Below are 108,123 nucleotides of genomic sequence, written 5' to 3'. Positions count from 1 at the left end.
CGAGGCCTTCGGCGCCGATCGCCTGGATCGCCGTGAGCAGCTTCTTCGCGTCGCCGGCGGTCCACTGCTGGACGACCGGATACTGCGGCGCGGCGGCGGGAAGCGGCTGGACCACCGGATGCGAGGTGACCGGGACCGCGTCGTCCTCGAGCACCTTTTGCGGCAGCACCTTGTCGAACTGCGCGCCGGGATCCTTCGCGGCCTGCGCGAAGGCGGTGCTCGCCAGCGCGAGCGCGGACAGCGCCGTAAGCGAAAAGGTGCGCGAAATGCCTGTCATCGTATTTGCCCTGTTCGCCGCGGGGACCTGGCCCTCTCGCGACGCTCCTGTTTAGCTTATTTGGGGGCCGAGCATCAACCGGCGCGGCTGACTGGCGGCTGAATCGTCCACCGTCTAAAGGTTCAGGGTGCGCCCCGTCACGCCTTTCGCCACCGTGCTCGTCGGGATCGGCCTGTTCTCGCTGATGGACGCCCTGATGAAGGGCGCCTCGCTGGCGGTCGGGGCCTATTCGGCGCTTCTGATCCGCAGCGCGATCGGCCTCGCACTCGCCGCGCCGCTGTGGCTCGCCACCCGGCCCCGCCGGCCGGCCGCTTCGACCGTGCTCCTCCACTTGCTGCGCGGCACGGTCGCGGCGGGAATGGCGTTCACCTTCTTCTGGGGCATCGCCCGGCTGCCGCTGGCCGAGGCCATCGCCCTCAGCTTCGTCGCCCCGCTGGTCGCGCTCTATCTCGCGGCGCTGCTGCTCGGCGAGCGGATCGCCAGGCCGGCGGTGGCCGCCTCCCTGCTCGGCATCGCCGGCGTCGTCATCATAGCCGCGGCGCGGCTGAACAGCGGCGGGGTAAGCCAGGACACCGGCTGGGGAATTGCCGCGGTGCTTGCCTCGTCGCTGCTCTACGCCTGGAACCTCGTGCTGCAGCGCCAGCAGGCCCTGCTCGCCCGCCCGGCGGAAGTGGCCATGTTCCAGAACGCCGTCGTCGGCGGGGTCCTGGCGCTCGGCGCGCCGTGGCTGCTGGCGATGCCCACCGGCGATGCCTGGGCGTGGATCGCCGGGGCCGCCGTGCTGGCGGTCGCCGCGTCGATGGTCCTCGCCTGGGGCTATGCCCGCGCCGAGGCGCAAGTGCTGGTGCCGCTGGAATACTCGGGGTTCCTGTGGGCGTGCCTGTTCGGCTGGCTGTTCTTCCGCGAACCGGTGACCCCGCCGACTCTCGCCGGCGCCGCGCTGATCGTGCTCGGCTGCTGGATCGCCGCCCCGAAGAAGCGGCCCGAGCAGAGCGCCGCCTAGCCGCCCAGGTTGGCGGTCGTGGTTTCGACCGGCTTCCCCTCTCCGGCGAGCTTGTGCCAGATCAGCCCGAGAGCCCCGCCGGCGAACGCCGCCAGCAGCAGCGCCAGCGCCATGGCGACGACGTGGAGCGGTTCGCGCGGTCGTCCCGGCGGGCCGATGGGCATATCGAGCTTGTTCCTTCCCAAGCGAAACTAGCCGCTCGCGGCGGCGGTTCCAATCCCGCCGCCCTTGATTTTGCGCCTCGGAACGCGCAGGTGCGCGGCAAATTCCGGCCCCTCCCCCGCGATTGACGCGACTCCCCCGGCCGGACGCGAAACAGGAGGCTCACCGCGCAATGACTCAGGTCGGCAAGAATTCGCTCGATACCCGCAGCACCCTTAAAGTCGGCGGCAAGAGCTATGCCTACTACTCGCTCAAGAAGGCCGCCGAGAAGATCGGCGACGTGGCCCGCCTGCCGTTCAGCATGAAGGTCCTGCTCGAGAACCTCCTGCGCTTCGAGGACGCCGGCTTCACCGTTTCGCTCGGCGACGTCCAGGCGATCGCCGATTGGCTCAAGAGTCCGGTCACCGGCAAGGAAATCCAGTACCGCCCTGGCCGGGTGCTGTTGCAGGATTTCACCGGCGTGCCGTGCGTGGTCGACCTTGCCGCGATGCGCGACGCGATCAAGGCGCTCGGCGGCGACACCCATAAGATCAACCCGCAAGTACCCGTCCACCTCGTCATCGACCACTCGGTGATGGTCGACGAGTTCGGCACGCCCAAGGCTTTCGAGAACAACGTCGCGCTCGAATACCAGCGCAACGCCGAGCGCTACGACTTCCTCAAGTGGGGCTCGAAGAGCCTCGACAACTTCAGCGCCGTTCCTCCCGGCACCGGCATCTGCCACCAGGTCAACCTCGAGCATATCGCGCAAGGCGTGTGGTCGAGCGAGGACCAGGACGGGAACCTGGTCGCCTATCCCGACACCTGCGTCGGCACCGACAGCCACACCACGATGGTCAACGGCCTCGGCGTGCTCGGCTGGGGCGTCGGCGGCATCGAGGCCGAGGCGGCGATGCTCGGCCAGCCGATCTCGATGCTGATCCCCGAAGTCGTCGGTTTCAAGTTTACCGGGCGGCTGGCCGAGGGCGTCACCGCGACCGACCTCGTGCTGACCTGCACGCAGATGCTCCGCGCCAAGGGCGTGGTCGGACGTTTCGTCGAATACTTCGGCCCCGGCCTCGCCTCGCTCAGCCTCGCCGACCGTGCGACGCTGGCCAACATGGCCCCCGAATACGGCGCGACCTGCGGGTTCTTCGGGATCGACGACAAGACGCTCGAGTACATGGCCCTGACCGGCCGCAGCGAGGAGCAGCTCGCGCTGGTCGAGGCCTACGCCAGGGAGCAGGGCCTCTGGGCCGACCCGGCCAACGAAGACCCGGTGTTCACCGATACCCTCGAGCTCGACCTCGGCACCGTGGTTCCCTCGCTCGCCGGTCCGCGGCGCCCGCAGGACAAGGTCGCGCTGCCGCAAGTCGACGAGCTGTTCAACGAGGACCTCAAGACCCTCTACGGCAAGGCCTCCGCGCGGCGCTGCGCGGTCGACGGCGCCGAGCACGACGTCGGCGACGGCGACGTGGTCATCGCCGCGATCACCAGCTGCACCAACACCAGCAATCCCGACGTGATGATCGCCGCCGGACTCGTCGCCAGAAAGGCGCACGCCAAAGGCCTCAAACCCAAGCCGTGGGTCAAGACCAGCCTCGCGCCCGGCTCGCAGGTGGTCACCGACTACCTCATCAAGGCGGGATTGCAGGCCGACCTCAACGCGATCGGCTTCGATCTCGTCGGCTACGGCTGCACCACCTGCATCGGCAACTCGGGTCCGCTCGCCGAACCGATCAGCAACGCGATCAACAAGAACGACATCGTCGCCGCCTCGGTGCTCTCGGGCAACCGCAACTTCGAAGGCCGGGTGAGCCCCGACGTGCGCGCGAACTTCCTCGCCAGCCCGCCGCTGGTGGTCGCCTACGCGCTCAGGGGCACGGTCACCGAGGACATGATCGACACCCCGATCGGACAGGACCAGGCCGGTGCCGACGTCTTCCTCAAGGACATCTGGCCGACCAACGACGAGATCGCCAAGGTCCGCGCCGCCGCGATCGACCGCTCGATGTTCGAGGCACGCTATGCCGACGTCTACAAGGGCGACGAGCACTGGCGGAAGCTGGTCGTCGAAGGGTCCGACACTTACTCCTGGCGCGCCGGCAGCACCTACATCGCCAACCCGCCGTACTTCGAGGGGATGACGATGGACCCGGTGCCGGTCGTCGACATCGTCGATGCCAAGCCGCTGGCGATCCTCGGCGATTCGGTGACCACCGACCACATCAGCCCGGCCGGCTCGATCAAGGCCGACAGCCCGGCGGGCGAATACCTGCTGAGCCACCAGGTCGCCCGCAGCGACTTCAATTCCTACGGCAGCCGCCGCGGCAACCACGAAGTGATGATGCGCGGCACTTTCGCCAACATTCGAATCAAGAACGAGATGGTCCCCGGCGTCGAAGGCGGCATGACCAAGTACAATGGCGAGGTCATGCCGATCTACGACGCGGCGATGAAGCACAAGCAGGACGGCACCCCGCTGGTGGTGATCGCGGGCAAGGAATACGGCACCGGCTCGAGCCGCGACTGGGCCGCCAAGGGCACGATCCTCCTGGGCGTGCGGGCGGTGATCGTCGAGAGCTTCGAGCGCATCCACCGCTCGAACCTCGTCGGCATGGGCGTGCTGCCGCTGCAGTTCAAGGACGGCGACACCCGCGCGAGCCTCAAGCTCACCGGCGACGACAGCTTCACCATCCACGGCCTCGCCGAGCTGGCGCCGGGCCAGGACGTCGAGGTCGAAGTCACCCGCGCGACCGGCGAGGCCTTCACCTTCTCCGCCAAGTGCCGGATCGATACCGCCAACGAGATGGAGTACTACCTCCACGGCGGGATCCTCCAGTACGTGCTGAGGAAGCTCGCGGCCTAGGCTGGCAGGCTTATTCCTTGAACGGCAGCCAGCGCGCCTGATCGCAAGCTGGGGGCGGCGCGGCCTGGCCGTTGGCGTGCCTGGCCCTTTCGCATTTCAGCGCGGCGAGCAGGAACGGCAGCGCCGACGGCGGGCCGTCCGGAAGGGGGCAGCCGGCCGACTTGAGGCCGTCCAGCGAGAATTGCGCGAGCGCAACGAGGCTCGCGTCCTCGACAGAGCGTAGCTTGAGCGATTTGGCGGAACCGAGTGCGCCTTCAGCGGCGCTTTGCGCGAGGCGCTTTTCCAGTTTCTCGTACTCGCCCTGATACCGTACGCAGCGTTCGGCGGATGGCGTGGTGCCGGGCGCCGTCGCCGCCTGGGCCATTGCCGGCCCACTTGTGCCGACCGATCCGAGAATTGCGATGAAGGCGATCGCGTTGCGCATGAAATTCCCCCACCCGACCCGCTGCAGGGGTCTGCCACCGCGGATGGTGGGCGGTCAACAGGTCCGCTTGACATCGATGTAACCCACAGGTTACATGTAACCCAGAGGTTACACAGGGGAGTTCATATCATGCCGCTTTCCAATGTCGAAATGGCCGACCGGCTCAACCGCCGCCGCGCCCGCATGCTGCCGGTGCTCGCGGTGTTCGTGCTGATCCAGCAGGCCGCGTTCTTCAACTCGGGCGATCGCCTGCGCACCGTGGACCTGGTGCGCAACAGCGGCTGGATCATGCTGGCGACGGTGATCCTGGCCGGCCTGGTGACCGGGGGCTTCTGGTTTCGCTCGCGCGAGGTGCGCGAGCTGATGAACGACGAGGTGACGCTGGCCAACCGCGCGAGCGCGCTGACCTGGGGCTTCACGATGGCGATCGCCGCGGCGATCGCGCTGTTCGCGCTCGAATCCTTCGCCCCCGGTGGCGCGACGACGCGCGAAGTAATCCACATCATCGCCAGCGCGGGGTTGGTCACCGCCCTGCTCCGCTTCGGCTTCGTCGAACGGCGCGCTCTTGGCTGACCAGCTGAGCAACCGCGTCCGCATCGCCCGCGAGGCCAAGGGCCTCACCCAGGCCCAGCTCGCGGACTTGATCGGTATGAGCCGGAAGACCGTGAACACGGTCGAGAACGGCGTGTTCGTTCCTTCCACGGTGGTCGCGCTCAAGCTCGCCCGCGCGCTCGGCGAGCCGGTCGAGCGGCTGTTCTCGCTCGGCGACGGCGGATAGGAAGAGGGCGGTCCCCCCAGACCGCCCTCCCCTTAAGCCCGCGCCGGGAAGGGCATCACACGGCGGGGCTCGCAGCCTTTGGCTTGCGCCGGCGGCTGAACACCGCGAGCGCACCCATCGCGAAAAGCGCGACCATCGGCGGTTCGGGAACCTGGGTGCCCGAGCTGGTGCTGGTGCTCGAGCTGGTCGAGCTGGAGGTGCTGGTCGACGAGCTGGTCGAGCTCGAGGTCGACGAACTGGTCGACGTGCTCGAGGTCACGTTGCCCGAGGTCGAGGTGCTGGTCGAGACGTTGCCCGAGGTCGAGGTCGAAGAGCCGCCGGTCGAAGTCGATGTCGACGAGCCCCCGGTGCTGGTCGAGGTCGAAGTCGAGCTGCCGTTGACGTTGATGATCGTCCCGCCGCTGCTGCTCGAGCTGCCCGACGACGAGCCGCTGGTGGTGGTGGTCGAGCTGATCGACACGTGCCCGCCGCCGCTCGAGCCGCCGACGAAGCCGCCGAAGAACCCGCCGGCAAAGCCGCCTCCGCTCGATCCGCCGATCACCGCCGGAACCCCGCCGCCGCCGGCGACGAAGGCGCCCGCCGCGGGCGCCGGCAGCGGCACCATCGCGAACTGCTGCTCCTCGACGCAGGCCTTCTCGCCTTCGTGCTCGACCAGGCGCTTGGGCGCCTCGCATTCGTAAGTCACAGTGCGGTGCACGCGCTTGATCGTGCGCGGAACGGTCTTGCGGGCGACCTTGGTGTACTTCACCGGCCTGGCCGTCTTGACCTGCTTGACCGACTTGGTGCTGCGCACTTCCGCCGCCGGAGCTTCGGCGACGTGAACCGCGCCGCCGACGGCGATCGCGCCGCCCGCAGCGATCGCGGACAGTTTCGCCAGGGCCGTTCGTACCGACATGGGCTTTCCTCAGCTTCGACGGGTGTTCCCTGACCGTGCGACAAGACCGCACCGGCTTGACCCGTTGCCGCCAAGAACCGCGCAAACCGCCGGCGCGGCAACCGGATTAACCACGAATCCGGGTCCTGGGAGCGATTTTCTTGCGCTAATTCCGGGGCTTGGCCGCGCCTTGTCCCGTTATGGAACCGAAGCGGAGGCGCCGTTAACGAATGCGCCTGCTCACTTTCCACCTTCGCCGGAATCGAACAGCCCGGTCTGCGAGCCCGTCGGCGGGTTGAGCCCGAGGTGCTTCCAGCCGCCGTCGTTCAGGCAGCGCCCGCGCGCGGTGCGGGCGACGAGGCCGAGCTGGATCAGGAACGGCTCGATCACGTCCTCGACCGTGTCGCGCGGCTCGGCGAGGCCAGCGGCAAGGGTTTCCACCCCGACCGGGCCGCCCTTGTAGATGTCGGCGATCATCGTGAGGTAGCGCCGGTCCATAGCATCGAGGCCGAGGGCATCGACCTCGAGCTTCGTCAGCGCGGCATCGGCCACTTCGGCGGTAACCGTCGGCGACCCGGCGACATGGGCGAAGTCGCGCACCCGCCGCAGCAGCCGTCCCGCCACCCGCGGCGTCCCGCGCGCGCGGCGGGCGATCTCGCGCGCGCCCGCTGGATCGACGGCCACGTTGAGCATCCGCGCGCCGCGCTGCACCACCCGCTCGAGTTCCTCGACGGTGTAGAAGTTGAGCCGCACCGGGATGCCGAAGCGGTCGCGCAGCGGCGTCGTCAGCAGCCCCTGGCGGGTGGTCGCGCCGATCAGGGTGAACGGCGGCAGGTCGATCCGCACCGAACGCGCCGAAGGCCCCTCGCCGATGATCAGGTCGAGCGCGCGGTCCTCCATCGCCGGGTAGAGCACTTCCTCGACGACCGGATTGAGCCGGTGGATCTCGTCGATGAACAGCACGTCGTGCGGCTCGAGGTTGGTCAGGAGCGCGGCGAGGTCGCCGGTCTTGCCGATCACCGGGCCGCTGGTGGCGCGAAAACCAACGCCCATCTCGCGCGCGACGATCTGCGCCAGCGTGGTCTTGCCGAGCCCCGGCGGACCGAAGAACAGGACATGGTCCATCGCCTCGCCGCGGTGGCGCGCCGCCTCGATGAACACCCGCAAGTTCTCCCGCGCCGCCTCCTGCCCGACGAACTCGCCGAGCGACTTCGGCCGCAGCGCGGCGTCGGGGTCCTCAGGCTGGCGCTGGGGGGAGAGGGCGGGGTTATCGGTCATGGGTCCGCGCTTCAGGCAAGATGGATGCTGAAACGAGTTCAGCATGACGAGTTTCGAGGACGGAAGGTTTTAGAACCATTCCAAACCTTTCTTCGTCACCCTGAACTTGTTTCAGGGTCCATTTCTCGGCACGCTCCGGAGCATGCGGCAAGAGCGCGACCCTTGCGTCTATCTCCTCTCGAACGGGTACTACGGGGCGATCTATATCGGCGTCACCTCGAACCTGCTGCAGCGGCTCGTGCAGCATCGCGAGGGGCTGCTGACGGGGTTCACCAAGCGGTACAAGGTTCACCGCCTCGTGCACTTCGAGATGTTCGGCGACATGGAGCGGGCGATCCTGCGCGAGAAGCAGCTCAAGCGCTGGCACCGGCAGTGGAAGATCAACCTGATCAACGCCGCGAACCCCGAGTGGAAGGACTTGGCTGTTGGGTTGGGTTTGCCGCCGCTTGCTCCGGGTAAACGGCACAATGGATCCTGAAACAAGTTCAGGGTGACGGTCTGGAGGGCTGGATGTTGGGCTCATCCCGCCGCCCTCTTCAGCGCCACGCGGACGAGGTCGTTCAACCCCGCGTCCACTCCCAGCTCCGCCTGCGCATGCGCGACTGCGCTCGCGGCGACGGCGGGCTTGAAGCCGAGGTTCTGCAGCGCCGAGACCGCGTCGGCGCTGGCGCTGCCGACCGGCGCGGCCACGGCCGCTGCGACGCCGCCCGGCATCCCGCTGGCCTTGTCCTTGAGCTCGTTGACGATCCGCCCGGCGAGCTTCGGGCCGACGCCTTGCGCGCGGGCGACCATCGCGGCGTCCTGCGCGGCGCAGGCGGCTTGCAGCTCGGCCGGAGAAAGCGCCGAGAGGATCGCCAGGCCGACTTTGCTGCCGACGCCCTGCACGCCGGTCAGCAGGCGGAACCAGTCGCGCTCCTCCCCGGTGGCGAAGCCGAGCAGGCGCAGGTCGTTCTCGGAGACCTGCAGGTCGGTGAACAGCGTGCAGTCATCGCCAGCGATACCCAGCGCGGAGAGCGTCTTCGACGAGCAATGGACGAGATAGCCCACGCCGCCGACGTCGATCACCGCCCAGTCCGCGCCGGTTTCGTCGAGCCTGCCCGTCAGCTTGGCAATCATGTTTTGTTCCTGCCCCCGAACAAACCGTTTGGCCAGCCCATTATGGACAGCCGCCCACAGTTGCGCCAAACGCTCCGCCCATGAGCTGGAACACCTTCGGCCGGTCCTTACGCTTTACCACCTGGGGCGAGAGCCACGGGCCGGCGCTCGGCGCCGTGGTCGACGGATGCCCGCCGGGGCTCGCGCTCGACGAGGCGGCGATCCAGCCCTTCCTCGACGCGCGGCGGCCGGGGACCAGCAAGTTCACCACCCAGCGCAAGGAGCCGGACGAGGTCCGCATCCTGTCAGGCACGTTCGAGGGCAAGACGACCGGCACGCCGATTTCGCTGATGATCGAGAACGTCGACCAGCGTTCGAAGGACTATTCGGAAGTCGCCAAGGCCTATCGCCCGGGCCACGCCGACTATGCCTACGACGCCAAGTACGGCTTCCGCGACTATCGCGGCGGCGGGCGCAGCTCGGCGCGCGAGACGGCGGCGCGGGTCGCGGCGGGCGCGGTGGCGCGCCTGGTGATCCCCGAGGTAAAGATCACCGCCTACGTCTGCGAGATCGGCGGCGATGCGATCGACCGCGAGGCGTTCGACGCCGAGCAGATCGGCCAGAACCCGTTCTTCTGCCCCGACGCGTGGGCGGCCAAGCGGTGGGAGAAGCTGGTCGACGACGCGCGGCTCGACGGCTCGAGCCTCGGCGCGGTGGTCGAATGCGTGGCCGAGGGCGTCCCCGCCGGCTGGGGCGCGCCGATCTACGCCAAGCTCGACGCCGACCTCGCCAGCGGGATGATGGGCATCAACGCGGTCAAGGCGGTCGAGATCGGTACCGGCTTCGCCGCCGCCCGCCTGCGCGGCGAGCAGAACGCCGACCCGATGCGGCCGGGCGCCGAGGGCCCCGAGTTCCTCGCCAACAATGCCGGCGGCATCGCCGGGGGCATCTCGACCGGCCAGCCGGTGGTGGTGCGCGTGGCGTTCAAGCCGACCAGCTCGATCCTGATCGCGCAGGAGACCGTGACGCGAGAGGGCGAAGCAACCGAACTCGCCACCAAGGGCCGCCACGACCCCTGCGTCGGCATCCGCGGCACGCCGGTCGTCGCGGCGATGATGGCGCTGGTGCTGGCCGACCACAAGCTGCTTCACCGGGCGCAGTGTGGGTAGCTGACACGAGATGAGACTAGAGAAGCGCTATCGCGCCCGTATCATTCGCAAATTGGAGTCCCGCGATTCCGGCATCGGCAGGATAATCGTGGGTGACGCGGAAGAAGCGAATTGGATTCTTCCGCTGCTCCCTGCTGGGCTCATATGCTGGGCGTTCTCTTTGACTGGTTCATCGTCATTGCCGGTCCTAATTCCCGCGCTTGGGATATCGCTCGCAGGGATATCCTATGTACTTTGGGTCAGAATCAAATGGCTCACGGACTGGCGGAAGGTCAGCGATAGTGGACAAGGCCAAGAATAACCGCCGCGAACCGGTCAAACGGCGCCGAATGCACCACGACGTTGTGCATCACGCCCTCGACCAAAATCCACCCAGCGCCGAGCATCGAATAGCGGCTGATCCGGCCCGTGCGGCGCCATTCGTGGATCAGAATGGCCAGCGCCATCGACCATAGCGTGAGATAGAGCGGCACCACCGGAATGGGCGCCAGCCCGAGCGCCTCCGACCAGAAACGGTTCACCCCCGGCGGCAGCACCGGGAGCATGGCGAACAGGATCAGCCGCTTGTGGATCTCCGGCCGCCGGCGGTTGCGGATCGCCAGCGTGAACATGGTCGTGAAGCCGGCGAAGGCGCACAGGCCGAGGTAGAGCCCGTCGGTACCCGGCGCGAGACCCTTGAGCATCGCGCTGCGGGTGGCGATCAGCTGCAGCGAGAGGCCGAAGATCATGATCGCGGTGGCGTGGGCGATGCCCCACATGCCGAGGCTGCGGTGAAGCCTGACGTTGCCCGCGCCGACCAGCGCCGATTGCGTCACCAGCAGGATCATCCAGCTGACGAAAATCACCGCATGCAGATGGACGATGGGTGGCGCGGGCGGAAAATCGCCCCGTAGAGCCGGCAGGAAGGAGTGCATCCCGAATCCGCCGAAGACGAACACGCACATCGCCAGCGTCATCCAGAAGAAGAACGACGGCCGGAAGCGGCGGGCGGCGGCGGGCACGGTAACGATGGCAGGCGCGGTCATGGCTTGTCCCCCCGAAGCCGAAACGGTCCAGCCTCTTACAGGCAAGCGGAAGGGTCGTTCAATCGGATCGGCTTTAATCGATGATCTAAATCAATCAGCGTTGATTGATTTATTCGCTCAACCTTATCGGACTATCCCGCTTCGCCCTCGCCCCGCCGCTTGCTAGTGTCGTCACGTCATTTTCGCGCGGCATGAGTCGCGCCTGCTCAACCCAACACAGGAGAGACACCCATGGACGCCAAGACCGGATCGATCGAAGGCGGTTGCCCCGTCCCCCATGGCGGCGGCGTGCGCGCGCTGCTCGGCCGCACCAACCGCGACTGGTGGCCGGAAATGCTGGCGACCGAGATCCTCAATCCCAACGGGCCGACCAATCCGCTGGGCGAGGATTTCGACTACGCCGAGGCGTTCAACGCGGTCGACTACAACGGCCTCAAGGCCGACCTGACCGCGCTGATGACCGACAGCCAACCCTGGTGGCCGGCCGACTACGGCCACTACGGCCCGTTCTTCATCCGCATGGCCTGGCACGCGGCCGGCACCTACCGCACCGCCGACGGGCGCGGCGGGGCCAACAGCGGGCAGCAGCGCTTCGCCCCGCTCGATTCGTGGCCCGACAACGGCAACCTCGACAAGGCCCGCCGCCTGCTGTGGCCGATCAAGCAGAAGTACGGCCAGAACATCTCGTGGGCCGACCTGTTCATTCTTGCCGGCAACGTCGCCATCGAGAGCATGGGCGGCCCGGTGTTCGGCTTCGGCGGCGGCCGCGCCGACGTCTACGAGCCCGAGCGCGACATCTACTGGGGCAGCGAGGACAAATGGGTCAACGAAGGCGTGCAGACCCGCATCGACCCCGACCATGGCCTGGCAGAACTCGAAGGCCCGCTCGCGGCGATCCAGATGGGCCTGATCTACGTCAACCCCGAAGGCCCGGGCGGCAACCCCGACCCGCTGCAATCGGCGCGCGACATCAAGGTGACGTTCGAACGCATGGCGATGAACCATGAAGAGACCGTCGCTCTCACCGCCGGCGGCCACACCTTCGGCAAGGCGCACGGCAACGGCGACCCGTCGAAGCTGGGCCCGGCCCCGGCCGGCGGCGATCTTGCCGCGCAGGGCTTCGGCTGGGTCAGCACCAACGAGAGCGGCTGCGGCGAGCACACCGTGACCAGCGGCATCGAGGGATCGTGGGTCAACACCCCGACCCACTGGAGCCAGAACTACTTCCGCCTGCTGCTCGATTACGACTACGAGCTGGTGAAGAGCCCGGCGGGCGCCCAGCAGTGGCAGCCGATCAACCAGAAGCCGGAAGACATGGCCCCGGCCGCGTGGGACCCGAACATCAAGGTCCCGACGATGATGACCACCGCCGACATGGCGCTCAAGATGGATCCCGAGCTGCGCGCGATCAGCGAGAAGTTCAGGAACGACCACGAAGCGTTCAAGGACGCCTTCGCCCGCGCCTGGTTCAAGCTGACCCACCGCGACATGGGGCCGAAGGCGCGGTACCTCGGGCCGGAAGTGCCGGCCGAGGACCTGATCTGGCAGGACCCGATCCCCGCCGGGACGATGCCGTCCGACGCCGACGTGGCGGCGGCGAAGAAGCGGATCGCCGACAGCGGCCTCACCGTCAGCCAGCTGATCAAGACCGCCTGGGCCTCCGCCTCGACCTACCGCAAGTCCGACCACCGCGGCGGCGCCAACGGCGCGCGCATCCGCTTCGCGCCGCAAAAGGACTGGGAGGTCAACGAGCCCGCGATGCTCTCGATGGTCCTCGCCAAGCTCGATGAGGTGCGCGGCAACCTGTCGCTGGCCGATGCCATCGTGCTCGGCGGCGTGGTCGCGCTCGAGAAGGCGATCAGGGACGCCAGCGGCAACGTGCCGGTACCCTTCACCGGCGGCCGCGGCGACGCGACGCAGGAGCAGACCGACGGCGACAGCTTCGCGGTGATGGAGCCCGAAGCCGACGCCTTCCGCAACTACGTCGGCAAGAAGAAGCTGGCGGTGAAGGTCGAGGAGATGATGCTCGACAAGGCCAGCCTGCTCGGTCTCTCGGTGCCAGAGATGGTCGTGCTGATCGGCGGCTTGCGCGTGCTCGGCGCCAACCACGGGGAGCGCGGCCACGGCCACTTCACCAAGCGCTCCGGCCAGCTGACCAACGACTTCTTCGTCAATCTCTACGACATGACCAACGTCTGGAAGGCGGTCGAGGGATCGGACGACCAGGAGTACGTCGCCACCGACCGCAAGGAAGGCGGGGAGAAATGGCGCGCCACCCGGGCCGACCTGATCTTCGGGTCGAATTCGGAGCTCCGCGCGGTCGGCGAGGTCTATGCCCAGAAGGGCGGGCAGGAGAAGTTCGTCAAGGACTTCGTCAAGGCCTGGACCAAGGTCATGAACGCCGACCGTTACGACCTCAACTACGCCAAGTACCACAAGGCCGCGTAAGCCTCAGCGAGCCTTTCTGAGGACCAGGTACAGCGCACCGTCGCCCCCGTGGCGGCGGTGCGCTTTCCTTATGGCGGCGATGCTTGAGGCGTGCGGGCCCACCGCCAGCCAGTCGAGCACCTTGGCTCTGATCGCCCCCCGCCGCTCACCCCGGTCGGCGGCTTCTGCCGGGCGCGGCTTGCCGGTTATCACCAGCACAACCCGTGCGCCGAGCGCCTTCGCCTGCGCGAGTCCGTGATCGAGCCGGGTGTGCGCCGTGGCCAGCGTGTGGCCGTGGAGGTCGAGGGTGAAGTCGGGCGCAAGCGTGCCGCGCGTGAGTTTGCGCTCCCAGGCGGAGTCGAGGCCCGGCCCTGGCGGCGGAGGCGGGGCGACCGGTTGCGGGCGAGGCGGTGGAACGCGGCCTTTCGGGGGTTTCGGCACGGCCTCGGCGGGCTCAACCACCAGCTCAATCGCTTTGCGAACAGGAACCGCGCGCATCGGCTTCACCGTCGCTGCCAGGCGCGCCCAGGCGGCGGCCTCGTCGGCGGTCAGCCCGCGCGGCGGCTTCATCGCGTGTTGAGGCGCGCGAGCGTGCCCTTGGGAACCAGCACCAGCGCATCGCCGCGCGCGCTCATTCCGCCGGCGACTTGCCGCGCCTGCTCGCCCGCGCCCCAGAAGCTGTCGAAGCGGTTGGCGCCCTTGATCGCTCCGCCGACGTCCTGCGCCACCCACAGGCCATCGACCTCCGGCCGGTCGGCATCGATCAGCACCGGCGCGCCGAGCGGGACGAACGCCGGGTCGGCGGCGACCGACGTCTGCGGCCGCACCGGCACGCCGAGCGATCCGAGCGGCCCTTCTCCGCGCACTTCGCTGAAGAACACCCAGCTCTCGTTGAGGTCCATGATGTCCTTGGCCTCGGCCGGATGGTCGCGCAGGTAGCGGACGATCCCCTGCATCGATGTCGGGTACGGCGTGCCGTCGCCGATCAGTCCGCGCTGCTTCATCACCTGGCCGATGCCGGTATAGCCGCGCCCGTTCTGCCCGGCGTAGCCGAGCCGGATGACGCTGCCGTCGGGCGCGCGCAAACGGCCGGAGCCCTGGATCTCGACGAAGAACAGGTCGATCGGATCGGCCGCCCAGGCGATCACCGGTGCCTTGCCGGCGAGCGCTCCGGCCTCGATCTCGGCGCGGCTGAAATAGGAGACGAACTTGCCGCTTTCATCGTAGCGGCCGAGCGGCGCGCGTCCCGTCCGCTGATCGGGCGGCGTCTCGTCGGGCCAGCCGCGTACGAGGTCGGTGGGCAGGCCGTAGACCTGCACGTCGTATCCGGGCGCCTGGGTCCGCTGCCCAGCGATTTCTGGCTCGTAGTAGCCGGTGACGAAGCTCTTGCCGTCGCCGATGCGCGCGGCCTCGAACCAGCGCTCGAAGAAGCCCAGCGCGTCGCTTTTCGGCCAGGTGGCGGCCGAGGCGCAGGCAGGTTGCCAGTCCTCGGGGCGGGTCAGCCCGCTCTTGTCCTCGCGGCGGAGGAGCTGCGGGCAACTGAGCTGGAACGAAGCGAGCGCGGCGGCGGCCTTGGCCTGGGCGATGCCGTAGGAAGCGAGCGACGGCCCGGCGGCGACGCCGGCGAGGATGGCGCTTGAGGGGGTAGGGGTGGGCGTCGGACGGGGCTGCGTGCCGGGCGGGATCAGCGGTCCGCAGCTGCCGAGCAGGAGGATGGCGGCGAAGGCTGCGGTGTAATTGCCGAAACGACCGCGACCCCTCCCCCGCATCTCAGGCCATCAGCCCTCGTCGGTTTCGTCGAGCAACCAGTCGGGCCCGGCGGCGGTGACGTCGCGCATGAAGGTCCAGATATCGCGGCTCTCGATCGCATCGTCGAGCGAGCCGGCGACGACGTTGCCGTCCTTGTCGCGAGTGACGGTGGCGATGTCGGCGACGAAGCGCACCGCGATGCGGGCGATCTTGCCGTCGAGCGTGGCCGAATGGATGGTCGTTTCCTCGATCCGGATCAGCCGGTTGTCGAGCTTTTCGCCGGCCGCCTCGCGCGCGTCGATCGCGGCGGCGAAGCTCTCGTAAACGTCGCGGTCGCAGAGCTGGTTCAGCTCGGCCTTGTCACCGCGCCAGAACGCCTCGAGGATCATCGCGTAGGCGGCCTTGGCGCCGTCGATAAACGGCAGCAGGTCGAAACGGCGGTCGGCGGCGGCGATCTCGCGAATGCCGCGCTCGGTCGCCGCGGGGACGCCGGCGAGTTCGCGCTGCGGACGCAGGGTCTGCTGGCCCGGAGGCAGCACCGGCTTGGGCGCATTGGCGCTTTCGCCCGCGTCGAAACGCTGCGCGACCGGCTCCTCCTCATGCTCCGCCCGGCGCCCAAGCACCGAATAGAGCCGCAAGCCCAGGAAGGCCGCGATCATGGCGAGGATGACGATCTCGTAAATCACTTCGTTTCAGTCCCGTTTCACTCGGACAAGCACCCGGTGGGCCGCTTGGTTCCGATTGTGCCCGAGATAGGGCCTAATTACAAATGAACAACTGCGGAACGGGCCGGTCCGGCGCATTTCGCGGGCGCGCCAGCCGTTTCCGTTGCGGGCGTGTCACACGGCTGCTACGCGCCCGCCATCCGTAGTCTCCGCATTGCAGCAGAAAGCATTTCCATGGCCGAAGAAGGCGACGTCCTCACCGATCTCAACCCGCAGTCCAACGGCAACGGCGCCGACACGTCGCCGGTCGCCGGGATTATCACGCAATACGTCAAGGACCTCTCGGTCGAGAACCCCAAGGCGCCCGACTCGTTCGGCTGGACCGATGCGCCCGAGCTGGACGTGCAGTTCAACATCGCCGCGCGGGTTATGAACGACGAGGTGCAGGAAGTTACCCTGAAGATCTCGGTCAACGCCAAGATGCAGCAGGGCACCGCCTATATCGTCGAGCTCGCCTATTGCGGACTCGTCGGCATGCGCAACATGCCCGACGACCAGAAGCACGCCTTCGTCTACGCCGAGGCGCCGCGCTTCCTGTTCCCGTTCGCCCGCCGGGTGATCGCCGACGCCACCCGCGATGCGGGTTTTGCCCCGCTGGTGCTCGATCCGATCGATTTCGGCGCGATCTACGTCCAGCAGCTGCAGGCGCAGCAGGAGCAGGCCGGCGAAGCGCCGGTCGAGGGCGAAGCCTGAGCCGAGCCCGGAGGGGGCCCGCATGAGCAGCCTCGTCCGCAACGTCGGCACGATCGGCGGGCTGACCGCGGTTAGCCGGGTGTTCGGCTTCATCCGCGACATGATGCTCTCGCGCGTGCTCGGCGCGGGAATGGCGTCGGATGCCTGGCAGCTCGCCTTCACCCTGCCCAACACCTTCCGCCGGCTGTTCGCCGAAGGCGCGTTCTCGGTCGCCTTCGTGCCGATGTACACCCGCGCCCTGCATTCCGAAGGCGGCGAAGATGCGGCGGCCAGGTTCGCCAGCGACGTGCTCGCGGTGTTCGTCTGGGTCCTGCTCGGCTTTTCGGCGCTGTGCATGCTCGCGATGCCCGGCATCGTCTGGCTGCTGGCGCGCGATTATCAAGAGGTCCCCGGCAAGTTCGAGCTGGCGGTGAGCCTGTCGCGCATGACCTTCCCCTATCTTGCGCTGGTCAGCCTGGTGGCGATGCTTTCGGGCCTGCTCAACGCGCGCTCGAGGTTCGCCCCCGGTGCGGTCGTTCCGGTGCTGCTCAACCTGGTGATGATCGGCGGCATCCTGACCGGTTACGTCTTGCGTGAGCGCGGCGGCGACGACGTCACCGTCGCCTGGTCGCTGGCGGTTTCGCTCGCGATCGCCGGCATGGCGCAGCTTGCCTACATGGCCTGGGCGACGCGCAAGGCGGGCGTCACGCTGGTCGTGCGGATGCCCAAGCTGACGCGCGAGGTCCGCCGTCTGGGAATGCTGATCCTCCCGGCGACTTTCGGCGCGGGGATCTACCAGATCAGCCAGCTGGTCGACACGTTCTTCGCCACCAGCCTGCCGCAAGGTTCGCTGACCCTGCTCAAGCTGGCCGACCGGCTCAACCAGATGCCTCTGGGCATTTTCGGCATCGCGCTGGGCACGGCGATCCTGCCGATGCTCGCGCGGCACATCCAGACCGGCGACAGCCGCGAGGCGCAGCGGCTGCAGGCGAACGCGGTCGAGGTCGGCACGCTGCTGACCCTGCCCGCCGCCGCCGCCCTGGCGATCTGCGCCCCGGCGTTCGTCACCGCGTTCTTCGTCGGCGGGAAGATGACCCCGGACAAGGGTGCGATCATGGCGCACATCGTCGTCGCGCTGGTCTGCGGGCTGCCCGCCTACGTGCTGGTCAAGGTATTCCAGCCCGCGTTCTTCAGCCGCGAGGACACCCGGACCCCCGTGGCCGTCGCGGCCGGCGCGCTGGTGATCAACATCGGCCTGAACTTCGCGGTCGTGCCGCGCTTCGGCATCGTCGGCCTTGCCGCCGCAACGGCGACGACGGCGACGCTCAACGTGGTGACGCTCTACACCCTGCTGCAGATCCGCGGCTGGTTCCACTTCACCGGCAAGCTCGCGAGCCGGATCGGGCGGCAAATTGTCGCCACGGCGGCGATGTCTGCGGCGCTCCTGCTGCTGATGCCGCTGATGGCCGACCGCTACGGCGGCAGCGTGCTCGAGCGCGTGGGGTCGCTCACCGTGCTGGTGTCGGCGGGACTGGTGGTCTTTTTCGCGGTGGCCTGGCTCGTCGGCGCTTTCGACAAGGACTTGATCGGTCAGCTCAGGCGCAGACGGCCTCCCAAGCAGCCGGTCGACCTCGCCGAGTAGGGGTTTCGCAGCCCGCCCTTTGTGATATGGGCGCGACATGGACCGGACCGCCCTCGAACGGACAGCGTTGCGCCGCCTTGCGGCTGGCAGCCGGGCGGCCTGGCGATGGCGTCGGAGCGCTTGAACTAGCGCCCTCGGCCCGGGCCAACGGGCTGCCATCCTTGATCCAATTCACGTAAAGGCCCTCACCATGCGCGTCGTTTCCGGCATCCAGCCCACCGGCAACCTCCACCTCGGCAATTATCTCGGCGCGATCCGCAACTGGGTGCGGATGCAGGACGAGATGGAGGAAGCCAATCGCGCTCAAGCGGCCGAAGGCGGTAGCGCAGCCAAGAAGCTCAACGAATGCCTGTTCTTTCTCGCCGACCTCCACGCGATCAGCCAGCCGCACGTTCCCGCCGAACTGAAGGCGGCGACGCTCGAGATGACCGCGGCGCTGGTCGCCTGCGGCATCGACCCCAGGCGCTCGGTGCTGTTCAACCAGGCGCAAGTCCCAGCGCACGCCGAGCTGCAATGGCTCCTGAGCGGCACCGCGCGGATGGGTTGGTTGGGCCGCATGACGCAGTGGAAGGACAAGGCGGGCAAGAACCGCGAAGGGCAAAGCGTCGCGCTGTTCTCCTACCCGGTGCTGCAGGCCGCCGACGTGCTGCTCTACCAGGCGACCCATGTGCCGGTCGGCGAGGACCAGAAGCAGCACCTCGAGCTGGCGCGCGATATCGCCCAGAAGTTCAACAACGACTTCGCCAGCGAAGATTCGCCGGTCTTCACCCTGCCCGAGCCGATCATCCCGCCCGGCGCGGCGCGGATCATGAGCCTGCGCGACGGCACCGCGAAGATGAGCAAGTCCGACCCTTCCGAGATGAGCCGGATCAACCTCAGCGACGACGCCGACGAGATCATGCGCAAGGTCAGGAAGGCCAAGACCGACCCCGAACCGTTGCCGAGCGAGGCCGCGGGCCTCGACGGCCGGCCCGAGGCGCTCAATCTCGTGACGATCTACGCCGCCCTCGCCGGCCAGTCGGTCGAGGCGGTGCTGGGCGAGCATGGCGGCCAGGGCTTCGGCGCCTTCAAGCCGGCGCTCGGCGAGCTGATGGTCGAGGTCCTCGCCCCGATCGCCACGCGCTTCAACGAGCTGCGGCACGACCGCGAATCGCTCGACGCGATCCTCGTCCGCGGCGCCAGCAAGGCACGCGAATGGGCCGCGCCGACGCTTTCGGCAGCCTACAACGCCCTCGGCCTAGTTCGCCCCTGAGGAGACTCGCGCGGGCGCATTGTTAGCGCTATCATTCCCCGGAATCGGGGGATGGAGATGCGCAAGGCAATCATTATGACGGCACTGGTCTCGCTGTGGGCGGGGGCGGCGCTGGCTGAGCCGGTCGGACAGTTCGCCGACCACCGCGACGTCGGCGCGGTTTCTACGCCGGGGCGGGTCACATTCGCCGGCGACGCCTACCGGGTCAGCGCCAGCGGCGCCAACATCTGGGATCGTGCGGATGCCTTCCACTACGCCTGGACCGAGCGTTCGGGCGACCTGCACATCGCCGCCGACATCGCCTTCGAGGGCGCCGGGAGCGACCCGCACCGCAAGGCGGGGCTGATGATCCGCCAGAACCTCACCCCCGGCTCGCCTTATGCCGACGTCATGCTCCACGGCGACGGCCTGGTCGCGCTCCAGTACCGGGAAGTGCAGGACGGGCCGACACGGCAGATCGTCTCGGCCGTAGCCCACCCCAGCCGCGTGCGGCTCGAGCGCGAGGGAGACTTCGTCTATTTCTCGGTCGCCGGGCCCGACGGGGTGCTTCATCACGCCGGCGGCAGCTTCCGCATTCCGTTCCAGGCGCCGTACCTGGTCGGGCTGGCCCTCTCGGCGCACAACAACGCGGTCACCGAGACGGCCCGGTTCTCGCATGTCGAGCTGACCGTTCCGAAGCTCGCCTATGTGCCCGACACCGGCTACGCCGCGCAAGTCGAGGCGAGCCTGGAGGTGATCGAAGTCGGCGGCGTTCGCTCGCGCCGGGTCGTGCGCCAGTTCGACGGCAAGATCGAGGCGCCGAACTGGAGCCGGGACGGCAAGACACTGATCTACAACGCCGGCGGCCGTATCTGGCGCATTCCGGTCGAGGGAGGTGAGCCGGTGCAGATCGACACCGGGCGCTATCTCGACAACAACAACGACCACGGCCTCTCGCCCGACGGCAGGCTGCTGGCGATCTCCGACCAGATCGAGCCCGACAACCTCAGCCGCATCCACGTCGTCACCCTCGACGGGTCCGCGCCGGTTCGCACGCTGGTCGACGATCCGCAGGCGCGCTCGTACTGGCACGGCTGGTCGCCCGACGGCGCGACGCTGGCCTATGTCCGCGTCGGCGCCGGCGACGGCAGCTACGACATCTGGACCCACGCCTTGGCCGGAGGCGCGCCCACGCCGCTCATCGTCGGCCCCGGCGTCGACGACGGCCCCGAGTACTCGCCCGACGGCCGATACCTCTACTTCAACTCGACCCGCTCGGGCGCAATGGCGCTGTGGCGCGCGCGGGCCGACGGCGGCGATCCGGTGCAGCTGACCCGCGACCCGGCGCGGCGCGACTGGTTTGCCCATCTGTCGCCCGACGGGAAGTGGATCGCCTATATCTCGTTCGGCGACGACGTGGCGCTGCCCGATCATCCGCCGAACCGTAGCGACGTGCAGATCAGGCTGATGCCGGCCGACGGCAGCGCCCCGCCCGAGATCCTCACCCGGCTGTTCGGCGGACAGGGGACGCTCAACGTGCCGAGCTGGTCGCCCGACGGGAAATCGATCGCCTTCGTCAGCTATCGGCTGAAACGCTGATCGCGCGGCGAGAGCAAATGCTCGATTCGGACCGGCATCCCAAGCTTGATAACCCTGAAAAACCACGCTTTTCTGCGCGTTTGCGTTCAAGCGCTATTCAGCCCGGCGGCTTTATGACACGTTCTATCGTTCACAGCCTCGCGCGCGCTCTTGAAGGTGCACCCGCGCGGCGCACCTGGGTTTCGGAGACAGATTCGAGATGAGCATCATGACAATCGGGCGCGGCCTCAAGCTCGCGCTGGTCACCGCGGCGCTGGCCGGCCTCGCCGCCTGCACCTCGGCATTTCGCGCCGACGTTTCGCACTTCGCCAGCCAGCTGCCGGCCCCGGCCGGGCAGACCTTCACGGTGGTGCCCGACGACCCGGCGCTCGCCGGCTCGCTCGAGTTCCAGCAGTATGCGCACTTCGTGGCCGACCACATGGCCGCGCTCGGCTACCAGCCCGTCAACGATCCGAAGCAGGCGACCCTGCTCGTGCGCTTCGACTATGGCGTCGACCGCGGGCGTGAGCGGGTCACGACAACCCCCGGCTTCGGCTACCGCGATCCGTTCTACAGCCCGTGGTACAGCTATCCGGTGGTCTACCGCGGCCGCCACGGCCACACCCGCATCGGCTACGTGCCTTACAGCCCGTGGGGCTATGGCTGGTACGATCCGTTCTTCGGCGGTCCCGACGTCGAGAGTTATACCGTCTACACCAGCGGCATCGACCTGAAGATCGATCGCGCGGCGGACAACGCCCGGCTGTTCGAAGGCAAGGCGCAGGCCGTTTCGACTTCGAACCGCCTGCAGTACCTGGTGCCCAACCTGGTCGAAGCGATGTTCACCGATTTCCCCGGTGATTCGGGCGAGACCGTGCGCATCTCGGTCGCCCCGGAGCGGCAGCCGGTGAAACGGACCAACTGACACCGCGACAAGCGTTGAGCGAGAAGGGCGGGCCCATTGCGGGCTCGCCTTTCTTGTTTCCAGCGAAGACCTTGTGCGGCCCTCCCTCATGGGTCATCTTGCCCGAGGGGAGTCGCACATGGGCAATCTGGCAAGATCGATGGCGGCCACCGCCGCGGCGGCGATCCTGGCGAGCCTGTCGCTCGCCTCCTGGGCGCAAGCGCCGGCGGACCCCTGGAAACTCGGGCAGGCCTCCGAAAATTGCTTCCTCTCGCGCAGCTTCGGAAGCGGCGCACAGAAGATGGATGTGTTCATTCAGTCGTTCGGCTCCGCGACCCCTTATCACGTGATCTTGCGGGGTCCGGGCCTGCCGCTCCGCCCGCAGCGGGCCGAATTCGCCCGGATCACCCTTGGTGGAACCGATGAGCAGGACACCTTTGCACTGATCGGAAAATCGGGAGAAATTCCGATGGCGGTATTCGCTGCAGCCTTGCCGCGTCCGCTGATGATGACCGGCATGATCTACAACTACACAGGGTTCAAGGCCGGAACCGTGGTGCGGATCGATGGCTCCGCCGAAACCCTGACGTTCGACATGGAGGACATGGAGCCGCTGTCGCTTCAGCTCGGACCGATGGCCGGCGAATACGAGCGTCTCGATGCCTGCGCACAGGCGCTCGAAGACAAATGGATTCGCGCCGCGTCGCCGACCGCCACGCCGATCAAGGGCCCCGAGCTGCTCCACGCCAAGGAAACCGTTTGGCACATGAAGTACCCTGAAAACCTGCTGCTCAATCGGATCAGCGGGCTGGTCGAGCTGCGGATGACCGTCGACGCCAAGGGCCGCGCCCGCGATTGCGTGGTACAGATGGCGACCTGGGCCAGCCGCTTCGGCGAGGATTCATGTTCGGCTCTGGAACAGACAGCTCGCTTCCAGCCCGCGACCGATTCGAACGGCAATCCAGTCAGCGCCCTCTTCCGAACGGGGGCGATCTTCGTGATCCACGACTGGTAGATGATTGGCTAAAGCGCCCGATGCCCGCCGGTCGAGCCGAAGCCGCCGGCACCCCGCACGGTCTCGTCCAGTTCGGCGACTTCGGACCACTTGGCGAGCGTAACCGGCGCGAGGATCAGCTGGGCCACGCGATCGCCGCGATGGATCGCGAACGGTTCGCTGCCGTGATTGATCAGGATCACCTTGAGCTCGCCGCGATAGTCGGAATCGATCGTGCCCGGCGTGTTGGGCACGCTGATGCCGTGCTTGAGCGCGAGCCCCGAGCGCGGACGCACCTGGATCTCGTAGCCCGGCGGGATCGCCACGGCCAACCCGGTGGCCACCGCGTGACGGGCGCCGGGTGCGAGCGTGAAGTCCTCGGCCGAGAGCACGTCCATCCCGGCAGCCCCGTCGGTGGCGTAGCGCGGCAGCTCGAGCCCTTCGCCGTGCGGCAGCCGCGTAACCTGGACCGTCACACGTTCACTTGAGCTCATCGACGATCCGTTCGACCAGTTGCTTGGCGACGTCGATCTTGCTCATCGGCTCCCAGGTCTCCTCGCCGATTTCCCTCACCAGCGTGACCTGGTTGTCGGCCCCGCCCATCACGTCGCCGGAAACGTCGTTGGCGATGATCCAGTCGGCGCCCTTGTTCTTACGCTTCTTGCGCGCGTTCGCGAGCAGATCGTCGGTCTCGGCGGCGAAGCCGATCACCAGCTTGGGCCGCTTCTTGTCGCCGGCGACGTTCACCAGGATGTCGGGATTCTCGGTCAGCAGCAGCGCGGGCGGCGCGTCACCGCGCTTCTTGAGCTTGTAGGGCAGGTAGTCGCGGGTGCGCCAGTCGGCCACCGCGGCGACGAGCACCGCGACATCGGCCGGCAAGGCGCTCTTCACGGCCTTGGCCATCTGCTCGGCGCTTTCGACGTCGATCCGCTTGACCCCGCGCGGCGTCTCGAGATGCACCGGACCGGAAACCAGCGTCACTTTCGCGCCCGCGGCGGCGGCGGCGGCGGCAATCGCGAAACCCTGTTTCCCGCTGGAGCGGTTGGCGATGTAGCGCACCGGGTCGAGCGGCTCGTAAGTCGGCCCGGCGGTGACAATCACATGCTTGCCCTTGAGCGGCCCCTTCTTCGGGTCGTTCGCGGGATCGGCAATGAACACCGGTTCGGGTGCGGATTCGGTTACTTCGGGTTCGGCAACGGGAACAGGCTCGGCGGCGACCGGCTCGGGTGCGACCTGGTTGGGATTGACCTCGTGGTTGAGCGCTTCGGCATCGGTCGGCGGGGCGGCTTTCGCGCTGCCCTTCTTGGCGAGAATTGGGCTCGAGAGGTCGGGCGTGGCGAGCACTTCCTCCTCCTCGATGACCAGCGAGGCGAACGCGGCGTCGTCGAACTCCACCTCGTCCTCGGCGACGCGCCGCGGCGTGCTGCGCGGGATGATCGAGGCGAGCAAGTCGCCCAGCCCGCCGAATCGCGAATGGGTTTCTTCCTCTTCCGGCTCTTCCTCAGGCTCGAGCGCCTCGAGGTAATCGGCGATCTCCTGCGCCCCTGCCTCGCCGGGATCGAGACCGAGCGTGTCGGCAATCTCGAGCCAGACCATTTCCGGCTCCGGCAGGCGGCCGGCGCCGAACTCACCGCAGGCCATCTCGCCTTCCTCGGGCTGCATCACCCGAACGCCGGCTTTCTTGAGCAGGCCGACGTTGCGCTGGGTCGCCTCGTGCTCCCACATCCGCACGTTCATCGCCGGCACCGCGAGCACCGGCTTGTCGGTGGCGAGGATCAGGGTGGTGCCGAGATCGTCGGCGATCCCGGCGGCCATCTTGGCCATCAGGTCGGCGGTGGCGGGGCAGACGACCACAAGGTCCGCCTGCCGGCTCAGCTGGATATGGCCGATCTCGGCTTCGTCCTTGAGGTCCCACAGGCTCGAGAAGACCTGCTTGCCGGAGAGCGCGGCAAGGCTCATCGGCGTGACGAACTGCGAACCGCCTTCGGTCAGCACGCACGTCACTTCGCCGCCGCCCTTCTTGATCAGGCGGACGAGCTCGCAGGCCTTGTACGCGGCGATTCCGCCGCCCACGACCAGAAGGATGCGTGGCTGTGCCATGCTTCCCGTAGGTAACCTCCCGCAGTACCAACAGCTCAAGGCACCCTAACCGGGCGCTCCGTCCAAGGCCAGACATGCCTTGCGATGGTTAAGTTTTGCCTAGCGGCCCCGGGTGGGGCATGGTCGCGCCCGAACGAGGAGGAACCCCATGCGTTTCGTGCTCACCGCGCTCGCCATGATCGGCGGCATCGTCTTCACATTGATTGGCCTCGGTTTCTTCTTTCAGCCGGAAAGCACAGGCGCCAGCTTTGCGCTGCTTCCGGACGGCATTCCCGGCCTCGCGGTGATGCGCGCCGACATGACCGCTTTCTTCGTCGTCGGCGGCGGATGCATGATCTGGGGGGCCTGGAAGCGCAACGGCGAGCTTCTGCTGGTGCCCGCCGCGCTGTTCGGCATCGCCTTCACCGGCAGGCTGGTGACGGCCGTGGTCGATGGCGCGACGCCGCAGTTCTGGCTGCCGATGATCGTGGAGGGCGCGACGGTCGTCGTTACGCTGCTGGCGAGCCGGCACTTGCCGCATGAGGCCGTCGGCGAAGGGCACTGACGAGGTCCCACAGCGCGCGCGGCACGAACGCCAGCCCGGCGCCGTAGGCCGGCAGAACCAGCGAGAGCCAGTAGAAGTTCATCCGCCGGGCAAAGATCGAAACGATCATGAAGTAGCCGACGAACCACAGTGTCGCGAACAACCCCCGGCGGCCGCCGAGCGCCGCCCAGCCAAACAGGGGCAGCAGCGCCAGCAGCGGCCCGAGCCAGAGCGGCAGCGTGAACGGGAGGTCGAGCCAGCCCGGCAGCTTGCCCAGGCTGGCGACGGACATCAGCCCAAACAGCGCCAGGACGGGCCCCTGCAGTCCGCTCCAGCCCTGCGACGGCAAATCGCCCGGCAAGCGATAGGCAGCGACCATTTGCGCGTGCAGAGCCAGGCCCACGGCGAACATCGTCACCAGGGCCGCAAGCCCGGCGAACTCGCGCCAGCGCCGCTGCGAGGCCGCGAAGGCCGCCCACAGCAGCACGAACGGCAGCGCCAGCTCGCGTATCGCCAGCGCGCAAGCGGCGAGGAGCAACGAAGGCCACCAGCGCCACGGCCGGTACAGCACCAGCGCGGCCGAGAGGGACAGCCCGGCAATGATCTCGTGGCTGAGGCCGACCTCGGTCAGCCAGGCGCCCGCGCCGAAAACCGCGACGGCAAGCGCCGCGCCGATCCGCTCGACCCAGTGAACCCGCCCGGCGGTGAACCAGATCATCCCCAGAACGGTAATCAGCCACAGCACACCCGCCACGATGCGCCAGCCGGTCAGCCCGACGATGACGGTGGCCCAGGCAAGCGTCGGAAGCCGCACGGCGACGAACGGCTTCGTCGGATAGTGGCTCTTGCGCTGCTCGGCGAGCGCGGCGTGGTAGTAGTTCTCGCCCGCCGCGACGCGGTGATCGATGGTCTTGTAAAGATCGAAATCGCGCCGGTCGCCGCGGCTCAGCCGCTTATGGATCTCGCTCGACGCGCGATGGCCGTAGCGATGCTCGGCGGGCACGGCCCAGATGCAGGCGAGGACGGCCAGCGCAAGGGTCGCGAGCGCCGCCCAGCGCGGCAGATGCCGGAATGGCCGCCGCAGGGCGCTCCACCGGCCGACCAGGTCGGGAAGGCGCAGCGGCGAACGGCCCAAGCCGTCGGTCACCGCACTGCTCATCAGCCGAGCCACCCCGCCGCGAGCGCGGCCCAGACCAGCGCGGCGCCGGCCAGCGCGGCGACGGCATAACCGAGCAGGCGCAGCGGCCACAGCTCTCGCTGGTCCCACATCAGGCGGATCTCGGGCAGCGGCGGCTGCTCTGGCGCGCCGCCGCGCGGGGGGAACATCTCTTCGATCCGGCGCACCAGCGCAGGCAGGCGCAGCAGCGTCTGGACATCGGTGCGGATCCGGTCGGCGAGCGCCGCTTCGGGGCCCAGTTCGTCGCGAATCCAGCTGCGCACGTAAGGTGCCGAGACGTCCCACATGTTGATCTCGGGATGGAGCTGGGTAGCGATGCCTTCGACCATGACCATCGTCTTCTGCAGCAGCAGCAAGTGCGGCTGGGTCTGCATGTCGAAGTCGCGGGTGATCGCGAACAGCCCGTCGAGCATCATCCCTACGCTGAGCTCGCTTACCGGCTTGCCGCGCATCGGTTCGCCGACCGCGCGCAGGGCGGTCGCGAACTCGTCGACCGAGTGGTAGCTCGGCACGTATTGCGCCTCGAAATGGATTTCCGCCACGCGCTGGTAGTTGCCGGTGGTCAGGCCGTAGAGGATTTCCGCCAGCCATTGCCGCGCGCGGCGGTCGATCCGCCCCATGATCCCGAAGTCGATCGCCACGATCGCCCCGTCGGGGCGCACGAACAGGTTTCCCTGGTGCATGTCGGCGTGGAAGAACCCGGCGCTGATCGCCTGGGTCAGGAATGCCAGCACCAGCCGGCTGGCGAGCGCGGGCAGATCGTGCCCGGCCGCCTTGAGCGCCTCGGTGTCGCTGATCTTGATGCCGTCGATCCACTCGATGGTCATCACCTTGCCGTTGGTGCGGTCCCAGTCGATCGACGGGATGCAATAGCCTTCGAACCCGCGCATGCCCTCGGCCAGCTCGGAGGCGGAGGCGGCTTCGCGGCGCAAGTCGAGCTCGCGGTTGGTCCAGCGCTTGAAGTTTGCGATCGTCAGCCGCGGGCGCAGCCGCGCCGCCTCGCCGCCGAGCGCCTCGAGATGCGCCGCCGCCCATTCGTAGGTCGAGATGTCGCGGGCGAAGCGCTCGCGGATGCCGGGGCGCAGCACTTTGACCGCCACCTGCTTGCCGTCGCTGGTCACCGCGCGATGCACCTGCGCGATCGAGGCGGAGCCCACCGGCACCGGGTCGATCTCTGAGAACAGCGCTTCGACCGGCGCCTCGAAGCTGCGGGCGATCTCGGCGCGGATCGCCGCGAACGGCACCGGCGGCAAATCGTCCTGCAGCGTCAGCAGGTTTCGGGCCGCCTCCTCGCCGACGAGGTCGGGCCGCGTGGCGAGCGACTGGCCGAGCTTGATCGCCGCCGGGCCGATCGCCTGGAACGCCGCCGCGTAGTCCGGGTTGCGCGGCTGGACCGTTCCGAAACGGGCAATCCGGGTGAGCCGCTTAACCGGTTGCGGGGTGTTCGGGTCGTGCTCGATCCCGCGCAGCGCCCCGTGCTTCGCCAGCGTGCGGCCCCACTTGAGGAGGCGCCAGATGTGCGTCGAGGGGCGCGTCACGCTAGATCTTCCAGCCCGAATGAATGGCCACGAGCCCGCCCATGATCGGCTCGACCTTCGTCCGCGCGAAGCCGGCCTGGCGGATCATCCCCTCGAACTCGGGCATCGGCGGGAAGCGGCGGATCGATTCGATCAGGTAGCGGTAGCTGTCCTCGTCGCCGGCGATGGCCTTGCCGATCCGCGGCACCAGTTTGTGCGAATAGAGGTCGTAGGCCTGCTTGAAGCCAGGCCACTCGGTGCTGGAGAACTCGAGGCAAAAGAACCGGCCGCCGAACTTGAGGACCCGGTGCGCCTCGGCGAGCGCGTGGTCGATATGGGTCACGTTGCGGATGCCGAAGGCGATCGTGTAGGCGTCGAACATCCGGTCCGGCAGGGTCAACGCCTCGGCGTTCTGGCGCGACCAGACGAGGCCGTCGATGCCGCGGTCCATCGCTCGCTCGATGCCGACGTCGAGCATCTCCTGGTTGATGTCGGCCACCGTCACCTCGGCGCCGCGCTCGGCGAGGCGGAAGGCGATGTCGCCCGTCCCGCCGGCCATGTCGAGGATCGCCTCGCCGGGCTGCGGCTTCACCCGGCGGACGAAGCGGTCCTTCCACAGCCGGTGCATCCCCGCCGACATCGCGTCGTTCATGACGTCGTATTTCTTCGCCACGCCGGAAAAGACTTCGCCCACGCGGCGGGTCTTTTCCTCGGGGGCAACGTCTTCGTATCCGAAGGAAACCTGGTCGCTCATAGCCGGTCCTCTAGCGGCGCGCCTGCCGGGGCGCCAGCGCGCTCACCACGATACCGATCAGGATCAGGGCCATGCCGGCGAAGTGGTAGGCGTGAAGCGGCTCGCCGAGCAGCGCGGCCGAAAGCAGCGCGCCGAACAGCGGGAGCAGGGTGATCGCTTGTCCCGCCCGGGCCGGCCCGACCACGTCGGCCGCGTTGTTGTAGATGAGATAGGACACGAGCGAGGGGAGCAGCGCGACATAGAGGAAGGCCGCGCCCACGCCGGCGTGCCACTGCATCGGCGGCCCGGTGAGCGCTTCCCACAGCGCCAGCGGGGCGACCGCGGCCACACCGACAAGGAACGTCGCCAGGAGGAAGCTCAAGGGCGATACGCGGGGCCGCTTGCGCAGCAGCACCGTGTAGACCGCCCAGTCGACGCATGCGATCAGAACCAGGCCGTCGCCCAGGCCGAAACGGAAGCCGAGCACATGGCTCGGCTGTCCTTGGAACACGATCACCGCAACTCCGAGCATCGAAGCCAGAATGCCGAGCAACTGCAGCCAGCCGGCGCGCACTCCGAACAACAGCCGATCCGCAGCGAGGACCGCTGGGGGGATCGCCGCCTGCAACAGCAGCCCGTTTGTGGCCGTGGTGTAGTGCAGGCCGGTGTACATGATCGCGTTGAACGCCGCGACGCCGGTCAGCCCGAGCAGGACCACGATGGGCCAGCTCTGCCGCAGCGCCCCCCAGTCGCGCCGCAACGGACCGATCGCGAACGGCAGCAATACCAGGCTCGCCCCGGCCCAGCGAACGAACGACAAGACGAAAGGCCCGACGTCGTTCCGCACAGCCCGGCCGACAATGGAGTTCCCGGCCCACAGGAGCATGACCAGCCCAAGGAGAACATAAGCGCGAGCTTGCTGGCGGTCGGCGGGCATCGCGGGCGGCCCTAGTCACTAGGCAAACGCTTGTCTAACGAAGCCGCGATGCCCGAGCTTCCCGAAGTCGAAACCACCGTGCGCGGGCTCGCGCGATACCTCGAGGGGGAGCGGCTCGAGCACGTCGCGCTCCATCGCCCCGACATGCGCTTCCCGTTCCCCGACGGCTTTGTCCAACGCCTCACCGGTGCCCGGGTGACCGGGCTCGGGCGGCGGGCGAAATACGGCCTCGTCCACACCGACCGCGCGCTTACCATGGTGTTCCATCTCGGCATGAGCGGCCGCTGGCGGATCGATCCCGAGACGATCGGCAAGCACGATCACCTCGTCCTCGAGACTGCCGGGCACCGCTTTGCGCTGTGCGATCCCCGCCGATTCGGTTTCGTCGACCTGATCGCCAGCGACGCGCTCGACGCCTGGCCGCCGTTCATGGCCCTGGGGCCGGAACCGCTCGGGCCACAGCTCACCGCCGCGCACCTTCGGACCGCGTTCGCCGGGCGCAAGCAGGCGGTGAAGCTCCTCCTGCTTGACCAGGGCGTGGTCGCGGGCCTCGGCAACATCTACGTCTGCGAGGCGCTTTTCCGCGCGCGGATCGATCCGCGAAAGCCGGCCGGGCGCGTGTCGAAGCCGGCGCTCGAGCGACTTGTGCTCGCCGTCCGCGAGGTGCTCGGCGAAGCCATCGACGCGGGCGGATCCTCGCTTCGCGACTACGCTCGTCCTGACGGCGAGCTCGGCTATTTCTCCAAGCGCTTCGACGTCTACGGCCGAGAGGGCCAGGCGTGCCGCCGCGGCGACGGGGGCTCGATCAAACGCGTCGTCCAGGGCGGCCGAAGCACCTGGTTCTGCCCGCGGTGCCAGCAGTAGATTCATTGGTTGCGGATAGCTTCGGGCAGTCATACTAACGCTCGAAAGGTCACAGGGGACCACCGACACAAGAGGGGGAGGAACCTCGGGCATGCCCGACGGCCGAAGCAGCTCTTCGAGCAGCCGAAAGGAGCGTCGTGACAAGCGCCGGCGCAGGAATCGCAAGCGCGAGAAGCTGTTCTACAACTTGAGCTGGCTGCTCGGCGGCCTCGCCGTGGGCCTGCCGCTGCTGGGGATCATTCTCTATTTCCTGTCGCGCTGACCGGCCGACCAGCCGCACCGGTGATTGACGTCGCGCTCGCCCCCGGCTAAGGGCGCCGCTCTTCGGCGAGCCATCGCCGCTTTCGCCGATTCGACGGACTAAGGTTACGGCCGTGCATCAGCCGGCCCGATAGAGGAACGACATGGCCAATACGCCGCAAGCCAAGAAGCGCATCCGCCGCAACAACGTTCGCGCGGAGATCAACGGAGCCCGCGTGAGCCGCATCCGCAGCTTCGTCAAGAAAGTCGAGTTGGCGATCGCCGGCGGCGACAAGAAGGCCGCCGCCGAGGCGCTGCGCGAAGCCCAGCCCGAACTGGCCCGCGGAGTCGCCCGCGGCGTGATGCACAAGAACACCGTGGCGCGGAAGATGAGTCGCTTGAGCAAGCGAGTCGCAGGCATGTGATTCGTTTTCCCGGCCGGCTGGTCGGGAACGAAATCGGAACGGGGCCGGCGCGAAATCGCCGGCCTTTTTTTGCGCCTGCGAAAGGTTCGCGCCGGGCTTGGTAAAGAGTGTAGGATTTTCCGCGATTCGCATGGCGTGCGGCGCAAAAACGGCAGAAATCGGCCATTTTAACGCACGCCCGCCGGGTTCCGGCGAGTCAAGACTCTATATTTCACATTTTTTACACGAGTGCCCTTGCCCTTCGGCCGGAAGGGCCTTTTAAGAGCGGTCACGGGCTGCGGCATTCGATGCTTCAGCTCTCATGTTGAGACGACGATTGGCGGGCGCCGCCCTCTTGAAAACGAGGGTTTCGGCGAGGGGCGGAGCATTGCGTGCGCACCGTGTCGTCTCTGGGGGTTTTGGATCGCAAGAGACGGGGCTGTTCGAAATGATTCGAATTGGCGCACATGCCGGTCATCCGGCAGCCGGAGGGGAGAGCCGTAAGGTGGGGCAGATCGAAGACCAGGAAGCTGTCGACCTCGCCGCCGATTGGGCGGACATCAGCCAGGGCTTGCGCAAGGATTTGGGGCACCAACTGTTCAGCCAGTGGATTCGCCCGATCCAGCTTGGCGGCTTCTGCAAGGATACCGGCACGCTCGACCTGTATCTGCCGACGGAGTTTTCGGCCAACTGGGTCCAGGACCGCTTCCACGACCGGCTCAGCCTGGCGTGGAAGATCGCCCGCGGCGAAGTGCGCAACGTGCGCATCGGCGTGCACCCGGGCCGCCGCAAGCTCGGCGACATCGATCTGCGCGGCCAGGACGGCTTCGGCCACCGCGCCGCCAACGACGCCGTCCCCGGAATGGCGATGGCTTCGATCGGCGAGCATGGCTTCACCAGCTCGGTCGGGCTCGACCCGTCGCTGACTTTTGCTGCGTTCGTCACCGGATCGACCAACGTGCTCGCGTTCAACGCCGCCGAACGGATGGCCAAGACCGAGACTCCGCAATTCTCGCCGCTCTACCTCAAGGCTGCGACCGGCCAGGGCAAGACGCACCTGCTCCACGCGGTCGGCCATTCGTACTTGCAGGGCCACCCGCGCGCGCGGATCTTCTACTGCAGCGCCGAGCGCTTCATGATCGAGTTCGTCCAGGCCCTGCGCCAGAACGAGATGATGGAGTTCAAGGCGCGCCTGCGCGCGTTCGACCTCCTGTTGGTCGACGACATCCAGTTCATTATCGGCAAGGCCGCTGCGCAGGAAGAACTGCTTTACACGATCGATGCGCTGCTCGCCGAGGGCAAGCGGCTGGTGTTCGCCGCCGACCGCGCGCCGCAGGCGCTCGACGGTGTCGAGCCGCGCCTGCTCAGCCGGCTGTCGATGGGGCTGGTCGCCGACATCCAGTCGGCCGACATCGAGCTGCGCCGTTCGATCCTCGAATCGAAGCTCACCCGCTTCGCCCCGCTCGAAGTCCCGGCCGACGTGATCGAGTTCCTCGCGCGGACGATCAATCGCAACGTCCGCGAGCTGGTCGGCGGGCTCAACAAGCTGATCGCCTACGCCCAGCTGACCGGCCAGACCGTCTCGCTGCAACTCGCCGAAGAGCAGCTGACCGACATTCTCTCTGCCAACCGCAAGCGGATCACGATCGACGAGATCCAGCGCACGGTATGCCAGTTCTACCGCGTCGACCGCTCGGAGATGTCGAGCAAGCGGCGCGCCCGCGCGGTGGTGCGCCCGCGCCAGGTGGCGATGTACCTCGCCAAAGTGCTCACGCCGCGCAGCTACCCTGAGATCGGCCGCAAGTTCGGCGGCCGCGATCACTCGACGGTGATCCACGCGGTGCGGCTGATCGAGGACTTGCGCAAGCGCGACGCCGATATGGACGGCGACGTGCGCAGCCTGTTGAGACAGCTGGAAAGCTGACCGGCACCCCCGGCAAATTCACAAGTTTTGGACGGCCTGTCGGCAACCCTTCAACAGGGTTGTCGACATGGGCCGTGCGCCCGCTCTAGGAGTCCGCGCATGGCCCTTCCGCCCGACCGCCTCGACCGTTTCGCGCGCCACATCGTGCTTCCCGAAGTCGGCGGAGCAGGACAAGCGGCGCTGGCGAAAGCGCGCGCGGTGCTGATCGGTCTCGGCGGAATCGGCTCGCCGGCCCTGCAGTATCTCGCGGCGGCTGGCATCGGCACGCTGGTCCTGGTCGACGACGACACCGTCGATGCGACCAACCTGCAGCGGCAGACGATCTACTGCGAGAGAGACGTGGGCCATCGCAAGGCGGAGTTGGGCGAAGTGTGGGTCAACGATTTCGACCCCGACATCGAGGTGCACTGGCACGCCGAGCGGCTGACGCGGGACAACGCGTTCGAGCACATCGCCGGCGCGGACCTGGTGCTCGACGGCTGCGACAATTTCGCCACTCGCCTCGCCGTGTCCGACGCCTGCGTCGCCGCGCGCATCCCGCTGCTCAGCGCCGCCGTCGGCCGCTTCCAGGGCCAGGTCGGGGCGTTCGCCGGGCACCTGCCGGACCAGCCATGCTATCGCTGCTTCGTCGGCGACGCATTCGATGCCGACGACTGCGACACTTGCGCCGAGGACGGCATGCTCGGCGCGATGGCCGGGTGGACCGGCACGTTCGCCGCGCTGCAGGCGATCCGCGTGCTGCTCGCGCCGGTCGGAGGCCTCGGAGACGCTCAGTTCGGCAAGCTCCACGTGCTCGACGGGCTGACCCCGAGCCTGCGGACGATGACCATTGCCAAGGACGCGGCATGCCGCGCGTGCAGCAGCGCATGATTGCCTAATCCCCGTTGACCGCCTGGCGCTTCCGGCTACATTTGTCGGAGTTTATCGGTCGGGGGAATCCTATGCCTGTCACACGTTACGCGGCCCGAGCGCTGGCGATGTTGGCGCCGCTGGCGCTGGCCGCGCTCGCCGTTCCGGCGGGGGCGCAGAATGACACCATGACGCCGATGGCCATCCCGCCGCAACCCAACGCGATCAAGCTCGGCACCGGTCCGTTGGCGGGCGCGAAAGTGGCCGAGAGCTGGCACAGCCAGTACGGGAGCTCCTTCGCCCGTAACGTTACCGAAGCGACCCTGATGCCGTTCTTGCCGGATCCGGGCAAGGCGACCGGCGCGGCCGCGATCGTCGCGCCGGGCGGCGGCTTCGTGACCCTGTCGATGGAAAACGAAGGCTGGGACGTGGCCAAGGCGCTGGCCAAGGAGGGCGTCGCCGCGTTCGTGCTCAAGTACCGGCTGAACCAGTCACCCGCTTCGCTCGCCGAATACGCCGATTCGATGCGGCGCCCGCGCTCCGGGCCGCCGCCCGGCGGTTCGTCGGCGGGGGGGCAGGCATTCGCCGGGCTCAAGCCCCAGCTCGAGGACGCGCGCGCCGCATTCGCGCTGGTCCGTTCCCGCGCCGGCCAATGGGGCATCGATCCCGATCGTATCGGCATGATCGGCTTTTCGGCGGGGGCGATGCTGACGATGACCACCGAATACGCGGTGGCGGACGCGAAGCCCGCGTTTCTGGGCGATATCTACGGCCCGATGGGAACGGTCGACGTGCCGACGGACGCGCCCCCGCTATTCGTCGCGGTCGCCGCCGACGACCCGCTGTTCGGTAACGCCGGGTTCGGCATCGTCGAGAGCTGGCGCAAGGCCGGGCGGCCGGTCGAATTCCATTTCTACGAACAGGGCGGCCACGGTTTCGGAATGTATCCGAAGACGACCACCAGCACCGGCTGGTTCGCGGCGTTCAGCAGCTGGTTGCGGATGCACGGGTTCCTCGACCGCAAGCACTGAGGCGGCCAGGGGCGGCCTCGACCGTCAATCTTCCCGCTGCAGCAGTTCCTCCACCCACTCCGGCACCAGCTCGCTTGCCGGGCCGAGCCGGGTTTCATCGAACCAGCGCGAGCCCTGACTGCGTTCGAGGTTGAGCTCGAGCGTGGCCGCGCCATGACTTGTGGCTTCCTGCACGAAGCCCGCCGCCGGATAGACCGCGCCCGATGTGCCGATCGAGACGAACACGTCGGCGCGGGCGAGTGCGGCGAAGGTCTCGTCCATCCGGTAGGGCATCTCGCCGAACCAGACGATGTCGGGGCGAAGCGCGGCCGCGCCGCAGGCCGGGCACGGCGGCTCGTCGCGCAGGATGCCCGTCCATGGGTGGCGCGCGTCGCAGGCGGTGCACCAGGCGCTGAGTCCCTCGCCATGCATGTGCAGCACGCGCCGGGCGCCGGCGCGCTCGTGCAGGTCGTCGATGTTCTGGGTCACAATAAGCAGCTCGCCACGCCACTCGCGATCGAGCCGCGCCAGCGCGTCGTGTGCCGGATTCGGCTGCGCGGCGAGGATGTTCGCCCGCCGCACGTCGTAGAAGCGCTGGACGAGGTCGGGATCGCGGCGAAAGGCTTGCGGGGTGGCGACGTCCTCGACGCGGTGATCCTCCCACAATCCATCCGCGGCGCGAAACGTGCGCAGGCCGGATTCTGCGCTGATCCCCGCGCCGGTAAGGATGACGATATTGCGATGCGCGGCCATGTGCCCCATGAAGCACGGCTCAACGCGGAGGCGCAATGGCACGGATCGGCATCATCGGCAGCGAGGGGCGCATGGGCCACGCGCTCGTCCAGGCCATCGCCGCGGCCGGGCACGAGCTGGCGGGCGGAGTCGACAAAGGAGGCGACGTCGCATCGCTGGCCGACGCGAGCGAGGCGCTGCTCGATTTCTCCGCCCCCTTCGCGCTCGACGCCAACCTCCACGCGGCGATCGGCGCCGGGGTGCCGATCCTGGTCGGCACCACCGGGCTCGACGAGGCGAATCAGGTCGCGCTGGATTGCGCCGCGCGGGCGATACCGGTGCTGCAGACCGGCAATACCTCGCTCGGCGTGACCCTGCTGGCCCACCTGGTGCGCGAGGCGGCCAGCCGGCTCGGACCCGAATGGGACATCGAGGTGCTCGAAATGCACCACCGGATGAAGGTCGATGCGCCGAGCGGCACCGCGCTGTTGCTCGGACAAGCGGCAGCCGAGGGGCGCGGGGTCGAGCTTGCCGACAACTCCGAGCGAGGGCGCGACGGACAGACCGGCGCTCGCAAGGCCGGCGCGATCGGCTTCGCCAGTTTGCGCGGCGGCACCGTCGCCGGCGATCACACGGTGATCTTCGCCGGCGAGCATGAGCGTTTGGCGCTCTCGCACAGCGCGGAAGACCGGATGATCTTTGCCCACGGCGCCGTGCGCGCAGCGGCGTGGCTGATCGGCCGCGACGCCGGCCGCTACACGATGCCGCAGGTGCTGGGGCTAAGCTGACTTCGGGAAGGGAACGAAACATGGCAGGCGATAACGTCGCGGTGATCCGCGGCATCTACGAGGCGTTCGAGAGCGGCGACATTCCTGCGGCGATCGGCGCCATGAGTCCGGAGATCGTGTGGAACGAAGCCGACGATTTCCCTTATGCGGATCGCAATCCGTACGTCGGCCCGCAAGCCATCCTCGAAGGGGTGTTCGGCCGAATCGGCGCCGAGTGGGATGGTTTCGGCGCCAAAGTCGAAGAACTGCTCGACGCCGGCGACACCGTGGTCGCGCTCGGCCGCTACTGCGGTACTTGCAAGGCGACCGGAAAGTCGCAGGATACCCAGTTCGTGCACGTCTGGCGGCTTCGCGACGGCAAGGCCGTGCGTTTCCAGCAATATGCCAACACGCTGCACGTCGCGCGGGTGATCGGCCAGGCGTGACGAAAGCGGAAATCTTCGAATTCTTCCGTCTGCTCGCCGAGGACAATCCCGATCCGCAGACGGAGCTCGAGTTCGGCAACGTCTATCAACTGCTCATCGCCGTCGTGCTGAGCGCCCAGGCGACCGACGTCGGCGTCAACAAGGCGACCCGCAAGCTGTTCGCCGAAGTGAAGACGCCGCAGCAGATGGTCGAGCTTGGCGAGGACGGCCTCAAGCGGCACATCAAGACGATCGGGCTGTTCAATTCAAAAGCCAAGAACGTCATCGCCTTGTCCGAGAAGCTAATCGCCGAGCATGGCGGCGAGGTTCCGCGCGATCGCGACTCCCTTACCGCGCTGCCGGGCGTCGGGCGCAAAACCGCGAACGTCGTGCTCAACTGCGCGTTCGGGGAGGAGACCTTCGCGGTCGACACCCATGTGTTCCGTGTGAGTAACCGCACCGGCCTCGCCAAGGGCAAGACGCCCGAGCAAGTCGAGGCCAAGCTCGAGAAGCGCGTGCCGCAGCCGTTCCGCGCCGGAGCGCACCACTGGCTGATCCTGCACGGCCGCTACACCTGCAAGGCGCGCCTGCCCGAGTGCTGGCGGTGCGCGGTGAACCACTTGTGCGAATTCAGGAACAAGGTCCTCGAGCCCCCCGTTGGCAGAGGTAGGCGGGCGCCCGCTCCGCGATCTGCGTGAGCCCGTGCCCGCAGGAGGAGACGAACCATGAAACACACGCTCGCTGCCGCTTCGGCCCTCACCGCAGCGCTCGCCGCTTCGGCCTGTACGCCAACCGCGTCGGTTGGCGCGCAAAGCCGTGCGCCGGCACCAGCCGTCGTAGCCGCCGGACGGCCGGTGGATTGCGTGCGCGTCGCCGACATCTTGGAAACCAAAGTCTACGACGATCAGACGATTGACTTCATCATGCGTAACGGAACCCGTTATCGCAACACGCTCGCTTCGCGCTGCCCCGACCTCGGCCGCGAGAAGCGCTTCGGCTACAAGATCACGACCGGCAACTTGTGCAGCGTCGACACGATCACCGTGCTGATCCAGGGTAGCTCGATTCCGGGCCCGACCTGCGGCCTCAGCCAGTTCGCCCCGGTGGCGCTGGCCCGCTAGGCGCTTGGGTCGAGATCGAGTCCCTGCCGCCCATGTGTGGGCGTGTGGCTCGGCGCGTGCGGCGGCTCGACCTCGTCGGGCTTGGGCTTTTCGAGCATCCCCTCCCACTTGGTGATGACCGAAGTTGCCACGGCATTGCCCACGACGTTGGTCGCCGAGCGGCCCATGTCGAGAAACTGGTCGATCCCGAGTAGCAGCGCGATGCCCTCGATCGGCAGGTTGAACTGGGTCAGCGTCGCCGCGATCACCACCAGGCTCGCGCGCGGAACGCCGGCGATGCCCTTCGAGGTGACCATCAGCGTCAGCAGCATGACCACCTGTTGCTCGGTCGTCAGCGGGATGCCGTAAGCCTGCGAGATGAAGATCGCCGCGAAGCTCATGTAGATCATCGAGCCGTCGAGGTTGAAGCTGTAGCCGAGCGGCAGGACGAAGCCCGAGATGCGCCGCGGCACGCCGAAGCGGTCGAGCTGCTCGAACAGCTTGGGCAGCGCGGCTTCCGAGCTGGCGGTCGAGAAGGCCAGGATCAGCGGGGCGCGGATGTAGCGCACCAGCGCGAAGATACGGCGGCGCAAGAACATCGCGCCGATCGACAGCAGCAGCACCCACAGCAGGATCAGCGCGAAGTAGAACTCGCTCACCAGCACGCCGTAAGTGGCGATAATCCCGAGGCCCTTGGTGGCGACGACCGAAGCAAGCGCGCCGAAGACCGCGAACGGGGCGAAGCGCATCACGTAATCGGTCACTTGCAGCATCAGGTCGGCGAGCGCCTCGGCGGCGCGCACGAGCACCGCGCCGCGCTCGCGCAGCGCCGAAAGCCCGACGCCGACGAAGACCGAGAACACCAGGATCTGCAGGATGTTGTTCTGCGCCATCGCGTCGAAAGCGCTGGTGGGGAAAATCTCGAGCACGAAGTGGCGCAGGGTGAACTCGCTCGTCGCCAGCTCGCCGACCGGCGTCGCCGCGCTGAGCGCCAGGCCGACGCCGGGGCGGAACAGATTCACCAGGATCAGCCCGAGCGTTAGCGACATCAGGCTCGCACCGACGAACCAGCCGAGCGCGCGCCCGCCGATGCGGCCAAGCTCGCGCGCGTCGCCGAGACCGGCGATGCCGCTGACGATCGTGCCGAACACCAGCGGCGCGATGATCATCTTGATCAGCCGCAGGAACACGTCGGGCAGCAGTTTGAGATAGTCGGCCCACTGCGCCAGCGCCGGGTCGCCCGCTGCGAAGCTCTGGTTGAGCGCGAAGCCACAGGCGATGCCGAGCACGAACCCAACCAGGATGAACAGCGTCAGCCGGTGACCCATCTCACTTCCCCTCCAGCGCCGCCAGCGCGATCCGGCGGTAGATTCGCACCAGCGTTGCCAGGTCCTCGACCGCGATCGCTTCGTCGCGCTTGTGCATCGTCGCGTTGACCGGCCCGAAATCGATCACCGGGGCAAGATCCTTGAGAAACCGCGCGTCCGACGTGCCGCCGCTGGTCGAGAGCTCGGGATCGATCCCGGTCTCGGCCTTGATCGCCTCCGCCAGCAGCTTTGAGAAGGGGCCGGGAGGGGTGAGGAACGGTTCGCCCGAGATGATCGGCTCGACTGTGCCGCCGTGCTTCTGCGCGATCTCGCTGACCTTGTGCGCCAGCTCTGCGCCGGTGTGCAAATCGTTGAAGCGGATCGAGATACGCCCGACCGCTCGCGGAGGGATCACGTTGTGCGCGGGGTTGCCGACCTGCAGCTCGGTGATCTCGAGATTCGACGGCTCGAACCACTCGGTGCCCTGGTCGAGCACCCACGCGTCGAGCTCGGCCAGCATCGCCACCAGCCTGGGGATCGGATTGTCGGCCCGCTGCGGATAGGCGACGTGCCCTTCCCGCCCCTCGACCGTCAGCCAGACGTTGATCGAGCCGCGGCGGCCGATCTTCACCATGTCGCCGAGCTTCGCAACGCACGTCGGCTCGCCGACGAGGATCAGGTCGGGCACCTCGCCGCGCTCGCGGATCAACCCGATCAGCGCCCGCGTGCCGTGGATCGCCGGGCCTTCCTCGTCGCCGGTAATGATCATGCTGAGCGTGCCCGCTTCGCCCGGGATTTCCGCCGCCGCCGCGACCATCGCCGCGATCGAACTCTTCATGTCCACCGCGCCGCGCCCGAAAAGCATCTCGCCGCCCGGCGCCTGGCGCCGCTCGGGCGTGAACGGGCGGCTGTTCCAGCCCTCGCCCGCCGGAACCACGTCGAGGTGGCCGGCAAAGGCGAAATGCCGCGATCCCTCCGCCCCTCTGCGAATCGCGAAGCAGTTCTCGACCGGATCGGAGCCCTCGCCGGCTATGAAGCGATGGATCTCGAACCCGAGCGGCGCGAGCATGGCCTCGAGCGCGTCGAACACCGGCCCGTGCGCGGGGGTCACGCTCTCGCAGGCGATCAGCGCCTCGGCGAGCGCGACGGCGTCACTGGCCTTAGTCATGGCAGCGGGTTAGACGAGCCGACCGCAGCTTTCCAGCCGGAGCGAACCTGCAATGCCCAAGCTCGATCTCGAGGCCATCCCGCAAAGCAATCGTACCGGCTATCCAGCGCCGTATGACAAACCGATGCCGGGGCGCTGGTACCGCCGTCTCGCGCCCGTCGCCGGGCTTACCGAGATGGGCGCGAGCCATGTGGTGCTCAAACCGGGCGGCTGGTCGTCGCAGCGCCATTGGCACGCACTGGAGGACGAGCTGGTCGTCATCCTTTCCGGAGAAGCGGTGCTGGTCGAGGACGGCGGCGAAACGGTGCTTCGCGCGGGCGATGTCGCGGCGTGGCCCAAGGGGGTTCAAGACGGACATCACCTGCAGAATCGCAGCGTCGAGGACTGCGTGATGATCGCGATCAGTGCTGGCGACAGCGCCAACGACACCGGCGAATATCCCGACATCGATCTCAAGTTCGCCGGCGACGGCTACCTGCACAAGGACGGTACGCCCTATCCGCCAAAGGCCTGATCAGGCGGGCTCGGTCTCGAACTGCTCGATCGTCCATTCTTCGCTTTCGGCGGCGTGGACCCACTGCTGCAGCCACTCGTGCTCCCACACCGCCTGCATGTAGGCCTGGGCGAAACCGGGCACGCCGATGCCGTAGGTGACGAACCGGCTGACCACGGGCGCGTAGAAGATGTCGGCGGCGCTGAAGGTGCCGAACAGGAAGGGTCCGCCCTTGCCGAAGCGCGCCCGAGCCTCGGCCCACAGGCCGAGGATGCGCACGATATCGCTGCGGGTTTCCTCGCTGAGCTCGATCCCGCCGATGCGCTTGCGGATATTGACCGGGCATTGCCGGCGCAGCGCGAGGTAGCTCGAATGCATCTCGGCGACCATCGCCCGGGCCATGCCGCGCGCGGCGTCGTCCTTCGGCCAGAAGCGGTCGCGGCCCACTTTATCCGCCAGATATTCCATGATCGCCAGGCTGTCCCACACGACCACGTCGCCGTCCCACAGCACCGGCACCTTGCCCGCCGAGGGCTGGAATTCGCCGTCCTGGCGCTTCATCGCCTGCCAGTCGTCGCCATCGATATGGACGGTCAGTTCCTCGAAATGAAGGCCAGACTGCTTGGCCGCCAGCCAGCCGCGCAGCGACCAGCTCGAATAGTTCTTGTTGCCGATGATCAGCTTCATGAGCGCCGCCCTAAGCATTCAGCCCTTTGCTGTCGAGGCTGAACAGGTCCGCTGCTGCGAGCCCCGGAGATGGGGAAATCGAGACACGCAGTGAGGTGTATTTCCGCCACTTGGAATGGAGGTCCGAATAGCGGAAAAATGTTTCCGCTCCGCGCTATAGGATGTATCCTTTGGGCCGAGGCGCCAGACGGCGCGACGGAGAGATTCGGACCATGTCTATCAAACCAACGGCCGCGCTCGCTGCGAGCTTGGCCCTCTTACCGGCCGCGGCGCAGGCACACCATTCGTTCGCGGCATTCTTTGATCCGAGCAAGAGCGTCACAATCACCGGCACGGTGACGGAGTTTCGCTTCACCAACCCGCACGGAATGGTCGCGCTCGACGTCAAGAAGCCCGACGGCTCGATCGAAAAGTGGCGCGCCGAGACCAATGCCCCGGTGGTGCTCGTGCGCCGCGGGTGGACGCGCGACGCGATCAAGCCCCGCGACACGGTGACCATCGACGGCTGGCCATCGCGCGATGGACGCAATTACCTTCGCCTGCGCGATTTGAAGGACGCCCACGGCAAGCCGATTGGTTCGCTGCCGTTCGGCCAGAAGGACCAGAGCTGACGATGCGCTTTGCCCTCATGCTCGCGGCAAGCGCCGCGGCCCTCGCCTGCGCGCCGGTGATGGCGAAGTCCGGGGACCCCGCCCATCCCGATCTGACCGGCTACTGGGGCCCGTCGTTCACCAAGAGCGAGATGCCGGCGGACCTCAAGGCCAAGCTCCCGCCCAACACGGTGATATTGGACGACACCGGCGTCGCCGAATACCCGCAGGGCGAGTACGGCGGGCTGATTCCGACGCCCAAAGCCAAGGCAAGGGCGGATGCCTGGAAGCCCGAAGACGAGATGACCCTCGCGCGCGTCTGCATGCCGCAATCGGTCATCTATGCCGAGCAGGGCCCGTTTTCGATGGAGATCGAGCAGGCACCCGGTCTCATCGTCTTCCGCTACGAGTATTTCGATCAGGTGCGGCTGATCCACACCGACGGTCGGCCCCATCTCCCAGCCGAGGCGCCGCATAACAAAGTAGGCGACTCAATTGGGCACTGGGAAGGCGATACCCTCGTGATCGATACCGATCATCTCGAGGCGTCGACCCTCACCAACAACGGCCTCGATCACTCGAACAACGTCCATCTTGTCGAACGCTATCGCCTCAGCCCGGACGGCAAGCGCCTCGAAGCCTCGCAGTGGTTCTCCGATCCCGAAATGATCGCCAACAACGGTGCGCGCTACATCGTCTGGGACAAGCAGCCGGGCAATTACATCAACCCCTACGAATGCGATCCCACCCTGGCGACCGAGTATCAGGGGGTGAAGGCGGGGAACTAGGTCCGCACGTCCGCCAGCACGGCGGCGCGCAGCTCGGCGATTCCCATGCCTTTTTCGGCGCTGGTGACATGCACGATGGGGAACGCCGCAGCATGCTTGCGCGCCTCGGTCTCCGTGGCGGTAAGGACGGCGGCCAGCTCGCTCGCCTTGATCTTGTCGGCCTTGGTCAAGACCAGGCGATAGCCGACCGCGGCCTCGTCGAGCATCTTCATCATTTCGAGATCGACCTCCTTCGCCCCGTGGCGGGCGTCGATGAGGACAAGCGTTCGCTTTAGCACGGCACGCCCCCGCAGGTAGGTGCGTACCAGCTGCTTCCACCGGTCGACGACCTTGATCGGCGCCTTGGCGAAACCGTATCCGGGCATGTCGACCAGCCGGAACTGCGTCGGCTCGCCGACCTCGAAGAAGTTGAGCTCCTGCGTCCGCCCCGGTGTCACCGAGGTCCGCGCGATCGCCTTGCGGCCGGTGAGCGCGTTGAGCAGCGAGCTCTTGCCGACGTTCGACCGGCCGCAGAAGGCGATCTCCGGCGCGTTCGGCTCGGGCAGGAAATCGAGCTTCGGGGCCGAGAGGAGGAACTCCACGCGGCCGGAGAACAGCCGCGCCGCTTCCTTCGCCAGCGCGTCCGCGTCGCTCACTTCTTGTCGCGCGCGGCGGCGCGTGCCTGGTCGGTCTTGTCCTTGTTCGCTTGCGCCCTCAGCTGCGGGTGCTTCGAATAGAGGTACTGCTGCTGCGCCACCGACAGCAGGTTCGAGGTGATCCAGTAGAGCAGCAGGCCCGCCGCGAACGGCGCCATGACGAACATCATCACCCACGGCATCAGCGAGAAGATCTGCTGCTGCACCGGATCCATCTGCGCCGGGTTGAGGCGGAAAGTGAGCCACATGGTGATGCCGAGGATCACCGCCAGCACGCCGATGCCGAGGAAGCCCGGCGGGTTGAAGTCGAGCAGGCCGAACAAGTTGAGGATGTGCAATGGATCGGGCGCCGAAAGGTCCTTGATCCACAGCACGAACGGCTTGTGGCGCATGTCGACCGAGAGCAGCAGCGTCTTGTAGAGCGCGAAGAACACCGGGATCTGCAGGAAGATCGGCAGGCAGCCGGCGAGCGGGTTGATCTTCTCTTCCTTGTAGAGCTTGGCCATCTCCTGCTGGAGCTGCTGCTTGTCGTCCTTGTAGCGTTCCTGCAGCGCCTTCATCTTTGGCTGCACCGCGCGCATCTGCGCCATGCTGGCGAACTGCTTCTGGGCTACCGGAAACATCAGCCCGCGGATGATGAAAGTCAGCAGGATGATCGCCACGCCGAAGTTGCCGACCAGTGTATAGAGATGCTTGAGGAGCCAGAAGATCGGCACCTCGAACCAGCGGAACCAGCCCCAGTCGATCGCCAGACCGAACTTCGCGACCCCGGCGTCCTCGTACGAATCGAGAACGTCGCTTTCCTTGGCCCCGGCGAACAGCCGCGTGGTGCGGGTCAGCGCCTTGCCCGTGGGCACGCTGACCGGGTCGTAGATCAGGTCGGCACGATAATGCTCGGAATCGACCGCGCGGAAATCGGCCTTCGCGCCAGCCTTATCCTGCGGGACCAGCGCCGAGAGCCAATAGATGTCCGTGAAGCCGACCCAGTTCGGCGCGCCCGCCGGGCTGACCTCGCCGGCCTTGGCGACATCGTCGTAGTTGTTCGAAAAATCGACGGCGGCGTCAAAGGCGCCGATCGGCCCCGAATGGACCGTCCAGGTGTCCTGGCTGGCGGTGCGGCTGGTGCGGTTGATGAAGGCATAAGGCTGCGCCAGCGCAGGCGTGGGCGAGGTGTTGGCCACCGTCTGCTCGGCGGTGATCATGTAGCGCTCGTCGATCGAGAAGCGGATCGTGAACCGCTGGCCCGCGCCGTTGTCCCACCTCAGCGTGACCGGCTTGCCGGGAGCCAGCGGCCCGCCGCTCGCCTGCCATTGGGTGTTGGCGTCGGGCACCTTGACGCCCTGTCCGACCCAGCCGAACTGGGCGAACTGTTGCGCCGGCGTGCCGGCGGGGGAGAACAGCCGCACCGGGCCCGAGTTCTTGGCAACGGTTTCGCGATGGCTCTTGAGCTCGACGTCGTCGATCCGCGCGCCGACCGGGTTGATCGTGCCGAGCAGTTCGGGCGCATCGATCTTGACGCGGCCCGGCGCGGCGAGATCGGCGGCGAGGTCTTTCTGCTCGAGCGCGAGGTCCTTGGCGTCCTGCAGCCCGCCTTCGCGCGTGCGGGTGACCTTCGGCGGCGGCGCGGTGCCCTGTACCTGGTCCACGGAAGCGCCGGGAGTTGTCTGTTCGGTGACCGGCGCGGCGGGATGTTTCGATTCCGGATAGAGCCGGCTCATCGCGAACTCCCAACCGAAGAACAGCGCGATGCTCAGCAACACGGCAATGATGAGGTTGCGATTATTGTCCACCGATGGTCCCTAATTCAATCGAACGGCGCATTCAGGGCACCGGGTCATAGCCATGTCCCCCCCAGGGGTGGCAGCGCATTAGCCGCTTCGCCGTCATCCATCCACCCTTGATCGCGCCATGTTTTCCCAGTGCTTCGATGGCGTATTCGCTGCACGAAGGCTGGTAGCGGCACGAAGGCGGCAGCACGCGCGACGGGCCGAGCTGCCATCCCTTGGCGAGAAGGATCAGGAGCTCTTTCATCGCCGTCGCCGCCTCGCCGGATCGCCTTTGCCTTCGCGGGCCCGAGCCAGGGCGGCGGAAAGCTCCCCCTGCATCGTGGCGAAGTCGCGCTCGACCCCGCCCTCGCGGCCGATCAGCACATGATCGGTATCGGGCAGGCCCTCGTCCGGCAGCGCGGCACGTAGCAGCTCGCGGAAGCGGCGCTTCATCCGGTTGCGGACGACAGCGTTGCCGATCTTCTTGGTGACGGTGACGCCGAAGCGCTTGCCTGCGCCGGCATTCGGCAGGGTCAGCAGGACGAAGCCCACGCGCGCGTTGCGCAAGCCCTTGTTGGCCGCGACGAATTCGGCGCGCTTGCGCAGAACGGAGATGGGGTCGCCCATTGCGACGCCGATGTAGGCACTGATTCGATGCGCGACCAGCGGGTCGCGAGTCAGCTCTCTACCAAGCGTTTAAATCAGGCGCTGAGCTTCTTGCGGCCGCGGGCGCGACGGGCGCGCAGGACCTTGCGGCCGCCGACGGTCGCCTTGCGGGCGCGGAAGCCGTGACGGCGGGCGCGAACAAGGTTCGACGGCTGGAAAGTGCGCTTCATGGCGAAGTCCTCGAAAATCAATAAAAACGGCCGCCGGTAAAGGCGGCCTCCCGATAGAGCGCGCGGTTAGTTGAGCGTGCTCGCCAAGTCAAGACGGAGCGAGCTTCACCTCGCCCGAGCGTACCGAGCCCCCGATCGGTACGCTCGCGGCGAGGCTCGTCGCACGATTGTGGTGTTCGGGCACAACCGGCGGCGCTGCGCCAAAGCTGCGCGACGAGGGATGACGCCGAGTGAAGGAACCCGGTTGCCGCCGGATTTACCATTGCGGATCGGAAAGTTCCCGATAACGGACTTGTCCAGTCTCGACAATGGCTTGCGCGACGCTATCACCTCCTCACGTCAGGGGAATCACGTGGTCGCACTGGTATCGACGGTCGCCTATCTCGGGCTGGAGGCGCGCGCCGTCGAGGTGCAATGCCAGATCGCCCCGGGTTTGCCGAAGTTCAATCTCGTCGGTCTGCCCGACAAGGCGGTCGGCGAAAGCCGTGAGCGGGTCCACGCCGCGCTCGCCGCGATGGGCCTGGCGCTGCCGCCCAAGCGGATCACCATCAACCTCTCGCCAGCCGATCTGCCCAAGGAAGGCAGCCACTACGACTTGCCGATCGCGCTCGCCCTGCTCGCCGCCATGGGCGTGACCGACGCCGAACAGCTGACCGACTGGATCGCGGTGGGCGAGCTGGCGCTCGACGGGCGCGTGGTCCCCTCGCCCGGCGTGCTGCTCGCCGCGCTGCATGCCAGCGCCGCCGGCAAAGGGCTTATCTGTCCCGCCGCGCAAGGCGCCGAGGCGCGCTGGGCGAGCGGCATTCCCATCTGTGCTGCGCCCAACCTCGTCAGCCTTCTCAATCACCTCAAGGGCGTGCAGACCCTGCCGGAGCCCCGCCAAGGCGAAGCCGACCCGCCAGAACCCGGACCGGACCTCAAGATGGTCAAGGGCCAGGAAACCGCCAAGCGCGCGCTCGAGATCGCCGCTTCGGGCGGACACAACCTCTTGATGATCGGCCCGCCCGGCGCGGGCAAGTCGCTCATGGCGAGCTGCCTGCCCGGCATCCTGCCCTTCATGACACCCGCCGAGGCGCTCGAAGCCTCGATGGTGCAGTCGGTCGCCGGAATGCTCGAGGGCGGGCGGATCAGCCGCCGGCGGCCCTACCGCGACCCGCACCATTCGGCTTCGATCGCCGCGCTCACCGGCGGTGGGTTGCGGGTCAAGCCGGGCGAGGTCAGCCTGGCGCATCTCGGCGTGCTGTTCCTCGACGAGCTGCCCGAATTCCAGCGTGCGGTGCTCGATTCGCTTCGCCAGCCGCTCGAGACCGGCGAAGTCAGCGTCGCCCGCGCCAACGCCCACGTCACCTACCCGGCGCGCGTGCAGCTGGTCGCCGCGATGAACCCGTGCCGCTGCGGCCATCTCGGCGACGCCGCGCTCGCCTGCAGCCGCGCGCCGCGTTGTGCCGCCGACTACCAGAGCAAGGTCTCCGGCCCGCTGCTCGATCGCATCGACCTGCACGTGGAGGTTGATCCGGTCAGCGCGAGCGACCTCGCGCTGCCGCCGCCTGCCGAGGGCAGCGCCGAAGTCGCCGCTCGCGTCGCCGCCGCTCGCGCGATCCAGACCGCGCGCTCGGCCGAGGCCGGCGCGCGCACCAACGCCGAGCTCGACGGCGATGCACTCGAGAAATTCGCCACCCCCGACGAATCGGGGCGCAAGCTGCTGATGCAGGCGGCCGAAGCGATGCGCCTCTCGGCGCGCGGCTACACCCGCATGCTCCGCGTCGCCCGCACGATCGCCGACCTCGCCGGCGCCGAACAAGTCGGGCGGATTCACGTCGCCGAGGCGCTCAGCTATCGCCGACAGCCGCCGCGGGCTTAGTTTCCCATTCAGGCGAGGCCTGCTATGGCGCGGACCTCGCTAGGAGTCTCTTTGTCATGGGTTCGTTTTCGGCGTTTCACTGGATCATCGTCGCACTGGTCGTGCTGGTGCTGTTTGGCCGCGGCAAGATTGCCGAGACCATGGGCGACTTCGGCAAGGGCATGCGCGAGTTCCGCAAGGGCATGAAGGACGAAGACGAGGATCGCGAACGCAAACTGGCTTCGAAGCATCCCGAGATCGCTCCACCGAGCAAGGTGACGGTCGACGCGGAAGAGAAAGATCCCGCGAAGAAGGACTGAGCTCAGTTCGCTTGGGGCGGTGGCGGAGGCTGCTGGGGCCAGCTTTCCATCGCCGGATCGAGCCTGGCCCAGGCGGGCATTTCTTCGGTCCAGATCGCCACGCTCGGTGCGAGGCCGTGCCCTTCGTCGAGGAAGCCGAGGCGGAAGGTCGTGAACTGCGGCCGCGCGGAGCTTTGCGCAAAAACCGGCGTCGAGCACGTTGGACAATTATGCATCGTCAGCGTGTTGCCGCTCGGCGCGCGGTAGCTCCACGAACTCAACTCGCCGGAGAGCGAAACGTCCTCGGTCCTGAACATCGCATTGTGCGTCGGCCCACCGGCGGCGGCTTTCTGGCATTGGCGGCACCAGCACACCCTCACGGCGACCGGCTCGCCGGCCATCGTCGCGCTGACCGCGCCGCAGTTGCATCGCCCACTGTGACTCATTTTCCGACCTTCTCCGATTCTTCCCAGTCGAGTTCTTCGTAGCGCAGCGGGCGCCCGTCGGCGGCGTGCAGGCGGATCGGCGCGATCGGTTTGCGGTCGCGCGCGTCGACGATCGTCAGGCTCGACTGCGTGCGCGCGCTGTACTTCTCGCCCCATTGCCTGAGGGCGACCAGCGTCGGCAGCAAGTCGATGCCCTTCTCGGTCAGGCGGTACTCGACCCGGCGGCGGTCGTCCGGGACCGGCTCGCGCTTGAGGATGCCGTTCTCGACCAGCCGGTGCAGGCGATTCGAGAGGATGTTGCGGGCGATGCCGAGCTGGCCCTGGAAGTCCTCGAAATGGCGGATCCCGTTGAAGCTCGCGCGCAGGATCATGAACGACCAGCGCTCTCCCATCACCTCGAGCGCGCTCGGCAACCCGCATTGGGCGATCTCGCGCATGTCTTCGTGCAGGTGGCCCATCGGGATCCTTTCAAGGCCGGAATACCGCACATCGCAGGCATCCGGCAAACTAAACAGTTTTGAGTTGCAACCTGCAACGCATCTTACTAGGTGGCGAATCGCAACCGATTTTTCAATGCAACCGATCGGCCGCGAAAGGACCTGCGATGCTTCGTCCCCTTACTTCCGCCGTGTTTCTCGCCGCTCTCGCCGCTGCCCCGCTCGCAGCGAAGGACAGCGGCCCGTACTACCGGGCCGAGTTGTCCCAGCCCGCCGCCGACAGCAAGGTGATCGCCGGCGGCGTGCTGTGGATGTGCGAGGGCACCCGGTGCTACGCCGGCAAGGGCACTGGCCGGCCCGAAGTGATGTGCAAGCGGCTGGCCAAGCAGACCTCGGCGGTCGTCCGCTTCAGCTTCGCCGGTGAGGAACTCGCGCCGGACGACCTTGCCCGCTGCAACGGCTGATCAGCCGAGCAGGCCCACGCGAACGAGCTCGGCTTCCAGCCCGGCGGCGCCTTCGAACAGGTGCGCGTGCCAGCCGCGCGCCCGCGCCGCGGCGACGTTGGCCGGATTGTCGTCGGTGAAGAACAGTTCTCCCGGCACGCTTCCGAAACGCCGCTCGGCGATCGCGAAGATCGCCGGATCGGGCTTGGCGACCCGCTCCTCCCCAGAAACGAGCACGTCGGCGAACAAGTCGAAGATCGGCCAGCCGCTCCGCGTGCGGGCCCAGAACTCGGCGCCGAAATTGGTCAGCGCGTAGAGCGGGACACCCCTGGCGGCGAGCCGGCGGACGATCTCATGCGTCCCGGGAATCGCGTGCGGCAGGGTCTCCTCGAAGCGATCGCGATAGGCGTCGATCAGCGCCGCGTGCTGGGGGAATCGCGCCTTGAGCTCGGGTACCATCTCGGCGAGCGGGCGTCCGGCGTCGGACTGGAAGTGCCATTCCTCGGTGATTACGGTGGCGAGGAAGTGGTCGAGCTCTTGCCTGTCGTGGATCAGCTTCTCGAACAGGTAGCGCAGGTTCCAGTCGTAGAGGACCCGCCCGATGTCGAAGACGACCGCTTGCGGCGCGTCAGCCATGCAAAAGGCCTCCGAAACCTCGGAGGCCTTGCAGGTCATCGCGGCCGCGAACGAATCGCGGCGCGGCGGACATTAGCCCTGGCGCGCCTTGAAGCGGCGGTTGGTCTTGTTGATCACATAGACCCGGCCGCGGCGGCGAATCACGCGGTTATCGCGGTGGCGGCCCTTGAGCGACTTGAGGCTGTTGACGATCTTCATGGTGATTTTCCAAAAATGAAGGCACCGGAGATGGTCCCCGATGCCGCAATCTCAAGGCCGCGCCGTTACGGAGGCATGGCCGCGAAGTCAAGCGCGCGGGCGCATATCGTCGAGCTTGCGTTCCCACTGCAGCGCATGACGCACGATGGTGTCGAGCTCGGCATATTGCGGCACCCAGGGTAGCGTTGCCTTGATGCGACCATTGTCGGACACCAGCGACGGCGCATCGCCGGCGCGGCGGCCTTGGATGCGGCGCTCGACGCGCGCGCCGGTCAGCCGGTCGACCGCGTCGAGCACCTCGAGCACCGAGAACCCCCGGCCATAGCCGCAGTTCAAGGTCAGCGAACGCGCCGGCTCGGCGATAAGCGCCTCGAGCGCGAGGACGTGAGCGGCGGCGAGGTCGCTGACGTGGATGTAGTCGCGAACGCCGGTGCCGTCGGGCGTATCGTAGTCGGTGCCGAACACGCTGACATGGTCGCGCTTGCCGAGCGCCGCCTCGACCGCGACCTTGATCAGGTGCGTCGCCCCGGCGGTCGATTGCCCGCTGCGCCCTTGCGGGTCGGCCCCGGCGACGTTGAAATAGCGCAAGGCGCAGTAGTTCAATGGATGTGCCGCCGCGGTGTCGGCCAGCATCCGCTCGGTCATCAGCTTCGACCAGCCGTAAGGGTTGATCGGCAGCGCAGGCGTATCTTCGGTAACCGGCGAAACCTCGGGAATGCCGTAAATCGCCGCGGTCGAGCTGAAGATGAAGTGCGGGACCCCCGCCGTCACCGCCGCTTCGATCAGCGTGCGGCTCTTGGCGGTGTTGTTGTGATAGTACTTGAGCGGGTTCTCGACCGATTCCGGGACCACGATCGAGCCGGCGAAATGCATGATGGCCCGCGTGCCCTGCTCGGCGAAGATCCGCGCCAGCAGCGCGCCATCCGCGACGTCGCCTTCGTAGAACGGCACCCCCTCGGGCACGGCAAAGCGAAAGCCGGTGACGAGGTTGTCGATCACCGCCACCGGCCAGCCGGCATCGCGCAGCGCGAGCACGGCGTGGCTGCCGATATAACCGGCGCCGCCGGTGACGAGGACGGGGTGCTTCTGGGCCATCGCCGGCCCCGTTAGCACGATCTCGATAGGCGGCGAGTGACAATTGCCCGTTCGTAAAGAGAAGCTTAGACCGCAACCAGCCGCCCTTTCGGACGTTTACCGCCCATGACCCGTCTCATGCTCGCCTCGATCTCTGCCGCGCTGCTGCTGAGCGGCTGCGCGCAGACTTATGTCTCGCCGGTCTCCGTGACGCGCTTCCTCGGCCCCGCGCCGGCGCGGCTGGGCATGGGCCCGATCGCCGTGCGCGCCGCGCCGGGCACGGCCAATTCGCTCGAGTTCGCGCCGTATTGGCAGGCGGTCTCGGCCGAGCTGACCCGGCTCGGCTACCAGGTGGTGGCCGGCAACGACGCGGCACAAGTGGCCGAAGTGCGCGTCGAGCGGGCGGTCGACCAGCCCGGGCGAAAGCGCAATCCGGTCAGCTTCGGCCTGGGCGGCTCGACCGGCTCATATGGCTCGGGCCTCGGCATGGGGTTGGGCATCGACCTCTCGGGTCCGCCGCCGGCGATCGCCGACAATCGCATCGGGGTTATCATCCGCGACGGCGCCAGCGGCCAGCCGCTGTGGGAAGGCCGCGCCGAGTTCGCCGCGAGCGCCAACAGCAAGTACGGCAGCGCGCAGGCGGCGGCCGCGAAGATGGTCGCGGCGCTGTTTGCCGGCTTCCCCGGCCGCTCGGGCGAGACGATCGAAGTCCGCTAGGCGGGCGAATCCGTTCACCCGCCGGACAGCCGGCGCGCTATAGCCGTCGCGTTCCTTTCGGAAGGCCCCCGATGCGCCCCGTCCTCCTTGTCGTCACCCTCATCGCCCTAGCCTCGCCGGCCGCCGCGCAACGCTGGGGCTATCCCGGAGCGGACCGCTACGGCTGGGACCGCTCGCCCAGCGTGACCCGCGACCGCAGCCAGGAAGGCAAAGTCGAGGTCACCCGCTTCCTCGCCGTAGGAACCGCCGCGCAAGCGCTCGGCCACGGCACCATCGCCGTCGCCACGGAAGGCGACCGTCTCGCCGACGATGTCGAGCGAGCGACTTACGAAGCCGCGGTCATCGACCAGCTGGCCGGCGCCGGCTACGACACCGCAACGAAGGACGACGGCGGCCAGGTCGTCGAGCTGACCGTCCGCCACGCCGAGATCGCGCCGGCCGAGGGCAAGCGCAAGCCGGTCAGCGGCGAGATGGCGGTCGGTGTCTCCAGCCGAGGCGGCTCCTATCAGGCGCTGGGAATCAACATCGACCTGTCGAAGCCGCGCAAGGCGCTGCTCTCGACCCGGCTCGAGGCGCGCATCCGCGACAAGGCCAGCGGCGCCGTGCTGTGGGAAGGCCGCGCCGACATCGCCACCCGCGCCGGCGATCCCGTGTGGTCCGACCAGGCGATCGCCGCGCGTCTCGCCGAAGCGCTTTTCGCGGGCTTCCCCGGAAAGAACGGAGAGACTATCCGGGGCTGATGAACGATATCGTCATCAACGCCGCCTTCGACAGCGGCAACATCGAAGTCATCGCCGTCGACGGCGCCAGCGCCCGGCTCGAGATCCGCAAGGACCACCAGTCCGATTTCTACCAGTGGTTCCATTTCCGCGTTTCGGGCGCGGCGGGGCGCGAACTCGTGCTCAAGATCGGCAACCTCAACGCCTCGGCCTATCCCGGCGGGTGGACCGACTACAATGCCTGCGTTTCCGAGGACCGCGACTACTGGGGCCGCGCGCCGTCGAGCTACGACAAGGGCGAGGACGGCGGCACGCTGACGATCCGCTACACCCCGGCGGGCGACCTCGCCTGGTTCGCCTATTTCGCGCCCTATTCGATGGAGCGGCATCACGACCTGGTCTCCGGGGTCGCCGCCACCGAGGGGGTCAACTACCGTTGCCTCGGCCTCAGTCTCGACGGCCAGCCGATCGACTGCCTCGAAATGGGCGACGGCGAGATGCAAGTCTGGCTCTACGCCCGGCAGCATCCGGGCGAGAGCATGGCCGAATGGTGGATGGAAGGCGCGCTCGAGTGCCTGACCGACCCGGCCGACCCGGTCGCCCGCGTGCTGCGGAGCAAATGCCGCCTGCACGTGGTCCCCAACTGCAACCCCGACGGCAGCCGCCGCGGGCACCTGCGCACCAACGCCGTCGGCGCCAACCTCAATCGCGAGTGGCACGAGCCGACGGCCGCCCGCGCGCCGGAGGTGCTGGCGATCCGCGGGGCGATGGACGAGACCGGAGTCGCCTTTGCGATGGACGTCCACGGCGACGAGGCGATCGCCGCGAACTTCCTCGCCGGGTTCGAGGGAATTCCATCATGGAGCCAAGAGCTGCAGGACAAGTACGTCCGCTTCCAGCAGATCCTCGCCCGCCGCAGCCCCGACTTCCAGACCGCCAAGGGCTACGGCGTCGCCGCCGCCGGCAAGGCCAACCTGACGATGAGCACCAACCAGCTCGCCGAGCGGTTCGGCGCCTGCGCGATGACGCTGGAAATGCCGTTCAAGGACAACGCCGACCTGCCCGACCCCGCGCAAGGCTGGAGCCCCGAGCGCTGCAAGCTGCTGGCGCGGGATTGCCTGGCGAGTCTGGTTGAGTGGCTGGAAGGGTAGTCCGCGCCGCCTACTGCCGCGTCCCGGTGATCGGGATGTCGCCGAAATCGCTGTGGGTCTGGCCGGTCAGCGTGGTCCCGTCGGCGGTGACCTTGTAGCTGAGCTTGATGGTCATATCGCCCATCACCAGCTCGCGGTCGAAGGTCAGCGTGCTGCCGTCGACCGCCACGTTCGAGATCGTGCTCTTGGGCGGCGGAGCGTCGGCCGGCGCGCCGTCCATCGGGGCGTCCTTGACGTCGATGCTGTAGGCGTCGCCATTCTGGGCGACGGTCCAGGTCGATTTGAACGTGCCGAAGTCGCTCTTGGCTTCGGTCGCCCAGGTGCCGACGACGGGCGAATCGGCGGCGAAAGCCGGCGAAGCGGCAAACATGGCCCCCGCAGCCGCGATCGCGGCGAAACGAAACTGACGCATGAACTCTCTCCCCACTCGGACGGTACGTATTACCGCGGGGCCATGTGTATCGCCCTCGCGACACCGCGACAACGCCATGAATTGTCGCAGAAGGGTTGCCGGCCGCCGACCTCTCCCCAATCACGGGGAGAAAGATGAAATCGTTATTTAACAGGTACCTGCGAAACCAGGCGAAGGATCGGGGGGCAGTCAGATGCAGGACAGGCGACGCGCCGCGCGATACGGCGTCCAAATCCAGGGACTCATCCGCGGCGAAGACGGGGTGGAGCGCGCGGTGGCGATTTCCAACCTGTCGGTCGAGGGTTGCCGGCTGAACGTCCCGGGGCGGCACCTCGCCGCCGGCACCATGCTGACGATCGGCGTCGGCCCGGTCGGCCTGCTCCACGCGCACGTCGCCTGGCGGGTGGGCGCGGTCCACGGCGTCAGCTTCGACCAGCCGCTGCATCCCGCGGTGCTCGATCACATCCGGCTGTTCCTCAGCACCGAACCAGCGGTGATCGAGGAGCGGCGCTCCGCCTGATCGGATTACTCGGCCGCTTCCATCATCTCCAGCGGATCGACCTCGCGCCAGTCGGCCTCGCCCGGAAACGCGAAGCTGACCGCGCGGATCGAGCGGAAATCGACCTCGTCGCCGGCGAACGACAGCTCCCCGGTCTCCTGGTGGCGCCGGACCGCCTCGAGCAGCTGGCGCCGGGCGCGGTAGATCACCCGGTCGCAAGTGCCGAGATATTCCTTCGAGCGGTCGACGATCGCGCCCATCGATTCCTGCACCGCGAAATCCTCGTAGGCGTTGCCGCGGTCCATGATCCCCGACCAATGGCCGTCCTTCATCGCCTGGCGGTCCTGCAGCCACAGGTTGCTGCTGTCGCCCATGTCGGCGTTGAAGTGGTCGGGATTCTCGCTCCAGGTGCCGAACGCGCCCATCAGGCTGCGGCTCATCGGCTCGTCGGTATCGTAGGCGATGTACCACTGCGCGGTGGTGACGTCGTCGATCGGGATCGAGCAGCAGACGATCCGCGGGCCCTTCGGCGCCGAGGGGATGAAGCTGAAGAACGGCAGCGAGACCTCGCGCACGCGGGCGTAGCGGCGGTTGCCGGCCTCGTTGCGGATCGCGCCTTCGCGGAAGCCGTAGGGTCGCTCGTCGAACTCGAACACCGGCGCCCCGTCGGCGAGCATGTAGTCGCTCTCGTCCTTGAAGTAATTGCGGCCGATCGCGCTGTTGAGGTTGGCCGAATGGAGGAAGGTGACGTGTGCCGAATCGAGCAGCGCCTCGAGCCCTTGCAGCCAGTTGGTGCGGATGATCCCGCGATAGGGCTGGACGTGGGTCTCCGGCAGGTGGGTGAACTCGTAGTCGGGGAACCGCGGCGGCGTGGCCTTGGCGCCTAGGTAGACCCACACGAGCTCGCCCGCCTCGTGCGTGGGGTGGCTGCGCACCGGCACGCTTTCGGCGAAGCGCTGGCGCTGGCCGGCGGGCTCGGTCGGGGCGTCGACGCACTTGCCGTCGACGCTGAATTTCCAGCCGTGGAAGATGCACCTGAGGCCGTTGTCCTCATTGCGGGCGAGCGCGAGGCTGGCACAGCGGTGCGGGCAGGCTTCCTGCATGAAGCCGACGCGGCCGTCGGTCGCGCGGAAGGCGACGAAGTTCTCCCCGAACAGGCGGATCCGCTCGGGCGCGCCGTCGGCCTCGAGCTTCTTCGAGCGGCAAGCCGGGACCCAGTATTCGCGCAGCATCGCGCCCATCGCCGTGCCGGGGCCGATGCGGGTGAGCAATTCGTTGTCGGCCGGGTTCATCATCGCGTGCGGCTCCTCTTCCGATGCGCGAGGCGGTTCGCGCCGCCGCGCTTTCGGACAAAGTCTATCACGCCTCGGGCGAGGGGCGAAACCCTACTCTGCGCGCCGCGCGCGCCGGCTCTCGACCAGGTGGGCGACCGCGAGCGCGAGCATCACGGCGAGGATGTCGGCCAGCCAGTCGCTCCATTCCGCGTCGCGATGGAGCTCGGGCACCAGCTGGACCACCTCGATCGCCGCGCCGAACGCAACCATCGCCAGCATCAACTTGATCCGCGAAAGGCCGCGATAGGCCGCGCAGCCGAGCGTTGTGATGGCGAAGAACGCCGTCATGTGCTGGACCTTGTCCGAGGCCTCCAGCAGCTCGATCGGATGGGGCAGGACGGCCATCACGAAGGCGAACAGGGCGGCCGCCCAGAAGGCGATTCGGAGCATCGAGGTCACGCGCGCGCCCTGCCCGGTCTAACCTGTCCCCAGGCTGTCCGGCCCGAACGCCTGCGGCAGCAGCGCCGAGAGGCGGACCTCGCGCACCTCGCCCGCGCCGCAGCACAGCACCAGCGGATCCGTTCCGCCGAGCGCGGCGAGTTCGTTGAGCACCTGGCGGCAGCGGCCGCAGGGGGTCAGAGGCGCCTCCCCCGGCCCGGCAACGGCGAGCGCCACCAGACCGCCGCGGCGTCCCTCGGCCAGGGCTTTCGCCGCCGCCACCGTCTCGGCGCACAGCGACAGGCCGTAGCTGGCGTTCTCGACATTGCTGCCGGTGACGATGGCCCCGTCGGCGAAGCGCAAGGCGGCGCCGACCGCGAAGTCGGAATAAGGCGCATAGGCGCTCTTGGCCGCCGCGCGCGCCGCTTCGATCAGTTCGTTGTCCTGGCTCACGGTTGCAGCACCACCCAGCGTACCGGCGTTTCGCTGGCTTCGTTACGGTACGCGGCGTTGGCGGTCCACAGCGTCCACGGCCGCCCGCCATAGTCGGGCTGCATATAGTCGCGGCTGAGCCACAGGTTGCGCTCGACCGTCGCGGCGACCGGATAGCGGGCCTCGAACGCGGACGAGACCTTGAGCACCGCCGGCTGGCCGACGTGGCCCTCGATCTCGTTGAGGAAGGTGGTCAGCTCGCTTTCGACCGCCGCCTCGCTGACCCGCGTCGGGCAGTCGTCGGCGAGCGTGTCGAGCTCGATCGCCGGCGGCAGCATCGACTTGTCGCGCGGGACGATGGTGACGAAGTTGGCCGCCTGCCTATCCGCCGGCACGCAAGGGTCGTAGCGGTGGACCGCGCCGGTCTTGAGCCCGGCCTCGCGCGCCGCGGCGAGGTTGCGCGAGAACGCCGGATCGCGCGCCGCGGCACCATCGCTCGCCTGGATGTAGGCGAAGCGCGCGCCGATCGCCCTGAAGGCGCGGAAGTCCGCCCGCCCGTCGCCGGCGCCGACGAGCACGCCCTGGACCGGGAACGCCTTGGTCTCGGGCCGCCAGTGCTGCAGCCGCCACCATCCCCAGCCCCCGCCGATCAGCGCGACGAGGACCACCGCCCCGGCGATCCGCCAGCGCCACCCGAATGCTCTTTTCCGTCCCATCCTAAGCCTTGATATGAAGCACGCAGATCAGCGTGAACAGCCGCCGCGCGGTGGCAAAGTCGGTCTCGACCTTGCCCTCGAGCGCCTCGACCAGCTGGCGCGCGCCGCGATCGTGGATCGCCCGCCGCGCCATGTCGAGGGTCTCGAGCTCGCTGGCCGAGGCCTGGCGCAGCGCCTTGTAATACGAATCGCAGATGGCGAAGTATTCCCGCACCACCCGGCGGAAACGGGCGAGGCCGAGGACGATCGTCCCGGCATCGCCGCCCTCGCCGTCGGTCACGCCGATGCACAGCCGCCCGTCGGGCACCGACAGGTCGAGCGACCACGGCCCGGCTTGCCCGGCCTCGGCCGCCCGCAGCGGCTCGAACGCGCTATCCTCGGAGAGATCGCGCAGGGCCGCCTCGCGCTCGCGCTCGACGTCCGCCCCGCGGGTGAGGATGGTCGCCTCGTCGAGCGCGATCGCGGCGATGCGGTTATCCGACATGCCATGCATATTGCAGCGCAGCATGGGCGCGGCAAGGCTCCTTCGAGACGCGACTTCGAGACGCCGCTGCGCGGCTCGTCAGCCGCTCCTCAAGATGAGCGGGACACCAAAATATCCGCTCATCTTGAGGAGAGACTGAGCGAAGCGCCGCAGGCGCGAAGTCGAAAGCTCGTCTCGAAGGAGGCTTGTGCCCGCTATCCACAGGCTCCCGAAAAAAACATTCGTCGCGGCCACCTTGAAGCGCGAGTCCGACAAGCGCATCACGCAGCCCATGGCCGAAGAAGCACTCCTCCTCCGCACCGAATCACGTCCGAGCGAAGCCCCGATGGGCCGCACCCTGCCCGCCAATCTCGAGGCCGAGGCGGCGTTCCTCGGAGCGGTGCTGATCGACAATCGCGTGCTCGAGGAGCTCGCCGTGCCGCTGCGGCCCGAGCACTATTTCGACCCCCTCCACCAGCGCCTCTACGAGCGCATCCTGGTGCTGCTCGACAAGCAGATGGTGGTCACCCCGGTGACCCTGAAGCCCTATTTCGAAGCCGACGAGGCGCTCCGCGAGCTCGGCGGCACCGGCTACCTCGCCCGCCTCACCGCCGACGGCCAGGGCCTGCTCGCCCCGCGCGAGCTGGCGCAGCAGATCTACGACCTCGCGCTGCTGCGCGAGCTGATCGTGGTCGGCCGCGAGCTGGTCGAGAACGCGCTCGACACCTCGGAAGAGGTCGAGCCGATGAAGCAGATCGAGGAGGCCGAAGCCGCGCTGTTCCGCGTCGCCGAGGGGGCCGCCGGCAGCAGCGAGGCCGAATCGTTCCGCGGCGCGACCAGCAAGGCGCTGGCGATGATCGAGACGGCGATCAACTCGGGCGGCCACGTCTCGGGCAAGACCACCGGCTTCGCCTCGATCAACGAGAAAGTCGGCGGGCTGCACAACTCCGACCTGATCATCGTCGCCGGGCGCCCGGGCATGGGCAAGACCTCGCTCGCCACCAACATCGCCTTCAACTGCGCCGACCGTTACTTGCGCGACAAGCGCGACGGGATCGACAAGTCGATCGGCGCCGGCGTCGCCTTCTTCAGCCTGGAAATGTCGAGCGACCAGCTCGCCACCCGCATCCTCGCCGAGCAGGCCGGGATCAGCAGCGAAGCGCTGCGCATGGGCAAGATCAGCCGCGAGGATTTCCAGCAGCTCTCCTACGCCAGCCAGCGCCTCGCCGAGCTGCCGCTGTTCATCGACGACACCCCGGCGCTGACCATCGCCGCGCTGCGCACCCGCGCCCGCCGGCTCAAGCGCCGCCACGACATCGGCCTGATCGTGGTCGACTACCTCCAGCTTCTACAGGGCAGCGGCCGCAGCCAGGACAACCGCGTCAACGAAATCTCCGAGATCAGCCGGGGGCTCAAGACCCTCGCCAAGGAGCTTCAGGTGCCGGTGATCGCGCTCAGCCAGCTCAGCCGCGCGGTCGAGCAGCGCGACGACAAGCGCCCGATGCTCTCCGACTTGCGCGAATCCGGCTCGATCGAGCAGGACGCCGACATGGTCTGGTTCGTCTACCGCGAGGACTACTACGTCGGCAGCCGCGAACCCAAGCGCCCGGTCGAGAGCGACGACGTCAAGACCCACGAAGCCCACGCCGCCTGGGCCGCGCAGATGGAACAGGTTTACGGCCTCGCCGAGCTGATCGTCTCGAAGCAGCGCCACGGCTCGACCGGCAAGGTGCGGCTGCGGTTCGAGGCGAAGATCACCAAGTTCTCGGATCTCGCCGAGGGGGACTACGCGGCGGATTACGATTGAGCGGCGAACGGCCAGGCCGTCACTTCGCGCGCCGCTGCCTCATCATCTCCTGACGCATCTGGGTCATTTCCGTGTGCATCTGCTGCATCTCGCTGTGCATCTGCTGCATGGCCTGCATCATCTGCACCATGTGCTCGCCGCCCATGCCCTGCATCTGGCCCATCCCGCCGCCGTGCATTGCGCCGGCCGTTCCCGGCGCGCACGCGGCCGGGGCCGCCGGCGCTGCAGACGGACTCGCCGTGTCATGTCCATGCGGGTCCTGGGCGAGCACCGGCGCGGGCGAGGCGACCGCCATGCTGGCGACGGCGGCGAACAGAAGTTTGGTGGTGTGCATTGGGGAGCTCCTTCGCGGCTCGTTTCGGGCGAGCTTTGCGCAGGCGTAAAGGGGCCAACCTTCGCGATGTATTCGCAATTATCCGGAAGCGCTTGCGATCAGATCGGCGCGCTCCGCAGCCGCAGCGAATTGAGAACGACCGAGATCGACGAGGCGCTCATCGCGAAGGCGGCGAACATCGGACTGATCAGGATGCCGAAGAACGGGAACAGCACGCCGGCGGCAACCGGCACCCCGGCGCTGTTGTAGATCAGCGCGAAGAACAGGTTCTGGCGGATGTTGCGCATCGTTGCGCGAGCCAGGCGGCGGGCGCGAACGATACCGTCGAGGTTGCCTTTCACGAGGGTGATGCCGGCGCTCTCGATCGCCACGTCGGCGCCCGTGCCCATCGCCACGCCGACATCGGCCTGCGCCAGCGCCGGGGCGTCGTTGACCCCGTCGCCGGCCATGGCGACCTTGCGCCCCTGCTGTTGCAGCTCGGCAATGATGCGGGCCTTGTCTTCGGGCAGCACGTCGGCGCGAATCTCGTCGATCCCGAGCCTCGCGGCCACCGCGCGCGCGGTGCGTTCGTTGTCGCCGGTGGCCATGATGATCCGCAATCCGAGTTCGTGGAGGTCGCGCAAAGCGGCGGGCGTGGTCTCCTTGACCGGGTCGGCCACGCTGACGAGGCCGGCCACGGCCCCTTCCACGACGACGAACATCACCGTCTCGCCCTCGTCGCGGCGGGCATTCGCCACCGAGGCCAGATCGCCGGCGTCGATGCCGAGATCGCGCAGCAGCCTGAGATTGCCCAGGGCGACCCGTTTGCCATCGACCGACCCCTTCACCCCCTTGCCGGTAACGGCCTCGAACTCCTCGGCCGAGCCAAGCGCCAGGCCTCGCTCCTGCGCGCCGCCGACGATCGCTTCGGCCAGCGGATGCTCGGAGCCCTTCTCCAGGGTCGCCGCGAGCCGCAGGACCTCGTCCTCCCGATGGCCCGCTTGCGGCAGGACCGCGGCGAGCCGAGGCTTGCCCGTCGTCAGGGTGCCGGTCTTGTCGACGATCAGCGTGTCGACCTTCTCGAAGCGTTCCAGCGCCTCGGCGTTCTTGATCAGCACGCCGGCTTGCGCCCCGCGCCCGGTCGCCGTCATGATCGACATCGGCGTCGCCAGCCCCAGCGCGCACGGACAGGCAATGATCAGCACCGAGACCGCCGAGATCAGCGCATACGACAGCGCCGGCGCCGGCCCCCAGATCGCCCAGGCCGCGAACGCCACGGCCGCGGTGCCAATGACCGCGGGCACGAACCAGCCGGCTACCTTGTCGGCGTATTTCTGGATCGGCGCGCGCGAACGCTGCGCGCTGGCGACCATCTCGACGATTTGCGCCAGAGTCGTGTCGCTGCCGACGCGCCTGGCCGCCATGACCAGCGTGCCGGTGCCGTTGATGGTCGCCCCCGTCAGCGTGTCGCCGGCGACCTTCTCGACCGGAACCGGCTCGCCGCTGATCATGCTCTCGTCGACCGAGGAACGGCCATCGACGACCTCGCCGTCGACCGGAATCTTGTCGCCCGGCCGCACTCGCAAACGGTCGCCGACGCGGACCTGTTCGAGCGGGATTTCCTCCTCGCTGCCGTCGTCGCGGATGATCCGGGCGGTCTTTGCCGCTAGGTCGAGCAAGGCGCGGATGGCCTTGCCGGTGCCTTCGCGGGCCCGCAGCTCCATCAGCTGGCCGAGCAGGACGAGGACCACGATGACCGCCGCCGCCTCGAAGTAGACCCCGACATTCCCGTTCATGTCGCGAAAGCCGGCGGGAAAGAGCCCGGGAGCGAGGACGGCGACCACGCTGAACGTCCATGCGGCCATGACGCCCATGCCGATCAGCGAGAACATGTTGAGGTTGCGCGATCGGAACGAGCTCCACGCGCGCACCAGGAACGGCCAGCCGCACCACAGCACCACGGGGGTCCCCAGGGCGAATTCCGTCCACACGGCCGTGCGCTCGCCCAAGCCGGCGCGCACGCCTGCGAGGCCGAGGAAAGGCCCCATGGTCAGGACGAGCAGCGGTACCGTGAGCGAAGTCCCGATCCAGAACCGGCGCGTAAAGTCCGCCAGTTCGGGATTCGGCCCCTCCCGCGCGGCGCTCGCCGTTTCGAGTTCGAGCGTCATGCCGCAGATCGGGCATGAACCCGGCGTTGTCTGCCGCACCTGCGGGTGCATCGGGCACGTATAGACGGGGCCGTTGTAACCGTCAGGCACGCGGTCGTATTGATTGCCGGCCGCGTCATGGTTGGGCTTCGATGAATGAGAATGTCGAGCCATTCCGCCAGCTCCTCGCTCAGCCCGAGCCGCAAAGCGCGTCCGGCGCACGACCATCCAGTGGGCCTGCGATCCTTACGCCCTTGTCGTCCCAAGAGCATCATGTGAGGTGCGCATGGAGGGGCGGCCGGGCCCGGCCCTGTCAGCGACCCGTTATCCGCCTGAAGCGGCCCCCTCGAAAGTCAGATCAGCGACGCTCCGCGACCGCCATTTGCGATGCAGAAAAGGCACAAGCAGCGGCGGCGCCCAGGGCCAGGTCTGGCGGTGTGGGCTGGGGCTCGGGGTCGAGCGGAAGCCCCTCGCGGTCGGCGTCGGCCGGCACAAGAGGCTCGGTGTCGCTCAATCGACCATCGCCGCCACCAGGCGGCGCAGTTCTTCGGTCGAGAGGACGGGCGAACGGCGGCGGCGATGGTCGCGCGCAGCCGGTTGGGCTTTCGGCTCGTAGTTGAGCGAAAGCCTGGGGCGCCTTGCGGCGCCAATCGTCAGTGTAGTCATTGTATTCCTTGTCGCGGCCTTCGCGGCCGCGCTTTCAATTGAGGCGAGCGTCAGCGCCTGAAGCCGCTCCGCCTGGCGGCGGGGCCTACTCCGGGCGTTCGCTCGCGGAACACGATCCGGCCCTTGCTCAGATCGTAGGGGGTCATCTCCACGTGGACCCTGTCGCCGACCACCGAGCGGATGCGGAATTTGCGCATCTTGCCGGCGGTGTAGCAGATCAGGCGATGTTCGTTGTCGAGCATCACGCCGAAGCGGCCATCGGGCAGGATCTCGTCGATCAGCCCTTCGAGGGTGAAGAGTTCTTCTTTTGCCAATGTCAGTCTTTCATCGATATCGGGTGTGCCGCCGGCGCCGATAACGGCTCCGCGGCGGTGCCGAAAAAGCATGAAAGGGAAGGAGGGGGCCGGCAAAGGCGCGGCCAACACATTCCGTCGCAAACGACGTCAGCAAGGGCCCAGATAGGGATTTGCGCACGAATTGCAACCTCGGTGCCGTTTTGTTGGACCCGGCGGGGCGAAAACGCTTTCCTACATGTTCCTTTTATGTTCCATACTCGATATGGAAAAGTCCGCCTTTTGCCGGATTCGGCTCGCTGCGCCGGGAAACGCTGTAGGAGAAGTGTCACCCTGTCGCCTTGCCCAAAAGTCCAGGATTTCCGCGGGTTTCGTAGGCGACACCAGGGTGACAGGGTCCGTAAAGTGTCACCCGGTTGTCGCCCGGCTAGAGCCCGAGGTTGACGTTGCGGCTGATGGAATAGTCGACCACCGATGTGAGGAACCAGCTGAGCCACCAGCGCAGGCGGTTCCACGGCGTCGCCCATTCGCGGTAAAGCTCGGCGGTGACCTCGAGCGAGGCGGGCTCGTGCTCGGCGACGAAGGCGCGCAGACGCTCGGCCAGGCCGTGGTCCTCGATCCGCACGACGATCTCGAGGTTCACGTAGAGGCTGCGCATGTCGAAGTTGGCGCTGCCGAGGTAGACCGTGTCGTCGAGCACGATCAGCTTGGTGTGCAGCTTGCACGGCTGGAACTCGAAGATCCGCGCGCGATCGCGCAGCAGCTTCTTGTAGAGCGTGCGCGAGGCGCCGATCGTCGCCGGGTTGTCCGACTTGCCGGCGAGGATGAGCCGGGTGTGGCCCTTGGCGGCGATTCGCCGGATGCGCTTCCTCAGGCGATAGGCCGGGGCGAAGTAGGCCATGATCATGTCGAGCTTCTCGCCGCGGATCAGGTCGCGGCTCACGGTGCGCGACCAGGTCGACAGGCCGATGGTCGGGCCGCCGATGAGCAGCTGGACCGGGGCGACGCCGGGGTCCCACGCGCGCACCCGGCGGCGAATGTCGCGGAAATGGGCGCGCGGGTTGCCGGTCCATTGCTCGAGCTGGTCGAACCAGTCGACCACGCGCTCGACGAGCGATCCTTCGACGGTGAAGGCGAGGTCGCGCCAGCCGTTCTTCTCGGGGGGGGCGAAGTAGTCTTCCTCGATGTTGAACCCGCCGAGCATCGCCGTCCGCTCGTCGGCGACGACGATCTTCTGGTGGTTGCGGATCACGTAGCTCGGATTCCACCGCCGGCTGAAGATGCAGAAGTGCCCGCCGGCCTCCTCGAGCTCGGCGAAGAAAGCGTCGTCGACGCTGGCGCCGAAGCCGTCGACGATCAGCGAGACCCGCACCCCGCGCCGGGCGGCGGCGGTGATCGCCTCGCGCACCCTGCGCCCGCAGGCGTCGTCGGCGTAGACGTAGAAGGCCAGCTTGAGCGAGACCTGTGCCTTCTCGATCAGCTCGAGCAGCCGTTCGAGCCGGCCCGCGCCGCTCGGGAAGAAGCACAGGTCCTGCCCTTGCGCGGTGACCTGGAAGGGCTCGGGATCGCGGTAAGGCGAGACCGCTTCGGGCCGGGTCTCGGCGGGGCTCGCGACCTTGTCCATCGAGGTCCTCTTAGCATGGCGGAGCCCGAGCGAAACCTTGACTTCCCGAGGGCGGCGCACTAGGTGGCGCGCTTCCCGCACATTGCGTTCATTTGCTTCTGGAGTGCCCCATGGCGCGCGTTACCGTCGAAGATTGCGTCGACAAGATCCCCAACCGGTTCGACCTGGTCCTGCTCGCCGCCCAGCGCGCGCGCGAGATCTCCGGCGGCGCCGAGCTGACCATCGACCGCGACCGCGACAAGAACCCGGTCGTCGCGCTGCGCGAGATCGCCGACGAGACGGTCAAGCCCAAGCACTTGCACGAATCGGTCATCCAGTCGCTCCAGCGCGTGCTGCCGGAAGACGAGGAAGAGGCCGACGAGATCGGTTCGCTCAGCCAGTCGGCCGAAGCGATGCGGCTGTCCGCCGCCGCGCCGGCGCGCTCGACCTCGGTCGGCGGGGACTACGAGGGCTAGCCTCTCGCTTTCGCGCATCGAACAAGGGGGCCGCGGAAACGCGGTCTTTTTGTTGGATACTTGTCGGAAAAGCGCTGGCATTCCGTCCCAGGGTCACTCGACGGCGCGGCCCAAATCCGTGTAGATCGTCCTGAGCAACGGGGTGGCGGGATGAGCAACATCGGCGAAGCGGTTGGCACTCTGGCCGAAGGCGCGCTTTACGCCCGCGCGGTCGAGCCGAAAGCCGGCGAAGACGGGCATACCCACGAAACCAGCTGCCTCAACTGCGGCACCGCGCTGGTCGGCTCGCATTGCCACCGCTGCGGCCAGCATGCCCACGTCCACCGCACCGCCGGCGCGTTCTTCCACGACATCCTCCACGGCGTGCTCCACTTCGACGGCAAGACCTGGCGCACGCTGCCGCTGCTGGCGTGGAAACCGGGCGAGCTGACCCGCCGCTACATCGCCGGCGAGCGCGCCCGCTTCGTCAGCCCGATGGCGCTGTTCCTGTTCTCGGTGTTCCTGATGTTCGCGGTGTTCCAGCTCGCCGGAATCGGCCCGCCGACCGACATGGGCCCGCCGGTGCAGATCGGCAGCGACGAAGCGACCGACAAGGCGCGCGACGATCTCAGCGACCTCAAGCAGGCGCGCTCCAAGATGAGCAGCGGCAACCCCGCCGCGCCGATTCTCGACGCGCAGATCGCCGGCCTCGAGAAGCGGCTCGGCGCCGATGCCAAGCCCAAGCCCGGCGACAAGGTGGTTCTCGCCGAGAACAAGAAGCGCGGCAGCCGCATCACTACCCGCTACACCGGCTACGCCTTCTTCGACCACGCGATCGAGAAGTGGAAGGCGAACCCGGGCCTGATGGCCTACAAGCTGCAGTCGAACAGCTACAAGTTCTCGTGGCTGCTGATTCCGCTGTCGGTGCCGTTCGTGTGGCTGCTGTTTCTCTGGCGGCGCAAGTTCGGCATCTACGACCACGCGGTCTTCGTGACCTACTCGCTCGGCTTCATGACGCTGTTCTACGTCGTACTGGTGCTGCTCGGCGGGCTCGGTGTGGGCACCGGCGTGCTGCTGGCGGCGGGCACTTTCGTGCCGCTGATCCACATCTACAAACAGTTGAAGGGCGCTTACGGCCTGTCGCGCTTTTCCGCGCTGTGGCGCACGCTCGCGCTGAGCTTCTTCATCTTCTGGATCCTGTTCCTCTACATCGACGTGCTGCTGGTGCTCGGCGCCGTGGACTGAGCCGCGGTCGGCCTGCGCTCGGCCGTATGGGAGGGGGTAGTCATGCAAGTGCTGCAGTTGCTCGGTTCGATCCTGCTCATCCTCGCGGTGTTCGCCGTCGGCCGATCGCTATGGCGCTTCGTCGCCGGCCTGTTCGCCGCGCGTCAGCTGGTCGAGGCGCATGCCGATGCGCCCGATCCGGCGGCCGTCGTCACGCTGATCCACGGGACGTTCGCGCGCAAGGCGCCATGGACGCTGCCCGGCTCCCGGCTGTGCCAGGCGCTGGGGGCGCATTTCGCGGACCGGGTCCAGTTGCGGCGCTTCGAGTGGTCCGGCCGCAACAGCTTCCGGGCACGCCGGAAGGCGGTCGCCGATCTCATCCACGACCTCGCCGCCGCCCGCGCGCGCTGGCCCGGCGTGCCGCATTACCTCGTCGGCCACAGCCACGGCGGAACGGTCGCGATCGGCGGCGTGCTCGGCAGTCCGGAGGGCGCGGTCGACGGCGTGGTGTGCCTGGCGACGCCGGTGCTGACCACGCGCCGGCGGCGCTTCTCGCGCGCGGTCCGGACGATGATCGGTCTCGGCTTCTTCGTCACCTTGCTGCTGCCGTGGATGGACCTCGAATCGGATGCGGGTCCGACCGATTTGGAGATGGGAGCGATGGTGGTCTGCGCGATCCTCGCCTTCGTCTGGTATCGCGCCGCACGGCGGCTGGCGCACACGATCTGCGACGTGCAACCCTATAGCGAGCTCGACCCCGAGCGCACTGCGTTCATCCGCAGCCCGTTCGACGAGGCGAGTGGTATCATCGGCCTCGCGAACCTGCTCAGCTGGATCGTCAGCCGCCTGACCTCCGGCCCGTTCGACGTCTTCGCCAGCTTCGAGCGCGTCGACGGCGGAAGCAGCCGGTTGCGAATGGCGTTCGGATACGCGGTGCTGGCCGGGGCAGGCCTGGCGCTGCTGACGCTGCCCGACTGGATGCCCGCGGCCAAGCGCCTGATCGAAGGCACGCCGTCGGTCGGCGCGGTTCATACGCTGGCGACCGGCCTGATCCTGATCGTCGGGCTGAGCGGATTCGCGCTGACGGTGCTCGCGCCGCTGATCCGCCTGGCATTGCGCAACAAGGTGGTCAGTTGGCTTATCTGGCCGGTCTACCTCTACGTGATGTTCCTCGGCGCGATCTTCTTCGTCCCGGCGATCGTGCTGATGAGCCTGGCTCACGCGGCGGCGGTCGGAATCGAGCTGCTGCTGTGCTCGGTGATGGTCGAGGTGACCGCCGAACCGTGTCCCGCGGGCAACTGGACAGTGTACCAGCTGCGCCCGCCGCCCGAGGGCGGCCTCAGGCACAGCAGCGTTTACGAGAGCGACGCCGGGCTTGCCGCACTGCTGCGCGCGCTGGAGGGGATCGCGGCCGAAGGGCCGGTCCCGTTGATGAACGATCAGGCGGAGGTCCCGGCGGCGACGCTATCCAGCGCCGCCGCCTGAACGGTCGCGGTCAGGCGCCCTGCGGTGCCGGCCCGGCGAAGCGCTTGCCGGCCTTGGGGATCGACGAGCCCTGCGCCGGGCGGGCGATGGTCGGCCCGCTGGGCTGATCGGGACGATCGACCTTGCCGGTGTCGAGCAGCTGCTGGATCTCTTCGCCGGTCAGCGTCTCGTACTCGAGCAGCGCCTGGGCGAGCAGGTGGAGCTTGTCCTCCTGCGCCTTGAGGATCTCGGTCGCCCGCTTGTGAGCGTTCTCGACCAGCGCCTTTATCTCGGCGTCGATCAGCGTGTTGGTCTCGTCGGCCATGAAGGTCCGCTGGCTGCCGCCCATGCCGAGGTAGCCTTCGTACTGGTCCTCGTACTGCAAGGGCCCGAGCTTGTCCGACATGCCCCACTTGGTGACCATGTTGCGGGCGAGGTCGGTGGCGTAGTGGATGTCCGACGAGGCGCCCGAGCTGACCTTGTCGTAGCCGAAGATGATCTCCTCGGCGACGCGGCCGCCCATGCTCACCGCCAGGTTGGCGTGCATCTTGTCGCGGTGGTACGAATAGTTGTCCCGCTCGGGCAGGCGCATGACCATGCCCAGTGCGCGGCCGCGCGGGATGATCGTCGCCTTGTGGATCGGGTCGGACGCTGCCTCGTTGACCGAGACGATCGCGTGGCCGGCCTCGTGGTAGGCGGTCATCTTCTTCTCGTCGTCGGTCATCACCATGCTGCGCCGCTCGGCGCCCATCATGACCTTGTCCTTGGCGTCCTCGAATTCCTGCATCGCGACCAGGCGCTTGTTGCGGCGGGCGGCGAGCAGCGCCGCCTCGTTGACGAGGTTGGCGAGGTCCGCACCCGAGAAGCCGGGCGTGCCGCGGGCGATCGTCCGCGGGTTGACGTCGGGCGCCAGCGGCACCTTCTTCATATGCACTGCGAGGATCTTCTCGCGCCCGTCGATATCGGGGATCGGGACGACGACCTGGCGGTCGAAGCGGCCCGGGCGGAGCAGCGCCGGGTCGAGCACGTCCGGCCGGTTGGTTGCGGCGATGATGATGATGCCTTCGTTGGCCTCGAAGCCGTCCATCTCGACGAGCAATTGGTTGAGCGTCTGCTCGCGTTCGTCGTTCGAATTGCCGAGGCCGTGGCCGCGGTGGCGGCCAACCGCGTCGATCTCGTCGATGAAGACGATGCACGGGGCGTTCTTCTTGGCTTGCTCGAACATGTCGCGCACGCGGCTGGCGCCGACGCCGACGAACATCTCGACGAAGTCCGAGCCCGAGATGGTGAAGAACGGCACGTTGGCTTCACCCGCGATCGCGCGGGCGAGCAGCGTCTTGCCGGTGCCGGGCGAGCCGACCAGCAGGGCACCCTTGGGAATCTGTCCGCCGAGCTTGGAGAAACGCTGCGGGTCCTTGAGGAACTCGACGATTTCCTCGAGCTCCTCGCGCGCTTCGTCGATGCCGGCGACGTCGGCGAAGGTGACCCGGCCTTGCTTCTCGGTCAGCAGCTTGGCCTTGGACTTGCCGAAGCCCATTGCGCCCGAGCCGCCGCCTTTCTGCACCTGGCGCAGCGCGAAGAACGCAACCCCGAGGATCAGCAGGAACGGCAGCGCCTGGATGAGGATGTAGGCGAGCACGCTCATTTCCTGCTTCTGTGCGCCCGAATAGCGCACGCCGTTATCGTCGAGGAGCTTGGGCAGGCCGGTGTCGTTGGCGACCGGCACGGTCGAGAAGGTCGTGCCGTTCTTCAGCTTGCCGGTGATCTGCTCGGGCGAGATCGAGACCTCGTCGACGGTGCCCTCGGCCACCTTCGCGCGGAAGTCGGAATAGCCGAGCTGGGTACCCGCCGCATCGCGCGGGCCGCCGAACATCGATACAACCAGCAGCAGCGCGAGGAAGATCCCGCCCCAGACGAGCAGGCTCTTGATCCACGGATTGCCGTTGTTTTCGGGCTCGCGATTGTCGCTCATGAACGAAGTCTACCTTTCACGCGTCAATGTAGGCGCAGGCGGGTGAATGGCAAGTTGACGCGCGCGAAAGTGCGATCAGCTGCGACCGACGGTCCGCTCCCCGCGGCGGCTGACGTGGATGTCGCAGATCAGGCCGTCGCGCAGGGTGTATTCGACGCGGACCGGCACGTCGTACCATTCCCCGGTCTTCAGCGGCCCGACGATGAAGTCCGGGGCGTCCTCCACCGCGGTGAAGCGGCTGATCGCGTCGTAAACGATCCGCTCGTCGCTCACCTCGAGATGCTCGGGGATGACCGTCTCGCGCACGCGGGCGAACATCGGCCGGTAGAAATCGACGATGCCCTGGCGGCCGCGAATGTCGCCGACCGAGCTCGTCAGGTGCAGCACCACGTCTTCAGTATAGAAGCCCGGAAAACGCTCGAATTCGGCTCCCGAAAACGCCGCCGAATAGGCGTGGAAGGCCGCCACCTGGCTGGGATGGGCTCCCAGCCGCGGGAGCTTGGTCACACCGTACTCGGGCGGCCAGGTCATCGACTTGAGCTCGGCGATCCTGCCATCGGCGTCGAGCCGGTAAGTGACGAAGAATTTCACCGTGATCAGATCGCCGGGATGCATCTCGCCGAAAGGAAAATCGGGCCGGTGCTTGGTCGCATGAAAGTCCATGTCGACTTCGGCGAACAGCATTCCGTCGCCGCTCATCACCGTCTGCGGACGCATCACCTCGCGCACGCCGTCGTGCGCCCACTTGAGAAAGGCCAGCAGCCCGTCGGCGCCCACGCGCACCCCGTTGGCGCTGACCATCCGCGTGTCGGTAGCGAAGAAGCGCGCCACCAGCGCGTCGTCGTCACCGGTGTTGAACAGCGCCTCGTAAGCCTGATAGTCGAGTTCCATCGCGTGGGCGTTATGGCGCGCCTGATCGACCGAAGGAAGTGCCGTTGACCGACCGATCACCGCTGTTCACGCCCTTCCGCCTCGGCACCCTCGACTTGCCGAACAGGTTCGTCATGCCGGCGATGCAACGCGGGATGTGCGAAAACGGCAGCCCGAAGCCCGAACTGGCGGCGTATTACGCGCGCCGCGCCCAAGGCGGCGTACCGCTGATCATCGGCGAGAGCTCGGCGATCGACCACCCTTCGGCGACGATTCAGCCGAACTCGTCTTGGCTCACCGCGCGGACGCAGCATGCTTGGGCGCGCTGTGTCGACGCCGTACGCGAGGCGGGCGGTCAAATGCTGCTGCAGCTGTGGCACGAAGGCGCGGTGCGCAACGACGACGATGCGTTGAGCCCCTCGGGGCTCGTCCATCCGGGCAAGGCCAACGGGCGGGCGATGACCCGCGAGGAGATGACCGCCATCGGCGAGGGCTTCGTCCGCTCGGCGCGCGTTGCCCGCAATGTCGGCGCCGCGGGGGTCGAAGTGCATTGCGCGCACGGCTACTTGCTCGACCAGTTCCTGTGGCACGGTTCGAATGTGCGCGAGGACGGCTACGGCGGGGCCGACATTGCCGACCGGGTGCGCTTCCCCGCCGAGATCGTTCGCGCGATCCGCGCCGAATGCGGGCCCGATTTCCTGATCTCGCTGCGCTTCTCGCAGTGGAAGGAAGTCGCCTACGACGCAAAGGTCGCGGCCGACCCGGTGGAGCTCGAGCGAATGGTCACCACGCTGCGCGAAGCCGGCGTCGACGTGCTGCATTGCTCGACCCGCCGCTTCTGGGAAGCCGAATGGGCCGGCGACGGCAAGAACCTGGCCGGGTGGGTCAAGGCCTTGAGCGGGCTGCCGACGATCACCGTCGGCAGCGTCGGCCTCGACACCGACGTGATGACCACCTTTATCGAGGGCAAGAATCTCGCCTCTCGCATTCCTGAAGCGATGGCCGAGCTCGAGGCGCGGCTGGCGGTGGGCGAGTTCGACCTCGTCGCGGTGGGCCGTGCGCTGATCGGGGACCCCGATTTCGTCCGCAAGCTGGAGTGCGGCGATCGTGAGACCATACGCACCTTCGCTCGCGCCGATCTCGGATCGCTGGAATGGGACACCTCGATCATCGAGGAAGCTCACCGCGCTCCCGCTTGATATGAGTTAGGCGAGCGGCGGTTCTGTCGCACGCTGCGGCCACTCTGGCGAACTCGTTGAATTTCGCCGGAAACCAAACGCCCCCTAGGGATTTTCCCAATTGCGACCTCGTGGACGGGGTGCACACGACTTCCGCGCGGAACAACCAGGCCCTCTGGTTATTTGTGCAATGCAACATATCTTATGTTGCGATGCACAAGAAAGGTGTAGAGCGGGAATCGAAGGCGCCGTCCGCTCAGAGCTTTTTGGGAACGACGATGATATTGGACTCACACACCACCGACAGACCTGCTCCGCCGGGCCGCGACACGGCGGCGGTGCGTTCGATCTTCACGCTGCCGACCGCGCGAATCGCTTCGATGCGGCGCGTGGCGTTGATCGGCAACTACACGCCGCGCAAGTGCGGCATCGCCACCTTCACCGCCGATATCTTCGGCAAGCTCGGCGAATTTCATCCTGAGATAGCGGTCGACGTCTATGCGCTCGACGATCCGCATCAGCCGATGGCCTACGGCGGGATTGCCGGAACGATCGTACGCAACGATCCTCAGTCCTACGCCGAGGTCGCCCAGCGGATCAACGACAGCGGCGTCGACGCCGTGTGGCTCCAGCACGAATACGGCATCTTCGGCGGTCCTGACGGTGAAATGGTGCTCGATTTCGTCGACCGCCTCGCTGCGCCATTGATCCTCACACCGCACACTGTGCTCAGTGAGCCCTCGGTGCGCCAGCGCGACATTCTCGAACGCCTTGTCGCCCGCTCCAGCCGGATCATGGTGATGAGCCGTCATTCGCGCGACCTACTGGTCGAGCGCTATCACGCGCCGCCGGAGATTCTCGAGGTGGTACCGCACGGCGCGCCCGACCGCCCGTTCGGCCGCCAGGACCAGTTCAAGGCCAAGCTCGGCCTCACCGGCCGCACCGTACTGATGACCTTCGGCCTGCTTGGGCCGGGCAAGGGGCTCGAGTGCGTGATCGAGGCCCTCCCGGCGATCGTTTCGCGGCATCCCGAGGCGGTTTACCGGATCGTCGGCGCTACCCATCCGAATTTGCTCGCGGCCGAAGGCGAAGCGTACCGCGAGCGGCTCGCCGCGCTCGCCGACGAACTCGGCGTCGCCGATCACGTGCTGTGGGACAATCGCTTCCTCGAGACGGACGAACTGCTCGACCAACTCGAAGCGTGCGACATCTACATCACGCCCTACCCCAACATGCAACAGTCGACCTCGGGCACGCTCAGCTACGCGGTTTCGCTAGGCAAGGCGGTTGTCGCGACGCCATATCTGCACGCCCGCGAGCTTCTTGCCAACGGGGCCGGCGAGCTGGTCGAACCGCGCTCGGCCAAGGCGATCGCCGATGCCGTCAACCACCTTCTCGAAGATCCCCAGCGGCTCCTCTCGCTGCAGCGACGCGCCTATGCCCGCGGCCGGGAGACGATCTGGCCGCGGTTCGCAGCCGGCGCGGCGGCGCTTATCGAAGGGGCGATCGTCGACCCCGCGGCGCCGGCTCCCGTGACCCGGGCGCCGAGCCTCGATGCGGTGCTGGCGATGAGCGACGCGACCGGCATGCTGCAGCATTCGATCGGCATCGTGCCGGACCGCCTGCACGGCTATTGCCTCGACGACAACGTACGCGCGCTAATGCTGATGAACGTCGCCGAAGGGATCGAGCCCAGGGAACGTCAGCAGTGGTGGCAGACCTACGCCTCGTTCATCCAGCATGCCTGGAATCCGGAGGCGAAGGCGTTCCGCAATTTCATGCGTTTCAACCGCAGCTGGTGTGAAGACGTCGGATCGGAAGATTCCAACGGCCGCACGCTGTGGGCGCTCGGACAGACGGTCGAACTGGCGGAAGACCCCTCGCGGGCTTTCTGGGCCGGCCGCTGGTATGACACCGCGTTGCCGCATTGCACCGAGTTCGGCTCGCCGCGCGCGATCGCCTTCGCAATGCTTGGCGCCGCCGCGATGCTGAGGTCGACCCCCGGCCACGGCGCTTCGCGCACGTTCCTCGGCCAGGGCGCCGATTTCCTCCATCGGCTGCTCGACACCTCGCGGCGCCCCGATTGGGCGTGGTTCGAAGCCGTCCTGGGCTACGACAACCCGCGGCTGTCGCAGGCCCTGATTGAGGCTGGGCAGGTGCTTGGCGAAGCGCGCTACACGGAAGCCGGGCTGGACAGCCTGGCGTGGATCGCCGGGCAGCAGATCGCCGCCGACGGCCATTTCCGCCCGGTCGGTTCGGAGACCTTCGGGCATCGCCACGCCAACCTCCCATTCGACCAGCAGCCGCTCGAGGCGCAAGCTGCGATCGAGGCCGCCGCGGCCGCCTGGCGCGCCGGGCGCGACCCGAAGTGGCAGCGGCACGCGCTCGCCGCATGGCGCTGGTTCTTCGGTGCCAACGACCGCGGCGTGGTCCTCGCCGACCTTGCTACCGGCCATTGCCGCGACGGCATCAATCCGCGCGGGGTGAACGAAAATTGTGGGGCTGAATCGATCCTGGCCTTCCAACTCTCGCACTATTCGCTGATAGGGCTGCTGCGTGGCCAGCAAGATGATTCGAGCGGAGAGAGATTTGTCGGAGATTCGCAACGGATCGCCGAGCCCGCTGCGCATACTTGACACTCGCCTGCACGCCGACCCGTCGCGCGTCGTTCTGAGGCCGTTTCACCTCGGCTGGCAAGGCAAGAGTGCCGTCGGCGACCGGGCGCAAAAGCTGGTCGAGGATATCAACTCGCTGAGCGACCGCGAGGTTTCCAAAGCCTACGCCGCCGTGCGCGCCGACTTCGCCGCGCGGCACTGGCAGACGGAACAGATGTTCGACGAACGCTTTGCCGAAGTCGCCGAGCAGCTCAAGCTCGAGCCGGCAGACTACTCGTCGATCCGCAAGCGGCTGATCGGCGCGTACTTCTGTCACGAGTATACGTATGCCGCGGCGGCGCTGATGAACCCGTCGATCGTGCCTCACCCGGACCAGAGCGGGCTCGACGACAGGTCGTGCCGCTTCGTCATGAGCCTGCGGGCGGTCGGCGAAGGGCATATCAGCTCGGTCGCCTTCCGCGAGGGCATCGCCAAGACGGACGGCAGCTTCAGCCTGTGGCCCCAGGCGAGCTTCGCGACCTCGGTCGAGCTCGACGACGCCAGCCTGACCGACAGCGAGCGCGGGGTGATCGTCCACCGGCACGCGGAATCAAGTCTGTCGAACACGGTGATTTTCCCGATCACCGAGCAGCAGGCCGGCGGCCTCGAGGACCTGCGGCTGGTGCGCTTCGACCACGGCGGTGGCGACTACGAATGGATCGGCACCTACACCGCCTATTCGGGCCGCTCGATCCGTTCCGAGCTCCTGCGCACAGTGGATTTCAAACGCTTCCTGCTCGAACCGATCGTCGGCCGCGCCGGGCGCAACAAGGGCATGGCGCTGTTCCCGCAAAAGATCGCCGGCAAGTATGCGATGCTCGGGCGGCAGGACGGCAAGAACCTGTTCCTGCTGAAATCCGACCGGATCGACCGGTGGAATTCCGAGGGCCAGCTGCTGATGGAACCCAAGTATCCCTGGGAATTCATCCAGATCGGCAATTGCGGCAGCCCGGTGCTGACCGACGAAGGCTGGCTGGTGGTCACCCACGGCGTCGGGGCGATGCGCAAGTACGCGCTCGGCTGCGCGCTGCTGGATCCCGACGATCCCTCGAAAGTGATCGGCCGCACCAAGGAGCCGATCCTGAGCGCGATCGACGCCGATCGCTCGGGCTACGTTCCGAACGTCGTCTACACGTGCGGGGTAATGAAAGTCGGCGAGCGGCTGCTGGTGCCCTACGGCATCTCCGATAGCGCGGTCGGCTTTGCCACGGTGAAGATCCGCGACTTGCTGGACCTGATGCGCTAGGGAGTCGTTGACGTCCCATGCTCCTTGAAACCCGCACCGTCGAAAAGCCCTGGGGCCGCGACACGCTGCCCGCGCCGTTCATCGCGCCCGCCGGAAAGCGCATCGGCGAGATCTGGTTCGAACCGCCGCAAGACCTGCCGCAACTACTGGTGAAGTACATTTTCACCAGCGAGAAGCTGTCGGTGCAAGTCCATCCGACCGACGAGCAGACCGAAGCCAAGGGGCTCGGCCGGCAGGGCAAGTCCGAATGCTGGCTGGTGATCGACGCCGAGCCCGGCGCCACCCTGGGCATCGGGTTCGACAAGCCGGTCGATGCCGAGACAATGCGCCAGGCCGCGCAGGACGGCAGCATCGAGGGCATGCTCACCTGGCACGAGGTCAAGCCGGGCGACTTCTTCTACATCCCGGCGAATACAGTCCACGCCATCGGCGGCGGCTGTTCGATTATCGAAGTGCAGCAGAATTCCGACATCACCTATCGCCTCTACGACTACGGCCGCCCGCGCGAGCTCCATCTGGACGAGGGCATGGCAGTGGCGAAAGGCGAGCCTTACGACATGAGTCGCCACCAGGTGGTGCCAGCGAACGGCGACGTGTCGCTGGTCGAAGGACCGTTCTTCCGCCTCGACCGGATCGACGGCATCTGCGACGAGGCTATCGCCCGGAAATATCGCGGCTGCCTGCTGGTGATCCCGCGCGAAGGCACGGCGTGCGTCAGCGAAGAGCCCGTGACCGCCGGCCAATGCTCGCTGGCGCGATCGATCGACGACGTGGTCTTCGATCCGGCGGGCAGCTGCCTGATCGCGCAGCCGACGCCCTAGAGCGTCCTGATGATCGCCGAGAAATCGAGCCCGCCGTTGCCGGCCGCGTCGAACGCTTCGTAGAGTTCCTTCGCCCGGCGGCCCATCTGCGGGTCGATCCCCGCGGTCTGCGCCGCTTCCATCGCCAGCTTGAGGTCCTTGAGCATCAGCGCCGTGGCGAAACCGCCCTGGTAGTCGTTGTCGGCCGGGGTCTTTGGCCCGACGCCGGGGACCGGGCAGTAGCTTGTCACCGACCACGACTGGCCTGAACTGACCGAGGCGATGTCGTAGAACACCTGCGGATCGAGCCCGAGGCGTTGGGCCATGGCAAAGCCCTCGCAAGTGCCGATCATATGGATGCCGAGCACCATGTTGTTGCAGATCTTGGCGGCCTGCCCTTCGCCCGCGCCGCCGGCGTGGATCACCGCCTTGCCCATGGTCTTGAGCACGGCCTCGGCGCGGATGAAGGCGAGCTCGGAGCCGCCGACCATAAAGGTGAGCGTCCCGGCGGCAGCGGCGGTAATACCGCCGGAAACGGGTGCATCGACCATCTCATAGCCCGCTTCGGCCGCGAGCTTTTCGACCTCGCGCGCCGTGGCGACGTCGATGGTCGAGCAGTCGATGAGGATCGCGTTCTCGGGCGCGTGGCCGATCACGTGGTTGGCGTAGACGTCCTTCACGATCGCCCCGTTGGGCAGCATGGAAACCACGGCCTCGGCGCCCTCGACCGCCTCCCCGATCGAGCCGACCGTGGCACAACCGCCCTCGCGCGCATGTGCCAGCGCCGCTTCGCTCAGGTCGAACGCGCGCACCTCGTGCCCGGCCTTGACTAGGTTCGGCGCCATTCCGCCGCCCATGTTACCGAGGCCGATGAAGGCGATTTTCATGGTATCAGCGCCCCTTCCATTGGCCTTCGCGCTTCTCGATAAACGCGCGCATGCCCTCGGCCTTGTCCTCGGTCGCGGCGAGGAGCTGGAACAGGCGGCGTTCGTGGAGGATGCCCTGCTCGAGCCCGAGTTCGAACGCGGCGTTGACAAGTTCCTTGTTCACCATCGCCGCGAGCGGCGGCATGGCGGCGATCGCCGCGGCGGTCTTGAGCGCTTCGTCGAGCAGGTCGGCGGCGGGGACCATGCGCGCGACCAGCCCCGATCGTTCGGCTTCGGCGGCATCCATCATCCGTCCGGTGAGGACCATTTCCATCGCCTTGGCCTTGCCGATCGCGTGGGTCAGCCGCTGGCTGCCGCCCATCCCCGGCGCGACGCCGAGCTTGATTTCGGGCTGGCCGAACTTTGCGCTGTCGGCGGCGATGATGAAATCGGCCATCATCGCCAGCTCGCACCCGCCGCCGAGCGCGAAACCGTTCACCGCCGCGATCCACGGTTTGCGGATATTGTTGGTGAAGTCGCTCGACCACTTGGCGAAGAAGTCCTCGCGGTAGAAATCGGCCGCCGGCTTGTCGGCCATCTCCTTGATGTCCGCTCCGGCCGCGAACGCCTTCTCGCCGCTGCCGGTGACCACCGCGCAGCGCTGGCTGTCGTCGGCCTCGAACGCGGCGAAGGCGGCGATAAGGTCGCCCAGCACCTGGCTGTTGAGCGCATTCAATGCCTGCGGCCGGTTGAGCGTGACCAGCGTGACGGCGCCGCGCTGTTCGACGAGAATGTTTTCGTAACTGGCCATTGGCGCGCTCCGTCAGCCCATCGTGGGGATCACGAAGGCATTGCTACCGTCCCCGCCGCCATCCGGCCAGCGCTGCGTCACGGTCTTGACCTTGGTCCAGAAGCGCACGCCGTCCATGCCGTGCTGGTTATGGTCGCCGAACGCGCTGCGCTTCCAGCCGCCGAACGAGTGGTAGGCGACCGGGACCGGGATCGGCACGTTGATCCCGACCATACCGACTTCGACCCGCGCGGCGAATTCGCGAGCGGCGTGGCCGTTGCGGGTGAAGATGGCGACGCCGTTGCCGTACTGGTGCTTGGAGGGAAGCAAAACAGCTTCCTCGAAATCCTTCGCGCGGACGATCTGCAGCACCGGGCCAAAGATCTCGTTGTGGTAGCTTTCCATCTCGGTGGTGACGTGGTCGATCAGGGTCGGGCCGACGAAGAAGCCGTTCTCGTGGCCCTGCAGGCTGAAGCCTCGCCCGTCGACTACGATCTCCCCGCCTTCTGCCTCAGCCTTGCCGATCCATTCCTCGATCTTGGCCTTGTGCGCGGCGGTGACGACCGGGCCGTAATGGGCATCGTTGTCGGTCGAGACGCCGATCCGCAGCGCGTTAATGGCGGGAATGAGCTTGGCGCGCAGGCGCTCGGCGGTGTCCTCGCCGACCGGGACCACGACCGGGAGCGCCATGCAGCGCTCGCCCGCGCTGCCGAACGCCGCGCCGGCCAAGTCGTTGACGACCTGGTCGAGGTCCGCGTCCGGCATGACGATGCCGTGGTTCTTGGCTCCGCCCATCGCCTGCACGCGCTTGCCGGCGGCGACGCCGCGCGAATAGACGTAGTGGGCGATGTCGGACGAGCCGACGAAGCTGACCGCGGCAATGTCGGGGTGGTCGAGGATCGCGTCGACCATTTCCTTGTCGCCGTGCACGACCTGGAGAATGCCCTCGGGCCCGCCGGCCTCGCGGAACATCTCGGCGAGGCGCACCGGCACCGAGGGATCGCGTTCGGAGGGCTTGAGGATGAAGGCGTTGCCGACCGCGACCGCCACGCCGAACATCCACATCGGGATCATCGCCGGAAAGTTGAACGGGGTGATGCCCGCGCCGATGCCGAGCGCCGTGCGCATCGAATAGACGTCGATCCCCGGTCCTGCGCCTTCGGTGTATTCGCCCTTCATCGCGTGCGGGATGCCGCAGGCGAACTCGATCACGTCGAGCCCGCGTTGGACGTCGCCGCGCGCGTCGGCGAGGACCTTGCCGTGCTCGCTCGACAGCAGGCGGGCGAGCTCGTCGATATTCGCTTCGACCAGCCGCTTGAACTCGAACATCACCCGCGCGCGGCGCTGCGGATTGGTCGCCGCCCAGGCGGGCTGCGCGGCTTTGGCCGCCGCCACCGCTACGTCGAGCTCGACCTTGCCGCCGAGCGGCACGTGCGCCTGCACCGCGCCGCTGTTGGGATCGAAGACATCGCCCATGCGCCCGCCCGCGCCGCTGCCCGTGCCTCCAACGATGAAGTGCTCGATATGGCGCATGGGAAATCCTTTCACGTGAAACCAATTACGGCGAATCCCTGCAACTCTCGGGCACGCTTGGCAAGGGCCGCGCGTTGCGGCATGGCGCGGCTCGATACAGGACTGAGGCAAAGATGGCGAAGTACGGACCGCTCGAAGACAAACTGGTGGTGCTGATCGGCGGCAGCGGCTTCCTCGGCACGCACGTGGCGCAGGAGCTGCTCGAACGCGGCGCGCGGCTGCGCGTGGCCGATCGTCATCCCGAGAAGGCATGGAACCTGCGCCCGCTGGCGCAGCTCGGCCAGCTTCAGTTCGCCCGCTGCAACGTCAGCGACAAGCGCAGCGTCGAGACGGCGATGCAGGGTGCGGACGCGGCGGTGTACCTCGTCGGCAGTTTCTCGGGCGACCTCAACGCACTGCAGGCGCGCGGCGCCGGCTGGGCTGCCGAGGCGGCCGCGGCGAACGGGGCGCCAAGCTTCGTCTACGTCTCGGCTCTGGGTGCCGATCCCGATTCCGACAGCGGCTATGCGGCAACCAAGGGCGAAGGAGAGCGGCTTGTGCTCGCGGCTTTCCCGAAGGCCACCGTCGTGCGTCCCTCGGTGCTGTTCGGCGAGGACGATTCGTTCGTGAACATGTTCGCCGGACTAATCGAGAAGCTTCCGGTCCTGCCGGTGTTCGGCGCCCAGGCGAAGCTCCAGCCGCTGTGGGTCGACGACGCCGCCGAGGCGATCGCCAACGCGCTCGCCGATCCGCGCCAGCATGACGGCAAGACTTACGAGATCGCCGGGCCCGAAGCGATCGGAATGCTTGAACTCCATGAGCGGATCGCCAAGGCGCAAGGGCGCAAGCGGCACTTTGTCGCCGTGCCCGACGCGCTCTCGGCCATCTTCGCGGCGCTGCCGCTGACGCCGATGAACTCTGACCAATGGAAAATGCTCAAGGGAGGCAACGTGCCCTCGAGCAAGCTTCCCGGGCTAAAGGCGCTCGGCGTCACGCCCAAACCGCTCGCCCTGTTTCTCGACCGGTGGATGACCCGCTACCGCAAGCACGGCCGCTTCGGCGACAAGCGCGAACTGGCCTAAGCCGAGTCCGGTTCGCCTTTCGCCAGCAGCGCGACGGGCTCCACCAGCAAGGTCGCGCCGTCGCTGCCGGTGATCCGCACCCGTTCGCCCACCGCGACATCCGGGCCGCTGGCGATCCACTCGCTGTCGCCGAAGTGCACGCGTCCGCTGCCGTGCTCGATCGCCTGGACCACCACCGCGGTCTGGCCGACCATCCGCGCGACACGCCGATTCATCAGCGGATCGGCGCTGACTATTGGCGAATCGCGCAGGAAGCGCCGGGCCGAGAACAGCAGGATCAGCGAGAGGAAAACGAAGTCGATGACCTGCATTGGCAGCGAGAGGTGCGCCACCGCCGTGAACAGGCCGGTCAGGATCGCGCCGACGCCCAGCCAGATCAGGTAGACGCCCGGCACGAGCATCTCCAGCCCGACGAGGATGACGCCGAGCGTCATCCAGACCCAGTGCGCTTCGAGGCCGCCGAGCCAGTCCACTGGCTTACGGCTGCTTGCGCCCGGTGTGCGGCAGGCCAGCGGGAGTCTTGCGCTCGAGGTCGAGCGGCGTACCGGCCCCCTGCGCCGGCGGCTTGGCCTGGTCGCCGACCACGTCGCGAATCAGCTCGCCGATGCCGCCGAGCGAACCGATCAGCTGGGTGGCCTCGACCGGGAACAGGATCGTCTTGGCATTAGGGCTGGTGGCGAACTTGCCGACCGCCTTGGTGTATTCCTGGGCGATGAAGTAGTTGATCGCCTGGTTACCCGACTGGGCGATCGCGTCGGACACCGCTCGCGTCGCCTGCGCCTCGGCCTCGGCAGCGCGTTCGCGGGCTTCGGCGTCGCGGAAGGCGGCTTCCTTCTTGCCTTCGGCTGAGAGGATCGCCGATTGCTTCTCGCCCTCGGCGCGCAGGATGCGGCTGGCGCGCTCACCCTCGGCCTCGAGGATCTCGGCGCGCTTCAGGCGTTCGGCCTTCATCTGCCGGGCCATCGCCTCGGAGATGTCGACCGGCGGACGGATATCCTTGATCTCGACGCGGGTGATCTTGACCCCCCACGGCGCGGTCGCATGGTCGACGACCACCAGCAGGCGGGCGTTGATCTCGTCGCGCTTGGACAGCGTCTCGTCGAGGTCCATGCTGCCCATCACCGTGCGCAGGTTGGTCGTCGTCAGCGCCATGATCGCGGCGTAGAGATTGTGCACCTCGTAAGCTGCCTTGCCGGCGTCGAGCACCTGGAAGAATACTACCGCGTCGACCCCGACCATCGCGTTGTCGCGGGTGATGATCTCCTGCCCCGGGATGTCGAGCACCTGCTCCATCACGTTGACCTTCTGCCCCACGCGATCGACGAACGGGACGATCAGGTGCAGCCCCGGCTCGGCCGCGAGGGTGAATTTGCCGAGCCGCTCGATGGTGTAGACGTAGCCCTGGCGGACCACGCGCACGCCCATCATCAGGAAAATGATCAGTACCGCGACGATCGCGATCAGCAGCGGACCCATGGCGAACCTCCCATTGAAGTCCCTCGCATCGTAGCGCGGAGGCGGTGCGGAGCAAGGAAAAGCGGGCAGCGATTGTGTGCGCGGCCCTAAGACCTTAGGACGTAGGAAACCGGACAGAATCAACGACCGGCGTGGAGGGGAATTGGCGATGCATCGGAATTCGGCGCGATATCTGAGCGCGGCTGCGGCCGTGGCTCTTGGCTTGGCGATGGCTCATGGCGCCGCGGCGCAGAACGCGCCGGCTCCGGCCGCTGCTGCTCCCACGCCGCCTCGTGCCGGTCCTCCACCGACCGTGCTCCTCGGGGCGGGTCCGTTCGACTACGTGAGCAGCGCCGGCAAGATCCACGTCGAAGTCATCGCGCGCCGGCTGGACCATCCCTGGGCCTTGGCGCAACTGCCCGACGGCACGCTGCTGGTCACCGAGCGCCCCGGGCGGCTGCGCATCGTCCGCGACGGCAAGCTCGACCCGGTCGCCGTCGCCGGGCTGCCGCCGATCAACCCGAGCGGCATCGGCGGCCTCTACGACATTGCGCTCGATCCCGCCTTCGCCAAAAACCACTTCATCTACCTCAGCTACGTCAAGCCGACCGACAAGGACTCCGACCAGACCACGCTGGCGGTCATGCGCGCGACATGGGATGGCACGCACGTCCTCAAGGGAGCGAAGGACATCTTCGTCGTCGACGCGTGGTACGGGGCGGCGCCGATACCCAAGCGCTGTTGCGGCCAAGGGCCGGCTAGCGGCAGCTGGGGCGGGCGCATCCTGTTCGGGCGGGACGGCAAGCTCTACGTCACAAGCGGCGACCGCAATTACGGCGAGATGGTCCAGAAACCGGACAACGATTTCGGCAAGATCATGCGGATCAACGCCGACGGCTCGATCCCGAAAGACAATCCGTTCGTCGGCAGGAAGGGCTGGAAGCCGGAGATATGGACTACCGGCCACCGCAACCCCCTCGGCCTGACGATCGATCCCGCTACCGGCCGGATGTGGGAAACCGAGTTCGGCCCGCGCGGCGGCGACGAGGTCAACCTGATCGAGAAGGGCGGAAACTACGGCTGGATCGACGTGACCCAAGGCAACCATTACAACGGCGAGCCCGCCAAGGGCGTCAAGAACGTCCCCGGGATGACCGACCCGGTGCTCGCCTTCGGCCCTCCCTCCCTCAATCCCGGCAACCCGGCGTTCTACGAAGGCGCGGCGTTCCCCGCGTGGAAGGGCGATTTCCTGCTGCCGAGCTTCACGAAAGGCCTGCTGCGCTTCAAGACCGAGGGCGGCATACCGGGCGGCGAACCTGAATACCTGCTCGGCGACCTCAAGCAACGGCTGCGCTCGGTCAACGTCGGCCCGATGGGCGAACTCTACGTGCTCACCGACGAAACCGACGGCGCGCTGCTGAAGGTGACACCGGGCGGCTGAGCCCTACTCGTTCCCGGCGATCCGGCTGTCGGCGAGCGACAAGGTGATCGCCGCGGGATTGTTGGGCAGCGTCGAATAGAGCGTCTGCAGGAAGATCCTGTCCGAGCGGGTGAGGCCCGCCGGCTTGGCTCCCTGGCCGAACAGGCCGAGGATCGACTCCCCGGGCGCGGCCAGCCGCTCGGCCTGGTCGCCCGAGAGTCCGCGCATCGTTGCGTAGGCGGCCACCTGCCCCACGCTCAGCCCCTGAACGGCCCTCTTGTCGATCAGCACCATCGACGAGATGATATCGCGCCGGGTCGGCACATAGATCAGCGAATGCGCCGCCTCCATCTGGGTGTAAGGCAAATCGGTCAGGCTCTGGCTCGGATAGACCGGCAAACCGTCGCGCGAGCGCGTGAACACCCGCGTCCAGGTGTGTGCCGGCCCCGAAGTGTCGAAGAGCGCCTCGCGTTCGGCCTGGCCGAGCCACGCGAACAGATAGCCCTTCCGCTTGCGCAGGCCGTCGAGATAGCCATCGGGATCGTCCATCACCGCGACGATAAGGTTGGGCTCGCAAGTCTGCGGATCGGCGAGGCGCAAGCCTAGCTCGGCGGCATTCTGACGGATGAGCGTGACCATGTCCTCGGCCTGGGCCTGCTGCACGCCGACTATGCCGGGGCACAGCGGATCCTGGAATCGCGCCAGCGGCATGTCCCGGTCTCCTCCACCGTAAGACTTCGCGGAAGCGGGCAAGGGCGCAAGGAGCGCGGCGGCTGCGGCAAGGGCGGAAAGGAGCGAAGCGGTCAGATGGCGCGACACGATTGATCTCCCGGTAGGAGCACGGCGGCGATTATCCTCCTTCCGCCGCGCGGAGGCAACGGCGCAATTGCCGTCGGTGGGGTGGTTAGTACCCGGCGGAAAGCAATCGGTTCGCGGCCTCCTGCCTGGAGCCGTCAGGCAATGGCAGGGTCAGTTCTTCGCGCCGGCATTTTCCGCTGGGGCCCGCAAGCTGAACAACCCCTCTTCGGAGCGTCCCAATTGCCGCTCGATCGCGAGCAATCTCGTGTAATACTCGCGCATCCGCAAGGCACCGGCTTCGGTGACCGATACCAGCGTAACGCGGCTGTCGCCGGGATCGCTTTCGCGGCGGACAACGCCGAACCTCTCGAGATGGTCGAGATAGCGCAAGACCGTCGTCTGCGGCAGTCCGCTGGCTGCACAGAGTTGCTTGGTGCGCAGTTTTTGGCCCTTCAAGTGCGCGGCCAGCAAGTCCTGCAGCAGCGGCCAGCTGGAATCATTGATCACCGCCGCGTCGAAAGTTTCATTTCGCAGCTTCCGTGCCCGGTGTTCGTAACCGAGCATCGCGGCAATGAAATCGTCACCAGCCATGGCGGTCCTGCTCGTAGGTTCGCGGCCCAACCGGGGATTGCTGAAGAAGACTTCCATGACGATTCCCCTTGGTCGATTGTTTAGGTCTGTCAATCGCTTAGCAGTCCCGCCGCGCGCATGCTGAAGACGGCGCGGGCGCTCACGATCACATGATCGATGAGTTCCATCTGCATCGGGATCGCGAGCGCCCGAAGAGCCCTGGTCGATGAAATGTCCTGCAGACTCGGTTCCGCCGAGCCGGACGGATGGTTGTGGGCGAGCACCAGCGCTGCCGCGCCCCGACTGAATGCTTTCTCGAACAGCCGTCGATAGCCGATGCCATGGGAGCATCTTGTCCCGCCGGCGATTAATTCGTCGCCGATCAGGGCGCCCGCGCGATCGAGATAGATGAACAGCAGCACCTCTTCTTCGAGCGCGCCGATGTAGCCGAGGATCCGCGTGAAGAAGGCTCTCTCGAGCGGGAGCAGAATATCGCCTGGCTTCACCAATCCATCCAGCCAGGATCCGCCCCGCGCACCCGCAAGCGTCGCCTGTGCGCCGCCGTTCCCACGAGCAAGGCAACCAGGACGAAGAACGTCGGGCTGCTCTTCATGAGACCGTAAACCATCGGCGACACGCCGCTGTCGACCTGGCGCGCGAAATGCGAGCTCAAACTGAGAATTTGCAGCGACGTTGCCCATATAGGCCATGCCCTTCGTGCGTAGAGCGCAATGGCTCCAAATCCGACGACCCCGTAGGCGTCGACAATTACCGATGCGAGATCGACCGAGTGATACTTCTGATGCTGGAAGAATGCGCTCGCGACCTGAATGCCCGTCATGGACACGATCACCAGCGCACCCCATCTTTCGGGCGCTCCCCCTCTGGCAAAGGCGAAGCTTATCGAAAGAAACAGGATCGTGGCGAACGCGAAAATCCCCAAGTCGGGCAAGCCAGATCCTTCTCCTCTACGCCGCCGCGACGGACGGCGAACTCTCCAGCAACCCATTCTGGCAATTGGGGCTGCATTCAAGCGGAATGTCCCGTTGCTTGGCGGAGATCTTGGCGAGGTCGGCATGAACGCCGACGATCTTCGAGCGGGCGTCCACGATATGCTGTTGCAAGCTAGCCAGTCTGGCAATCGGCCGCTGCGTCGAGAGCGCGGATTCGTCCAGGGTGATCCTCGCCTGCGACACGTCCGACTGGAGCTTGCCGGCCTCGGCCAGGACTTCGTCGAGCATGTTCTCGAGGTTGCGTATCCCGCGTGAAATTCGCAGGCCAGCGGTCATCTTGTCCATTTTATCGTCTCCGGGCGCCGATGAGGCTCAAGTTGCGATCGGAGACTCCTTGCTCAGATGAGCTTGCTCATGGCCTCGGCGATCGCCAGAGTGAGCATCACGGTCGCGGCCAGGGCCAGGGCCAGTCCGCTCGCTGCAAGCACCCTCCCGATCTTGCCGAAGCGAGTATCAAGAGCCTCCAGGATGCCCGAGCTTTCCGTCCTCACCGGCCAATACCCAAGCGACTGGGCATCGGCGACGGTGAAAAGGGGCGACCCGGGCAATTCCCGGAGCAATCCTTGATCGGGCGTCAGGTCCCGGTCGAGCGGCGAAAAACCACATGGGGATTTCTCACAAGTCTCCAGAAGATGGGCATAGACGCGCGCAGTGGCCTTTCGATCGGTGGTGCCCCACTTGTCGCGTACCGCTGCGATCCGCGCATCGACGGTGTTCGGAGCAATGCTCAGCTCGCGGGCAATCTGCTTCGTCGTCTTGTGCTGGAGCAACAGATCGAGAACCTGCGCCTGCTTGGCGGTCAGGTCGCAAAGGACGTCAGCGGGATCGCGATCCATCACTGTCATCGGATTGGGTATGTCCCGTGGCGCGCGAGGTTCATGTGCGTGGTTATGCGAACCATACTCGTCCTTGACGGCGGTCGCAATCGTATGGCCTCAGATCGGCCGTCAGGCGGCCAGATTCCGCCTGACTTCCGCGATCGCGTGATCGAGCAAGGCGACAGCCAGGGTCAGTTCCAACGATTCGAGCACCGCCGAATCATGCTCGAGCCTGCCAAGGACCTCTTCCAGGCGCGACTGCCGATCGCCCAGTGCCTGTTCTTCGAACGCCAAGACTACACCGGGCTGGATTCCTGCACCGTCCATGTTCGTCGATCGATCCCCAGGCGACAAAAGACCGAACGGCCTCACGAGCCGCTCCCCCCAATAGAAATTCCCTAGTCTTTTCCGAAGCCCAATTCAATCAATCCGATGCGGACCATTCGCGGTATTTCTCGGCCCGTTCCCAGCTGATCTATAAGGGCTTCACCTAAGTTGACGATCTCGGGAACTCGACGTGAACCCAAGCGCAGGCATCGTTCTCGTCGATTCGGATCCCCTGCGCCGCAACAGCGTGGCGCGATTCTTCTACGACAACGGCCGTCATGTCGAACCGTATGAGGACCTGAAGGAATTGCGCGCCTTCTGGCCGGAGGTCGGACTGGTCTTCCTGCACGACGACGAGGAAGCCCTCGGGTCGATCTTCGATCTCATGCTCGACCGGGGCTGTTGGCTCCCGGTGATTGTCTACGCGATCGACCCGCGACCCTCGCGGATCGTCGACGTGATCCAGATGGGGGCAATGGATTATCTCAAGTGGCCGATGACCGACGAGGACCTCTCGGCGAGGCTCGCCCTGCTCTCGGCGCGGCGGACGTCGTTCGCCGAATTGCGCCGCAAGGCCACCCGCTCGCAAAAGCTCGTGGGGGCGCTGAGCGGACGCGAGCGGGAGGTCCTGTTCGGCCTGGCGCGGGGAGCGACCAACAAGAGCATCGCCCGCGATCTCCAGATCAGCCCGCGGACGATCGAGATCCACCGCTCGAACATGATGTGCAAGCTGCGGGTCAACCACCTCGGCGAAGCGATTACCATCGCGCTCTATTCGGGCTTCGCTAGCTCTGCTTCAGACGAGGGTTCGCTGGATCCTTTCCTGCTTCAGCCATGACCTGCTCGTGCAGGCACGTCGCCAGCGCGCCCGACAGCGCGACCGCTTCCGAAAAGGCGCTGAATGAGTAGTCGCAGTCCGCATGCGGCATGAGCACGCTGGCGATGACCAGCCCTTCGCCTCCGCGGCTGAGCATGTAGGTGGACCGGCTTACCAAGCGCAACGCCGCGCTTTCGGCGGCTCCGGCGTCGAGCAGGTCTTGCAAAGCCGAGCGCGAGATCGCCGGCCTGACCGGCCCGCAAATCGGCGCGGGCCCCGTTTCCAGAAGTCGGTGCAGATCGTTCAGCAGGCTCGCCGGATCGGCCGACGCGGCCTCGCACCGGACAAGCAAGTCCTCAACTTTGTCCGACCACTCGCCGACGCCCGTGCGGTGCATCGCGTGCCGCTCCCCAAGCCTAGGTGAGCAGGAATCGGTCCAACTTGGACCTAAGTCAAGCGGGCAAGGCCATAATCGACGGTCGGACGATGCGGGACCTAGGCTGCAGACGCGCGCCGGTCAGGCAAACATCACGCCGGCGCTTCGCCAAAGCATGTACGCGGCGACGGCGAAGATCAGCACCGCAAAGACCGAGGTCAGCATCCCCTTGCGCTCCGACAGGCGGCGCGAGGCCGTCGACCCGAGCGTGCTGCCGCCCAGGCCGCCGACGATGAACAGCACGGCAAGCGGCCAATCGATGAGCCCGGAAATCGCGTAATTCGCAGCCGTCGTGACGCCAAAGGCGGCGACAGCGATCAGCGACGATCCCACCGCGTTCAACATCGGCATGCCGGTCGCGGCCACCAGGCCGGGCACGATCAGGAAGCCGCCCCCGATGCCGAAGAAACCCGAGAACAGTCCCGCACCGGCGCCGAACCCGATCAGCTTGCCGGCGTTCTCCCGCCCCAGACGCACTTCGGAATTGCCGATGGCACCGCGGCGGCGAAGCATCAGGATGCCGACCACGATCATCACGACGGCGAACAAGGCCAGCAGCTTTTGCCCATCGAGCGCCTTGCCGAGGGTCGACCCCAACGTCGCCCCCGCGATCCCCGAGGCGGCGAACACCGAAGCGCAGCGCCATTTGACCGTGCCGGCCCGCCAGTGACTCACAAGCCCCGACGCGGCATTCACGGCAACGGCCAGCGCGCTGGTGCCGATCGCGACGTGCGGATCGCGCACGCCGACGAGGTAGACCATCAACGGCACCGCGAGGATCGAACCGCCGCCGCCGACCAGTCCGAGGACAAAGCCGACCAACCCGCCCGATAGCGCCGCGAGGACGTATTGGAGCAGGTCGAGCGTCACGCCCCGGCCTTGGCCTCGAGGCGGGGCCTGAGCGCTTCGAGATCGAAGCCGGCCTTCGCCGCCGCGGCGAGGACCTGCTCGGCGCCATGCTCGCCGGCGCGTGATAGCGCCCATAGCGAGGCGGCGCGGGTGCCCGACTTGCAGTAAGCGAGCACGGGGCCGGGCTTGTCGCTCAGGGCCTTGGCGAACGCCGCGACCTGATCGTCGGTGATCTGGCCGGGTACGACCGGGATATGGACGTATTCGAGGCCCAGGCGGCGCGCGGTGGCTTCGATCTCGGCCGAACTCGGCTGGCCGGGCTCTTCCGCGTCCGGACGCGCGTTGACGATCGTGCGAAAGGCACCGGCCAATTGCGGAAGGTCTTGCGGCGATACGAAGCTGCAGACGGACAGGTCGTCGGCGAGCGGTTTGGTGGTGGTCATGGGACAATCATCCTGTGAAGTGAACGGGCCGATGGTCGCGTAAGTCGGCGTAGAGCCGTTGCAGCCACATTCCCGCGACCATCGCCGCGACGAATGCCCAGCTCTGCCAGACGCCGAAAGCGAGCCCGGCCAGCGCGGGACCGGGGCACAGCCCGACGAGGCCCCAGCCGATGCCGAACAGCGCGCCGCCGGCGAGCAGGCGCGCTTCGACGGTGCGGTTCTGCGGAATGCAGAATTCCTCGGCCATGACCGGCCGCTCCATCCGGCGGACGAGCAGGTAGGCTAAGGCCGAGGGCACGAGCGCAGCGGCAAGAACGAAGGCCAGCGTCGGGTCCCACCGGCCGCCGATGTCGAGAAAGCCGAGCACGCGCGCGGGGTTCGTCATCCCCGAAAGCGCGAGACCCGCGCCGAACAGGGTGCCGACGACAAGGCCGGGAAGTGCATGTCGCATCAGCCCGCTCCCAGGATGTGACGGGCCACGAAAACGGTGGCGATGCCCGCGCCCATGAATGCCGCGGTCGCCGCGAGCGAGCGAGGCGAGAGCCGCGCCAAACCGCAAACGCCGTGGCCGCTGGTGCAGCCGTTGCCGAGGCGGGTGCCGAAGCCGACCAGCAAGCCGCCGGCGACGAGCAGGGGCACCGATGAGGTTATCGTCACTTCGGGACGCCCGACGATCGCCAGGACGACGGCCGCCCCGATCGGCAGGCCGATCGTGAAGGCCGCAGCCTGGCTCCACGGAGGGCCCTTGTCGGCGATCCGCAGGGCTGCAGCCGCCATTCCGCTCACTCCGGCGATCCGGCCGGACAGCAGCAGAAGCAGGCCCGCGGCCGAGCCGATCAGCAGACCGCCGAGCAATGCGGACAGAATGGTCGCGGAAGTCAGCATCGCGCCCTCACAACACGTTGAGCGGCAGCTTGAGGTAGCGCGTGCCGTTCGCTTCGGGCTCGGGCAATTGTCCGCCGCGCATGTTTATCTGCACCGAGGGCAGGATCAGCCGCGGCATGTCGAGTGTGGCATCGCGCGCAGTGCGCATCGCCACGAACTCGTCCTCGGAAACCCCGTCGTGCACGTGAACATTCGCAGTGCGCTCGGCTCCGATCGTGGTCTCCCACGCGAACGCGTCGCGCCCCGGCGCCTTGTAGTCGTGGCACAGGAATACGCGCGTGCTGTCGGGCAAGGCCATCAGGCGGCGGATAGACTTGAACAGCTGATGCGCGTCGCCGCCGGGGAAATCGGCCCGCGCGGTGCCGTAATCGGGCATGAACAGCGTGTCGCCGATGAACGCGGCGTCGCCAATCAGATAGGCCAGGTCCGCCGGGGTGTGGCCCGGCACATGCAACGCGATCAGGGGAATGTCGCCGAGCGTCAGCGCATCGCCGTCGTCGAGCAGCTCGTCGAACTGCGAGCCGTCACGGGCGAAATCGCTGCCCTCGTTGAACACTTTGCCGAAAACCTCCTGCACCGTCAGGATGGCCCTGCCGATGACGAGCTTCCCGCCGAGCTTCTCCTGCAGGTACGGCGCGGCCGAGAGGTGATCGGCGTGGGCGTGGGTTTCGAGCAGCCAGTCGACGGCGAGATCGTGCTCCCGGACGTAGGCGATCATTTCGTCGGCGAACGGCGTCGATGTGCGCCCCGAAGCCTGGTCGAAATCGAGCACCGAGTCGACGATTGCCGCGCGCTTGGTGACCGGATCGTGGACCACGTAACTCGCGGTGAAGGTCGGCTCGTGAAAGAAGCCGCGCACCACGGGCGCGCGCAGCTCACCGCTCAACGTCCTCTGCACCTGGTCGATGGCGCGCTGGAGAAAGGGGTCATGATGCATCGGTTTGATCCTGTTTCGACGTGGCATTTGTGCGGCGTGTGGATCTCGGCGACGATCCGGAAAGGTCCCAGGGTGGCTAGTCCAGATTGGGGCAGAACAGTTCGTGGAGCAGCTGCAACAGCCGCAGCGCCTTTGGATCGGCGACGCGGTAGCGCAGGCTCTGCGACTCGCGGCGGTAGGCGACGAGATCTTGCTCGCGCAGCTTGGTGAGGTGCTGCGACAAGGCTGACTGGCTGAGGCCGATACGCTCGGCCAGCTCGCCCGGCGACAATTCGCCGGAGGCGGCGAGGTGGCACATCACCAGCAGGCGCGGAGCGCTCGAGAGCGCGCGAAGCAGCTCGGCCGCTTCGGCGGCGTTGCCGGTGAGATCATCGAGAGCGATCGGCACGTCCATGACCGCCAATATATTAGCATATGCTAATTTAGCAATGCCTAATTGAAGAGCGGGTCGCCTCGTAGATTTCCCAATGGCCCGGCGAGCTGCGCGGACCACAATGCGCGGCAAAGGAGATTGCCATGACCGGCGAAACAAAACCCCGCATCGTCGTCCTCGGCGGCGGTCTCGGCGGCACCGTCGCCGCCTACGAACTGCGTGAGACGCTTGGCGATCGCGCGCAGATCCATCTCGTGTCGGATCGCCCGGCGTTTTCGTTCACGCCATCCAACCCGTGGGTCGCGGTCGGCTGGCGCGAGCCCGCGGCGATCCAGGTCGAGCTGGCGCCGGTGCTCGCTCGCAAGCAGATTCGCTTCACCGCGAGCGCCGCCCAGCGGCTGAACCCGGCGGAGAACCGCCTCGAGCTGACCGACGGCTCGAGCCTGCCCTACGACTACCTCGTCATCGCCACCGGTCCCGAGCTCGCGTTCGACGAGATCGAGGGCTTCGGTCCGCAGGCGAACATCGCCTCGATCTGCACCACGCCCCATGCCGAGGAGGCGCACGAGGCGTTCGAGCGCTTCTGCGCCGACCCCGGCCCGATCGTCGTCGGTGCGGTCCAGGGCGCCTCGTGCTTCGGCCCAGCCTACGAGTTCGCGATGATCCTCGACACCGAGCTGCGGCGGCGCAAGCTGCGCCACAGGGTGCCGATGACTTTCGTCACTCCCGAGCCCTACATCGGCCACCTCGGCCTCGACGGCGTCGGCGATACCAAGTCGATGCTCGAGAGCGAGCTGCGCAACCGCACGATCAAGTGGGTCACCAACGCCAAGACCACGCGCTTCGCGCCCGGCACGATCGCCTTCGACGAGCTGCGCGAGAGCGGCGACCCGGTGCCGCACGAGCTGCCCTTCAAGTTCGCGATGATGCTGCCGGCCTTCCGCGGCATCAAGCCGCTCCAGGGCATCGAGGGCCTGGTCAATCCGCGCGGCTTCGTGCTGGTCGACGAGTTCCAGCGCAACCCCGCATTCCATAACGTCTTCGCGCTCGGCGTGTGCATCGCCATCCCGCCGACCGGCCCGTCGCTGGTTCCGGTCGGGGTGCCCAAGACCGGGTTCATGATCGAGAGCATGTCGACCGCAATCGCACACAATCTGCGCGAGATCCTCGACGGCGGCGAGCCGAAGCACCGGGCGACCTGGAATGCGGTGTGCCTGGCCGATTTCGGCGACGGCGGCGTCGCCTTCGTCGCCCAGCCGCAGATCCCGCCGAGGAATGCCAACTGGTCGTCCGAGGGCCGCTGGGTCCACCTCGCCAAGATCGGCTTCGAGAAGTACTTCATGCACAAGGTGAAAAGTGGCGTGGTCGAGCCGGCCTACGAGCGGCTGGCGCTCAAAGTCCTGGGTATCGAGAAGCTGCAAGCGCAAGTCGCCGAGCCCGCCGAGTAGGTGAGCCCGCGCGACCCTGAGCCGCCGCCAGCAGCATCCGATTCAAGCTGAGGCAAGCGACGCTTCCCGCGTGCCAACGTCCGCCTGGCAGCGCCGCGAACACTGGCGAATCGTTACAATCCATTACAACTTATCTCAGTGCGGACGTGGCAGCACGCTTGGCAAATCGGCCTCTTCGTTGCACATGTCCAAAATGGAATGTGGGACTCACAGTCCCGCCGGAGGGGGATCGACGTCATGCGCAGGCAATCCTGGCTGCTCCTTGTTTCCTGGCTTTTGCCAGTGTCGCTGGTGCTCGGCGCAGGAGTTGCCGCCGAAGCTCAGGAAAGCCACGCAAACGCCCATCTGGACGAAGACTCACGAACGCCAGCGCCAGCGGCCAGGAAATTGCTTTGGTCCGATCCTGCTTCCTGGCCCGACGGGAAGGTCCCAGGCAAGGGCGACGCCGTCACCATCGGCCGGGACATGGATGTCGTCCTCGACGTCACCCCGCCGGCGCTGCGCAGCTTGACGATCGACGGCAAGCTCAGCTTTTCGGACAGGACCGATATCGGCCTGGAGACCGAGTGGATCTACCTGCGGCGGGGTGAGCTGCAGATCGGCAGCGAGGCCAAGCCCTACACGCACAACGCGACCATCACCCTGACCGACAAGGTCCCCGACGAAAATATCAACACGATGGGGGACCGCGGGATTCTGAGCATGGGCGGCACGCTCGAACTGCACGGTGACCGCACGAACACGTGGACCAAGCTCGCCAGGACCGCCAAGGCCGGCAGCTCGAGGATCGAAGTATCGAATGCCCGCGGTTGGCGAAAAGGCGACGTGATCGTGCTGGCGTCAACCGACTTTGATCCACGCCAGGCGGAGAAGCGCACTATCGCCGCCGCCAGCGGAAATGCGTTGACGCTCGATAAACCGCTTCAGTACATGCACTATGGTGAAGTCACCTATGGCGTCGACGAGCGCGGCGAAGTCGGCCTGCTGACGCGCAACATCCGCATCCAGGCTTCGGACGACACTGAGAAAACCTACTTCGGCGGGCACATAATGGCGATGCCCGGTTCCGAGGTCCACATCTCGGGCGTCGAGCTGTCGCGCATGGGACAGCACCTCCACCTGGCCCGTTATCCGATGCACTGGCACCTCGTTGGTGAGGGCAAAGGCCAGTACATCCAGAACTCGTCGATCCACGATACCTACAGCCGCTGCGTGACGGTCCATGGCACCAACGACGTGCTGGTCGAAAACAACGTGACCTACAACACGGTCGGACATTGCTTCTTCCTCGAAGACGCTGTCGAGACGGGCAATCAGTTCGTTCATAACCTGGCGATCATGGTGAAGTGCCATCCGACCCTGCCGTGCGTGCCGACCAACCTCGGCCCGGCCGGATCGGGGGGTGGGCCGGGCTCGGGCGCGGCCGGGCAGGCTTCGAAGCAGGTCCTGATCCCGTCGGACAACACGGTGTCGGCGTTCTGGGTCACGAATCCCGACAACAGCTATCGCGACAACGTGGCCGCGGGCTCCGACGAGGTCGGCTTCTGGTTCGCCCTGCCCGAGCATCCGACCGGCGCAAACGAAGGCAAGCCAGGCTGGCCGCGGCGAACCTCGGTGCGCGAGTTCAGCGGCAACACCGCCCATTCCAACTTCGACGGCTTCATGTTCGACCGCGGCCCCAAGCCCGACGGCACCTTCAGCGTCGGCGGCAGCAACTACCACTTCGCCTTTGCCGATCCGAATGACCCGAACAGCGAGCCGAAGGGTTCGGTGTTCGAGAATTTCACCAGCTACAAGAACCGCCACGGCGGCGTCTGGGGCCGCGGCGAGCTGCACCTGTTCAAGAACCTAAGGGTGGCCGACAACGCCGTCGGCTTCACTCACGCGGCCTCCGCGGTCGGTCGCGCACCGTATACCTCAAAGGTCGTCGACTCGATCTTCGTCGGCGAAAGCGACAACATCGGTACCCCGAGGACGGCGCAGGAAATTGCCTACGGCCGAAGCATGCCGAACGACATCCCTGATTTCCCGATCCGCGGCTACGAGTACTACGATCTGCGGCATGACGTGGAAAACACGACGTTCATAAACTTCCAGCCGAACGCCACGCGCGATGCGGAAGCGATCTCCTACCTGATGTACACCAGCTTCGGCATGAGCACCGAAAACGCCGTCGAGGGTGCGAAATTCGTCAACTCCAAGCCGGTCGGTTTCCCGCCGGTGGTGCGCAGGTGGGCCTCGGATTTCGGCCGCCAGAACGCCTGGCGGGGCGCGGCGATCCACGACAAGGACGGCTCGGTCGGCGGCGTCCCCGATTCCTACATCGTCCTCGACAACGGCATCGCCGACGACGACCAGGCCTGCACGATCAAGCCCGCCTGGGGCGCGGCCGTTTGCAAGGGTGATTTCGGATATTTCGCGCTCGGCGGCAACTTCGGTTTCGGCAGCGGCCCCATCGCCGATCCGGTCATGCTCAGCCGCAACGGCAGGCGGTGGGAATACACCGGGCAGACCACGATCCGGAGCGGAGCTGAGGTCAGGGTGGAGACCGGCAAGAAGGACTTGTCGCTTTCCCTGACGGAAATGAATGACGGCTCCTCGGTCATCTTCGAACTTCCCGGCTTCACCAAGGCCGCCGGGGGCGCGCCGCAAGGCAGCCTGGACGCGCTGCGCGCCGCGCATGACACCTCATACTTCAAGGACAAGGACTCGCTGTGGGTCAAGCTGGTGGTCGACAATGCCGCCGGCAAGACCGTCACCATTGGCAGGCCCGGGGCCGGCGTGAGCACTGTCGGAAACGGTCCCGGCGGGGCCTTCCCGGCCGGAGCCAGCCTCGACGTAAGCCGGTAGGCTCAGGCCGCCGCCCGCGACGCCTTCTTCCGCTCGTGCGGATCGAGGTAGCGCTTGCGCAGCCGGATGCTCTTTGGGGTCACCTCGACCAGTTCGTCGTCCTGGATGTAGGCGATCGCCTGTTCCAGCGTCATGCGCCGCGGCGGGGTGAGGCGGACGGCTTCGTCCTTGCCGGTCGAGCGGAAGTTGGTCAGCTGCTTGGACTTGAGCGGGTTGACCTCCAAGTCCTGCGGCTTGGCGTTCTCGCCGATGACCATGCCTTCATAGAGCTTTTCGCCCGGGGCGATGAACAGCACGCCGCGCTCTTCGAGCATGTTGAGCGCGTAAGGCACCGCCTCGCCCTGCTCCATTGAGATCAGCACGCCGTTCTGGCGGCCCTGGATCGGACCCTTGTAGGGGCCGTAGCGGTCGAACAGGCGGTTCATGATGCCGGTGCCGCGGGTGTCGGAGAGGAACTCGCCGTGATAGCCGATCAGGCCGCGGCTGGGCGCGGTGAAGGTCAGGCGGGTCTTACCGCCGCCGCTTGGGCGCATGTCGGTCATCTCGCCCTTGCGCTGGGCCATCTTCTCAACGACCGTGCCGGCATATTCATCGTCGACGTCGATGACGACGGTCTCGTAAGGCTCCTCGCGGCCCTTGGGGCCATCCTGGAACAGCACGCGCGGACGGCTGATCGACATCTCGAAGCCTTCGCGGCGCATCTGTTCGATCAGCACGCCGAGCTGGAGTTCGCCGCGGCCGGCGACCTCGAATGCGTCGCGCTCGGGGCTTTCGGTCAGGCGAATGGCGACGTTGCCTTCGGCCTCGCGCTCGAGCCGTTCGCGAATCACACGGCTTTGCACCTTGTCGCCCTCGCGGCCGGCATAGGGGCTGTCGTTGACCGCGAAGGTCATTGCCAGCGTCGGCGGGTCGATCGGCTGGGCGGCAATCGGAATGGTGACGATCGGGTCGGCGATGGTGTTCGAAACGGTCGCGTGGGTCAGTCCGGCGATGGCGACGATGTCGCCCGCCTGGGCGTGGAGCACGGGCACGCGCTCGAGGCCCTGGAAGGCAAAGACTTTCGTCGCGCGGCCGGTCTCGACGACATTGCCGAACACGTCGAGCGCCCGGATCGGCATGCCGACCTCGAGCCGGCCGCTTTCGATTCGGCCGGTCAGGATGCGCCCGAGGAAGTTGTCGCGGTCGAGCAGCGTGGCGATCATCGCGAAGTCGGCGTCGGGGTCGAGCCCGGGCTCGGGCACATGGGTGACGATGGTCTTGAACAGCGGGTCGAGCGTGCCTTCGCGGGCGTCCTGGTCCTCGCTGGCGTAGCCCGCGCGACCCGAGGCGTAGAGCACCGGGAAGTCGAGCTGGTCGTCATCGGCCTCGAGCGCGACAAACAGGTCGAACACCTCGTCGAGCACTTCCTGCGGGCGGGCGTCGGGGCGGTCGATCTTGTTGACCACGACGATGGGCCTGAGGCCGAGGCCGAGCGCCTTGCCGGTGACGAACTTGGTCTGCGGCATCGGCCCTTCGGCGGCGTCGACCAGCAGGATCACGCCGTCGACCATGGAGAGGATCCGCTCGACCTCGGCGCCAAAGTCGGCGTGCCCGGGGGTGTCGACGATGTTGATGTGGGTGCCGTGCCACTCGACCGAGGTGCACTTCGCCAGGATGGTGATCCCGCGTTCCTTCTCGAGGTCGTTCGAATCCATCGCCCGCTCTTCCACGCGCTGGTTGTCGCGGAAAGTGCCGGACTGGCGGAACAGCTGGTCGACGAGCGTTGTCTTGCCGTGGTCGACGTGGGCGATAATCGCCACGTTGCGAAGGGACATCGTTTCAAACTTTCGGGAAAGCGGGTTTCGGGCGCGCACATAGGAGCATTGCTGCGATGCAGCAAGGGGGAGGGTGTGTATCCTCTATGATGGACAAAGCCGATTTGCCGTGCATCATACAGGGCAAAGCCGTTCTGGGAGAGGATGTTCCGATGAAAAATCTGCTTGCCGCCGCCGCCACGCTGGCCGTGGTCCTGTCCATGCCCGCCGCCGCGCAGCAGCGGGCGCTCAGCGATCCCGTGGTCGGTCACCCGAATCCGGAATCGCTGTTCACCTCCAAGGACAAGAAGCTCAACACCAACAAGCAGGCGGCGTTGCACATCCAGCGCGAGCTGCTCAAGTGCCATGAGTGGGCCCGCGCGAAGGAGTGGCTGACCGATGCCTACATCCAGCACAACCCAGTCGCCGCCTCGGGCCTGGCCGGCGTGGTCCACTACTTCGTCGATATCGCCAAGCAGAAGCCGCTCGACCCCTGCCCGGCGCTGAGCGCGAGCGATCCCAATGCGGTGGTCGCGGTGGTGGCCGAGGGCGACTACGTCACCATCCTGACCCGGCGGGAGCTTCCTTACGCCGACGATCCCACCAAGACCTACACCACCACCTGGTTCGACACCTGGCGTTTCGTCGACGGCAAGGCCGACGAGCACTGGGATCCGATGGCGCTCGGCGCAGGGCCCGGGCCGTCCGCCGCCGCCTCCAAGCCGGCCGCTTCGAACTAGCGCCTACTCGTCGTCGGTCCGCTTCATCTTCTCGAGCTTCTTGCTGACTCGCATGATCTTGGCGATGCCCTTCGTGTGCGACGGGCCTTCGTAGAGCGCGGCAAGGTAGGCGCGATCGAACGCGGTCATCCCGTCGGGCGGGCTGCCGTTTTCGTCGAACAGGCCGAGGATCGAGACCGGTGCGTCGCCGCCCTTGGCGTCGCGGGTGCGGGCGAACACCCGCATCACGGCGTAATCGGCCAGCTGGTGGAGCGTCTTGCCGGCGGCGTGCTCGCGGTCGAACAGGACGACGACCTGGGTGATGTGGCGCTCGGTCGCGGTCGAGATCAGCGACTGCCCGCCTTCCATCGTCGCGGTCGGGATGTCGGTCAGGTTCTTGCGCCGCGGCATCGCCGCGCCGTTCTGCATCCGCGTCTCGACCACCGACAGCACCCGCACCGGCCCGGGCTCCTCGAGCAATTCGTCCTGCTCCTGCACGGTCAGCACGTCGGTCAGGAGGTGGGTCTTCTTCTGGATCGCGGCGAGATCGGCACGGCCATCCTCGGTGAAGCTGACGAAGATGTTGGGATGGCAGTTGCCGTTGGGGGCCAGCGGGATATGCAAGTCCTCGGCGATCATGCGGATGCGCCCGACGAGCATCTCGGCATATTCCTGCGACAGGCCGATCACTCCGGGGCACGCGTAGCCGTCGAATCGCGGCAACGGCTCGTAGCGGATGTCGGTCTCGCGCGTGACCTCGCGCGCCTGGCGGGTGACGACGTTCGGGTCGAGCGACTGGCCCTTGCCGGTGACGACGATATCGGCCCTGGAATCCAGATCCTGCGCCGCCAGCGCCGCTGGCGCGAGCAGCGGAACGAGAAGCAGGGCGAGGCGGCGCAGGCTCATGTCGCTTCTATTACCTCGCGCAACTGCCTCAACAAGCGCGGAACGCGCCTTGCGACACTTTGACACGAACCCCAGGCCAAGCTCAGCGTGGGCCGCTCTCATTCGAAAATGGCTGGACCTTTCACCCCGCGCGGAGGCATGGAGCGGCGATGACCCAGAACATCCTAGAACGCCTCGCCGCGACCAACCCCGACGCCGAAATCTGGTGGGATTCCTCGCCGCTGATCTACCCCAGCTGGAAGGAAGAGACGCTCGCGAAGGCGCCGGAGGGCCAGCGCGGCGAATGGGAGGAGCAGCTGAGGCGGCTCTACGATGACAAGACCATCCAGTCGCAAGGGACGATGGGCTTCCGCGGGGTGACCACCAACCCGCCACTCAGCCTGCAGGCGATCAAGCTCGCGCCCGAGATGTGGGCGAACGAAATCAAGTCTATCGCCAGGCAGAACCCCGGCCTCGACTACGAGGGCGTCTACTGGACGATGTACCTCGACCTGGTGAAGAAGGGCGCCGCGGCGATCCGCCCGGTGTGGGAGAAGTCTGGCGGCAAGTACGGCTTCCTCTCCGGCCAGGTCGACCCGCGCTTCGTGCGCGACGGCGAGAAGATGCTCGCCCAGGGCCTGCAGATCGCCGCGCAAGGCCCCAACGTGATGGTCAAGCTGCCGGGCTCGCAGGAAGGCTACCAGATGCTCGAAGAGCTGACCGCGCTCGGCATCAGCACCAACAACACCACCAGCTTCACCGTGGCGCAGTACATGCGCTGCATGTCGGCGGTGAGCGCAGGGCTGTTCCGGGCGAAGGCGGCGGGCGTGGACCTGTCGAAGTGGCGCTCGGTCATCACCCATATGTCGGCCCGCCTCGGCGAGCTGAGCGACTGGCGCACCGAAGCGAAGGCGCGCGGCATCGAGCTCAGCCTGAGCGAAATCCGCGACGGCGAGGAAGCCGTGCTCAAGCGCGCGTATCACTACGGGAAGAGCGTGGGGCATCCTTCGAAGATGCTGCAGTGCTCGATGCGCGTCGAAACCGACGACCGCACCGGCAAGACCGTCAGCCGCCACATCCAGGACTTCGCCGGCAGCGACATGGTCTACACCTGCCCGCCGGGCTACATCGCCCAGCTGATGGCCAACGACGAGGCGCTCGGTGCCTTCGATCCCAAGGCGATCGACCGCGAGCCGAACAAGGCGAGCGTCGAAAAGCTGATGAAACTGCCAAGCTTCCGCCAGGCCTACGAATTTGACGGCATGCGGCCCGACCAGTTCGCCCACTTCGGGAGCTTCAAGGCGACCGAGGCGGAGTTCGCCGCGGCGACACGGCAGACGGTCGACTTCGTGCGGATGACGCTGGAGTCCTAGGGCTTTCCCGGCAGCGACTCTTTGCGACAAGGGCGGAGTTGTCCGGCTTCGGCGCGCCTGTTACCCCTTGGCTCGACCTCGCGCAGACGGGGCCGAGGGGATAATGAAACCATGAAGCGAACCTTCCGCAGCGTATGCCTGACAATCGCGGCCTTGAGCGTCGCGCTGATCGTTCCGCAGACCTTGTCCGCGCAAACGCCCGGCAACGGCCCCCCGGCGGCGAACGGCCCGCCGCGCCCTCCGCGAATGGCGCCCGACCCGCGGGTGCAGCAAAAGTCGTACACTTTGCCGACCGGCGAGGAGATGAAGTACACGCTCTATGTCTCGTCGAAGGTGAAGCCGGGTGTGCCGGCGCCGCTGGTCGTCGCGTTGCACGGTTACGGCGGCGATTCGAACTTCATCGTCCGCGACAAGCTGATCGACGAGGCCGAGCAAGGCGGATACGTTGTCGTCGGCCCGATGGGCTACAACTTCACCGGCTGGTACGGTTCGCCGGTGATCCTGATCGGCGGCGGCGAGGTCAAGCCGGCGAACCTCACGCAGCTGTCCGAACTCGACGTGCTGAACGTGATGGCCATCGCCCAGCACGATTACACCATCGATCCCAATCGCATCTATCTGATGGGCCATTCGATGGGCGGCGCGGGCACGATCTTCATGGGCCAGAAGCATTCGGAAATCTGGGCTGCGGCGGCCGCCATCGCGCCGGCGGCATTCATGATGCAGCGCGACGAGACCACGCTGCTCGGGCACTTCAAGGAAGCCAAGCTGCCACTGATGATCACCCAGGGCGGCGACGATAACGTGGTCCCGCCGGCAGGCACGCGCACATGGGCGGCGGCGATGGATCAGCTCGGCATGGAGCACGAATATATCGAGAAGCCGGGCCTCGACCACGGCACGATCATCGGCCCGAGCATGCCCGAGATCTTCCGCTTCTTCGCCGCGCACAAACGCACGCCGCCGCCGCCGTTCGTGCCGCCCCGGCCCCCGGGCGCGCCCGCACCGGCAAAGCCATGAGCCGTCCGCCGCTACCGCCGTTCACCGCCGAAACGGCGGCGACCAAGATGCGCGCGGCGGAGGACGCCTGGAACCGGCGCGACCCGGAAGCCGTCGCGCTGGCCTACACGCCCGACAGCCGCTGGCGGAACCGCGACGAGTTCCTCAACGGGCGCGCCGAAATCGTCGCCTTCCTCACGCGCAAATGGGCGAAGGAACGCGAGTACCGGCTGATCAAGGAGCTGTGGGCGTTCACCGGCGACCGCATCGCGGTGCGCTTTGCTTACGAGTGGCACGATGCCGGTGGGCAGTGGTTCCGCTCGTACGGCAACGAGAACTGGCAGTTCGACGCCGAGGGCTTCATGGCCGTGCGTCACGCCAGCATCAACGACCTGGCCATCGCCGAGGCCGACCGCCTGTTCCACTGGCCGCACGGTCCGCGTCCCACGGATCATCCGGGACTGTCGGACCTTGGCCTGTAGCGATCAGGGATAAAACCCGCCGCTGGCAGTGGGTGAGGCGCGTTGAAGTCGGTTCTCGAGTTTTTCTGGCAATTTCTGTTGGGAGTAACCGGCGCAGTCGGTTTCGCCGCACTGATCGTCGGCGGCACAACGCTTGCGTGCGGCTTCGGTCTCGTCAGCTGCGGATACGGCTGGCGCCGCTGGCGCCGGCGACGCAGGATGCCACCGCCCGAGAACGAGGGTTGAGGCTTTCGCCCCAACCCGACTCAATCAAACCGCGGTGCGCGCGCGGGGCTTGTTGAAGCGGCGACGATTGCCGTTGCCGCCGACACCCGCCGGCTTGCTGCCGTGGGCATGGCCACCCTCGCCGCGCGGCTTGGCGCGAACGGCGGGGCCCTTGTTCGGAAAGCGGCGGCGCTGCTGGTCGCGCGAACGATCGTCGCGCTCGGCGCGCGTCGGCTCGGGGCCCTTGGCGTTGACGATCCGCGCTTCGGCGGCGAGGCCTTCGGGCAGGCCGATTTCCTCGAGGTTCGCCTTGGTCAGCTTCCAGATGTCACGCAGGTAAGCCTTCTCGTCGGGCGCGCAGAGCGAGATCGCCACGCCCGCGGCGCCGGCGCGCGCGGTGCGGCCGATGCGGTGGACGTATTGCTCGGCCACGTTGGGCAGCTCGAAGTTGATCACGTGGCTGATGCCCGAGACGTCGATCCCGCGCGCGGCGATGTCCGTCGCGATGAGGATGCGCGCGCTACCCGCACGGAACTCGCCGAGCGCCTTCTCGCGCTGCGGCTGGCTCTTGTTGCCGTGGATCGCATTGGCGCGGATGCCCACCTGGGCGAGCTTCTTCACCACGCGATCGGCGCCGTGCTTCGTGCGGGTGAACACCAGCACGCGGTCCATCTCCTTGCTGGCAAAGCCCTCGCGCAGCAGGATCGTCAGGAACGCCTGCTTCTCGGTATTCTGGCAGAACGCCACCTGCTGGATGACGCGCTCGGCGGTGGTCGCCTGCGGGGCGACCGAGACTTGCGCCGGATTGGTCAGGTACTGATCGGCCAGCTGGCGGATCGCGTTGGGCATCGTCGCCGAGAAGAACAACGTCTGGCGCTGCTTCGGCAGGAGCCTGACGATCTGCTTGAGGGCGTGGATGAAGCCGAGGTCGAGCATCTGGTCGGCTTCGTCGAGGACGAGGATCTCAACCGACGAGAGGTCGATCGCGCGCTGCTCGGCGAGGTCGACCAGTCGGCCTGGCGTGGCGACGCAAACGTCGACGCCGCGCGCTAGCTCCTGCTTGTTGCGCCCAACCGAGGTGCCGCCGAACACGGTGACGACCTTGAGGTGCGCGAAGTGGGCGTACTCGCGCGCGCTCTCGGCGATCTGCCCAGCCAGCTCACGCGTCGGCGCGAGAATCAGCATACGGCAGCTGCGCGGCTTCGGCCGCTGGTCGGAAGCGACGAGACGGTCGATCGACGGCAGCATGAAGGCCGCGGTCTTGCCGGTCCCGGTCTGGGCAATGCCGAGCAGGTCGCGCCCGGTGAGCACGGTGGGAATGGCCTGCGTCTGAATCGGCGTGGGGCTGTCGTAGCCCTTGAGCGCCAGCGCTTGGAGAACAGGCTGCGAGAGCCCGAGTGTTTCGAAAGTCATATAGTCTTCTAACTCGCAATATATGCGGCAGCGCGCACGCAAATCGGCGCGTTGCAGCGGGTGCTGAACGACCCGCGTGAAAAGGGAAGCTCTTGGGAAAGGGCACCCATTGAGTGGGCCCTAGGACCGAGGCGCAGCCGGGGCGGATTGGATCCGCCAGTTCACGCTGCCAGGCGCTTCGATGGCGGCCAAGTGGGGGCGAAGGGAACAAAAGTCAAACGAATTCGCCGAGTGGGGGTTAACCTTTGACGCGCTCGAACACCGCGACGTTCATGTCGCAGCGCTGCCGGTAGCCAAGCTTCTCGTAGAGCGCGATCGCGCCCAAATTGTCCTTCCATGCATGGAGGAAGGGTGCCTCACCGCGCTGGAGGATGGCGCGCGTCTTGAAAGCCGACAGGCGGCGGCCGAGACCCTGCCCGCGAAAATCGGGATGAGTGCAGACGCCGCTGAGTTCCGCGTAACCGGGCGGGTGCATCCGCTCGCCGGCCATCGCCGCGAGGCGGCCCTCGCGCTTGACGCCGAAGAACGGTCCCATCAGCCGGGTGTCGCGGCGAAACGGGCCCGGTTCGGTGAGCGTGGCGAGGGCAAGCATTTCGTCGGCGACGGCTTCGTCGAGCGGAATGATTTCGGTGTCGTCTTCGGCAGGCGGTGCACCGTCGAAGACCATCTGCACCGCGGCGCGGCGCATCACCGTAGTAAGGCCCGGCAAGTCGGCGATCGGGGGCGCCTGGACGACATAGGCCGGCTCGCCGCGAATCAGCTCGGCCATCGCCGTGAGCGTCTCGGGTTCCTCGTCGGGCCCGGCGACGAAGACGTTGACTTCGGGCCGGTAGCGCCGCGCTATTCTGCCACCTTGCGCCAGATGCGCGTGAGCGCCCGTCAGACTGGCCCAGACGGGCCGGTCCAAGGGGCTCAGTCCGCCCAATAGAGCCGCTCGGGGTTCGCCACGAGCAGCTTGTGCTGCAGCTCCGCCGTCGGGGCGATGCGCGGGATCATGTCGACGATGTGGCCGTCGTCGGGGAGGAACTTTTGCTGATTGGGATGCGGCCAGTCGGTGCCCCAGATGCAGCGGTCGGGATAGTCCTCGACCAGCGGTCGGACGGCCTTGGCGAAGGCGTTCCACGGATCGCCCGTGAGATCGAGGCGGTCGGGGCAGGTCGGCTTGAAGTGGATGTCGGGCCGCGACTCGAGAAGGCGGCGGAAGGCGCGCATGTCGGGACCGTCTGGGCCTTGGGTCACGTCGGGGCGGCCCATGTGATCGACCACAAGCGGCACGGGAATGGCGTCGATGAACGGGCGCAGACCTTCCAGGATGTCGGCCTCGAAGTAGATCACGACGTGCCAGCCCGCCGGCAGGCGCCCGGCCACTTCGAGAAACTTGTCCTTCGGCGCATCGTCGACGAGGCGCTTGAGGAAATTGAAGCGGATGCCGCGCATCCCGCCATCGTGGAGGACGTGCAGCTCGGCCTCGGAGATCGCCGGATCGACCACCGCCACGCCGCGCGCCTTGCCGTCACTCTTGGCTATAGCGTTCAGGGTCGCGCGGTTGTCGCTGCCGTGACAGCTAGCCTGGACGATCACGTTCCTGGCAAAACCGAGACGATCGCGAAGCGCGAACAGCATTTCCGGGGTCGCATCCTCGGGCAGATACTTGGCCTTGGCGCTGAACGGGAACTCGGCCATCGGCCCGAACACGTGGCAGTGCGCGTCGACAGCGCCGGGCGGCGGGACGAAGGTCGGCTTTGACGGATGGGGATGCCAGGAAACGATACGCTCATTCATACGAACACGGTTCCATCCATCAGCTTGCGCGCGGTCCTGAGCAGCGCGGCACTTTGCACCTGCCCGGCCTCGTCGACCTCGAGCACGCAGCTCATCTCGCCGCTCGGGTGCTCGACACTGAGCGTCTTGCGGCGCCCCTCCGGAATCTCCGCCACCTCGGCGGCGGGCGAGCCCGGGACGAGGCAGGCGGTCGCCACGCTCACCGCGCCGAGCACGCCGATGCTGGCATGCGCGCGGTGGGGGATGAAGCTGCGCACGGTAACCGCGCCGCCGTTCTTGGGCGGGGCGACGAGCATCATCTTGGGGACCGACTTCTTGCTCACATCGCCGAGGTTCATAAGCGGCCCGGCAGTAAGGCGGATGTTCTCGACGCGGGCTTTCAGCTCGTCCGCCGCGTCGAGCTCGGCGCGGGTCTCGTAGCCGCTCGCGCCGACGTCCTCGGCCTTGAAGACGATGCACGGCATGCCGTTGTCGATCAATGTGCAGCGCACGCCTTCGATCTCGTCCACCGCGTTGCCGGTCGGCAGCAGCGCGCCGCAAGTTGAGCCGGCGGTGTCGCGGAATTCGAGCGGGACCGGCGCGTGGGTGCCGGGCACCCCGTCGATCCGCGCGTCGCCGGTGTAGGTCGGCACGCCGCCGGGGGTCTGCACGGTGGCGACGGCGACCTGGCCGGTGTTCTCCATGAAGATCGCCACCCGCGTCTCGTCGCCCGTCGCCGCGACGAGCCCGCGCTCGATCGCGAACGGCCCGACGCCGGCGAGGATGTTGCCGCAGTTCTGCTGGTCGGTCACGATCGCCTGGTCGACGAAGACCTGCAGGAACAGGTAATCGACGTCGATCCCGTCGCGGGCCGACTTGCGGATCACGGCGACCTTGCTGGTCAGCGGGTCGGCGCCGCCCATGCCGTCGATCTGCCGCGGGTCGGGGCTGCCCATCACCTTGAGCAAGAAGGCGTCGCGCTCGGCGGTGTCGGTCGGCAAATCGGTCGCAAGGAAGTAACCTCCCTTGGAGGTTCCCCCGCGCATCCACATCACGGGAGCCGAGGTCAGACCCACTTGAGCCCCATGTCGGTGAGCTTCTGGCGGAAGCCGTACATGTCGAGCCCGAGAACGCCCGAGGCGAGCTTTTCGCGCTTCTCCGCCTCGTTGGCCTCGCGCGCCTGGGCCTTTTCGAGCACTTTGGCCGCATCCTCGCGCTTGACGACGCAGACGCCGTCGTCGTCGGCGACGATCACGTCGCCCGCGCGGATGAAGGCCCCGGCGCAGATCACGTCGACATTCACGCTGCCGAGGCTGGCCTTGATCGTCCCTTGCGCGAACACGCGCTTCGACCAGACCGGGAAGTTCATTTCGTGCAAGTCGCGCACGTCGCGAACGCCGGCGTCGATGATCAGGCCCTGGCAGCCGCGCGCCTGCGCGCTGGTGGCGAGGAGGTCGCCGAAATAGCCGTCTTCGCAAGGGCTAGTCGGCGC

121 protein-coding genes (2 of these 121 cut by a window edge) are annotated in these 108,123 nt (G+C 67.1%); 51 read left to right on the top strand and 70 right to left on the bottom strand.

The features are described 5' to 3' along the window. Positions 1-277: the 5' end (the start) of a L,D-transpeptidase family protein gene (locus G7B69_RS10370; RefSeq protein ID WP_166178907.1), read on the bottom strand. 1,094 nt of this gene lie to the left of the window's left edge; the window shows 277 of its 1,371 coding nt (coding positions 1-277); its start codon is at positions 275-277; the stop codon falls past the left edge of the window. Positions 278-404: 127 nt separating this feature from the next. Here G7B69_RS10370 and G7B69_RS10365 point away from each other — a divergent pair, with 127 nt between their 5' ends. Beyond that, positions 405-1,280, top strand: a complete 876-nt coding sequence (locus G7B69_RS10365) for a DMT family transporter (protein WP_243415109.1) — start codon at positions 405-407, stop codon at positions 1,278-1,280. Here the strand turns inward: G7B69_RS10365 and G7B69_RS10360 are convergent. After that, entirely contained in the window at positions 1,277-1,444 is a 168-nt protein-coding gene (locus G7B69_RS10360) for a hypothetical protein (protein WP_166178905.1), read from the bottom strand. The two genes, G7B69_RS10365 and G7B69_RS10360, sit on opposite strands and share 4 nt — an antisense overlap. Before the next feature lie 170 nt (positions 1,445-1,614). Here G7B69_RS10360 and acnA point away from each other — a divergent pair, with 170 nt between their 5' ends. Next, the gene (gene acnA, locus G7B69_RS10355; RefSeq protein ID WP_166178903.1) at positions 1,615-4,290 is read left to right on the top strand and encodes an aconitate hydratase AcnA; all 2,676 of its coding nucleotides are present in this window, start codon (positions 1,615-1,617) and stop codon (positions 4,288-4,290) included. A gap of 10 nt (positions 4,291-4,300) precedes the next feature. Here acnA and G7B69_RS10350 read toward each other — a convergent pair whose 3' ends face one another. Then, positions 4,301-4,654 carry a hypothetical protein gene (locus G7B69_RS10350; RefSeq protein ID WP_166178901.1) on the bottom strand — a complete coding sequence of 118 codons (354 nt, stop codon included), beginning with the start codon at positions 4,652-4,654 and terminating at the stop codon, positions 4,301-4,303. Positions 4,655-4,843: 189 nt separating this feature from the next. Here G7B69_RS10350 and G7B69_RS10345 point away from each other — a divergent pair, with 189 nt between their 5' ends. Both G7B69_RS10345 and G7B69_RS10340 read left to right on the top strand, forming a co-directional pair. Next, positions 4,844-5,287, top strand: a complete 444-nt coding sequence (locus tag G7B69_RS10345) for a hypothetical protein (protein ID WP_166178899.1) — start codon at positions 4,844-4,846, stop codon at positions 5,285-5,287. Continuing rightward, entirely contained in the window at positions 5,280-5,492 is a 213-nt protein-coding gene (locus G7B69_RS10340) for a helix-turn-helix transcriptional regulator (RefSeq protein WP_166178897.1), read from the top strand. Before G7B69_RS10345 ends, G7B69_RS10340 begins: the two co-directional genes overlap by 8 nt. Positions 5,493-5,547: 55 nt before the next feature. Here G7B69_RS10340 and G7B69_RS16945 read toward each other — a convergent pair whose 3' ends face one another. Together G7B69_RS16945 and ruvB are read right to left on the bottom strand one after the other, a co-directional pair. Continuing rightward, positions 5,548-6,387: a PEP-CTERM sorting domain-containing protein gene (locus tag G7B69_RS16945; protein ID WP_166178895.1), complete on the bottom strand. Its 840-nt coding sequence runs from the start codon at positions 6,385-6,387 to the stop codon at positions 5,548-5,550. A gap of 219 nt (positions 6,388-6,606) precedes the next feature. After that, a complete protein-coding gene (ruvB, locus tag G7B69_RS10330) occupies positions 6,607-7,644 on the bottom strand; it encodes a Holliday junction branch migration DNA helicase RuvB (protein WP_166178893.1) in 1,038 nt (345 codons plus the stop codon). Between the two features lie 142 nt (positions 7,645-7,786). On the opposite strand from ruvB, the gene G7B69_RS10325 reads away from it, so the two are divergent. Further along, on the top strand, positions 7,787-8,122 hold the full coding sequence (locus G7B69_RS10325; protein WP_166178891.1) for a GIY-YIG nuclease family protein: 336 nt from the start codon (positions 7,787-7,789) through the stop codon (positions 8,120-8,122). Between the two features lie 41 nt (positions 8,123-8,163). On the opposite strand, the gene ruvA is transcribed toward G7B69_RS10325, so the two are convergent. Then, on the bottom strand, positions 8,164-8,760 hold the full coding sequence (gene ruvA / locus G7B69_RS10320) for a Holliday junction branch migration protein RuvA (protein ID WP_166178889.1): 597 nt from the start codon (positions 8,758-8,760) through the stop codon (positions 8,164-8,166). A gap of 80 nt (positions 8,761-8,840) precedes the next feature. Between ruvA and aroC the strand changes: the two genes are divergently transcribed. Continuing rightward, the gene (aroC, locus tag G7B69_RS10315) at positions 8,841-9,908 is read left to right on the top strand and encodes a chorismate synthase (protein WP_166178887.1); all 1,068 of its coding nucleotides are present in this window, start codon (positions 8,841-8,843) and stop codon (positions 9,906-9,908) included. 272 nt (positions 9,909-10,180) lie between these two features. Here the strand turns inward: aroC and G7B69_RS10310 are convergent, their stop codons facing one another. Then, the gene (locus G7B69_RS10310; protein ID WP_166178885.1) at positions 10,181-10,933 is read right to left on the bottom strand and encodes a hypothetical protein; all 753 of its coding nucleotides are present in this window, start codon (positions 10,931-10,933) and stop codon (positions 10,181-10,183) included. Positions 10,934-11,164: 231 nt separating this feature from the next. Here G7B69_RS10310 and katG point away from each other — a divergent pair, with 231 nt between their 5' ends. Beyond that, positions 11,165-13,381, top strand: coding sequence for a catalase/peroxidase HPI (gene katG / locus G7B69_RS10305; protein WP_166178883.1), 2,217 nt, complete (start codon positions 11,165-11,167; stop codon positions 13,379-13,381). Positions 13,382-13,384: 3 nt separating this feature from the next. On the opposite strand, the gene G7B69_RS10300 is transcribed toward katG, so the two are convergent. The 3 genes from G7B69_RS10300 to G7B69_RS10290 are packed head-to-tail and all read right to left on the bottom strand — an operon-like array spanning position 13,385 to position 15,795. Beyond that, positions 13,385-13,930 carry a Smr/MutS family protein gene (locus tag G7B69_RS10300; RefSeq protein WP_166178881.1) on the bottom strand — a complete coding sequence of 182 codons (546 nt, stop codon included), beginning with the start codon at positions 13,928-13,930 and terminating at the stop codon, positions 13,385-13,387. Next, positions 13,927-15,129 carry a murein transglycosylase A gene (gene mltA, locus G7B69_RS10295; RefSeq protein WP_166178879.1) on the bottom strand — a complete coding sequence of 401 codons (1,203 nt, stop codon included), beginning with the start codon at positions 15,127-15,129 and terminating at the stop codon, positions 13,927-13,929. The genes G7B69_RS10300 and mltA overlap by 4 nt, the downstream gene beginning before the upstream one ends. 9 nt (positions 15,130-15,138) lie before the next feature. Next, positions 15,139-15,795 (bottom strand): Tim44/TimA family putative adaptor protein, encoded by a 657-nt coding sequence (locus G7B69_RS10290; RefSeq protein WP_207785999.1) that lies wholly within the window; start codon positions 15,793-15,795, stop codon positions 15,139-15,141. Between the two features lie 213 nt (positions 15,796-16,008). On the opposite strand from G7B69_RS10290, the gene secB reads away from it, so the two are divergent. The 6 genes from secB to G7B69_RS10260 all read left to right on the top strand — a co-directional run bounded on the left by secB (position 16,009) and on the right by G7B69_RS10260 (position 22,876). Next, positions 16,009-16,527, top strand: a complete 519-nt coding sequence (secB, locus tag G7B69_RS10285; RefSeq protein ID WP_166178877.1) for a protein-export chaperone SecB — start codon at positions 16,009-16,011, stop codon at positions 16,525-16,527. A 22-nt stretch (positions 16,528-16,549) separates the two neighbouring features. Then, a complete protein-coding gene (gene murJ, locus G7B69_RS10280; protein ID WP_166178875.1) occupies positions 16,550-18,148 on the top strand; it encodes a murein biosynthesis integral membrane protein MurJ in 1,599 nt (532 codons plus the stop codon). Between the two features lie 190 nt (positions 18,149-18,338). Beyond that, positions 18,339-19,400, top strand: coding sequence for a tryptophan--tRNA ligase (gene trpS, locus G7B69_RS10275; RefSeq protein ID WP_166178873.1), 1,062 nt, complete (start codon positions 18,339-18,341; stop codon positions 19,398-19,400). Between the two features lie 75 nt (positions 19,401-19,475). Beyond that, on the top strand, positions 19,476-20,978 hold the full coding sequence (locus tag G7B69_RS10270) for a TolB family protein (RefSeq protein ID WP_207785998.1): 1,503 nt from the start codon (positions 19,476-19,478) through the stop codon (positions 20,976-20,978). A 208-nt stretch (positions 20,979-21,186) separates the two neighbouring features. Then, positions 21,187-21,882, top strand: a complete 696-nt coding sequence (locus G7B69_RS10265) for a DUF4136 domain-containing protein (protein WP_166178933.1) — start codon at positions 21,187-21,189, stop codon at positions 21,880-21,882. A gap of 118 nt (positions 21,883-22,000) precedes the next feature. Then, positions 22,001-22,876 carry an energy transducer TonB gene (locus G7B69_RS10260; protein ID WP_166178869.1) on the top strand — a complete coding sequence of 292 codons (876 nt, stop codon included), beginning with the start codon at positions 22,001-22,003 and terminating at the stop codon, positions 22,874-22,876. 8 nt (positions 22,877-22,884) lie between these two features. Here G7B69_RS10260 and dut read toward each other — a convergent pair whose 3' ends face one another. Continuing rightward, entirely contained in the window at positions 22,885-23,349 is a 465-nt protein-coding gene (dut, locus tag G7B69_RS10255; RefSeq protein WP_166178867.1) for a dUTP diphosphatase, read from the bottom strand. Beyond that, on the bottom strand, positions 23,336-24,955 hold the full coding sequence (locus G7B69_RS10250; RefSeq protein ID WP_166178865.1) for a bifunctional phosphopantothenoylcysteine decarboxylase/phosphopantothenate synthase: 1,620 nt from the start codon (positions 24,953-24,955) through the stop codon (positions 23,336-23,338). Before G7B69_RS10250 ends, dut begins: the two co-directional genes overlap by 14 nt. A gap of 148 nt (positions 24,956-25,103) precedes the next feature. Between G7B69_RS10250 and G7B69_RS10245 the strand changes: the two genes are divergently transcribed. Continuing rightward, positions 25,104-25,499, top strand: a complete 396-nt coding sequence (locus tag G7B69_RS10245; RefSeq protein ID WP_166178863.1) for a YiaA/YiaB family inner membrane protein — start codon at positions 25,104-25,106, stop codon at positions 25,497-25,499. Here the strand turns inward: G7B69_RS10245 and G7B69_RS10240 are convergent. The 4 genes from G7B69_RS10240 to G7B69_RS10225 are packed head-to-tail and all read right to left on the bottom strand — an operon-like array spanning position 25,444 to position 29,842. Next, positions 25,444-26,637, bottom strand: coding sequence for a hypothetical protein (locus G7B69_RS10240; protein WP_166178861.1), 1,194 nt, complete (start codon positions 26,635-26,637; stop codon positions 25,444-25,446). The two genes, G7B69_RS10245 and G7B69_RS10240, sit on opposite strands and share 56 nt — an antisense overlap. Further along, entirely contained in the window at positions 26,637-28,193 is a 1,557-nt protein-coding gene (gene ubiB / locus G7B69_RS10235; RefSeq protein ID WP_166178859.1) for a 2-polyprenylphenol 6-hydroxylase, read from the bottom strand. Before ubiB ends, G7B69_RS10240 begins: the two co-directional genes overlap by 1 nt. A 1-nt stretch (position 28,194) precedes the next feature. Beyond that, positions 28,195-28,926, bottom strand: coding sequence for a class I SAM-dependent methyltransferase (locus tag G7B69_RS10230; protein WP_166178857.1), 732 nt, complete (start codon positions 28,924-28,926; stop codon positions 28,195-28,197). Positions 28,927-28,936: 10 nt separating this feature from the next. Next, positions 28,937-29,842 (bottom strand): DMT family transporter, encoded by a 906-nt coding sequence (locus tag G7B69_RS10225; RefSeq protein WP_166178855.1) that lies wholly within the window; start codon positions 29,840-29,842, stop codon positions 28,937-28,939. A gap of 48 nt (positions 29,843-29,890) precedes the next feature. Here G7B69_RS10225 and mutM point away from each other — a divergent pair, with 48 nt between their 5' ends. From mutM to G7B69_RS10195, 6 genes are all read left to right on the top strand, one after another. After that, positions 29,891-30,706, top strand: a complete 816-nt coding sequence (gene mutM, locus G7B69_RS10220) for a bifunctional DNA-formamidopyrimidine glycosylase/DNA-(apurinic or apyrimidinic site) lyase (RefSeq protein ID WP_166178931.1) — start codon at positions 29,891-29,893, stop codon at positions 30,704-30,706. Between the two features lie 91 nt (positions 30,707-30,797). Next, positions 30,798-30,968, top strand: a complete 171-nt coding sequence (locus tag G7B69_RS10215) for a hypothetical protein (RefSeq protein ID WP_166178853.1) — start codon at positions 30,798-30,800, stop codon at positions 30,966-30,968. Positions 30,969-31,110: 142 nt separating this feature from the next. Next, positions 31,111-31,371: a 30S ribosomal protein S20 gene (gene rpsT / locus G7B69_RS10210; RefSeq protein WP_166178851.1), complete on the top strand. Its 261-nt coding sequence runs from the start codon at positions 31,111-31,113 to the stop codon at positions 31,369-31,371. 427 nt (positions 31,372-31,798) lie between these two features. Further along, positions 31,799-33,274, top strand: coding sequence for a chromosomal replication initiator protein DnaA (dnaA, locus tag G7B69_RS10205; RefSeq protein ID WP_166178849.1), 1,476 nt, complete (start codon positions 31,799-31,801; stop codon positions 33,272-33,274). A 99-nt stretch (positions 33,275-33,373) separates the two neighbouring features. After that, on the top strand, positions 33,374-34,144 hold the full coding sequence (locus tag G7B69_RS10200; RefSeq protein WP_166178847.1) for a HesA/MoeB/ThiF family protein: 771 nt from the start codon (positions 33,374-33,376) through the stop codon (positions 34,142-34,144). 71 nt (positions 34,145-34,215) lie between these two features. Beyond that, positions 34,216-35,154: an alpha/beta hydrolase gene (locus tag G7B69_RS10195; RefSeq protein ID WP_166178845.1), complete on the top strand. Its 939-nt coding sequence runs from the start codon at positions 34,216-34,218 to the stop codon at positions 35,152-35,154. A 24-nt stretch (positions 35,155-35,178) separates the two neighbouring features. Here the strand turns inward: G7B69_RS10195 and G7B69_RS10190 are convergent, their stop codons facing one another. Then, positions 35,179-35,886 (bottom strand): NAD-dependent deacylase, encoded by a 708-nt coding sequence (locus G7B69_RS10190; RefSeq protein ID WP_166178843.1) that lies wholly within the window; start codon positions 35,884-35,886, stop codon positions 35,179-35,181. Between the two features lie 35 nt (positions 35,887-35,921). Here G7B69_RS10190 and dapB point away from each other — a divergent pair, with 35 nt between their 5' ends. From dapB to G7B69_RS10170, 4 genes are read left to right on the top strand one after another with little or no spacing between them, the layout of a single operon-like run. Continuing rightward, entirely contained in the window at positions 35,922-36,653 is a 732-nt protein-coding gene (gene dapB, locus G7B69_RS10185) for a 4-hydroxy-tetrahydrodipicolinate reductase (RefSeq protein WP_166178841.1), read from the top strand. Positions 36,654-36,673: 20 nt separating this feature from the next. Further along, on the top strand, positions 36,674-37,078 hold the full coding sequence (locus G7B69_RS10180; protein WP_166178839.1) for a nuclear transport factor 2 family protein: 405 nt from the start codon (positions 36,674-36,676) through the stop codon (positions 37,076-37,078). Next, entirely contained in the window at positions 37,075-37,755 is a 681-nt protein-coding gene (gene nth / locus G7B69_RS10175; protein ID WP_166178837.1) for an endonuclease III, read from the top strand. The genes G7B69_RS10180 and nth overlap by 4 nt, the downstream gene beginning before the upstream one ends. Before the next feature lie 27 nt (positions 37,756-37,782). Beyond that, entirely contained in the window at positions 37,783-38,178 is a 396-nt protein-coding gene (locus tag G7B69_RS10170; protein ID WP_166178835.1) for a DUF6491 family protein, read from the top strand. Here the strand turns inward: G7B69_RS10170 and G7B69_RS10165 are convergent. Then, positions 38,175-39,485 carry a dicarboxylate/amino acid:cation symporter gene (locus G7B69_RS10165; protein ID WP_166178833.1) on the bottom strand — a complete coding sequence of 437 codons (1,311 nt, stop codon included), beginning with the start codon at positions 39,483-39,485 and terminating at the stop codon, positions 38,175-38,177. The two genes, G7B69_RS10170 and G7B69_RS10165, sit on opposite strands and share 4 nt — an antisense overlap. A gap of 1 nt (position 39,486) precedes the next feature. Next, positions 39,487-40,632 (bottom strand): succinyl-diaminopimelate desuccinylase, encoded by a 1,146-nt coding sequence (gene dapE / locus G7B69_RS10160; RefSeq protein WP_166178831.1) that lies wholly within the window; start codon positions 40,630-40,632, stop codon positions 39,487-39,489. Between the two features lie 52 nt (positions 40,633-40,684). Between dapE and G7B69_RS10155 the strand changes: the two genes are divergently transcribed. Beyond that, positions 40,685-41,146: a cupin domain-containing protein gene (locus tag G7B69_RS10155; RefSeq protein WP_166178829.1), complete on the top strand. Its 462-nt coding sequence runs from the start codon at positions 40,685-40,687 to the stop codon at positions 41,144-41,146. Here the strand turns inward: G7B69_RS10155 and G7B69_RS10150 are convergent, their stop codons facing one another. Then, positions 41,147-41,812 carry a glutathione S-transferase family protein gene (locus G7B69_RS10150; protein ID WP_166178827.1) on the bottom strand — a complete coding sequence of 222 codons (666 nt, stop codon included), beginning with the start codon at positions 41,810-41,812 and terminating at the stop codon, positions 41,147-41,149. It abuts the gene before it with no gap. A 212-nt stretch (positions 41,813-42,024) separates the two neighbouring features. Between G7B69_RS10150 and G7B69_RS10145 the strand changes: the two genes are divergently transcribed. Further along, the gene (locus G7B69_RS10145) at positions 42,025-42,423 is read left to right on the top strand and encodes a DUF6152 family protein (protein ID WP_166178825.1); all 399 of its coding nucleotides are present in this window, start codon (positions 42,025-42,027) and stop codon (positions 42,421-42,423) included. A gap of 2 nt (positions 42,424-42,425) precedes the next feature. Then, positions 42,426-43,190, top strand: a complete 765-nt coding sequence (locus G7B69_RS10140; RefSeq protein WP_166178823.1) for a hypothetical protein — start codon at positions 42,426-42,428, stop codon at positions 43,188-43,190. Here the strand turns inward: G7B69_RS10140 and yihA are convergent. The 5 genes from yihA to rpmH form a co-directional block, all read right to left on the bottom strand. Further along, complete coding sequence (gene yihA / locus G7B69_RS10135) at positions 43,187-43,825, bottom strand: ribosome biogenesis GTP-binding protein YihA/YsxC (RefSeq protein WP_166178821.1); 639 nt, start codon at positions 43,823-43,825, stop codon at positions 43,187-43,189. The two genes, G7B69_RS10140 and yihA, sit on opposite strands and share 4 nt — an antisense overlap. Further along, complete coding sequence (gene yidC / locus G7B69_RS10130; protein ID WP_166178819.1) at positions 43,822-45,615, bottom strand: membrane protein insertase YidC; 1,794 nt, start codon at positions 45,613-45,615, stop codon at positions 43,822-43,824. Before yidC ends, yihA begins: the two co-directional genes overlap by 4 nt. A gap of 31 nt (positions 45,616-45,646) precedes the next feature. Continuing rightward, positions 45,647-45,856, bottom strand: a complete 210-nt coding sequence (gene yidD / locus G7B69_RS10125; protein WP_166178817.1) for a membrane protein insertion efficiency factor YidD — start codon at positions 45,854-45,856, stop codon at positions 45,647-45,649. Continuing rightward, a complete protein-coding gene (gene rnpA, locus G7B69_RS10120; RefSeq protein WP_166178815.1) occupies positions 45,853-46,218 on the bottom strand; it encodes a ribonuclease P protein component in 366 nt (121 codons plus the stop codon). The genes yidD and rnpA overlap by 4 nt, the downstream gene beginning before the upstream one ends. A gap of 74 nt (positions 46,219-46,292) precedes the next feature. Then, positions 46,293-46,427, bottom strand: coding sequence for a 50S ribosomal protein L34 (gene rpmH, locus G7B69_RS10115; RefSeq protein WP_166178813.1), 135 nt, complete (start codon positions 46,425-46,427; stop codon positions 46,293-46,295). 352 nt (positions 46,428-46,779) lie between these two features. Between rpmH and G7B69_RS10110 the strand changes: the two genes are divergently transcribed. Beyond that, on the top strand, positions 46,780-48,288 hold the full coding sequence (locus G7B69_RS10110) for a YifB family Mg chelatase-like AAA ATPase (RefSeq protein ID WP_166178811.1): 1,509 nt from the start codon (positions 46,780-46,782) through the stop codon (positions 48,286-48,288). Positions 48,289-48,344: 56 nt separating this feature from the next. Continuing rightward, positions 48,345-48,587: a twin-arginine translocase TatA/TatE family subunit gene (locus tag G7B69_RS10105; protein WP_166178809.1), complete on the top strand. Its 243-nt coding sequence runs from the start codon at positions 48,345-48,347 to the stop codon at positions 48,585-48,587. Positions 48,588-48,589: 2 nt separating this feature from the next. On the opposite strand, the gene G7B69_RS10100 is transcribed toward G7B69_RS10105, so the two are convergent. Next, positions 48,590-49,012: a GFA family protein gene (locus tag G7B69_RS10100; protein ID WP_166178807.1), complete on the bottom strand. Its 423-nt coding sequence runs from the start codon at positions 49,010-49,012 to the stop codon at positions 48,590-48,592. Continuing rightward, entirely contained in the window at positions 49,009-49,449 is a 441-nt protein-coding gene (locus tag G7B69_RS10095; protein WP_341479177.1) for a winged helix-turn-helix transcriptional regulator, read from the bottom strand. The genes G7B69_RS10100 and G7B69_RS10095 overlap by 4 nt, the downstream gene beginning before the upstream one ends. A 167-nt stretch (positions 49,450-49,616) precedes the next feature. On the opposite strand from G7B69_RS10095, the gene G7B69_RS10090 reads away from it, so the two are divergent. Further along, positions 49,617-49,913: a CC_3452 family protein gene (locus G7B69_RS10090; protein WP_166178803.1), complete on the top strand. Its 297-nt coding sequence runs from the start codon at positions 49,617-49,619 to the stop codon at positions 49,911-49,913. Here the strand turns inward: G7B69_RS10090 and G7B69_RS10085 are convergent, their stop codons facing one another. The 3 genes from G7B69_RS10085 to galE form a co-directional block, all read right to left on the bottom strand. After that, the gene (locus G7B69_RS10085; protein WP_166178801.1) at positions 49,914-50,528 is read right to left on the bottom strand and encodes an HAD family hydrolase; all 615 of its coding nucleotides are present in this window, start codon (positions 50,526-50,528) and stop codon (positions 49,914-49,916) included. A gap of 72 nt (positions 50,529-50,600) precedes the next feature. Next, positions 50,601-50,726, bottom strand: coding sequence for a type B 50S ribosomal protein L36 (gene ykgO, locus G7B69_RS10080; RefSeq protein ID WP_033920696.1), 126 nt, complete (start codon positions 50,724-50,726; stop codon positions 50,601-50,603). An 87-nt stretch (positions 50,727-50,813) separates the two neighbouring features. Further along, the gene (gene galE, locus G7B69_RS10075; RefSeq protein WP_166178799.1) at positions 50,814-51,821 is read right to left on the bottom strand and encodes a UDP-glucose 4-epimerase GalE; all 1,008 of its coding nucleotides are present in this window, start codon (positions 51,819-51,821) and stop codon (positions 50,814-50,816) included. A gap of 105 nt (positions 51,822-51,926) precedes the next feature. On the opposite strand from galE, the gene G7B69_RS10070 reads away from it, so the two are divergent. From G7B69_RS10070 to G7B69_RS10060, 3 genes are all read left to right on the top strand, one after another. Continuing rightward, on the top strand, positions 51,927-52,517 hold the full coding sequence (locus G7B69_RS10070) for a DUF4136 domain-containing protein (RefSeq protein ID WP_166178797.1): 591 nt from the start codon (positions 51,927-51,929) through the stop codon (positions 52,515-52,517). A gap of 71 nt (positions 52,518-52,588) precedes the next feature. Next, positions 52,589-53,257 (top strand): DUF4136 domain-containing protein, encoded by a 669-nt coding sequence (locus G7B69_RS10065; protein ID WP_166178795.1) that lies wholly within the window; start codon positions 52,589-52,591, stop codon positions 53,255-53,257. After that, a complete protein-coding gene (locus G7B69_RS10060; RefSeq protein ID WP_166178793.1) occupies positions 53,257-54,387 on the top strand; it encodes a M14 family metallopeptidase in 1,131 nt (376 codons plus the stop codon). The genes G7B69_RS10065 and G7B69_RS10060 overlap by 1 nt, the downstream gene beginning before the upstream one ends. Before the next feature lie 10 nt (positions 54,388-54,397). Here the strand turns inward: G7B69_RS10060 and G7B69_RS10055 are convergent, their stop codons facing one another. Then, positions 54,398-54,799, bottom strand: coding sequence for a hypothetical protein (locus G7B69_RS10055; RefSeq protein WP_166178791.1), 402 nt, complete (start codon positions 54,797-54,799; stop codon positions 54,398-54,400). A 193-nt stretch (positions 54,800-54,992) separates the two neighbouring features. Here G7B69_RS10055 and G7B69_RS10050 point away from each other — a divergent pair, with 193 nt between their 5' ends. Further along, positions 54,993-55,319 (top strand): PilZ domain-containing protein, encoded by a 327-nt coding sequence (locus G7B69_RS10050; RefSeq protein WP_166178789.1) that lies wholly within the window; start codon positions 54,993-54,995, stop codon positions 55,317-55,319. Positions 55,320-55,324: 5 nt separating this feature from the next. Here the strand turns inward: G7B69_RS10050 and G7B69_RS10045 are convergent, their stop codons facing one another. The 5 genes from G7B69_RS10045 to G7B69_RS10025 all read right to left on the bottom strand — a co-directional run bounded on the left by G7B69_RS10045 (position 55,325) and on the right by G7B69_RS10025 (position 58,642). Next, positions 55,325-56,593 carry a Rieske 2Fe-2S domain-containing protein gene (locus G7B69_RS10045; RefSeq protein ID WP_166178787.1) on the bottom strand — a complete coding sequence of 423 codons (1,269 nt, stop codon included), beginning with the start codon at positions 56,591-56,593 and terminating at the stop codon, positions 55,325-55,327. A gap of 90 nt (positions 56,594-56,683) precedes the next feature. Next, positions 56,684-57,022: a VanZ family protein gene (locus G7B69_RS10040; protein ID WP_243415113.1), complete on the bottom strand. Its 339-nt coding sequence runs from the start codon at positions 57,020-57,022 to the stop codon at positions 56,684-56,686. A 27-nt stretch (positions 57,023-57,049) separates the two neighbouring features. Then, positions 57,050-57,463 (bottom strand): cytidine deaminase, encoded by a 414-nt coding sequence (locus tag G7B69_RS10035; RefSeq protein WP_243415108.1) that lies wholly within the window; start codon positions 57,461-57,463, stop codon positions 57,050-57,052. Then, positions 57,460-58,158 (bottom strand): glycoside hydrolase family 25 protein, encoded by a 699-nt coding sequence (locus G7B69_RS10030; RefSeq protein ID WP_166178782.1) that lies wholly within the window; start codon positions 58,156-58,158, stop codon positions 57,460-57,462. The genes G7B69_RS10035 and G7B69_RS10030 overlap by 4 nt, the downstream gene beginning before the upstream one ends. Position 58,159: 1 nt before the next feature. Then, complete coding sequence (locus G7B69_RS10025; RefSeq protein ID WP_166178780.1) at positions 58,160-58,642, bottom strand: UPF0262 family protein; 483 nt, start codon at positions 58,640-58,642, stop codon at positions 58,160-58,162. 271 nt (positions 58,643-58,913) lie between these two features. Between G7B69_RS10025 and G7B69_RS10020 the strand changes: the two genes are divergently transcribed. Further along, positions 58,914-60,428, top strand: coding sequence for a replicative DNA helicase (locus G7B69_RS10020; RefSeq protein WP_166178778.1), 1,515 nt, complete (start codon positions 58,914-58,916; stop codon positions 60,426-60,428). A 19-nt stretch (positions 60,429-60,447) separates the two neighbouring features. On the opposite strand, the gene G7B69_RS10015 is transcribed toward G7B69_RS10020, so the two are convergent. From G7B69_RS10015 to G7B69_RS09995, 5 genes are all read right to left on the bottom strand, one after another. Continuing rightward, on the bottom strand, positions 60,448-60,762 hold the full coding sequence (locus tag G7B69_RS10015; RefSeq protein WP_166178776.1) for a hypothetical protein: 315 nt from the start codon (positions 60,760-60,762) through the stop codon (positions 60,448-60,450). A gap of 98 nt (positions 60,763-60,860) precedes the next feature. Next, positions 60,861-63,062 (bottom strand): copper-transporting P-type ATPase, encoded by a 2,202-nt coding sequence (locus G7B69_RS10010; RefSeq protein ID WP_166178774.1) that lies wholly within the window; start codon positions 63,060-63,062, stop codon positions 60,861-60,863. A 336-nt stretch (positions 63,063-63,398) separates the two neighbouring features. After that, on the bottom strand, positions 63,399-63,554 hold the full coding sequence (locus G7B69_RS10005) for a hypothetical protein (protein ID WP_166178772.1): 156 nt from the start codon (positions 63,552-63,554) through the stop codon (positions 63,399-63,401). 50 nt (positions 63,555-63,604) lie between these two features. Beyond that, positions 63,605-63,868 (bottom strand): translation initiation factor IF-1, encoded by a 264-nt coding sequence (gene infA / locus G7B69_RS10000; RefSeq protein ID WP_166178770.1) that lies wholly within the window; start codon positions 63,866-63,868, stop codon positions 63,605-63,607. Between the two features lie 406 nt (positions 63,869-64,274). Then, positions 64,275-65,471, bottom strand: a complete 1,197-nt coding sequence (locus G7B69_RS09995) for a phospholipase D-like domain-containing protein (protein WP_166178768.1) — start codon at positions 65,469-65,471, stop codon at positions 64,275-64,277. Between the two features lie 110 nt (positions 65,472-65,581). Between G7B69_RS09995 and rpoZ the strand changes: the two genes are divergently transcribed. The 3 genes from rpoZ to G7B69_RS09980 all read left to right on the top strand — a co-directional run bounded on the left by rpoZ (position 65,582) and on the right by G7B69_RS09980 (position 68,614). Further along, entirely contained in the window at positions 65,582-65,926 is a 345-nt protein-coding gene (gene rpoZ, locus G7B69_RS09990; RefSeq protein ID WP_166178766.1) for a DNA-directed RNA polymerase subunit omega, read from the top strand. Between the two features lie 150 nt (positions 65,927-66,076). Further along, complete coding sequence (locus G7B69_RS09985; protein ID WP_166178764.1) at positions 66,077-67,150, top strand: DUF3667 domain-containing protein; 1,074 nt, start codon at positions 66,077-66,079, stop codon at positions 67,148-67,150. 42 nt (positions 67,151-67,192) lie between these two features. Then, a complete protein-coding gene (locus G7B69_RS09980; protein WP_166178762.1) occupies positions 67,193-68,614 on the top strand; it encodes a serine aminopeptidase domain-containing protein in 1,422 nt (473 codons plus the stop codon). A gap of 10 nt (positions 68,615-68,624) precedes the next feature. Here the strand turns inward: G7B69_RS09980 and ftsH are convergent, their stop codons facing one another. Both ftsH and G7B69_RS09970 read right to left on the bottom strand, forming a co-directional pair. Then, complete coding sequence (ftsH, locus tag G7B69_RS09975) at positions 68,625-70,565, bottom strand: ATP-dependent zinc metalloprotease FtsH (protein ID WP_166178760.1); 1,941 nt, start codon at positions 70,563-70,565, stop codon at positions 68,625-68,627. 75 nt (positions 70,566-70,640) lie between these two features. Further along, complete coding sequence (locus tag G7B69_RS09970; protein WP_166178758.1) at positions 70,641-71,516, bottom strand: nuclear transport factor 2 family protein; 876 nt, start codon at positions 71,514-71,516, stop codon at positions 70,641-70,643. Here G7B69_RS09970 and G7B69_RS09965 point away from each other — a divergent pair. Further along, entirely contained in the window at positions 71,501-72,634 is a 1,134-nt protein-coding gene (locus tag G7B69_RS09965; protein WP_166178756.1) for an oxidoreductase, read from the top strand. The two genes, G7B69_RS09970 and G7B69_RS09965, sit on opposite strands and share 16 nt — an antisense overlap. A 235-nt stretch (positions 72,635-72,869) precedes the next feature. Here the strand turns inward: G7B69_RS09965 and G7B69_RS16815 are convergent, their stop codons facing one another. Further along, a complete protein-coding gene (locus G7B69_RS16815) occupies positions 72,870-73,019 on the bottom strand; it encodes a hypothetical protein (RefSeq protein WP_166178588.1) in 150 nt (49 codons plus the stop codon). Between G7B69_RS16815 and G7B69_RS09955 the strand changes: the two genes are divergently transcribed. Genes G7B69_RS09955 through G7B69_RS09945 form a run of 3 tightly spaced genes read left to right on the top strand, consistent with a single transcriptional unit; the run spans position 72,994 to position 77,334 of the window. Next, positions 72,994-75,249, top strand: coding sequence for a glycosyltransferase family 4 protein (locus tag G7B69_RS09955; protein ID WP_166178927.1), 2,256 nt, complete (start codon positions 72,994-72,996; stop codon positions 75,247-75,249). The genes G7B69_RS16815 and G7B69_RS09955 overlap by 26 nt on opposite strands. Then, entirely contained in the window at positions 75,203-76,513 is a 1,311-nt protein-coding gene (locus G7B69_RS09950; protein WP_243415107.1) for a glycoside hydrolase family 130 protein, read from the top strand. Before G7B69_RS09955 ends, G7B69_RS09950 begins: the two co-directional genes overlap by 47 nt. Positions 76,514-76,530: 17 nt before the next feature. Further along, positions 76,531-77,334 carry a class I mannose-6-phosphate isomerase gene (locus G7B69_RS09945; RefSeq protein WP_166178754.1) on the top strand — a complete coding sequence of 268 codons (804 nt, stop codon included), beginning with the start codon at positions 76,531-76,533 and terminating at the stop codon, positions 77,332-77,334. Here G7B69_RS09945 and mmsB read toward each other — a convergent pair. From mmsB to G7B69_RS09930, 3 genes are read right to left on the bottom strand one after another with little or no spacing between them, the layout of a single operon-like run. Continuing rightward, the gene (mmsB, locus tag G7B69_RS09940; RefSeq protein WP_166178752.1) at positions 77,331-78,200 is read right to left on the bottom strand and encodes a 3-hydroxyisobutyrate dehydrogenase; all 870 of its coding nucleotides are present in this window, start codon (positions 78,198-78,200) and stop codon (positions 77,331-77,333) included. The genes G7B69_RS09945 and mmsB overlap by 4 nt on opposite strands. Before the next feature lie 4 nt (positions 78,201-78,204). Beyond that, the gene (locus G7B69_RS09935) at positions 78,205-78,990 is read right to left on the bottom strand and encodes an enoyl-CoA hydratase-related protein (RefSeq protein WP_166178750.1); all 786 of its coding nucleotides are present in this window, start codon (positions 78,988-78,990) and stop codon (positions 78,205-78,207) included. Positions 78,991-79,002: 12 nt separating this feature from the next. Then, positions 79,003-80,502, bottom strand: coding sequence for a CoA-acylating methylmalonate-semialdehyde dehydrogenase (locus tag G7B69_RS09930; protein WP_166178748.1), 1,500 nt, complete (start codon positions 80,500-80,502; stop codon positions 79,003-79,005). Between the two features lie 113 nt (positions 80,503-80,615). Here G7B69_RS09930 and G7B69_RS09925 point away from each other — a divergent pair, with 113 nt between their 5' ends. After that, positions 80,616-81,563, top strand: a complete 948-nt coding sequence (locus G7B69_RS09925) for a complex I NDUFA9 subunit family protein (RefSeq protein ID WP_166178746.1) — start codon at positions 80,616-80,618, stop codon at positions 81,561-81,563. On the opposite strand, the gene G7B69_RS09920 is transcribed toward G7B69_RS09925, so the two are convergent. Beyond that, positions 81,560-82,036 (bottom strand): NfeD family protein, encoded by a 477-nt coding sequence (locus tag G7B69_RS09920; protein ID WP_243415106.1) that lies wholly within the window; start codon positions 82,034-82,036, stop codon positions 81,560-81,562. The two genes, G7B69_RS09925 and G7B69_RS09920, sit on opposite strands and share 4 nt — an antisense overlap. 4 nt (positions 82,037-82,040) lie before the next feature. After that, positions 82,041-83,039, bottom strand: coding sequence for an SPFH domain-containing protein (locus G7B69_RS09915; RefSeq protein WP_166178744.1), 999 nt, complete (start codon positions 83,037-83,039; stop codon positions 82,041-82,043). Between the two features lie 148 nt (positions 83,040-83,187). Here G7B69_RS09915 and G7B69_RS09910 point away from each other — a divergent pair, with 148 nt between their 5' ends. Continuing rightward, complete coding sequence (locus G7B69_RS09910; RefSeq protein ID WP_166178742.1) at positions 83,188-84,459, top strand: PQQ-dependent sugar dehydrogenase; 1,272 nt, start codon at positions 83,188-83,190, stop codon at positions 84,457-84,459. 3 nt (positions 84,460-84,462) lie between these two features. Here G7B69_RS09910 and G7B69_RS09905 read toward each other — a convergent pair whose 3' ends face one another. The 7 genes from G7B69_RS09905 to G7B69_RS09875 form a co-directional block, all read right to left on the bottom strand. Beyond that, the gene (locus G7B69_RS09905; RefSeq protein ID WP_166178740.1) at positions 84,463-85,149 is read right to left on the bottom strand and encodes a hypothetical protein; all 687 of its coding nucleotides are present in this window, start codon (positions 85,147-85,149) and stop codon (positions 84,463-84,465) included. A 258-nt stretch (positions 85,150-85,407) separates the two neighbouring features. Continuing rightward, a complete protein-coding gene (locus tag G7B69_RS09900) occupies positions 85,408-85,827 on the bottom strand; it encodes a MarR family winged helix-turn-helix transcriptional regulator (RefSeq protein ID WP_166178738.1) in 420 nt (139 codons plus the stop codon). 89 nt (positions 85,828-85,916) lie between these two features. After that, positions 85,917-86,312, bottom strand: coding sequence for a JAB domain-containing protein (locus G7B69_RS09895; RefSeq protein ID WP_243415112.1), 396 nt, complete (start codon positions 86,310-86,312; stop codon positions 85,917-85,919). Further along, complete coding sequence (locus G7B69_RS09890; RefSeq protein WP_166178734.1) at positions 86,309-86,758, bottom strand: hypothetical protein; 450 nt, start codon at positions 86,756-86,758, stop codon at positions 86,309-86,311. The genes G7B69_RS09895 and G7B69_RS09890 overlap by 4 nt, the downstream gene beginning before the upstream one ends. Positions 86,759-86,774: 16 nt before the next feature. After that, positions 86,775-87,104 (bottom strand): hypothetical protein, encoded by a 330-nt coding sequence (locus G7B69_RS09885; RefSeq protein ID WP_166178732.1) that lies wholly within the window; start codon positions 87,102-87,104, stop codon positions 86,775-86,777. Positions 87,105-87,157: 53 nt separating this feature from the next. Then, complete coding sequence (locus G7B69_RS09880) at positions 87,158-87,655, bottom strand: helix-turn-helix domain-containing protein (protein ID WP_166178730.1); 498 nt, start codon at positions 87,653-87,655, stop codon at positions 87,158-87,160. A 111-nt stretch (positions 87,656-87,766) separates the two neighbouring features. Next, on the bottom strand, positions 87,767-87,931 hold the full coding sequence (locus tag G7B69_RS09875; protein WP_166178728.1) for a hypothetical protein: 165 nt from the start codon (positions 87,929-87,931) through the stop codon (positions 87,767-87,769). A 223-nt stretch (positions 87,932-88,154) separates the two neighbouring features. Here G7B69_RS09875 and G7B69_RS09870 point away from each other — a divergent pair, with 223 nt between their 5' ends. Then, positions 88,155-88,802, top strand: coding sequence for a response regulator transcription factor (locus G7B69_RS09870; RefSeq protein ID WP_166178726.1), 648 nt, complete (start codon positions 88,155-88,157; stop codon positions 88,800-88,802). Here G7B69_RS09870 and G7B69_RS09865 read toward each other — a convergent pair. From G7B69_RS09865 to G7B69_RS09835, 7 genes are all read right to left on the bottom strand, one after another. Next, positions 88,750-89,178: a hypothetical protein gene (locus tag G7B69_RS09865; protein WP_166178724.1), complete on the bottom strand. Its 429-nt coding sequence runs from the start codon at positions 89,176-89,178 to the stop codon at positions 88,750-88,752. The two genes, G7B69_RS09870 and G7B69_RS09865, sit on opposite strands and share 53 nt — an antisense overlap. 120 nt (positions 89,179-89,298) lie before the next feature. Continuing rightward, a complete protein-coding gene (locus G7B69_RS09860; RefSeq protein WP_166178722.1) occupies positions 89,299-90,087 on the bottom strand; it encodes a sulfite exporter TauE/SafE family protein in 789 nt (262 codons plus the stop codon). After that, a complete protein-coding gene (locus G7B69_RS09855; protein WP_166178720.1) occupies positions 90,084-90,509 on the bottom strand; it encodes a protein tyrosine phosphatase family protein in 426 nt (141 codons plus the stop codon). The genes G7B69_RS09860 and G7B69_RS09855 overlap by 4 nt, the downstream gene beginning before the upstream one ends. 7 nt (positions 90,510-90,516) lie before the next feature. Next, on the bottom strand, positions 90,517-90,960 hold the full coding sequence (locus tag G7B69_RS09850) for a YeeE/YedE family protein (RefSeq protein ID WP_166178718.1): 444 nt from the start codon (positions 90,958-90,960) through the stop codon (positions 90,517-90,519). Then, positions 90,960-91,394, bottom strand: coding sequence for a YeeE/YedE family protein (locus G7B69_RS09845; RefSeq protein ID WP_166178716.1), 435 nt, complete (start codon positions 91,392-91,394; stop codon positions 90,960-90,962). The genes G7B69_RS09850 and G7B69_RS09845 overlap by 1 nt, the downstream gene beginning before the upstream one ends. A gap of 7 nt (positions 91,395-91,401) precedes the next feature. After that, positions 91,402-92,331, bottom strand: coding sequence for an MBL fold metallo-hydrolase (locus G7B69_RS09840; RefSeq protein WP_166178714.1), 930 nt, complete (start codon positions 92,329-92,331; stop codon positions 91,402-91,404). 76 nt (positions 92,332-92,407) lie between these two features. Further along, entirely contained in the window at positions 92,408-92,725 is a 318-nt protein-coding gene (locus G7B69_RS09835) for an ArsR/SmtB family transcription factor (protein WP_166178712.1), read from the bottom strand. A gap of 122 nt (positions 92,726-92,847) precedes the next feature. On the opposite strand from G7B69_RS09835, the gene G7B69_RS09830 reads away from it, so the two are divergent. Then, on the top strand, positions 92,848-94,152 hold the full coding sequence (locus tag G7B69_RS09830; protein ID WP_166178710.1) for an NAD(P)/FAD-dependent oxidoreductase: 1,305 nt from the start codon (positions 92,848-92,850) through the stop codon (positions 94,150-94,152). Between the two features lie 237 nt (positions 94,153-94,389). After that, complete coding sequence (locus G7B69_RS09825; RefSeq protein ID WP_166178708.1) at positions 94,390-97,002, top strand: G8 domain-containing protein; 2,613 nt, start codon at positions 94,390-94,392, stop codon at positions 97,000-97,002. Between the two features lie 2 nt (positions 97,003-97,004). Here the strand turns inward: G7B69_RS09825 and typA are convergent, their stop codons facing one another. Continuing rightward, positions 97,005-98,816 carry a translational GTPase TypA gene (gene typA / locus G7B69_RS09820; protein ID WP_166178706.1) on the bottom strand — a complete coding sequence of 604 codons (1,812 nt, stop codon included), beginning with the start codon at positions 98,814-98,816 and terminating at the stop codon, positions 97,005-97,007. A gap of 152 nt (positions 98,817-98,968) precedes the next feature. On the opposite strand from typA, the gene G7B69_RS09815 reads away from it, so the two are divergent. Beyond that, the gene (locus G7B69_RS09815; protein ID WP_166178704.1) at positions 98,969-99,535 is read left to right on the top strand and encodes a nuclear transport factor 2 family protein; all 567 of its coding nucleotides are present in this window, start codon (positions 98,969-98,971) and stop codon (positions 99,533-99,535) included. A 3-nt stretch (positions 99,536-99,538) separates the two neighbouring features. On the opposite strand, the gene G7B69_RS09810 is transcribed toward G7B69_RS09815, so the two are convergent. Continuing rightward, on the bottom strand, positions 99,539-100,420 hold the full coding sequence (locus G7B69_RS09810; protein ID WP_166178702.1) for a hypothetical protein: 882 nt from the start codon (positions 100,418-100,420) through the stop codon (positions 99,539-99,541). A gap of 149 nt (positions 100,421-100,569) precedes the next feature. Between G7B69_RS09810 and G7B69_RS09805 the strand changes: the two genes are divergently transcribed. The 3 genes from G7B69_RS09805 (at position 100,570) to G7B69_RS09795 (ending at position 103,253) form a co-directional block, all read left to right on the top strand. Continuing rightward, positions 100,570-101,772 (top strand): transaldolase family protein, encoded by a 1,203-nt coding sequence (locus G7B69_RS09805; protein WP_166178700.1) that lies wholly within the window; start codon positions 100,570-100,572, stop codon positions 101,770-101,772. A gap of 111 nt (positions 101,773-101,883) precedes the next feature. Beyond that, the gene (locus G7B69_RS09800; protein ID WP_166178698.1) at positions 101,884-102,792 is read left to right on the top strand and encodes a carboxylesterase family protein; all 909 of its coding nucleotides are present in this window, start codon (positions 101,884-101,886) and stop codon (positions 102,790-102,792) included. After that, positions 102,789-103,253: a nuclear transport factor 2 family protein gene (locus G7B69_RS09795; RefSeq protein ID WP_166178696.1), complete on the top strand. Its 465-nt coding sequence runs from the start codon at positions 102,789-102,791 to the stop codon at positions 103,251-103,253. The genes G7B69_RS09800 and G7B69_RS09795 overlap by 4 nt, the downstream gene beginning before the upstream one ends. A gap of 249 nt (positions 103,254-103,502) precedes the next feature. Here G7B69_RS09795 and G7B69_RS09790 read toward each other — a convergent pair whose 3' ends face one another. The 5 genes from G7B69_RS09790 to ligK form a co-directional block, all read right to left on the bottom strand. Further along, positions 103,503-104,870: a DEAD/DEAH box helicase gene (locus G7B69_RS09790; RefSeq protein ID WP_166178694.1), complete on the bottom strand. Its 1,368-nt coding sequence runs from the start codon at positions 104,868-104,870 to the stop codon at positions 103,503-103,505. Positions 104,871-105,108: 238 nt separating this feature from the next. Further along, positions 105,109-105,777, bottom strand: a complete 669-nt coding sequence (locus G7B69_RS09785; RefSeq protein WP_207785995.1) for a GNAT family N-acetyltransferase — start codon at positions 105,775-105,777, stop codon at positions 105,109-105,111. Positions 105,778-105,782: 5 nt separating this feature from the next. Then, positions 105,783-106,652: an amidohydrolase family protein gene (locus G7B69_RS09780; protein WP_166178692.1), complete on the bottom strand. Its 870-nt coding sequence runs from the start codon at positions 106,650-106,652 to the stop codon at positions 105,783-105,785. Beyond that, complete coding sequence (locus G7B69_RS09775; RefSeq protein ID WP_166178922.1) at positions 106,649-107,683, bottom strand: 4-oxalomesaconate tautomerase; 1,035 nt, start codon at positions 107,681-107,683, stop codon at positions 106,649-106,651. The genes G7B69_RS09780 and G7B69_RS09775 overlap by 4 nt, the downstream gene beginning before the upstream one ends. Before the next feature lie 14 nt (positions 107,684-107,697). Continuing rightward, positions 107,698-108,123: the 3' portion of a 4-carboxy-4-hydroxy-2-oxoadipate aldolase/oxaloacetate decarboxylase gene (ligK, locus tag G7B69_RS09770; RefSeq protein WP_166178690.1), read on the bottom strand. 249 nt of this gene lie beyond the right edge of the window; only the last 426 of its 675 coding nucleotides appear in the window; its start codon lies beyond the right edge, outside the window; its stop codon occupies positions 107,698-107,700.

Origin of the sequence: Croceibacterium segetis, from assembly GCF_011320115.1 — a bacterium.
In the GTDB taxonomy this organism is placed as follows: Bacteria; Pseudomonadota; Alphaproteobacteria; order Sphingomonadales; family Sphingomonadaceae; genus Croceibacterium_B; species Croceibacterium_B segetis.
Note: the sequence above shows the minus strand (reverse complement) of the source record. Positions and strands in the feature narration are given on the sequence as shown.

Excerpts from the sequence above, each read along its gene's own strand:
- G7B69_RS10200 (WP_166178847.1), top strand. The coding sequence starts at position 33,374 with ATGGCCCTTCCGCCCGACCGCCTCGACCGTTTCGCGCGCCACATCGTG.
- G7B69_RS10360 (WP_166178905.1), bottom strand. The coding sequence starts at position 1,444 with ATGCCCATCGGCCCGCCGGGACGACCGCGCGAACCGCTCCACGTCGTC.
- aroC (WP_166178887.1), top strand. The coding sequence starts at position 8,841 with ATGAGCTGGAACACCTTCGGCCGGTCCTTACGCTTTACCACCTGGGGC.
- G7B69_RS10025 (WP_166178780.1), bottom strand. The coding sequence starts at position 58,642 with ATGTCGGATAACCGCATCGCCGCGATCGCGCTCGACGAGGCGACCATC.
- G7B69_RS10010 (WP_166178774.1), bottom strand. The coding sequence starts at position 63,062 with ATGGCTCGACATTCTCATTCATCGAAGCCCAACCATGACGCGGCCGGC.
- G7B69_RS10245 (WP_166178863.1), top strand. The coding sequence starts at position 25,104 with ATGCGTTTCGTGCTCACCGCGCTCGCCATGATCGGCGGCATCGTCTTC.
- secB (WP_166178877.1), top strand. The coding sequence starts at position 16,009 with ATGGCCGAAGAAGGCGACGTCCTCACCGATCTCAACCCGCAGTCCAAC.
- mltA (WP_166178879.1), bottom strand. The coding sequence starts at position 15,129 with ATGCGGGGGAGGGGTCGCGGTCGTTTCGGCAATTACACCGCAGCCTTC.
- G7B69_RS10225 (WP_166178855.1), bottom strand. The coding sequence starts at position 29,842 with ATGCCCGCCGACCGCCAGCAAGCTCGCGCTTATGTTCTCCTTGGGCTG.
- G7B69_RS09905 (WP_166178740.1), bottom strand. The coding sequence starts at position 85,149 with ATGCCGCTGGCGCGATTCCAGGATCCGCTGTGCCCCGGCATAGTCGGC.
- G7B69_RS10060 (WP_166178793.1), top strand. The coding sequence starts at position 53,257 with ATGAACGATATCGTCATCAACGCCGCCTTCGACAGCGGCAACATCGAA.
- G7B69_RS10085 (WP_166178801.1), bottom strand. The coding sequence starts at position 50,528 with ATGGCTGACGCGCCGCAAGCGGTCGTCTTCGACATCGGGCGGGTCCTC.
- G7B69_RS09850 (WP_166178718.1), bottom strand. The coding sequence starts at position 90,960 with ATGCGACATGCACTTCCCGGCCTTGTCGTCGGCACCCTGTTCGGCGCG.
- G7B69_RS10165 (WP_166178833.1), bottom strand. The coding sequence starts at position 39,485 with ATGGGTCACCGGCTGACGCTGTTCATCCTGGTTGGGTTCGTGCTCGGC.
- typA (WP_166178706.1), bottom strand. The coding sequence starts at position 98,816 with ATGTCCCTTCGCAACGTGGCGATTATCGCCCACGTCGACCACGGCAAG.
- G7B69_RS10250 (WP_166178865.1), bottom strand. The coding sequence starts at position 24,955 with ATGGCACAGCCACGCATCCTTCTGGTCGTGGGCGGCGGAATCGCCGCG.
- mmsB (WP_166178752.1), bottom strand. The coding sequence starts at position 78,200 with ATGAAAATCGCCTTCATCGGCCTCGGTAACATGGGCGGCGGAATGGCG.
- G7B69_RS10150 (WP_166178827.1), bottom strand. The coding sequence starts at position 41,812 with ATGAAGCTGATCATCGGCAACAAGAACTATTCGAGCTGGTCGCTGCGC.
- G7B69_RS10020 (WP_166178778.1), top strand. The coding sequence starts at position 58,914 with ATGGCCGAAGAAGCACTCCTCCTCCGCACCGAATCACGTCCGAGCGAA.
- yidD (WP_166178817.1), bottom strand. The coding sequence starts at position 45,856 with ATGAAAGAGCTCCTGATCCTTCTCGCCAAGGGATGGCAGCTCGGCCCG.
- G7B69_RS09980 (WP_166178762.1), top strand. The coding sequence starts at position 67,193 with ATGCAAGTGCTGCAGTTGCTCGGTTCGATCCTGCTCATCCTCGCGGTG.
- G7B69_RS10100 (WP_166178807.1), bottom strand. The coding sequence starts at position 49,012 with ATGAGTCACAGTGGGCGATGCAACTGCGGCGCGGTCAGCGCGACGATG.
- G7B69_RS10190 (WP_166178843.1), bottom strand. The coding sequence starts at position 35,886 with ATGGCCGCGCATCGCAATATCGTCATCCTTACCGGCGCGGGGATCAGC.
- galE (WP_166178799.1), bottom strand. The coding sequence starts at position 51,821 with ATGGCCCAGAAGCACCCCGTCCTCGTCACCGGCGGCGCCGGTTATATC.
- dnaA (WP_166178849.1), top strand. The coding sequence starts at position 31,799 with ATGATTCGAATTGGCGCACATGCCGGTCATCCGGCAGCCGGAGGGGAG.
- G7B69_RS10195 (WP_166178845.1), top strand. The coding sequence starts at position 34,216 with ATGCCTGTCACACGTTACGCGGCCCGAGCGCTGGCGATGTTGGCGCCG.
- G7B69_RS10260 (WP_166178869.1), top strand. The coding sequence starts at position 22,001 with ATGGGCAATCTGGCAAGATCGATGGCGGCCACCGCCGCGGCGGCGATC.
- G7B69_RS09775 (WP_166178922.1), bottom strand. The coding sequence starts at position 107,683 with ATGTGGATGCGCGGGGGAACCTCCAAGGGAGGTTACTTCCTTGCGACC.
- G7B69_RS09815 (WP_166178704.1), top strand. The coding sequence starts at position 98,969 with ATGAAAAATCTGCTTGCCGCCGCCGCCACGCTGGCCGTGGTCCTGTCC.
- G7B69_RS10070 (WP_166178797.1), top strand. The coding sequence starts at position 51,927 with ATGACCCGTCTCATGCTCGCCTCGATCTCTGCCGCGCTGCTGCTGAGC.
- G7B69_RS10145 (WP_166178825.1), top strand. The coding sequence starts at position 42,025 with ATGTCTATCAAACCAACGGCCGCGCTCGCTGCGAGCTTGGCCCTCTTA.
- ruvB (WP_166178893.1), bottom strand. The coding sequence starts at position 7,644 with ATGACCGATAACCCCGCCCTCTCCCCCCAGCGCCAGCCTGAGGACCCC.
- G7B69_RS10155 (WP_166178829.1), top strand. The coding sequence starts at position 40,685 with ATGCCCAAGCTCGATCTCGAGGCCATCCCGCAAAGCAATCGTACCGGC.
- G7B69_RS10050 (WP_166178789.1), top strand. The coding sequence starts at position 54,993 with ATGCAGGACAGGCGACGCGCCGCGCGATACGGCGTCCAAATCCAGGGA.
- G7B69_RS10215 (WP_166178853.1), top strand. The coding sequence starts at position 30,798 with ATGCCCGACGGCCGAAGCAGCTCTTCGAGCAGCCGAAAGGAGCGTCGT.
- G7B69_RS10230 (WP_166178857.1), bottom strand. The coding sequence starts at position 28,926 with ATGAGCGACCAGGTTTCCTTCGGATACGAAGACGTTGCCCCCGAGGAA.
- G7B69_RS10015 (WP_166178776.1), bottom strand. The coding sequence starts at position 60,762 with ATGCACACCACCAAACTTCTGTTCGCCGCCGTCGCCAGCATGGCGGTC.
- G7B69_RS09955 (WP_166178927.1), top strand. The coding sequence starts at position 72,994 with ATGCGGCGCGTGGCGTTGATCGGCAACTACACGCCGCGCAAGTGCGGC.
- murJ (WP_166178875.1), top strand. The coding sequence starts at position 16,550 with ATGAGCAGCCTCGTCCGCAACGTCGGCACGATCGGCGGGCTGACCGCG.
- G7B69_RS10180 (WP_166178839.1), top strand. The coding sequence starts at position 36,674 with ATGGCAGGCGATAACGTCGCGGTGATCCGCGGCATCTACGAGGCGTTC.
- G7B69_RS09830 (WP_166178710.1), top strand. The coding sequence starts at position 92,848 with ATGACCGGCGAAACAAAACCCCGCATCGTCGTCCTCGGCGGCGGTCTC.
- dapB (WP_166178841.1), top strand. The coding sequence starts at position 35,922 with ATGGCACGGATCGGCATCATCGGCAGCGAGGGGCGCATGGGCCACGCG.
- G7B69_RS10065 (WP_166178795.1), top strand. The coding sequence starts at position 52,589 with ATGCGCCCCGTCCTCCTTGTCGTCACCCTCATCGCCCTAGCCTCGCCG.
- G7B69_RS09925 (WP_166178746.1), top strand. The coding sequence starts at position 80,616 with ATGGCGAAGTACGGACCGCTCGAAGACAAACTGGTGGTGCTGATCGGC.
- G7B69_RS09845 (WP_166178716.1), bottom strand. The coding sequence starts at position 91,394 with ATGCTGACTTCCGCGACCATTCTGTCCGCATTGCTCGGCGGTCTGCTG.
- G7B69_RS09835 (WP_166178712.1), bottom strand. The coding sequence starts at position 92,725 with ATGGACGTGCCGATCGCTCTCGATGATCTCACCGGCAACGCCGCCGAA.
- G7B69_RS09790 (WP_166178694.1), bottom strand. The coding sequence starts at position 104,870 with ATGACTTTCGAAACACTCGGGCTCTCGCAGCCTGTTCTCCAAGCGCTG.
- G7B69_RS09915 (WP_166178744.1), bottom strand. The coding sequence starts at position 83,039 with ATGGGTCCGCTGCTGATCGCGATCGTCGCGGTACTGATCATTTTCCTG.
- G7B69_RS10045 (WP_166178787.1), bottom strand. The coding sequence starts at position 56,593 with ATGATGAACCCGGCCGACAACGAATTGCTCACCCGCATCGGCCCCGGC.
- G7B69_RS09800 (WP_166178698.1), top strand. The coding sequence starts at position 101,884 with ATGAAGCGAACCTTCCGCAGCGTATGCCTGACAATCGCGGCCTTGAGC.
- G7B69_RS09795 (WP_166178696.1), top strand. The coding sequence starts at position 102,789 with ATGAGCCGTCCGCCGCTACCGCCGTTCACCGCCGAAACGGCGGCGACC.
- G7B69_RS10095 (WP_341479177.1), bottom strand. The coding sequence starts at position 49,449 with ATGCGCGAGATCGCCCAATGCGGGTTGCCGAGCGCGCTCGAGGTGATG.
- ykgO (WP_033920696.1), bottom strand. The coding sequence starts at position 50,726 with ATGAAGATCGTCAACAGCCTCAAGTCGCTCAAGGGCCGCCACCGCGAT.
- G7B69_RS09805 (WP_166178700.1), top strand. The coding sequence starts at position 100,570 with ATGACCCAGAACATCCTAGAACGCCTCGCCGCGACCAACCCCGACGCC.
- G7B69_RS09985 (WP_166178764.1), top strand. The coding sequence starts at position 66,077 with ATGAGCAACATCGGCGAAGCGGTTGGCACTCTGGCCGAAGGCGCGCTT.
- G7B69_RS09810 (WP_166178702.1), bottom strand. The coding sequence starts at position 100,420 with ATGAGCCTGCGCCGCCTCGCCCTGCTTCTCGTTCCGCTGCTCGCGCCA.
- G7B69_RS10310 (WP_166178885.1), bottom strand. The coding sequence starts at position 10,933 with ATGACCGCGCCTGCCATCGTTACCGTGCCCGCCGCCGCCCGCCGCTTC.
- G7B69_RS09825 (WP_166178708.1), top strand. The coding sequence starts at position 94,390 with ATGCGCAGGCAATCCTGGCTGCTCCTTGTTTCCTGGCTTTTGCCAGTG.
- G7B69_RS09935 (WP_166178750.1), bottom strand. The coding sequence starts at position 78,990 with ATGGCCAGTTACGAAAACATTCTCGTCGAACAGCGCGGCGCCGTCACG.
- G7B69_RS09880 (WP_166178730.1), bottom strand. The coding sequence starts at position 87,655 with ATGGATCGCGATCCCGCTGACGTCCTTTGCGACCTGACCGCCAAGCAG.
- G7B69_RS10345 (WP_166178899.1), top strand. The coding sequence starts at position 4,844 with ATGCCGCTTTCCAATGTCGAAATGGCCGACCGGCTCAACCGCCGCCGC.
- G7B69_RS09945 (WP_166178754.1), top strand. The coding sequence starts at position 76,531 with ATGCTCCTTGAAACCCGCACCGTCGAAAAGCCCTGGGGCCGCGACACG.
- mutM (WP_166178931.1), top strand. The coding sequence starts at position 29,891 with ATGCCCGAGCTTCCCGAAGTCGAAACCACCGTGCGCGGGCTCGCGCGA.
- G7B69_RS09930 (WP_166178748.1), bottom strand. The coding sequence starts at position 80,502 with ATGCGCCATATCGAGCACTTCATCGTTGGAGGCACGGGCAGCGGCGCG.
- G7B69_RS09900 (WP_166178738.1), bottom strand. The coding sequence starts at position 85,827 with ATGGCTGGTGACGATTTCATTGCCGCGATGCTCGGTTACGAACACCGG.
- dapE (WP_166178831.1), bottom strand. The coding sequence starts at position 40,632 with ATGACTAAGGCCAGTGACGCCGTCGCGCTCGCCGAGGCGCTGATCGCC.
- rpoZ (WP_166178766.1), top strand. The coding sequence starts at position 65,582 with ATGGCGCGCGTTACCGTCGAAGATTGCGTCGACAAGATCCCCAACCGG.
- katG (WP_166178883.1), top strand. The coding sequence starts at position 11,165 with ATGGACGCCAAGACCGGATCGATCGAAGGCGGTTGCCCCGTCCCCCAT.
- G7B69_RS09885 (WP_166178732.1), bottom strand. The coding sequence starts at position 87,104 with ATGGACAAGATGACCGCTGGCCTGCGAATTTCACGCGGGATACGCAAC.
- G7B69_RS09995 (WP_166178768.1), bottom strand. The coding sequence starts at position 65,471 with ATGGACAAGGTCGCGAGCCCCGCCGAGACCCGGCCCGAAGCGGTCTCG.
- G7B69_RS10325 (WP_166178891.1), top strand. The coding sequence starts at position 7,787 with ATGCGGCAAGAGCGCGACCCTTGCGTCTATCTCCTCTCGAACGGGTAC.
- G7B69_RS10030 (WP_166178782.1), bottom strand. The coding sequence starts at position 58,158 with ATGGGACGGAAAAGAGCATTCGGGTGGCGCTGGCGGATCGCCGGGGCG.
- G7B69_RS09840 (WP_166178714.1), bottom strand. The coding sequence starts at position 92,331 with ATGCATCATGACCCCTTTCTCCAGCGCGCCATCGACCAGGTGCAGAGG.
- G7B69_RS09910 (WP_166178742.1), top strand. The coding sequence starts at position 83,188 with ATGCATCGGAATTCGGCGCGATATCTGAGCGCGGCTGCGGCCGTGGCT.
- G7B69_RS16945 (WP_166178895.1), bottom strand. The coding sequence starts at position 6,387 with ATGTCGGTACGAACGGCCCTGGCGAAACTGTCCGCGATCGCTGCGGGC.
- ruvA (WP_166178889.1), bottom strand. The coding sequence starts at position 8,760 with ATGATTGCCAAGCTGACGGGCAGGCTCGACGAAACCGGCGCGGACTGG.
- G7B69_RS10140 (WP_166178823.1), top strand. The coding sequence starts at position 42,426 with ATGCGCTTTGCCCTCATGCTCGCGGCAAGCGCCGCGGCCCTCGCCTGC.
- dut (WP_166178867.1), bottom strand. The coding sequence starts at position 23,349 with ATGAGCTCAAGTGAACGTGTGACGGTCCAGGTTACGCGGCTGCCGCAC.
- G7B69_RS10090 (WP_166178803.1), top strand. The coding sequence starts at position 49,617 with ATGCTTCGTCCCCTTACTTCCGCCGTGTTTCTCGCCGCTCTCGCCGCT.
- acnA (WP_166178903.1), top strand. The coding sequence starts at position 1,615 with ATGACTCAGGTCGGCAAGAATTCGCTCGATACCCGCAGCACCCTTAAA.
- G7B69_RS10265 (WP_166178933.1), top strand. The coding sequence starts at position 21,187 with ATGACAATCGGGCGCGGCCTCAAGCTCGCGCTGGTCACCGCGGCGCTG.
- G7B69_RS10105 (WP_166178809.1), top strand. The coding sequence starts at position 48,345 with ATGGGTTCGTTTTCGGCGTTTCACTGGATCATCGTCGCACTGGTCGTG.
- G7B69_RS10240 (WP_166178861.1), bottom strand. The coding sequence starts at position 26,637 with ATGAGCAGTGCGGTGACCGACGGCTTGGGCCGTTCGCCGCTGCGCCTT.
- G7B69_RS10055 (WP_166178791.1), bottom strand. The coding sequence starts at position 54,799 with ATGCGTCAGTTTCGTTTCGCCGCGATCGCGGCTGCGGGGGCCATGTTT.
- G7B69_RS10270 (WP_207785998.1), top strand. The coding sequence starts at position 19,476 with ATGACGGCACTGGTCTCGCTGTGGGCGGGGGCGGCGCTGGCTGAGCCG.
- G7B69_RS09865 (WP_166178724.1), bottom strand. The coding sequence starts at position 89,178 with ATGCACCGCACGGGCGTCGGCGAGTGGTCGGACAAAGTTGAGGACTTG.
- ftsH (WP_166178760.1), bottom strand. The coding sequence starts at position 70,565 with ATGAGCGACAATCGCGAGCCCGAAAACAACGGCAATCCGTGGATCAAG.
- G7B69_RS10350 (WP_166178901.1), bottom strand. The coding sequence starts at position 4,654 with ATGGCCCAGGCGGCGACGGCGCCCGGCACCACGCCATCCGCCGAACGC.
- rpsT (WP_166178851.1), top strand. The coding sequence starts at position 31,111 with ATGGCCAATACGCCGCAAGCCAAGAAGCGCATCCGCCGCAACAACGTT.
- rpmH (WP_166178813.1), bottom strand. The coding sequence starts at position 46,427 with ATGAAGCGCACTTTCCAGCCGTCGAACCTTGTTCGCGCCCGCCGTCAC.
- G7B69_RS10300 (WP_166178881.1), bottom strand. The coding sequence starts at position 13,930 with ATGAAGCCGCCGCGCGGGCTGACCGCCGACGAGGCCGCCGCCTGGGCG.
- G7B69_RS09855 (WP_166178720.1), bottom strand. The coding sequence starts at position 90,509 with ATGACCACCACCAAACCGCTCGCCGACGACCTGTCCGTCTGCAGCTTC.
- G7B69_RS10005 (WP_166178772.1), bottom strand. The coding sequence starts at position 63,554 with ATGACTACACTGACGATTGGCGCCGCAAGGCGCCCCAGGCTTTCGCTC.
- trpS (WP_166178873.1), top strand. The coding sequence starts at position 18,339 with ATGCGCGTCGTTTCCGGCATCCAGCCCACCGGCAACCTCCACCTCGGC.
- rnpA (WP_166178815.1), bottom strand. The coding sequence starts at position 46,218 with ATGGGCGACCCCATCTCCGTTCTGCGCAAGCGCGCCGAATTCGTCGCG.
- G7B69_RS10040 (WP_243415113.1), bottom strand. The coding sequence starts at position 57,022 with ATGCTCCGAATCGCCTTCTGGGCGGCCGCCCTGTTCGCCTTCGTGATG.
- G7B69_RS10170 (WP_166178835.1), top strand. The coding sequence starts at position 37,783 with ATGAAACACACGCTCGCTGCCGCTTCGGCCCTCACCGCAGCGCTCGCC.
- G7B69_RS09780 (WP_166178692.1), bottom strand. The coding sequence starts at position 106,652 with ATGAATGAGCGTATCGTTTCCTGGCATCCCCATCCGTCAAAGCCGACC.